This is a genomic window from Shewanella sp. 6_MG-2023, from assembly GCF_030547195.1.
Taxonomy (GTDB): domain Bacteria; phylum Pseudomonadota; class Gammaproteobacteria; order Enterobacterales; family Shewanellaceae; genus Shewanella.
In genome coordinates, this window is sequence record NZ_JAUOQU010000001.1 from 1 (window position 1) to 115,343 (window position 115,343).

Consider the following 115,343-nt stretch of genomic DNA (forward strand, 5'->3'; position numbering starts at 1 on the left):
GGGTTAACGCCAAATGAGTCAGAACGTTTATATTGGAATGACTCTAAAACCGTGGCCAATTTTACTTGACCACTACAATGGATTTATATGCGAGAAAAGTGGTTGGCTGGGCTTGTTCTGATAGTCCGAATACAGATTTGACCTGTGCAGCTTTAAGAATGGCTTTTGAAAGTCGTGGGCGGCCTAAAGGTCTATTATTTCATTCAGACCAAGGTTGTCACTACAGCAGTCTCCAATATCGACAGATGCTTTGGAAATACCAAATCAATCAGAGCATGAGCCGTCGAGGGAATTGCTGGGATAATGCCGTAATGGAGCGTTTTTTTAGAAGCTATAAAACGGAATGGATGCCAAAGAACGGATATCAACATTTTGATGAAGCAAAGCATGATGTGTTGAACTACATATTGAAACATTACAATACAAAACGCGGGCATAGTTACAATAATTATATGACCCCAACGGCAGCTGAAATGGCGGCATAAGAAAATCCCCCCTAAGCGTGTACAGATTTACTTGACCACATCAACCTCTACCTCTACCTCTACCTCTAGTTCTGCTTTTAGTTTGAGCCTTAGCCTTAGCCCAAATCGCTGCGCCATGTTAGCGGCTTGATGTTCTACAGCGCCAATAAAAAACGCCGTAACCCATAGGATTACGGCGTGTTCTTTGATGGTATTAGTTTATGGCACTAGTTTATGGCACTAGTTTATGGCATTAGTTTGTGCCGCTAGTTTGTGCCGCTAGTTTAAGCGCCGCGCCAATTGCGCATTTGGTTCGCTTCAACCGACAGTACTACGACTTCTGATTGGGTCATTTTATCTTGTAGGGCCTGTTTATCAGGATTGATAAGAATAAATAAGTTACCAATACCAGCCAGTGACCACACCACGCGGGCAAGCGCAGTAACAAAACTTAAGTTCTGTCCATTAGGGTGCTGCACTTTTAAGCGCCATGCTCTCATCCCTAATGTTTGACCGCCGCGGCTCCAAAATAAGGCATAAAAAGCGACGACACAAAGTACGACCCATAACTGATAAATACCTTTATACAGTGGGGTTTGATGCAGTGCATCTGCAATGTGCTCGTAACCATCCATTGAAATAACGCCGCTGCTGGTAAGGCCGACAAACAGGCCAAAACCAATGGCACCGGCAACCATATATACGGCTACAGCCAATAATGAGTCATATATTATGGCGCCACAGCGGCGGATAAAGCTGGCTCTAGGGAAATTAGCGTGGTCTGAATTTATCATGTAAATCCTTTTATTGTTGTTGTCACTAATAATTGGTGATGCCACTAATACAAATGCGCTTAACTCTTAACTCTTAGCGGTTAGTTTTTGACTGTTAGCTTTGCTCGTCATCATCACGAACAAATTTGATGCTACTAAAACCGAAACGGGCAAACTCGGTTTTACGGTAATCTTTTTCTGCTTTAGCCCCTTTTTTAGAGGTCATTGCAATTTGCTGTTCCATAGCCAAGAAGTTGGTTAAATCAATACCTTCAGCTTCAGCCGCAGCTTCGTATAGGTCATGATGTATATCGTAACTGAATGCGATTGTTTTGGTTTTACCTTTAAAGGTATAAATGACTTGGCGAGCCATGGAAACTCCTGAGTTTGGCGGCTTAACATTAGCTTGCTAAGCAACACATACGACTAAGATAAGCTGGCGGTTAAGCATTGATACTTGATTACGCAGCTTTTGAGATTGATACCCCTGAGCAATTTATTTACAGGGGTAAAAATTTGAGGGCTATTATAGCTAAATGCAGCGTTTCAAGATAGCTTTGTCATATTGCAATCAATAAGGATAAAAGATGCACAAAATATCAAGTCTCAAATTGCTGATGGTTAGCTTACTATTGGTAACCTCTAGTGCTGCTATGGCAGGAAAAGAGGCCTTTAAAGCTGGAACTGTGATAAAAGGCTATGGCGAAATCGCGACAATTGACAGCCAACTGGCCTTGCCAAAAGGCATGCAATTTAATATCGCTTTTGATATGAGCAAAGCGGCTAAGGTTGGTGAGGTTAATCGCAGTTTAAATACCCTTGCTAGATTTATTAATATGCATGAGGCTGCAGGGGTTAAATCTAAAGATATTAATTTAGCTATGGTCGTACATGGCAGCGCCGTTGGGGACTTAGCTGATGATGGCTATTATCGCCAGCAACACCGCTTAGCTGCGCCCATCGAAAATGCCAATAAAGCCTTGGTACAGCAATTAACTGAATATGGGGTGAAGGTCTATATTTGTGGTCAAAGCGCAGCGTATTACAACCTTAGTAATCAAGCATTATTGCCTGGAGTTGAAATGGCGTTATCAGCAATGACGGCCCATGCTATTTTGGCGGAGCAAGGCTATAGCCTTAACCCATTCTAAAGCCGTTTCTAAAACCTTTTCTAAAATGTTTGGCTAAACATCATCTTAAAATTCTTTAAGAAACCCAACCAGAAACAAAAAAAAGCGCCGACATTAAGTTAGCGCTTTTCGTTACAGCAGTTAATTAGCGAGTTAAGCCAGCGACTCTACTAATAAACATAACTCTGATAACTGGTTGTTTGGGTATACCAAATAGGTTTTATGATGTTTGATAAGACTGGTTTTTTTATTACCTTGGCTAACCAATAGCCCTTTATTGAGCGCTTGCTCGGCAAAATATTGCTCATCACCACGCACATAGATAGCTAAAGGCTTAATGAGTCTATCTACATCAAAATAGTGCGACAGCTGATGTTCACAAATCACCATACTCGATTGACCATTACCCGCCAGTTTGAGCTTTTTGGCACCTGAGTCTGAAAACGCAGTATCAGTAATAACAAACCATTCGTTGCTATCTAAATGCTCGATAAGCGCATCGATTGCGCCTTTTTCAGATAAGGTCGTGGTGAGCACTTGTTGGTATTGAGTTGCGATACGTTGCAGTAGCTGCGGTAACATGGCGCCAGCGCCTTGGCTGCGAGCCATACGGATCCAGCTATTGAGATCATCTGCAACCATTTTAGGAAAGCGCTTATCCCGTAATGACTCCACCATCCATGCACACAGAAAATGACTTTCTTGGGCTGGGGTTCGCTTGGCTTTTTGCTTTAATGCAGACTCTTGCAAGGCTTTAATCCCTGCTTCAGCTAGGGCCAAAATCGCTTGGTTGTATGTTGGTGCTTGTGTTGTATTTTGCATAAATAACTCCGCCGCAGAAAAATGGGAAGTGCGGCGAGGCTATTGTAGCAAAGGCGAGTTATTGCTGCTGCAAATTATTGCCCTTGCAGTAATTTAGCCGCGGTTAAGATAAGCTCAGGTGCGGGGCGCACTTTATAATTTGGATTTATGTATTGAAAGTGTACCAAGCCGGTTTTATCTGCCAGATAAACTGCAGGCACTGGTAAGACTAAGCGCTGCTCACCTGCAGGTGTGGTCCAAAGAGTATTTTCAACACTGAGCTTGGCGCGGTACATACTAGTGACTTTTTCACTGGTATAAAAGGCAATACCAAATGCTTGGGATGCGGTCATATTTTCATCTGATAGCAATAGGTAATCCAGTTTATTGTCATTCATTGAGGCTTTAAGTTTAGCGGGTGAGTCAGGTGAAATCCCCACTAACTGAAAACCCATTTCAATTAATTTAGGCTCAATAGCTTTAAGTTGGCCCATTTGAACATTACAAAATGGGCACCAACCGCCACGATAGAAAAAGAAGATAGTGGGCTTAGCTGCGGTTAATGCTAGTAGGTTAACCTTATTGCCGGCAACATCTTTAAGGTCAAGGTTCGGGATTTGTTGTCCATTCATTAATGGCATGACGTGGTATTCATCGCTAGCAATAGGTTTAGCCATTGAAGGTAAGCTAAATAAGGCCATTGCGACGACTAATATAAGTTTTTTTAACATGCTGAAATCCATATTCAATTAAAGTGATGATCATAGTGAGCGCCCTAATTGGCACTTCTTATCGCCGAGTTATACTGGTAATAATATTCGCTGTTACGGCGACAATGATTAGACCTGATCACCACAGTTTTTATTTCATCGAACTTACTTAAAGCGAATAATGAGTTACTTATTGGTTTTTAGGCATAAAAAAAGGCGCTAATAGCGCCTTAATATTGAAATAATAAAGGGATGATTACTTCAGTTTTTTGTACTTAACGGTACTGGTTGATTTACCTACCGTTACGCGGCGACCTTGCATGTTACGCTCACCGACAACTTGCTCACCCGCGCTATCAGCACGTTGTTGTTTCTTCGCAAAGCTACGACGCTTTTGAATTTGCTTTAACAGTAATTCACGGCTGCCAACTTCATAACCTGGCGCAGTAATTCGGCGAATTGGTTGACCGATTAATTTTTCAATATCATGTAAGGTGCGCTCTTCTTCGCGGCTCACAAATGAAATTGCGGTACCTGATTTACCTGCACGTCCGGTGCGGCCGATACGGTGCACATAATCTTCAGCAAGAAATGGTAAGTCATAGTTAACAACATAGCCTAAATCTTGAATATCCAATCCACGAGCGGCAACTTCGGTTGCAACTAGCACACGTACTTTACCTTCAACAAATTCACGTAATGCACGGCGTCGACTGCCCTGGGCTTTTTCGCCATGAACCACAGCTGACGGAATACCATCAAGGTTAAGTTCTTTCACTAGCTTATCTGCAGCATCACGGGTTGCAGTGAAGACTAACACCTGTTGCCAGTTTTTAGTGCCAATCAATTCAGATAGTAATTCACGCTTACGGCGCTGCTCAACGGGATAAACCACTTGGCTTACGGTATCTGCGGTGGTGTTTTGTTTGTCAGCAGTAATGACCACTGGCTTTTCAAGCATTTCGTTAGCAAGCTTCTTAACAGAGGTTGAGAAGGTGGCTGAGAATAATAAGTTTTGACGCTGCTTATTCACGGCTTGAAGAATTTTTTGAATGTCGGTGCTAAAGCCCATATCCAGCATACGGTCAGCTTCATCAAGGACTAAAAACTCAACATTTGAAAGGCTTAAGTTACATGCGTTTAAATGCTCAAGTAAACGCCCTGGGGTTGCTACAATAATGTCAGCACCACGTTTAAGCTTTTGCGCTTGGCTAGTCAGCTTTACGCCGCCATAAATGGTCAGTACTTCCATGTTGATGTTCTTGCTGTAATCAGCAATATTGTCAGCAACCTGAGCAGCTAGCTCGCGCGTCGGGGTTAAGATTAACGCGCGGGTATTTGAATGCTGTAACTCACGTGGGTTTTCAACCATTTTTTGCAGCATAGGTAATGCAAATGCGGCTGTTTTACCAGTACCGGTTTGGGCGCTGGCAAGTACATCTTGGCCACGACGAATTGCTGGAATAGCTTGTTGTTGAACGGGTGTCATAGTTTTATACCCGCAATCAGCGATCGCACTTAATATTTCTGGGGCGAAGCTAAAAGATTCAAATTTCATTGGTATCTTGTTCCTATCATTATCACGTCATTCAACAGTTCAGTGGCTAGTTAACTAAAAATATTAGTTTTCAACCTGCCTGAGTATAGTTCATCGTGCTAGTACCAAAACGACTTAGCATGTCATTTTAACATGGGTTTTAAAGTTCGCTAATGGATCAGCGGCGGCGGAGTATAACAAAGTTTTTTGATTAATTCTTAACTAAGTTTTGTGGTCAGTTTTTAGGGCATGATTATGGCGACGTTATGGCAATTAGAAACGGGCTCTGAAAACAAAAATGCCCAATTTAAATGGCTTAAAATTGGGCAAGTATGGGGATAATGACTGAGTTATATTAAAGCTCAGTCGTTACCTCAGTTAACCATGCAAGGTCATCACCTGTGAGCATAGTTGATAAGGTGGTAAACACTTTTTGATGGTAGCGATTTAACCAATCAATTTCAGCTTGAGTGAGTAAGGATTTATCAATTAAACGCTTATCAATAGGGATTAGTGTTAAGGCATCAAACTCCAGCATTTCACGCTCAGCATTAACTAGGCTTGGTGATGGGAGCACAGCCACTAGGTTTTCAATGCGAATACCAAATTCATTAGCGCGGTAATACCCCGGCTCATTGGATAACACCATACCTGGCAATAATGGCACGCCATTCACGTTTTTACCAATGCGCTGCGGGCCTTCATGAACACTTAAAAAATGTCCTACGCCATGGCCTGTGCCATGGTCATAATCAAAACCATGTTGCCACAAGTACTGACGAGCAAAGCCATCTAACTGCTGGCCTGATGTGCCTTTAGGGAATTTGGCTTGATCAAGGGCAATATGACCTTTTAATACTAAGGTGACCATTTTTTGTTGCTCAGCGCTGACGTCACCAATGGCAATAGTACGGGTGACATCTGTGGTGCCATCAAGGTATTGCGCCCCAGAATCTACCAAGTAAATGCTGTTCATGGTCATTTGACTTGGCGTGGCGTCATTATGATTGTAATGACACATAGCGGCGTTAGCACCGGTGGCTGAAATGGTATCAAAGCTTGGCTCACGATACAGTGGGTCAATTAATCTGAATGATTCCAGTTTATCGGCAAGCTGGGCTTCATCATAAAGACGGTTGGCGGCAACTTCCATATCAAGCCAAGCAAGAAAACGGCTTACTGCTGCACCATCACGGATATGACATGCTCGCATGCCACTAAGCTCGGCGGCATTCTTTTGTGCTTTTGGCAGCGCGACAGGATCTGAGCCCGCAACTAATATGGCGCCCGCTTGCTCTGCGGTTAGCTGGGTCCAAGCATTGCTGGTATTAGGGTCTGCCAGCAGTTTTACACCGTTAAGTTGCTTAAGCGCTTCAGCTAATAATGATTCATCTTTAAATTCAACGCCAGCGCCCACATGCTCAGCAAAGCCTTGGGGCAGTTTGTTGCTATCAGCAAATAAGGTCATATCACCGTTGGCACTCAGTAACGCGCAGCCTAAGGTGACGGGTAATCTTGGCACATCGTTGCCACGAATATTAAGTAACCAACAGAATGAGTCTAAAGCGGCAATTAATGCCATATCGGCGCCTTGCTTGGCAATGATGTCACCAATTTGTTGACGTTTATCAAGGCTATTACGGCCTGCGCCCTCATGGCTAAATAAGGTAATGGGCTCTGTTGGTAGCATTGGGCGTTGCTGCCAATGGATATCAATTGGGTTTTCAGCAACTGACACTAAGCTAATATCAGCTTTTGTTAATTGATGCTGTGCTTGTTGATACCAAGCTAAGGTATGTAATCGGCTATCTATGCCAACACGTTTACCTTGAGCTAACTTATCAATCAGCCATTGAATTTGCGGCGTATCCGTTAGGCTTTCATAACTAAACAACTGCGCATCAACTTGCAGTGCCACTTGCACTGTGTAACGACCGTCAACAAAAATAGCGGCCGTGTCTTTTAAAATAATAGCCATGCCCGCCGAGCCGGTAAAACCAGTAGCCCAATGCAGCCTTTCATTGCGCTCAGGGACATATTCACCGAGGTATTCATCTGCTCGGGGAATAATAAAAGCATCGAGATTTTGTTGCGACATGGTTTGGCGAATGGCGTCAAGGCGCTGAGTGATCGTATCTGGCATGGTTGCTCCATTGGAGGTGGCTGATTGATTCAGTCTTATTAAGGTAAAGCGATTATCGCAACGGCGGTTTATTTTCAAACAAAGCGCTGACGATAGTCATCATCTGCAGGGTAACCGCAGCGAGTGTAATGTTGAAATACAATTGATAATTTATATTGTATACATTTTGTGGTTGAAGTTTACACTATGCGGATTATCGGATCACTAATAGAATAAAATTTGCTTATCTAGCATTAATTATCGGAGCGTACTATGACAGTCGGAGTCGGAACCCAAACCCCACAAGAAGCATTAGCGAGTTTGTCAGATATGACCCATGATGTGGCTGCTATTGGGGTAGGAGAGTTTGAACAGCGAATTAGCCAAGCACAGCAATTAATGCAGCAACAAGGCATTGAAGCCATCTACATTAATGCTGGCACTAACCTGTACTATTTTACCGGTACTCGCTGGTATGCTAGCGAGCGTATGGTTGGGGCGATTATTCCTGCCTGCGGTGAGCTTGAATATATTGCCCCTGCATTTGAGCTTGATACCTTACAAGGTTATATGGCCGTCAAGGGCAAGGTGAATACCTGGCAAGAAGATGAAAGCCCTTTTCAGTTATTTGCCGACATGCTAGCAAATAAAGGCATTAATGCTGGCAAGGTGGGCATTGATGAAGCCAGCGCTTTCTTTATTTTTGATGGTATTCGCAGCGCCAATGATCAACTCAATTATGTGAATGCCAAAAGCATCACTGCCGGTTGTAGAATGATTAAATCGCCAGCGGAGCTGGCCTTGTTGCAACGAGCTAAGGACATGACCTTAGCGGTTCATATTGCTGCCGCCAGTATCTTACGTGAAGGCATTAGCACCAAAGAAGTGGAAGATTTTATCCATCAAGCCCACATCAAGGTTGGCGCGCCTGCGGGGTCATATTTTTGCATTGTATTGTTTGGCGAAGATACCGCGTACCCCCATGGAGTTAAGTCGCCTAAAACACTGGATTTAAACGACACGGTACTGATTGATACCGGTTGTCAGCTAGGCGGCTATAACTCAGATATTACCCGCACTTATGTATTTGGTGAGCCAAGTGATCGCCAACGTGAATTATGGAATTTAGAGCAACAAGCGCAACTGGCGGCGTTTGCTGCAGCGACTATTGGCGCAACGTGTGCAAGTGTTGATAAAGCGGCTCGAGAAGTAATCGTTAATGCAGGTTTTGGCCCAGATTATGATGTGCCAGGTTTACCCCATCGCACCGGACACGGAATTGGCTTAGATATTCATGAATGGCCCTATTTAGTGCTAAACGATCACACCCAGCTAGCAGCAGGAATGTGCTTTAGTAACGAGCCGATGTTATGTGTACCAGGTGAGTTTGGCGTTAGACACGAAGATCATTTTTATATGACTGAATCTGGCGCTGTGTGGTTCACCCAGCCGGCTAAATCAATTGATGAGCCATTTGGGCTAAGCTAGATATCGACATCACTATTTAGTGAGTTGCGATAAACAATATAGATGAACCAATAAAAAATCCCTTGTAGCTTGGCTATAAGGGATTTTTATTTTCTGGCGCTTAAACCTTAAACCTTAAACCTTAAACCTAGAGGCTTAAACTTAGTCGCTAAAACTTAGTTGTCTAAACTTAGCCGTCTAAACTTAGCCACTTAAATTGTGATCTTTAGTCAGAGTAGATTTTTAGCTGATTTCATTCTTAGTTTATTGCTAATAGCTCAACTTCAAAAATGAGTACTGAACCGCCTTGGATTTTACCTGCCGAGCGATTGCCATAAGCTAAGCTGCTAGGAACAAAAAAGCGGAACTTATCGCCCACTGACATTAATTGCACCCCTTCAGTCCAGCCAGGAATAACCCGATTTAGTGGGAAGTCGATACTTTCACCACGTTCAACCGAACTATCAAATACCGTACCGTCGATAAGTGTGCCGTGATAATGAACGGTCACTGTGTCAGTCGCTTTTGGATGCTCAGTTGCATCACCTTTATGCATTATTTCATATTGTAGCCCTGACAAGGTGGTAACGACATCTGGATTTTTTTCATTTTCTAATAAGAAAGCATTGCCTTTAATGATGTTCTCTTTCGAGGCTTTTTCATTGTTTGATTGCGTGTAAAAGTAAAAGATGATCCCTGCGATCACACAAACGGACAAAATGATTTTCATAACTTCTTCTTATGGTTGCTAGCAATAAATGAATGGTACTCACCCAAGTGCAGTGGGTAAAGTGCAGCGGCGTTTTTTTAACGGCTAAATCATGATTTTTAACCCAAAGAGCTTAGTTAGCGGTTTAGAAACATACCACATAAGTTTTAGCACAGTTAAAGCCCTTGATATTGCAGGTAAGCCAAGCCCGCCAAAGCCAATATATTGATAACTATGCTGCAGAGGTAAATCCACTTAAAAGGTGTTTTCTGGGTTTTGTGCCTAAATGTTTGTTGAGCCAAAAGCCCTGCTGGCCAGCCACTAAGTAACGCAAAAAGGTGTAAAGTGCGCTCTTGTGTTCGCCATGTTTGTTTTGCTGCTGCGCGTTTATCAAGCCATGTAATCAAAAAGCTTAACAGGTTTATCGCGGCAACATAAATTGCCAAAAATGGCCAAATGCTATAACTAAAGAGTGCCATCAAGCATAAGCTGATTAGTGCAAATATTTTCATCAGTGTCATGAATCCTTTTATTCCAAAGTATCAACTTTCATTTTAAATATCAGCTTAACAGCTAGTTTTTAACCCAGTCATTTTTTTGAAACCAGCTTACGCCTAAGTGACTCTAGCGGGCCTTGGCTAAAATAGCGCAAATAAAGCGGCGCTAACAGCAATTGCAGCCCACTTAAGCCAAGTGCAATTAAGATATAGTCAACTCTATCAAGGCTGGCGTTAAGCTCAGGCATAAGATAACGAAATAGGCTGACACCTATGATGGATTGTAAAATATAACAACTAAAAGCCAGCTTTCCCACAGCTTGAAAAGGCGCGAGCACGTGAGTGAAATCTTGACAGGCTTTTACTATAAGGTGTAAGTAAATCAATGCCATAGGAATTGCACTTAGCATCATCACTATTGCTGAAAACTCAACTAAAATAGCGCTTGAACTGAAGCTTAACAGGCTATCTAGGCTTGATAATATAATGGCCGCAATAGCGCACTTGATTAAGGTTGTCCGCTCTAATCCATGTTCAAATGCCCCTTGTTGATAAAGCGCCATTCCCCACATCATTAGCCCCCCTAAAAACCACATTAAGGTTAACGGTATAATCAGTAACATGTAACCGACTTGGTTAAGTTGTAATAACACTATGTCACTATAATTTGCAGACCATGCTTGCAGCTGCTGAAGGTGGAATTCAGAGCCGCGATAATAATACTCTGGCTCTACTAACAAGCTCAGCAAGGCCATAACGAGCAGCGAGCCAACAATAAATTGATTAGCCCGTTTTTTTAACTGGGTGATATCGCCGTTGAGGTAATTCAGGGCTAAAAATGCACTAAAGGCATAACTGAGTAATATATCGCCGCCCCAAATAAAAATGCCATGGAGTAAACCAAATACTGCAAGCCATATTATGCGCCGTTTTAATAATGGGTATGCCACTAAACTAGCCGCCTCGTAGCGCTTATATTGAATATATAATCCAGCGCCAAATAGGATAGATAGCAGCGAAATAAAGCGCCCTTCAAGGAAGAAATTACTAAAGACTTCTAAAATGATGTCTGATTGAATTTGAGGGTAATGCTGCGCATAGCCATAAAAGCTATTGTTCATAAAAAAAATGTTCATGAACAAAATACCAATAATGGCGATGCCTCTGAGGGCATCCATATTGGCATTGCGATTACCGTGACTTTCATTAATGGTTAATGACGCTGGTGGTGGCTGTTGAAGTGTATCTGAGGTTAATGCATTAGGGCGATTAATATGAGTTGAAGGATCCATTTCGAGTTCATATCTTTGTTGATTAATTATTGTAATAAAAGACTAACAGCCTGCGGTTAAAATTGATACAGACTGTTAGCTGAGACTACTTAGCGGGTTTTTCTGAAATCCATAATTTGATGCTGCCACGAACAACCACTTTGCCTTCAGTATCATAGGCATTAACCGGTACTAACATATCGCCCACTTGCCATTGCTCAGGGGTGACTTCGGCGACACATAAAATATCTGTGCCTGCTTTGGCGGTGTAATCAACCGACATGCCTTTTGGGATCCAGCGTAAATGCTTTGGAATAGACGCTTCTGCCATCACGCCCATGGCCATCTCTAAACCATTACAAATAGCAATAACGTGCACGGTTTTTATGTGGTTGTGTACCGCGCGACGTTTTTTAACTAAAACAGCACAGTGGTTCACTCTTAATGCGGTCACGAGAGGGCGCACGGTAGCAAAGTAGGGCGCTGTTCTTGATACCATCATTGAGAATATTTTATTACCGAAAGGGTATTTAGTGACTTTGTGATACAAGGCTAATACGTGATTGGGTTTATCGTGACTCATAGCAGTCCTTTAATGATTCTAAACGTAGGATTAATGTTGTTTTCAGCCATCTGGTTTTATTTTTATCTGGTCAGATGAGTTTTTGGGGCTTGAGTTTAACATCCTTGTAACGGCTTGCACATAAGCGAATGATATTGATAAAAGATATATTCCTTCACTGAGCTTAGTGCAGGTATAATTTGTTTTATATTGTCTTACTGCTAACCAAGTCACATGACTTTCAGTTTATAAACGTCCAACATAAGATGTTTATCGGCTGGCTTTAAGATAAGGTTTTATCAGGTATTTAAGCTTGTATTTCTCACCTCTAAGGTGTGTTCATTTTATTAATAAGGATTGGTTTTGCATCATTTATTAAATTACTGCAAAGGCATGGCGATGGGCGCAGCCGATGTTGTACCTGGCGTTTCTGGCGGCACAATTGCTTTTATTACGGGCATTTTAGACCCGTTATTAGATGCGATTCGTAAAATTAATCCTTCACTTTTTGGCATTATTAAGCAGCAAGGTTTTAAAGCGGCTTTCATGCACATTAATGGCCCTTTTTTGGTTTGTGTGTTTGGCGGGATCCTAACCAGTATCTTCACGCTGGCAAAACTCATTTCTTGGTTGTTAACTAATCATCCTATACCGGTATGGTCGTTCTTTTTCGGGCTGATTTTATTTTCTGTTGTTCATATGCTTAAGCAAGTGAAAGGGATTAACTTGCTCCAAGTGGCATTATTTATCTTAGGTGTCGCCTTTGCTTGGGCTATCACAGTGCTTAATCCCATTGAGCTTGAAGTGAGTTATTTTACCTTCTTTATATCTGGCTGCATTGCCATTTGCGCGATGATTTTACCAGGTATTTCAGGTGGTTTTATTCTGTTGCTATTAGGTATGTATCCAGCCGTATTAGCTGCAGCCAAAGGCTTTGATATTTTAATGCTGGCTTGTTTTGCCTGTGGTTGTGTTGTGGGCTTACTGAGCTTTAGTCATGTGCTTTCAGCCATGCTACGTAAGTTTCATGATCAAACACTGATGTTTTTAACTGGGTTAATGTTAGGCACTTTAGGCAAAATTTGGCCTTGGAAAGAAGTCCTCACCTGGCGTGAAAATTCCAGTGGTGAGCTGGTGGCACTCACAGAGCAAAACTTATCACCAATGCAGTTTGAGCAAATAACTGGTGAGCCATCTCAATTAACCGCTGCGATTATTTGTCTAATTGTTGGTATCAGCTTAGTTTGGGGCTTAGAGAAGTTTGGGCAAAAACACTCGGCTTAAAGCGAGGCGTATTAACTCAAGCGAAAAACATTTTTAGAAGGGCTATGCAGATATTGCGTAGCCCTTTTTTTATGGGGTGGGACAATACTTCTATGTTTACCTTAGCATTGTTAACCTTAGTCAGAACTTCTTGAAAATTAACTGCAAAAGAGTGATTGCTTAAATTGAGTTCAGGACTAATATCAATAAAAAAAGATGATCTATTTAATGATAGTAATCGTAAATATTTCTACGCCATAAGTAGTCGCCACAAGGAGTTGTATAGTGAATACAGAAATCTTTAACTCAGAGAAAATCCAAATAGGTATTAGTAGTTGCTTGTTAGGGCAAAAAGTAAGATTTGATGGCGGCCATAAAAACTCAAATTATTGCAATAAAGATCTCGCGCCATTTTTTGATTACATCAGCGTATGCCCTGAAATGGCCATAGGTATGGGCGCGCCACGCAAAAGTATTCGCCAAGAAATTGATGGTGATAAAATTTTTGTTAAAAGTGCAGATGGTAGTATCGATGTTACCGACAAACTTGCTGAGTTTAGTGAAAAGCGGGTTAAGGAACTCAACTTTATTGGTGGTTATATTCTCTGCGCTAAATCGCCAACCTGCGGTATGGAGCGGGTGATTGAGTATAAATACGGTACCAATAATGGCACTAAATCTGGTGTGGGAGTTTATGCCAGAAAATTAATGGAGACCTATCCCCATTTACCCGTGGAAGAAGAAGGGCGGCTACATGATCCTTTGATAAAAGAGAACTTTATTACCCGCGTCTATGCTTACCATGAGTGGCATTGCTTGCAAGCTGAAGGCTGGACTAAGCACAAACTCATGCAGTTTCATGCCCGTTATAAATACCTATTAATGGCTCACAGCCCACAATGGTATCGTGATTTAGGGCCAATCTTAGCGCAGATTGATGATATTGAGGCCACAGCACAAACCTATTTTGAAGGCTTTATGACGGCGTTAAAGATCAAAGCGACGCGAAAAAACCATACCAGTACCTTGCAGCACATTCAGGGCTATTTCAAAAAACATCTGTCTAAAGATCAAAAAGAAGAGCTTACCGAATCGATAATGAAATACCGCGAAGGACTATTACCCTTATTGGTGCCAATAACCTTAATTAACCATTATTTACGCGAACACCCAACCCCTTATATTGAAGGGCAGGTGTATTTAAATCCGCATCCAGAAGAACTCAGGTTACGCTACGCTTACTAAGTTGTAATAAACGTGGTCGTATTAACCCTGCGGTTGGCGTAAACCAGATAAGACTTTAGCTAAGAGGTTGTATTAATGAATAGCTTAATTTGGTTTAGGCAAGACTTGCGTCTTGCTGATAACCATAGTGTTGTTGAAGCTTTTGAGCTGGCTCGTCAAACAAATGGTCAAGTTAAAGCGATTTTTATTGCCAGTACTGAGCAGTGGAAAAGTCATGATGTCGCGCCGATTCAAGTGGATTTTATTGAGCGCCATGTCAACCTTTTAGCCCAAAGTCTAGCTGCATTAGGGGTTGAGTTGGAGGTGATAACCTTACCTTGGTTCGACGATGTTATGGACTGGATGCCGCAATACCTAATCGATAATCAAATAGATCAGGTATTTGCCACCCAGGAACCAGAGTTTAATGAACGTAAACGCGATCAACAGCTGATTGATATTGGTGTACCTATCCAGTTTATCGCTCAAGATTGCATTATCGCGGCAGGAGAAGTTAATAATCTGGCTGGCAGCATGTATAAAGTGTTTACGCCATTTTCGAAAAAGTGGCGTGAGATAGTGTCATCTAGGCGAATTGCACCAGTGGCTGTGCCAGAAGCTATTGGCGCAGCAGTTGATAAACCTAAACCGATAGCATTTGATTATCCGAAAGTCTCTAGTCAGCATTGGCTTGCTGGTGAGGGGGCTGCAAAGCGCATTTTAGACCGTTTCTGCGCTAATAATTTACAGGATTATCTAGCAGAAAGAGACTTTCCTGCGCTAGACAGTACCAGCCGATTATCACCTTATTTAGCCATTGGGGTGATTAGTGCTAACCAATGCCTCGCCTCAGTATTGAACCGTTTTCCAGATGCATTAGTGGATGATACTAGTCCTGCTAAAACCTGGGTGAATGAGTTGGCTTGGCGTGAGTTTTATCGGCACCTGTTAGTGGCATTTCCTGATTTGTCTAAAGGCAAAAACTTTAATGAAAATGGCAGCAAAGTAAATTGGCGTAATCATCCCCAAGAGTTCAAAGCTTGGTGTGACGGCGTAACCGGCTTTCCCATTGTTGATGCCGCAATGAGGCAGTTAAATCAAACCGGTTGGATGCATAATCGTTTGCGCATGGTGGTGGCGAGCTTTTTAACTAAGCATTTGTTGGTGGATTGGCGTTGGGGCGAGCGCTATTTTCGACAGCACCTTATCGATGGTGACTTGGCTGCCAACAATGGCGGTTGGCAATGGTCTGCTGGTACGGGCTGTGACGCCCAGCCTTATTTTCGGGTTTTTAATCCGATGAATCAAAGTAGTAAATTTGACCCCGATGCCAGTTTTATCAAGCATTATATTCCAGAGTTGGCCTCGGTGAGTTTAAAGCAAATTCATCAGCCTATATTCAGTGGTGATACTTTGAGTTGTGATGGTATAAACAGCAATGAAATAAGTGAGCAAGATATCAATGCTAACGGCGAGTTATTTGCTTTTGAACGTGAGTTTTCGTCTGCTAAATTGCACTACCCCAGTCCGATAGTTGAACATGCCATGGCGAGAAAGCGTGCCATTGAAGTCCTAAGCGCGCTAAAGCGCTAGGGCTTTCTGGCCTTTTATGAGCAGTATATTTTAATCATATCTCCATTCTTATTTAGTCCTTGCTTCCCCTTTGTTTGCCGATTAAAGCTGGCGAAACGAGTGAGTTAACTTAACCATCTCCCCAATAGTCATTGCTAATGCAGTGACTTGGTTTTGAGCTTATTTGCTCCAAGCACGCTATGATTGTTTGCCTGAGTTCACAGTTTCAATTAGGTTTGTAACAGAATGGCTAATCGCTATTGCTGCTTGGCTCAGAACAGCATAATATAATATGTATATAAAATGCATGTTATGTGTTCACCAAAAAAGGCTTGATTACTATGCTCAATATTGACGACCCAGCAGAAACGGAAAAAACCGCTGCTATTTGGCGTTTAGCTTTTAGGCCTTTTTTCTTGGGTGGCGCAGTGATTGCCATGCTGTATATTCCATTATGGTTAATGGGCTGGTTTACCCCGCAATATAGTCTGTTTAATAGTAACTTTTGGGCGAACGTATTACCTTTATGGTGGCACCCCCATGAAATGTTATTTGGTTTTATTTTAGCTATTGTCTGTGGTTTTTTACTCACGGCAGTGCAAACTTGGACCAATCAACCTAGCCTTAAAGGCATCCCTCTGGCGATTACTTTTATCAGTTGGCTACTTGCTAGGTTACTGCTGTTATTGCCGATGGATATCCCGTTAATTTTACCGGCATTTTTTGATAGTGTCTTTTTAGGCATTGCTGCATTTACCATGTGGCGATGCGTTTATCGGGTAAAGCAATGGCAGAACATTGGTTTTTCAATCATGCTCATGGTAGCGCTGATTGTTAATCTTGTGAGTTATTACGCATTAAACGAACGCAATTTTATTTTAGCTAATCAAATTTGGCAGGGAATGATATTTTGGCTGGCGCTACTGATTACCATAGTTGGTGGACGGGTTATTCCGTTTTTTACCGCTATGCGTTTAAAGGCTACTAAAGCTCAGCCAATTTTTGTTGTAGAAAAGGGCTTGCTGATATTAATGGTACTTTTGGCTGTTCAAGCTATATTTAAGTTATTGCCTGTAGCTGTTGAGCAAGTGTTGTTATTGCTAGCAGGTACGCTGCATTTAGTTCGATTTAGCCGTTGGTTACCCCACAAAACCCTGTCTGAGCCGATGTTGTGGTCATTACATGTGTCTTATTTGTCACTGCCACTATCGCTACTGGGGTTAGGTTGGTTTATCAATGATGACTATGCTTATCGAAGCATGTTGCACTTATTTGCTATTGGTTGTGTTGCTTCTCTATGTTTAGCCATGATTTCAAGAGTGTCACTGGGCCACACCAGTAGAAATATTTATCAAGGGCCTAGCATGGTATTGGCGTTTGCCTGTTTACCCATAGCTGCAATATTTCGTGCCATTATGCCTTTGCTTTTACCCGCTCAAACCCAGATGTGGTTGTGGTTAGCTGGTGGTTTTTGGTTTATGGCATTTGGGTTATTTGTGCTGCATTACAGCCCAATACTTACTCGACCTCGTATTGATGGCAGGCCTGGCTAAGCTGGGTCAGCTAAAAGTGAAGTCACCGTTTTAAGCAATTTAAGTCGTTAAAACTATAGAATTTATACTAGTCAGTTATGTCAGTTTGTAATATTAAGGAAGCACAGTGAACAAACGTTTATCCCTAGTTGCCCGAGATTTAGTGGTTAAATCAAAGGCAGTAAAAGCAGTATCGGTATTATTAAGCTTGAGTTTTTTTGGCGGCGCGGTGGCGTCACAAGCCAAGGATATTTTTGAAACTAAATTTCCTGAACATTATGAGTCATGGGCGGCAACTGAAGAGCAGTCTGAACGTGAAGATATGTTAGCCCAGTATCCAGCTAACATCATCTTATGGGCTGGTTCATCATTTGCCAAAGAATATCACAGCCCAAGGGGGCATCAATTTGCTGTCGCTGATGTTACCCAAACCTTGCGTACTGGTGTGCCACCAAAAGAAGGCGAGAAAGGCACCTCTGCCAGTTGTTGGACTTGTAAAACCCCTGATGCACCAAGACTAATTAATGAGTTAGGCTTTGAAGGTTATTCAGCAAAAAACTTTACCGATTTAGGTACTGAAATTAAAAGCGTGGTTTATTGTAGTGATTGCCATGAAAACGGTTCTGAAAAATTAGCCCTACCAAGGCCTCATGCTCAGAATGCGATGAATAAAGTGGGTCTGCCATTTGCGGAACAATCAGTTTCTATGCAGGGTGCACAAGTTTGTGGCCAGTGCCACGTGACTTATTATTTCCAGCCTGAAAAAAGTAACGTAGTAAACATGCCTTGGATCTTCGGTAGTACAGCTGATGATATTGAAAAGTACTATGATACCCGCCGTTTTTTCGAGTGGATTCACCCTATTTCTAAAACGCCAATACTCAAAGCGCGTCATCCAGAATTTGAGCATTGGAGCCGAAGTAAGCATGCTGAACATAACGTAACCTGTATTACTTGTCATATGCCTGCGGAAGAAAATGAACAAGGTGAGACATTTACCAGCCATAAGGTTGATAAAGCATTACCGTATTTTGATCAAACCTGTAAAGGCTGTCATCAAAGTAAAGACGAAATCACAGCTAAACTGAACAGTGATAAACAAGAAATTGATGCCATGGCACGTAAGGTTGAGGGCCTATTGGTTAAGGCGCATTACGAAGCTAAAGCCGCTTGGGATGCTGGTGCAAATTGGCATCAAATGAATGAAGGCATCATGGGGATTCGTCACGGACAGTGGCGCTGGGATTTTGCCATGGCTTCACATGGTTTATATGCCCATAACCCAGATGAAGGTCGTGAGTTATTAACTAAAGCTATTGAGCAAGCAACCGCTGCGCGTGAGTCTATTGCGGGAGTCCTTAGATTGCTTAAGGTTACCGAGGTGCAATACCCTGACATTAGCAGTAAAGAATCTGCTCATGCTGCGGTTGGAATTGATGAAGTTAAGTTAAGCGAAGAGAAGCAAAAATTCATCAAAGAAGAAGTTGAGAAAAACTGGGACCCAATTGCTGCAAGAGGTTACCAGTGAGCTAAATTTATTAGCTTAAAATAGCGATAGAGACTGATATCGCCAAAGCTGATTATTGTGTTTATTAAAGGCGCTTAGTGAAAACTAAGCGCCTTTTTTATTGTGATCTGCAGCGACTATCGTTGCGTATTAATCATTAACAATCCGATTAAGTAGCATTATTTACTTATTGAAAATCAATGATTATTTAAGTTATTTATCGGTTAAACATAGGACAAAACGTGCAACTAAGCTTACTATTAATCTTGCAGTCGCAATATGACAGCTCGATTTGATTACCAAAGTTTGCAAGGTTTAGCTAAGCGCCACCTAGATTGCTATTAGTTAATCAGCTAATCGTTATTTGAGGTGGTAAAGGAGACATAATGCCAAGTACTGCCAATACCGTAAGTCATTTAACTGAGCCAGCCAGCAATAATGATCTTGCCAGACCACAAATAATTGATGACTTTATCGGCATGTATCAGCAGCTAAATAAAGACAGCTTACACTTGCTCAATCAGGTGTATAGCGATGAGATTATCTTTCAAGATCCATTACACAAAGTTGAAGGTATTGAACATCTCAGCCTGTACTTTGCTAACCTTTATGCCAACGTTGACCATATTGAATTTGATATCAAAGAGGTGAGCTGTAGCCATCAGCAGGCCGCCGTTTTCTGGGCAATGCACTACCGCCACCCTAAATTAAACAACGGCCAACTCATCACTGTTGAAGGAATGAGCCAGCTTAAATTTAGCGATAAAATTACAGCCCATCGCGATTATTTTGATCTTGGCAGTATGCTGTATGAACAACTCCCGTTAGTAGGTCGGTTGATTAAGTTCATCAAAAACAAGGCGTCAGCATAATGGAACAAGCTAACTCTCATCAGGGAAACCTTCATCAATCAGTAGCAAGACCTGCAGTGTTAATCACCGGGGCCAGTTCTGGTATCGGTTTAGCACTAGCGATGCTTTATGTTGAAAAAGGCTACATGGTATTTGCTTGTGGCCGTAATGAGCAGCGTTTAAATGCCATAAGTGGCGTTGTGCCGCTTGCTTTTGATATTAACGATAAAGCGCAAATTCAAACCGCAGCGCAAACATTATCAGATAAATTAGTCGCATCTAACGCGAAATTACAGCTGGTTATTCTTAATGCGGGTAGTTGTGAATACATTGAAAATCCGCTGCGCTTTGATGGCGCTTTATTTGAGCGAGTGATTCAAACTAATGTCATCTCGATGGGTTATTGTTTAGAGCATTTCTTACCGCTAGTGACTACCAACGGCAGAGTGGCGTTAATGAGTTCCAGTGCGACCTATTTACCTTTTCCTAAGGCTGAAGCCTATGGCGCGTCAAAAGCTGCAGTGAGTTACCTTGCCAGTAGTCTTCGTCTTGATTTAAAAGCAATCGGTATCGGTGTAAGTGTTATTTGTCCGGGCTTTGTGAAAACCCCATTAACCGATAAAAATGACTTTGCTATGCCCATGCAAATTACTGCTGAAAAAGCGGCAATAACAATATTTACAGAATTAAAAAAAGCTAAGGATGAAATTCATTTTCCGAAGCGATTTACCTTATTGCTTAAGGGCTTATCATGTTTACCATCGGCACTGATTAATAAAATTTTAGCGCCGAAAATAAGTTAAGCCTGCTTGAAAAATTAACAATAATTGAAATGCCATTAACTGTAGTCATAGCAAAAATAATAATAATGAGTTGAAGGAATAATATGAAAAAAATAGCAATTGTGGGTTCGGGTATATCAGGGCTGACCTGTGGGCATTTGCTCAGTGAACTTCATCAAGTTAGCGTATTTGAAGCTAATGATTATATAGGCGGCCATACCGCGACCATTGATGTTGAAGTAGGCGGTAAGCCCTATGCTATCGACAGTGGCTTTATTGTATTTAATGATAGAACTTATCCACGATTTCAAAAGCTAATGGCAAAAATAGACGTTGAATCATTACCCACTGAAATGAGCTTTAGTGTACGTAATGTGCAAACGGGATTGGAATACAATGGCCATACCTTGTGGAGCATGTTTGCCCAAAGACGTAACTTGTTAAAACCAGATTTCTATAAGTTTTTAGCCGAGATAGTGCGTTTTAATAATCAATGCAAGGCTATCTTTGAAGCGGAAAACTACCCGAGTGACAGTTTAGGGCAGTTTTTAGATGCTGAAGGTTTCTCTGACTTTTTTAGCGAGCATTACATCTTGCCAATGGGCGCGGCCATTTGGTCTGCCAGTATCAATGATATGCGCAAATTCTCATTGCGATTTTTTATTCAATTTTTCCATAACCATGGCTTACTTAATATTAGTGACCGCCCACAATGGTACGTATTAAAAGGTGGCTCTCGAAGCTATATTCCTGCGCTTATTGCTCCTTTCAAACAGCGATTGTTTTTAAACTCTGCAGTGACCTCCATTGAACGCAGCGACGATGGGGTTAACTTACGTATTAATGATGGCGAAGTTCAACGCTTTGATGAAGTCATTCTAGCTTGCCATAGCGACCAAGCGTTGGCGATGCTTACCGATGCAACTGAGGATGAAAAACAAGTACTTGGGGCGATGGCATATCAAAATAATGAAGTAGTTTTGCATACAGATACTAATCTACTGCCAAAACGCAAAGCGGCATGGGCCAGTTGGAATTACCGCCTAGAAGGCAAGGATGCAGCTGAAATTGCTGACAGACCTGCCAGCGTGACTTATAACATGAACATTTTGCAGCGCTTACCCAAAGATGCGCCGACGTTTTGTGTGACTTTAAATCAAACAGATTTAATTGATGAGTCTAAAATTCTCAGAAAATTCAATTATGCCCATCCAGTGTTTAATGAGTCGAGTATGAAAGCCCAAGGCGAACGTAAACGTATTTGCGCCGTTAACCATACTCATTTTGCTGGCGCCTATTGGTATAACGGTTTTCATGAAGATGGTGTCCACAGTGCACTTGATGTGTGCAATGATTTTGGCATTAGCCTATGAGTGAATTCACCAGTGGAATATACAGTGGCGATATTATTCACCGGCGCTTTACGCCGAAGCTGCACAGCTTCAGTTATCAGATTGCCTTACTGGCAATAGACTTAGATGAAGTGGCGCAGCTATCTAAGGTTAGCCGTTTATTTAGCGCAGTTGAGCGCTCAGTACTACGATTTAATCCTGATGATTATTTAAATGCCCTTGAAAGCCAGTTTAATTGCTCCCCTGTTGATGCAGCATTGATAGATAAAATGAGCCCGCCGCAAGCGCTGAAACAGCGGGTGTTATGGACGATAGCAAAGCTTGGGGCTCAGACGCAGTGTGACAGAGTCGTGTTTGCTGGCCAAGTGAGGCATTTTGGTTTTTATTTTAGCCCGGTTAACTTCTATTTTTGCTATCAAGGTGACGAAGCGGTTTATATGCTGGCGGAGGTAAGTAATACGCCATGGGATCAGCGCCATTGTTACTTAGTCAATCTCACTAAAACCACCACCACAGATAAAGTGTTTCATGTTTCGCCATTTATGGATCTTGAGATGCATTATTTTTGGAAGGTCATCGCGCCAAGCAAGCGCTTAAATGTGACCATACAAAACAGGGATGATGCCGACAATAAGCTGTTCGATGCCAGTTTGTTGCTCAATAAAAAGGATTTTACCGCCAAAAATATTCGCAGTATGTTGCTCAGTTTTCCGCTAATGACATTGAAAATTATGTTTGGAATTTATTGGCAAGCGCTGAAGTTATTTATTAAACGGATCCCTTTTATCTCTCATCCACAAACTTAAATTAAACCAAATCATGAAATGATGCGTATTGGTTTAGTAATGTTCAACTCATAACAAATAATTTTTGCCTAGCGAGAGTTTTAGTGTATTGAAATCTAACCTGTTGTTTATGAGTAAAAATAAAATTTACAGCTAAAATACTAATAGCGCACAAAAAATTGCATATAAAAAGTAGTCAGCGGAGAGAGTTATGGAAAATGCGGCAACCAACACCATCTTAGTGCAAGAGACTATTTCTGACAGCTTTGCGAAGAAGATTTTGCTTAAGGCATTAGCCCACTTGTCAGATGGCCATCTTACCATTGTTAGTTCTGATAACTCTGCAATTGGCAGCTCAGAGCAAAGCTTAAGCTTTGGTAATGTCGATTCTGACTTGCATGCCACTATGCAGGTGTCTCACCCCAGTTTTTACAAGCAGATCATTTGGGGTGGTTCAATTGGCGCTGGCGAAGCCTACATTCAAGGTCATTGGTCGAGCCCTGATTTAACTAAAGTGGTGCAGCTTTTTGCCCGAAACCTCTCATTACTGGATAAAATTGAGCGTTACTTTTCATGGTTTAGTGTTGGTATTAATCGTATCGGTCATTTGTTTAACCGCAATTCATCAACGGGTTCAAAGCGCAATATTCTGGCGCATTATGATTTAGGCAACCCGATGTATGAGCAGTTTCTAGATAAAGAAATGCTCTATTCAAGCGCGCTATACCCGCACCACGATGCCAGTTTAGAACAAGCCCAGCAGCATAAGCTGCAAACCATTTGTGAGCGTCTTGATTTACAAGCGGGGCAAACCGTTCTTGAGGTCGGTACTGGTTGGGGGGCGTTGGCGATATATGCGGCCAAGCACTTTGATGTCACCGTGACCACGACAACTATCTCTGATGCCCAATATGATTACGCACTAGAGCGGGTAGAGCAAGAAGGCTTAACTGACAAAATAACTTTGTTAAAAGACGATTACCGTATTTTGACCGGTGAGTATGACCGCGTGGTGTCCATTGAAATGATTGAAGCGGTAGGTCATGAATATTTACCGGGCTTCTTTAAGAAGTTAGAAAGTTTACTTAAGCCAAATGGGCGCATGTTAATTCAAGCCATTACCATAGCTGATCAGCGCTATGACAGTTACCGTAAAAGTGTCGACTTTATCCAGCGCTATATTTTCCCTGGTGGTTGTTTACCGTCTATCAGTGAAATGAATAAGCACATTGCCAATAAAACTGACATGGTGGTGTGGTCCATCAATGATATGGGTAAAGATTACGCTCAAACCTTAAACCATTGGCATGAAAAATTTGATAAAGCCCAAGACCGAATCAAAGAGATGGGCTATGGCGAAGACTTTATCAGAATGTGGAAGTTTTACCTGAGTTATTGTGAAGGTGGATTTTTAGAAAGAACTACCAGCACAGTTCATTTAGTGGCAGTAAGGCCGCAATATCGTACTGCATTAGCCAGTGGCGCATAACGTATATGCTCTGGGTTAATCATAATATCATCATCAATGTTATTGCCTTTCAGATTATCTGGTGGGCAGGGGTATTAGCTGGCAATCAGCTGCTATATATCCCAGGATTATTGTTGATTTGGCACTTTATCGTCAGCCGTCAACGGGTTTTAGATATCAAAGTGATGCTCAGTTGCACCATTATCGGGGTACTAGTTGACTTAACGCTTACCTTAACGGGGCTTTTTGATTTTACGCTTGTGCCTATATGGTTATTACTGCTGTGGTGTTATTTTGCGATTTCACTTAATTACAGTTTAAGCATTTTTAGCGGCTTACCCATTATTGTTCAAGTGTTAGTTGGTGGCGTATTTGGTAGTTTAAGTTACCTTGCTGGAGCCAACTTTGGCGCGGTCGATTTCCCTCACGGCGATTTGTTTACCACTGCAATTCTAGCCATTATTTGGGCCTTGTTGATGCCGTTATTTTTTCACATTGCCAAGTTCATTCGCCACAAACACGAAGTGAAACAAATTGCCCAGCTTATTTAATTAACCCAGCTTTGTGTACCTAACGGCGGTGCAATTATCTGGCTGTGGTTGGCTGATTATATTGGCTCAATAGAGGAACTCAATATGATGAATAGTTATTCTCGGATAAGCTCGTTAGCAGTTCCTAATGCGCTTGGTGTAAATACACGTGCAATTTTTCACTTAGTTGTTTTGAGCTTAGTTAGGTTTTTTTTTAGTGCCTGTATCTTAGCTGTTATGAGTACAAACGTATTGGCTAACGCACAAGAGTTAAATACTGAGCCAACTCCCGCAGCAGAACTAATTTCATCAGTGCAATCTTCGTCAGTGCCAACGACACCAGCTTCGACAGCATTAGCCACGACAGATTTTAAACTGGTAGGCCAAGCCGATCTGGATTTATTGTGGTTTTCGGTTTACAGCGCCAAGCTAATGTCAGTAGATGGTGAATACAAAAATCAGCAATATCCACTGAAACTTGAAATCCAATACCATAGAGATATTGATGCAGAAGATTTAATTGAAGCTACCGTAGAGCAGTGGCAGCACATTGGTATCGAGCAAAGTCGCATCCCTCAACTGCAGGCTCATCTAGAAGGTATATGGCCTGATGTTAAGCAAGGTGACACTCTAAGCTTTATGATGCACGAGCAAAATAAAGGCCAGTTTTTTTATAACGAACAGCCTTTGGCGATGATCTTAGAACCGGGGTTTGCAGACGCATTTCTTGGCATTTGGTTATCAGAAAATACCAGTAGACCTAAATTACGTCAGCAGTTAATTGGAGTTAAGAAATGATTAAAGCAAGTTTAGCGTTAACGGCATTAAACAGTACGTGGCGACAGTTGCAATGCGCTTACGCTATGGCTAAGAAGTCATCTTTGCTGGTCATTTCGTTAGTGTTATTGACAGCGTGTTCATCAGCATCTATTGAAGATTATGATAAAACCACTCCGGAACTTAATTTACGTAGCTTTTTTGACGGCAAGTTAACTGCGGCGGGTATCGTACAAGACTTCTCTGGCACAGTGACCCGAAAATTTACCGTCACTATGGAAGCCAGTTGGCAAGGTAATAAAGGGGTTATTAACGAGTGGTTTATTTATGATGATGGCGAAAAGCAAACCCGAATTTGGCATATAACCGATTTAGGTAATGGCCAATATGAAGGTACGGCGAATGATATTTTAGGCACTGCGACCGGTGAGGCCAGAGGCAGTGCGCTGCGCTGGGCTTATGACATGATTTTAGAGGTTGATGACTCAGAATATGAGGTGCATTTTGATGACTGGATGTTTTTAGTGGATGAAAGCACCATTATAAACAAAAGCGATATCATCAAATTTGGGGTTACGGTTGCTCAGGTTACGTTAGTCATCAGCAAAGAGTAACTCAAATATCAATGGCTGAAGGCAGATTGAAGGCATTACAGTAGCGGTCAACTAATACAGCTTATATTGACCGCTAAAGCCTCTGGCTTCCTTAACCCTTTAGCTTTGAATTGTCCTGTTGCTTCTTATCATAATACTCAAATGGAAAAACGTTTCTGATCCGTTGGGTGATTTTGTCACCGACATTGGCAGAGACATGTAATCTTACCCCGTTCAGTTTTTCAGCTCTGACAGTACAAGTGAGCTTTTCGTGTTTGGCTATATTTTTACATTCCCGCAGAAATGCTTCAGGGATTTTCCCCGAGTGCTTATCGAGTTTGCCGTTTTTAAAATGCATTTCAAAGACTTTCAATCCTCTGCTGCCTGAAAAAATGAGCTTGTAAGCGATAACCAGAAATAACAGCACAAATAATATTTTAAATAGTGTATCTACCATAACAATATCCTTGTATTTACAGCCTGAGTGCCTTGAATATTAATTGAAATGACTCAGTAGGTTAAATCAAAATTTTCAATGTCTTACTGATTAAAATACTCTGCTAGTTGAGGAATGCAATTATTTTTAACGCTTTGTAATCTAGCTCACATTTACAGGGCATTTAAGCGGCGATTATAAAGGGCGAAATGGGGGCACAGCTTGGTTGTCAGCCAGTTGCTAAATCGTTAGCTCGTTAACCTTCGCAAACTTAGCTAAGATAGTAGTGTCTGCTATTTTGCTGCTAAAGGATACGATTGTGCATTTACAAGACCCCAGTTTGTTACGTCATCAATGTTATATCAATGGGCAATGGCGTGATGCCATATCGACCCATTGCGACACGATTATTAATCCTGCCACCAATAAAGAGCTAGGTACAGTGCCAAGAATGGGCCAGACTGAAACCCAGCAAGCCATTGAAAGCGCCAATAGTGCCTTAGCAGCATGGCAAGCACTCACAGCTAAACAGCGCCAAATAATATTAATGACTTGGTTTGAGCTGATATTAGCCCATAGCGATGATTTAGCGCTGATTATGACCTTAGAGCAAGGTAAGCCATTAGCCGAAGCCAAAGCTGAAGTCGCTTATGCCGCCTCCTTTGTGCAATGGTTCGCTGAAGAGGCCAAACGGGTTTATGGTGAGACCATTCCAGCCCATCAAGCTGATAAACGTATTATGGTGATTAAGCAGGCCGTAGGCGTTACCGCTGCTATTACGCCGTGGAATTTCCCGCTTGCGATGATAACCCGTAAAGCTGCACCTGCATTAGCAGCGGGTTGCACTATGGTGCTTAAACCTGCGCCGCAAACCCCCTTTAGCGCCTTAGCCTTAGCTGAGCTTGCAAGTCGAGCCGGTGTTCCTGCTGGGGTATTTAACGTGATCAGCGGCGATGCCATCGCCATCGGTGCAGAGCTTTGTGCTAACCCCATAGTGAGAAAGTTGTCCTTTACTGGCTCAACCGCTGTAGGCGTAAAGCTGATGCAGCAATGCGCGCCAAGTATTAAAAAGCTATCCCTTGAGCTTGGTGGTAATGCACCGTTTATTGTCTTTGATGATGCTGATATTGACGCGGCAGTTGAAGGGGCTATTCAAGCCAAATATCGTAATGCCGGACAAACCTGTGTTTGCGCTAATCGTATCTATGTTCAAAAAGGCTTATATCAGCAATTTGTGGCAAAGTTTACCCAAGCAGCAGCGCAGCTCAAAGTGGGTAACGGCTTAGATGATGGCGTCACTATTGGACCACTAATAAACCAAGCCGCAGTAGCAAAGGTGCAAGCTCATATTGATGATGCGCTACAACAAGGCGGTCAAATTGTATTGGGTGGTAAGGGCGATGCTTTAGGCGCTAACTTTTTTAAGCCGACAGTATTGGTTAATCTAAAGCAGTCGATGAAAGTGGCCAAAGAAGAAACCTTTGGGCCGTTAGCGGCGATTTTTGAATTTGATTCAGTTGAACAAGTGATCAAACAAGCCAACGATACCGAGTTTGGTTTAGCGGCTTACTTTTACGCCAAAGATATCTCTACCGTATATCAAGTATCAGAAGCCCTTGAGTACGGTATGGTCGGGGTTAATACCGGGTTAATTTCGAATGAAGTCGCCCCCTTTGGCGGAGTGAAGTCTTCAGGGCTTGGCCGCGAAGGCTCCCATCATGGTATCGATGAGTATCTTGAAATGAAATATATTTGCTTAGCGGTTTAAAGGCTGCCTTGGTCGTAAATATACGCTTCAATCAAGCTGATAACTGCCTAGCTGTTATTAAACTTGATTATTTAGCGGTTAATAACATGAAGGCTATTTAAGGCAAGAGTAATGTGTTGCATAATTAACCATTAATTCCATAATAGCTTGAGTCTTATGCTTTTCTCTTTTATCGATTTTATCGCTTTAGCGTGTTTCTTCTCATGCTGGGTGGGTTACACTTTTTTTGCCCGTAAAAAGGCCAAAACAACGAACTGTATCGCCCGCTGTTTGCATCAGCATCGTATCTATTGGATGGCCGAAGTGATGACCAAGGAGATCCGTGTGGGTGAGGCAGCATTGTTGGCAAACTTAGAACGTAATATCGCTTTTTTTGCCTCAACCACCTTACTGGTGTTGGCGGGTGTATTGACCTTATTTGCTCAAGTTGAGCGCCTTGAAGAAGTGATCAGCTCTATTCCCTTTGCCGCTGAACCTAATCATGCCTTAGTGCAGGTGAAGTTGGCTATGCTGGCAAGTATTTTTGTATTAGCCTTTTTTCAATTTACTTGGTCAATGCGTCAATATGGCTTTTTAAATGTGATGATTGGCGCAGCGCCCATTGATCGCACACGAAGCAATAAAAACTTGGCAAAGTATTCGCGCCAAATGGCCACGGTGGGCGATCAGGCCGCTCACTCTTACAATTATGGCTTACGAAGTTATTACTTTTCCATGGCAGCGCTTTGTTGGTTTTGGAACCCCATCTTACTGATAATAGCCAGCTTGCTGGTGGTTTATATTCTCTATCATCGAGAGTTTAACTCTCGGGCTGTTAAAGCCATTACTGCGGCGCAAAATTATTTGGAAATCGCTCAACAGGAACGTGAAAGTAAGAATTAAGTACCTGTTTAAGGGCCGTTAGAGCTATTTCAATGGCAAGGTAAGATGGAAAAACCAATGTAATCCGTGTGTTTATAAGAACGGTTTACATTGGTTTGTAATGCGGTGTATTACTCAGCAATTAAAGAGAGCTTATTGCGCTTGTTTTGTGTCTATGGCGTATTCTAAATTGTAGAAATGAGCTTCGCTTTTACCGTTTTCGAACTGGTTATAAACCCCAGCTTTGAAGTAGCTTAGCATGTCTTTCCAGTAGCTAATGTCATGCTTCACTTTAGTGACACCATCAACTTTAATGACCAGCTTTTGATCGCCAACAATGATGTCAAAATGCGTTGGCACATCAGGGGTAAACTTCCCTAAATTCATTCTCACATACGAATTTTTACAAACAGGCGTATCGCGGTTTCCACTGTCTTTACCACAATTCACATTGTTATTTTTGATGATAGCCCAGTAATGATCTTTTATGCCTTTTCGGTCGGCTTCGTAAACGACACGCAGTAATGGGTGAGGGATATAACCCACACCATGCTTGCCATCGTCAAAAGTACCTTTGTTGTGTACCTGTAAGAAGGTCATCGCATCATTTTTCGAAGGGCTGTTTTCTATGGCTTCTCGTGGATTGATAGGCATTAAATCAGCAGATAGACGATAAAAAGTTTGGCTTTCATCAGATTTGAAGTTTTCTAAGACGCGTAGTTCGTTACGTAACTTATAACCTTCCATATTCATGACCAGGGCTTCAGAGCCTTTATCTACATAAAAGTGCTCATTAACGATACCGCTAAAATTGCTGTCTTGAGCTAATTCATATTTACTGCCGGGTTTTGCGTTTGGTGTTGATATTTGCAGTTTTGAGGCACTTAATATTGATGAAAATTTTGCATAATCAGCAGGCGCTACTTGCTCACCTGTTGCTGGTTTCATCTCGATATTTGAAGGTGTTGGCGTTTCGGAGCTTGATGCACAACCACCCAGTAAACTACTAACAATAAGCGCTAAGGGTAACAGTTTTATTTTTTTCATTTTTATTCCTTTTAACGAAAACCTTGAGCCAAAATGTCATGGCAAACAGCGATGTAACAGTAGTAGGTTTAATTTAATATAATAATACAAATAAACTGTGTTTTAGATCAATTTTTTGTGAAGTTATCATTTGGGGTATGTGTTTTTGTTAAATTTCAGTAAGGCAGCCAAATATAAAAACGCTTTGAGTGTTATTTGCAATCAATGGAATGTTAGTTTGATGTCTTTAGGCTCACAGTGGAATTAAAGTCATGATAAAGCTGCTAGAACAATTTAGTGACTTACATCATTTGTGAGTTTTCAGCCGCTATCTACGTGGAATGATGATGTTGATATTTGTTGGTATTTCGCTAAAGTTAAAATTTTAAACATGAAAAAGCCGCTTGAATAAATCCAAGCGGCCTATCAATAAATTGGTGGCCCCTCCCAGACTCGAACTGGGGACCTGACGATTATGAGTCGTAAACAGGTCCAGATTTTATGAAACTTAATGAGATACAAAATAACTGTAAACTATTGCTGCTATTGAGTTTGCTGCTTTAACGTTTATCTTGTAATATCTAGTTATATCCCATTAAGTAACACCCTTACAGCACCCATTACAACACCCAGTGCTTTTAGAGGTTGTTTAGGACTGACTATGACTAGCAAGGCTCAGGCGCTCACAGATAAGCAAATACTAGGCGCAAAACCCAAAGCGAATAAGTATGAACTGGTGGACTCCACAAGGCAAAGGGGCGCTGGGCGGCTTGTTGTTCGGATAACCCCAAAAGGTAAAAAGGAATTTTGCTTTAAATATACTTTTGAAGGTGTAAGGCGTTATATCTCTATTGGTATTTATCCAACGATGAGCTTAGTTGATGCTCGAGAGGAGATCAGACCCCATTCAAGTGTGCTTGCTCAAGGCATCGATCCAAAAGTTAAGATTGAGAAAGATAAAGCTAAGCAAAACGCAGCAGAACAAGCCGAAGCAATGAAGGGCAGTATTCAGCAGCTTTTTAGGGCTTACACGGCACAAATGAAAGAGGACGGTAAGCGAACCTATGGCGCTGTATTGAAAGCTCTGGAAAAAGAAGTTTATCCCCATATACCAGCCATAACAAAAGCTAAAGAAGTACAGCCGACAGATATAGTCCCGATACTATCGTCCATGATCAAACGTGGCGCTGTGGTTCAATCAAACCGTGTACGAAGCTACATTGTCGCAGCATATAACTTTGGGTTAAGGCATGATTTAAACCCCGCACAGGCGCATACAGGCGTTAAGTTTGGTTTATTAATGAACCCTGCTCAAGTCGTGGCGAAACAGTCACATGCTGAAAAAGTGGGTGAGAATTGGTTAACACTTAATGAGGTTCAAGAGCTGTTAGCTAATTTTCATCGAGTGAATCGCATTGGTCCTATGGTATCGGCATTAATGGGACTTTGTTTTTATACGGGAGGGCAACGCCCTTATGAGCTGGTGGCGAGTCGTTGGGAGTCGGTTAACTGGAAAGAGAAAACCTTGCTCGTAACGGCTGAGGTAAGCAAAAACAAGCGGCCACACCTGATCCCATTAACTGATAGCGCGTTTACATTACTTAGGAATTTACAGGATGAATCCGAAAGTGGCCCGTTTATATTCCCTCGTAAGAATGACCACCAGCAACACCTAAGAACTGATAGTTTTTCAAAGGCTATTAGCCGCTACCGTGAAGCCTACCCAGAGAGTAAAGCGTTTGTTGCCCGTGATATTCGCCGTACCTGTAAAACGCTAATGGGTGAGCTTGGCATATCTAAAGAGCTACGCGATAGACTACAAAATCATGCGCTTAATGATGTGAGTTCTAAGCACTATGACCGCTATAGCTATTTACCTGAAAAGCGTGAAGCGCTAAGAAAGTGGGAAGCAAGATTAACAGGCATTGAGGGCACAATCATTGAAGGAAACTTTGGAGGTATCAAGCATGCCTAAAGAGCCGATCCCAAAAGAAATGTTTATTCAATATGCTGAAGATTTACTTAATCAAGGAGTGAGTAGAGCTAAGTGTATTTTTACCGAATCAGAGATGAGAAATCATGAAAAAGGCGTTGCTTTAGTTATGCTTGCTTATGCCAAAGGACTAATTCCTTACAAAAATACAGGTGGTAAATCCTATTCAAAAGAAGCTGCAGGCCTCGTTTTAGCTTTCTCTGAGCATTATGAACTAAATGATACTAATACTGAGAACTTTACAGGCGTTGGAAGAAGACTAGTTAAAGAGTGGAAAAAAAGTGACTGTGAAGTCACTGATGCTAAAAAACAATTCTGGCTGGATTTATTCTGTTCACTTAATTTAAATCCTCAAGATTATTCATTTAATAAGTTCAATTCAAAGCATGGTGAAGTAGCACAAATTGAAATAATTATTCCAAACAAAAAAGGTCATACACGAATGCAAGTTTGATTTTGGGATTCACTATCCAGTCATAAATACCAAAAATAATAATATACCTTCTTATAGTAACCTCTACATTCCCAAGAGGTTACATTCATGACTAACAACTATTATTCATACACAGATTTAGAAAATCGTTATAACAAGAATAAGCGAAGTATTTGGCGTTGGTGGGCAAAAGACAAAACCCTTGAGCCGCCAAAACGCGCGGGTAAGGTTCTTTTAGGCTGGACAAAAGAACAGCTTATTAAGTTTGAAAATGGGGAGGGCTAAGCCGTGAAACAGCAAAGCGCCCCGAAAGACGCCCTACATATACTCACTAGCTATGTTAGCAAAATTAAGACCCCAAGCAAGCAAGAAGCCTTTTTATCTGCGCTACTAGCCGTTGGCTATGCTGGGCTTAGGCAGGTTGAATGCTCGAATCGAGAGGGAGTTAAGTTCCCGTTTAATGGTGGTTCAATACGTTTCTATTCAGATTGTTTACATAGTGATGTGTCAAACCTACGAAACAATAAAGGCATTGCTCTCAAAGGAGTGCCTGACCCCTATCAATCTCCTTATGGTCATAAGGCGAGTTATCTACGCTATTGGCTACCTAATTTCAACGAAGCGAAGAAAGCGGTAAGCCTAGTTAATCGGCTGCGTAAAAAGCGCGGTGAAGAACCTATATCGGCTGAAAATGAATGGCTGATCTTACATGTGTTTTTTGGAAGTTAGTGTTATTTGCTGGTGGTCTATTTATCCATTCCACCAGCGCCCCAAACAGCATTTTTCAATGTTAGGTTTTTTACCCCTCGTTATCGAAATTGGAAAATACAAACCCAGTAACGGCAACGGGCGCAGCAAATGGGATGTTAGGTTTTTGACCCGTTTAAATAATATCTATACAGCTACTAAGCATGATCATAGAAGTACTAATAAACAATATTGCCTGATCCAAGGTCGTGAGTTTGAAGTGCCAAATGGTCATTTAGGTTGGTATCCGAAGATGGTTTTTAGATTTGTAGACCAACTTGAAGCCATGCTGACACATAGCCGTTGTGTGATGGTCATTAGGGCCGATTTACATATTAATGGCTACACGGACAAGAACAAGGTTTTGGCTATGTTTTGGCGCAGGTTAGGCAAGAAGTTAAAACGCAAATATGCGACTTTAGAAATTGGTTATCTATGGGTAAGGGAATATGAAAAGGCAGAAAATAAGAAGCAACACTATCACTTGATGCTAATGGTGAGTAAGGAGCTTATACATTACAGCGGTACAGTTACCACCATGATCATTGATGTATGGAAAGGTATTACAGGTACGCAAGCTCATATACCAGAGAATTGCTATTACACAGTAAAGCGTGGTGATCGGGTGTCATTTATCGAATCCGTAAAGCGTATGTGTTACTTGGCAAAATCTAGAGGTAAAGGTTACAGGCCGCCACAAACTAAAGATTTTGGTTCAAGCAGATTGAAAATAAAATCATAATTGATTCAGGTTTAATCTCAGATCTAAACTGACAGATAGCATTTAAAATGGGTAACTGTCAGGTTAAGTCTGGGCTAGTACAATTATAAGGCCGTTCTACATTTAAGAAGAGGGCCTTATATTTTGCTTTAACTTTTAATACTACTTAGGCAACGGCTTCAGTTTGTCGCTTGTGTTCTATTGCCAAGCTTTCACGATACTCACTAGCTTCAGCTTTTAATGTCCAATGAATATCTGATAAACCATGTTGTTGAACAACCTGCTTGATTTCAGCTATTGATGTTTTAAAAAACTCTTTGCGGGGATTGATCTTATTTACGGAGTGTAAATCAAATTTACGATGAAGTATCTTTTCTAAAGCTGGCGCATCTTCACTATAAATCATGGCGTGGACGTCAAATGAAAAGGGTACTGAAGCATCGCCTAACTCTTTAACACGAAGCATAGGCTCTAACCGACGCGTCATACCAATCTTAAAGATTTCTTGGCCGAAGCTTCCTATATTACTGATAACATAAACATGGCCTCGTCTAGTTTGTTGAGCCATTGACAATGCCCGTTGTCCTTTCTCTTCGGCTTCATGTAACTTTTGTTCTAGTTCTGCTAGTTGAGCTTCAAACTGGGCTTTTTGCTCCTCATTGGCCGATGATAGTTCAATACGTGCTTTTTCAAGTGCCTTTTGAATTAGACGTTCTTCCTTTTCTGCATCTTTCTGTGCTTTTTCCATCTCTCGAATTGCTTTTTCTTCTTCCCTTATTTGAGCTTTGATAGATGCTTGCTCTTCACGTTCTATTTTTTTTAGCTCCATTACAGATACTGCCCATTTTAATTCAACCAATCTGGCATCGAGATATTCTTGGTTAATTCGCGCATTCCTGAACGGGGCACCGTTATGATTTACTAGAGAAAAAGCATCTATAATCTGTTGTCTTAAAATACCATAATTATCATGTTTTACCTTAGCTAAAGTAGTATCGACTTTCCCATTGAAAGCATCTACAGCAAAATGAATGGCATAAGTTTTTCTGTTTACCTCAGCATAGTCACAAGCTCCTGCATGGCCTTCTTTTACTAGTTTACGTATCCGACTTCGAATTGTTTTTAACTCTTCACCAGCTTGTTTATGGCTAAATTCATCAGAAAGATCATCTAATACTGAATGGCTAGGAATGATGTAGTCGTCTTTGTAGCCATCAATAGCATTTCGCATAGCCTTTATTGCATTTTCATAGGTATCTGCTTTTGCTTTTGCTTCGAAGGCATCACCAGCTATTCTTTGTGCTTCTTTTTCAGCAAAATTAATTATATTAGTGGCTTCATCGCGAGCTTCATTGTGAGCTTCATCTACAATAATTCGTGCTTTTTCTTTAGCATCTAATGATTTTTGGTTAGCTTCAGTCAATGCTCTCGTTGCCTCAGCTTTCAGTTCCTCAGCTTCTTTGAAACCTTGCTGCGAAGCTTTTTCAAGCTCATGATTAAAATTAATTTTCATTTTTTGTATTTTACGCAAAGATAAAATGAATAGTATTAGCGGTAGGAACAATATAGTTAAAGCAATGATTGAATCTAAATTCATAAGTAACCTTCTTTCAGAAAAGAACCTTCAGTGTATTTGTTAGTTAATATTGTCTATCAGTTTCTGTATCAATGATTGAATTGTGTTATTAGTTAAAATTTCGGGATTAATATAACAAAAGTGTTTGATGTTTTATTGATACAGATTCTGATTTTTAATATTGAATAAGTTAACGCTAAAATGAATTGCAGATTATGAGTGTTTGTTGTTTTATTGTATGTATCAGGTAATCGATGCCTGATAAGCACGTTAACAACAGGTGGTCGATAATGACAAATAGAACATCAAAAGGGCAATTTTCTAAGGGCTGTAGTGGAAATCTCAATGGCAGGCCTAATAGTCAAAGTACTGAAGTAAGAGAAGCCTTAAAAGTACATGGTCAGGATATTGTTGATCAGCTAATGATTAAAGTCCGTGAAGGTGATACTGCGGCAATCAAAATAGCACTTGATAGGATTAGTCCCCCGTTAAAGCCAGTTACTGAACCTGTTAAAATGAATGTCGAAGACACTTCAGATCTAGTTGGCATTGCTAAGACCATCATTAATGAAATGCTAGCAGGAAATATCGATGCAAATACAGCATCTGTTTTTATTACTCAATTGAAGAGGATCGGTGGAGTAGTTGAAACGGACAAGTACATAAAGAATGTCAATGAGATTGACTCTATGTTCAGTACCAAATTATTTTAAAATTACAGCTTTTTAAATTTGGATACCCAATCTAACTATATGTAGAAATTAGTTAGCCCCCCTAGAATATTTATATTATTACTCTAAATTGCGGGTCAGATTTTCACCCTACAGCACCCATTACAGCACCCAAAAGCACCAGACATGAAAAAGCCGTAGTAGGTACTAACCTACTACGGCTTATCAAAATTGGTGGCCCCTCCCAGACTCGAACTGGGGACCTGACGATTATGAGTCGTATGCTCTAACCAACTGAGCTAAGGGGCCGACTTAAGATAGTCGTCACTATCGAAAGCGGAAAGAAGTATACGAAGTTTATTCACGGTTGTCACCCGCCAATTGCTGAGAATTGTGACTAAAAGATTCAATTGGTTATCTGTTAAGCAATCATGAGGTTTTTTATATTAAATAAAGTAATTTTGAGGCAAAAAAAAGCCCGAATTAACGGGCTTTCATTATTGTTGCAACTTCTTAGTGAGACTCTATTCGTCTAAGAAAGACTTCAAGATTTCTGAGCGAGAAGGGTGACGCAATTTACGTAGTGCTTTTGCTTCAATTTGACGAATACGTTCACGGGTTACATCAAACTGTTTACCCACTTCTTCAAGGGTATGGTCGGTATTCATATCAATACCAAAACGCATACGTAACACTTTAGCTTCTCGGGCTGTTAGGCCTGCTAGCACTTCATGAGTGGCATTTTTAAGACTTTCGCTTGTTGCTGAGTCTAATGGTAGCTCAAGCGTGTTATCTTCAATGAAGTCACCTAAGTGCGAATCTTCATCATCACCAATAGGTGTTTCCATTGAAATAGGCTCTTTAGCGATTTTCAGCACTTTAAGGATCTTATCTTCTGGCATTAACATGCGCTCTGATAATTCTTCAGGTGTTGGTTCGCGGCCCATTTCTTGTAACATTTGACGTGAAATACGGTTAAGTTTATTAATCGTTTCAATCATGTGTACTGGAATACGAATGGTACGTGCTTGGTCAGCAATTGAACGAGTAATCGCCTGACGGATCCACCAGGTTGCATAAGTTGAGAACTTATAACCACGACGGTATTCGAACTTATCTACAGCTTTCATCAAACCAATGTTACCTTCTTGAATCAAATCCAAGAACTGTAAGCCACGGTTGGTGTACTTTTTAGCAATAGAAATTACTAGACGTAAGTTCGCTTCAACCATTTCTTTCTTCGCACGACGAGCTCTTGCTTCACCGATTGACATACGACGGTTGATGTCTTTAATTGCGCGAATGACTAAGCCGGTTTCTTCTTCGATAGCAGCAAGTTTAGTGCTACAACGAATCACATCGTCTTTAACCATACGTAAGCCTTCAGCATAAGGCTTATTACTGCTCATTTCAGCATGGAACCAAGTTAAGTCAGTTTCATTACCGGTGAAGAACTTAACAAAGTTTTTCTTTGGCATTTTAGCTTGTTCAACACAAAGCTTAAGGATTAAACGCTCTTGTACACGTACGCGATCCATCATAGAACGCATGCTTTTTACTAAGCGATCAAATTGCTTTGGTACTAAACGGAATTCTTTGAAAAGCTCGCCAATGACAAATAAAGCACCGATGGCTTCAGGGTGATCACGGCCTTTTTTCTCAATAACAGCTAAGCCTTTTTCAAACACTTCGCGTAATTGAGTAAACTTCTCTTTAGCTTCTTCAGGATCTGGACCTTTTGGGCCTTCCTCTTCGTCTTCAGCATCTTCGGCATCATCTTCGTCTTCTAACTCTTCTTCTGATAACTCAGAACCAACGTGTGTTGCTGTTGGTGCTACGTCATCATCATCAGGGTTAACAAAACCTGCGATAATGTCAGTTAAACGTATTTCGTCAGCTTCATACTTATCAAACTGCTCTAAAATCATCGCAATCGCTTGCGGATATTCAGAGACAGAACTTTGAACCGTATTAATGCCTTCTTCAATACGTTTTGCGATGACGATTTCGCCTTCGCGAGTCAATAACTCAACTGTACCCATTTCACGCATATACATACGTACTGGGTCAGTGGTACGACCTAATTCACTTTCTACCGTTGCAAGCGCTGCTGCAGCTTCTTCTGCTGCATCTTCGTCGGTGTTGTCCTCAGACATCATCATGTCATCGGCATCTGGCGCTTGTTCAAACACGCGGATGCCCATGTCATTGATCATCTGGACAATATCTTCAATCTGATCAGAATCGACCATGTCAGCTGGCAAGTGGTCATTGACTTCAGCATAGGTTAAATAACCTTGCTCTTTACCTTTAGCAAGCAACAATTTAAGTTGCGACTGCGGAGTATGCTCCATAGATATCATCCAAGTTGGTAACTGAAATAACGACTGGACACCTGCCGAGGCAAAGTGTCAAGCAAATCGTCAATTATAGCTCTATGAACTAAAGTACGCTAGTCCATGACATGACTTAAGGGAACATTTTTTTAATAAAAGATGTTATTTAGCAATGCCTTTCATTATAGAAATAAGCTTCGTGAGCTGAATTTTTTCAGCTTTATTTAGAGTTTGTTTAAGACTCAGTTCCTGATAGCGTTGTTCAATATATTGATTGTTCAACCAGATCAGGGATTGTTTAAACTCTTGAACTAGGTTTTCATCCGCCACTTGGTGGTCCCATTGGGCCAATTTTATCAACGCATTTTTTTGTTCATGCTGACGATAAATCTCAAGTAGTTGTGCGCTGTTTAACTTTCGGTCTCGAGTTAAATTCAATAAATCACTGAGCAATTCGATGCCAGCAATCTTTAAATGTGCAAGTGAGGGTTGTACAGCTAAGCCATATCCTAACTCTGGACGTTGTACTAATAATGCAATGGCTAATCGCAGTGGGGTACCACGCCCTTGTAAACCTTTTTTATTCATAGGTTGTTGCTGTTTTACTGCAAAACCTAACTTTTTCTTTAGATCATCTGCGCTATTCATACCAATTTTATGGGCGAGATTTTCTAATAATAAATTCTGTAACACAGTGTCTTGAACACGTTCGATTAGCGACATAGCTTGTTTAGCCAATGAGCTTTTATCACTACCGAATTTACTGGTTAAGGTCTCAAATAAAAACGCCGGTAAGTCGAGGGCGCTGACCATTAACTCTTCAAAACCGTCTTTGCCTACTTGGCGAACCATGGTATCTGGATCTTCGCCTTGAGGTAAAAACATAAACCTAACGACATCACCAGGCTTTAATAAAGGCAGTGCGGTTTCTAGTGCACGCCAAGCGGCTTCTTTACCTGCTCGGTCACCGTCGTAACAACAAATGACTTCTTTAGCACTACGCACTAACAGCTGAAATTGTTCAGCGGTTGTTGCTGTGCCAAGTGATGCAACGGCATAATCAACACCAAATTGGGCAAGCGCCACAACGTCCATATAGCCTTCAACAATTAATACTTGTTGTGGGTCTCTATGGGTTTGCTTGAGTTCGTAAAGACCGTAAAGCTCATTTCCCTTATGAAATATGGGCGTTTCTGGCGAATTCAAGTACTTTGGTGTTCCATCGCCTAAAACTCGACCACCAAAGCCAACAACTCGGCCTCTGCGGTCGCGAATAGGAAACATTAACCGATCGCGAAAGCGGTCATATCGCTTGCCATTATCGTTGGCAATTAGCATTCCGGCGGTGAGTAATTTGTCTTGTGCTGCAGGGTTTTGGCGATATCGACTTAATAGTCCATCCCAACCATCTGGCGCAAAACCGATTCCAAAATGCTCTACAACATCACTGGAGAGCCCTCTGAATTCTAAATAATCTACAACTTTTTGTTTGTCGCTGTGTTGACGCAATTGATTTTGATAATAAAGATTCGCTTCTTCCATCAATTGGTATAAGTCACGACTTAAACTTTGATCTTTTTTAGGACCAGTACCTTGCTCTCTTGGTACCTCGAGTCCGAGTTTACCGGCAAGCTCTTCAATGGCATCGACAAATTCTAGTCGATCATATTCCATGATAAAATCAATGGCGTTGCCATGAGCACCACAACCAAAGCAGTGGTAAAATTGCTTGTCTTGACTGACGGTAAAAGAAGGTGATTTTTCGCTATGAAAAGGACAACATGCAGAGTGATTTTTCCCTGCTTTTTTCAAAGGTACACGGTGATCAATTAGATCAACAATGTCAGTTCGAGCTATTAGCTCATTGATAAAGTCACGAGGTATCGCCATAAATGCTATAGGTCTCGCATTACCAAATAGATAAAACAAACAAGCCGTGCAAGGTGCACGGCTTATTCACACATTAACGATCTGTTAGTTTAATTTAGCACGGATTAGACTGCCAATGGCACCCATATCTGCACGACCTTGAACCTTAGATTTTAATGCTCCCATTACTTTGCCCATATCCGCCATGGTTGATGCACCTACCTGAGAGATAGCTTCATCAATGATTGCGGCAACTTCTTCTTCTGTTAAAGGAGAAGGCAAGAAAGTTTCAATGACTTGAATCTCTGCTGCTTCAGCTGCTGCTAACTCCGGGCGATTTGCTGACTCATACTGAGTTATAGAATCGCGACGTTGTTTTACCATTTTGGTTAAAACGGCTATTGTCTGTTCATCAGTCAGAGTTTCGCGGGTATCCACTTCAATCTGTTTAATGGCAGACAGTGCCATACGAATTGTCCCCAAACGCGCCTTATCTTTGGCACGCATAGCTTCTTTCATTTGGTCTTTTAGCTGTTCGACTAGGCTCATAGTGAGATTAGTATAAACGTACGCGACGTGCGTTTTCGCGAGAAAGCTTCTTAGCTAGACGCTTAACAGCGGCAGCTTTTGCGCGCTTACGTGCAGAAGTTGGCTTCTCGTAGAATTCACGAGCGCGAACATCAGCTAAGATACCTGCTTTTTCACAAGAGCGCTTGAAACGACGAAGAGCTACGTCGAATGGTTCGTTTTCACGTACTTTAATAATTGGCATACGCCATCACCCCTTAGGTGTAGTTAATTTGGCACTACCTGTTTTGGTAGATTAACCAAGGCTATTTAAAATGGTGCCGAATTCTACATCGATTACGATGCTTTTGTAAACCCCTTTGTTAATCGCAAATGACAATCAAGGTGTCATTTTTTTGAGACTGATGATTATGCTTGGTGGAATAAAATCTTCTCAACAGGTAGAATTGCCGCCCTTACAAATTTATCAAGACGAGATGCTATGCGGGTTTTAGGTATTGAAACATCATGCGATGAAACTGGAATCGCTGTTTATGATGATGAGCAGGGACTATTATCCCATGCTTTATATAGCCAAGTGAAATTACATGCAGATTATGGTGGTGTTGTGCCTGAATTAGCATCTCGTGATCATGTGCGTAAAATTATTCCATTGATTAAGCAGGCGCTTAAAGAGGCTAACTCTACTGTTGATGATATTGATGGCATCGCTTTTACTAAAGGACCTGGATTAATTGGCGCGCTATTAGTCGGCGCTTGTGTTGGGCGTTCATTGGCATATTCGTGGGACAAGCCTGCAATTGGAGTTCACCATATGGAAGGGCATTTATTAGCGCCAATGCTTGAAGATGATGCGCCTGAGTTCCCTTTTCTTGCTCTGCTGGTATCTGGCGGTCACTCAATGTTAGTGCAAGTAGAAGGCATTGGCCGTTATCAGGTGTTAGGTGAATCGGTTGATGACGCTGCTGGTGAAGCATTTGATAAAACCGCTAAGCTGATGGGGCTTGATTACCCTGGTGGGCCACGTTTAGCTAAGTTAGCAGCAAAAGGTGTTGAGGCAGGTTATAAATTCCCTCGACCAATGACAGATAAACCAGGGCTTAATTTTAGCTTTTCAGGCTTAAAAACCTTTACCGCGAATACCATCGCTAAAGAGCCTGATGATGAGCAAACAAGAGCCAATATTGCCCGCGCTTTTGAAGAGGCAGTGGTGGATACTTTAGCGATTAAGTGTCAACGCGCATTAAAACAAACAGGTTATAATCGCTTAGTTGTAGCAGGTGGAGTGAGCGCTAATACTCGGTTAAGAGAAAATTTAGCGACCATGATGGCTAAGTTAAATGGTGAGGTGTTTTATCCAAGAGGTGAGTTTTGTACCGATAATGGTGCAATGATCGCTTTTGCTGGCTTACAGCGCTTAAAAGCTGGGCAGGTGGAGTCGTTAGAGGTAGAAGGCAAGCCGCGCTGGCCATTAGATACCTTGTCTGCTGTGTAATTAAGTCATCACCTGATATGAAAAAACCTAAGCCATGGCTTAGGTTTTTTTATATCAATAATATAATCAGTTAGATAGTTTGAGTTAAAACTAGTTAGCTTGTTTTTTCTTACGGGAAAGCTTGCTTTCTTCGCCCACTCTCAAGCGCTTAATATTATCTTTATGGCGAATGACAATTAATAAAGAGAGCATTGCCACTGGAATGACAAAGCGCTCGTCTAACCACCATGTGTAAACTGGTGCAAGTATTGCAGTTAAAATGGCGGCTAATGATGAATAGCGAGTAATAATTACAAATACTAACCAAGTAATAATTAACATGGCGGCTAAATCGCCGCCAATAGGAGCCATCGCGCCAAAGGCAGTTGCTACGCCTTTGCCGCCTTGAAAGTTAAAAAAGAGCGGGTAGATGTGGCCTAAACAAGCTGCGATGGCAATGAGCCCTAATGACACCGCATCTTGACCGAGTAAGTAGCTGCAATAGCTGGGCGCGGCGCCTTTAAGCATGTCGAAAAATAAAACTAAGGCAGCAGAGCTTGCGCCACCGATACGAAGTACGTTGGTTGCCCCAGGGTTGCCTGAGCCTTCAGTGCGAGGGTCGGGTAAACCTCTTAATTTACAAACCAAAATGGCACTTGAAATAGAACCGGCTAGGTAGGCGGTTATAATCATCAATATTGTGATTGTAACAGCGCTCAAATTGGTGTCCTTAGTCTTCTTAGGGTATCATCGCCCATTAATTTATATCACTTGATCTTAATGGTTATTATCAGCTTTTAAAACGCTATTTAGAATGGTTATCATTCATAAATAGCTAGCCATTATCCTACTGCTTTAGTTGCTCAGGAAAAAGACAAAAATCATGATAACGGTTAATTGATGTCATTATCAGCTTTTTTAGGCTGTTTTTTTAAAAAAATGAGTAAAACTCGGAGAAAGCATGGATAAAGTACTTATTCGCGAGCTAAAAATTGAAACTGTAATAGGGATCTACGAGTGGGAAAAACAAATACAGCAAATATTGCTCATCGATTTAGATATGGCTTGGGATAATAAAATGGCTGCTGCCACTGATGATTATCAACATGCCTTGTGCTACGAAAGTGTGTCTAATCGCCTCACTGCATTAATCACTCAAAAACCCGTTGAGCTAATTGAAACTGTCGCAGAAATGATTGCCGAGTGTTTGATGACTGAATTTAAGGTTGAAGGCGTTAAAGTGACAGTGATGAAACCTGGTGCGGTACCTACTGCAGTCTCTGTTGGTGTGGTTATTGAGCGCGGTCAATTTTAGTAACATGTTTTAGCACTATTTAATCATCTTTTCATGTTTGTTCTTTATATTACAGAGTGAGTTAATGGCACGTATTTATATCAGTCTAGGCACTAATATTGACCCTGTTGCACACATGCAGTCAGGATTAATTGATTTGCAGCAGCAATTTGGCCCATTACAGTTATCAAGGATGTTTGAAAGTGAAGCAGTTGGGTTTCAAGGTACCAACTTTTTAAATATGGTGGCCGCAGCTGATACCGATATGAGTATTGCTGAGGTGGTTGCCAGCTTTAAACGAATAGAAAAGCAAAATGGCCGCATTCGCGGTGAAAAAAAATTTAGTCCACGAAGTTTAGATATCGACTTACTGCTTTATGATAATGAAATTTGTCAGCAACCGGTTGAACTGCCTCGAGGTGAGATTTTATTTAATGCTTTTGTATTGTGGCCGCTGGCAGAAATTGCGCCGCAATTAACTCACCCAATAACGCATCAACCCTATCAATTACTTTGGGATAATTACGATAAATCTAGCCAGCATATTTGGCCGATTGAGTTTGACTTCCCTGCAACACTGACACGTTAATATTATAAAGGACAATCATGGAAACCATTCAGGTTATTATACTTGCCATCATTCAAGGGCTAACAGAGTTTTTACCGATTTCAAGCTCCGCTCACCTGATTTTGCCGGCGCAAGTTTTAGGCTGGCAAGATCAAGGTCTTTTCTTTGATGTCGCTGTTCATATTGGTTCATTATTAGCGGTAGTGATCTATTTTAGAAAAGAAATATGGCTCATGCTCAATGCGTGGATAGCGAGCATGGTTAAAGGTGTTCATACCCAAGACAGTAAATTAGCTTGGTGGATCATTTTAGCGACATTACCGGCGGTGTTCTTTGGCTTTATGGCAAAAGATTTAATCGAAACCTACCTTCGTGGCCCTGGGGTAATTGCTATCACAACAGTTATATTTGGTTTGCTGTTGTGGGTCGGTGATAAAATGGCCCGTAATGAGCTAACCGAGTATCAAACCGGTTGGAGAAAGGCGCTATTAATTGGTTTTGCTCAAGCGTTGGCGATTATTCCAGGCACGTCACGTTCAGGTATTACCATCACCGCCGCTTTGATGTTAGGTCTAAACAAAGAAGCTGCAGCACGCTTTTCATTTTTAATGTCAATACCGGTGATTTTAGGTGCGGCGATTTTAATGACTAAAGATGCCGTTTCAAGTGACTTGGTGATTAATTACGGTGAGGTGCTACTGGGTATCGTGGTTTCGTTTTTTGCAGCCTATACTTGTATTTACTTTTTCTTGAAAATTATCAGCAAGATTGGCATGACCCCATTTGTGCTGTATCGCCTAACTCTTGGCGCAGTATTATGTGGCTTTATATTCCTGTAATATAAACCACAATAGATTAATCATTATGAGAGACAAAATCATCAATGATTAATAAAATAAAAAACGGGTGTTATCACCCGTTTTTTATTCCTTAAATTTAGCTGTAAAGTCTAGGACGTTTTCTGTAATGAACTCAATTTTGATCTGCCCTAAGTGTGCGACAGCATTGCATTATCATCAGGCCTCAGCAGGCTACTATTGTGATAATAAGCATCATATTGATAAAAATGCCCAAGGCTATTTATCCTTTATTACCTCAACCAAGTTCAAGGGCGCGAATGAGTCACGTCAGCAACTGCGCTCGAAACGCTTTCTTATGGCTGAAGACTTATTTAAACCGTTAATGGATAAACTGAGTGAGTCATTTAATCAATTGATTGATGGGCGCACCGAACTACAGCACCTGAATTTTAGCTGTGCAGATGGTCTATATTTGCGACACCTTGCTACCAGCACTAATGTTGATGTTAGCCATTGGGGCGTTTCTGAAGCTGAGAACGCACTATTTGCAGCCAGCAAAGAAAATACCCCAGCTAGTCTAATCCTTACCCCTTATAAGAAGTTACCTTTTGCTGATAACAGTTTAGATATCGTGTCGCTATTTGACGTGGCTTTAAAAGGTAAAGAGTGCCTAAGGGTGTTAAAAGACAGCGGTCGATTATTAATGTTAGTGCCCGGTCCTCGGCATTTATGGCAACTGAAGCAGCAGGTATATGACAATTTAGCGGAAAAGCCATTGCAGTTGAATTCACCCAAGCAGATTGAAGTGGTTAATACAAAATCGATTAGCTTTACTGGTGATGTGAGCGGCGAACAAGCGATGACACTGTTGGAGATGAACCACCTTGCATGGCGGGTTAATGATCAATTAAAGCATCAAATTAAGAGTCATCCTGTGACAGGGTTAGAATTTGATTATGTATTGATTACTGCAAAGCTAGCAGAAGCCAAGTAAGTTTATTACAGAGTTAACGTTTGCGCGGCATGCCCTTATGTTGATTTAATCCTGCAGATACAATTAAGGCTTGAAATGGTAAACGACTTAAGTCTGTTTACTATGTTCAAGCCTTAATAATCAACCTATAAAAATAAGCTAATTTTCATGGTTTCTTACTTTTTGTAAGAAGAAGCCATGTTATCGATGCGATCGTTTGCACGCTTAGCTTCAGCTTGAGCGTCCATAGAAGCTGCTTTAGAATCTTTCACATCAGCAGATAATTTGCTTTGCTCTGATTTTAAAGAGCTAACTTCAGAAGATAGTTGATCAACTTTGTTACCTAGGTTAGCAACACTTTCTTCTAAAGCAGTAGTGTTTGCACAACCACCGATAAGAGCAGTCATAGCAACACCAGCAATCATTAATACTTTCTTGTTCATGGAAAATCCCTTCATTATAGGTTGTAATAAGTTGCTGAGGCGTAATACCCAACAGCCTTTTAATTATGTCACAGCTATTGTATTTTGCTACACAAAATGGCAAAAAAAATCATAAAAAACAGCGTGAACCCAATTAATATAAGGATATTCATCTGTAGAAATTTGTAAAAAGACATAATCTACGGCGTTAGTATTAGGTTAATCACTCTGATGTTGAAGTAGTGCTAAGGTTTCGTTTAGTGCATCACGAATGCTTAAACGTTACAATTGCAACGCTTATTGTACTTGGCTTTTTTTATACAGGCTAATGGCCTCAGCTCTGCGTATGCTCAACTGCTGTTTAATTTCTGCGCCCTTAAACCCATCACTAATCACCTGTTGCACATCGACCTCTTTAGCAATGTTAAAGCAATGGGTTAAAAACTCGCTTTGAGGATACTGCGCTTGCTCAAAACCTGTTCGACCTTGAATATCGGCCTGACAACATAATAGTAAGTCTGTTAAGCGTTGCGGTTTGCGCCAAAAATCACCCTTATCAAAAATCTTTATAATGGTTTCAGCGCGTAACTCTAGCGCATTATGGATATTTTGATGTTGGTCGCTGCACAGCAGTGCCAATTCCTTGTATTCATTTGGGGCTTTAATTCTTTGTACTAGCTTTTTGATTATCGGTAAGCCCTTTTGGCCGTGCCCATGATGTTTTGGCCAAAGCTCTGTAGGGGTGATGGCCTTACCTAAATCATGAAGCAAAGCGGCAAAACGAATGGTTTTTTTATCAGTGAGCTTAGCCGAGGCTTGCAATACCATCATGGTATGAATGCCTGAGTCAATTTCTGGATGCCATTTTTCAGGTTGAGGTACGCCGAACAAGGCATCTATCTCTGGAAATAGCACCTTAAGCGCCCCACAACAACGCAGCTGCTCAAAAAAGACTTCAGGGTTCTGACTACTTAAAGCTTTATCTAGCTCTTGCCACACGCGCTCAGGCGTTAAATACGCTAACTCGCCTGAGTCACAGATACTTTGCATCAGTGCTATTGTTTCTTGGGCGATAGTAAAACCAAGGTGGGCAAAACGCGCCGCGAATCGGGCAACCCGCAGAACCCGTAATGGATCTTCAATGAATGCATCCGACACATGGCGTAATTGGTGACTTTCAATATCCGCCATGCCGCCATAGGGATCGTATAGATTGCCTTGGTCATCTTGGGCCATGGCATTAATGGTTAGATCGCGACGCAGTAAATCCTGTTCCAGTGTTACCTCTTTATTGGCATCGCAGCTAAAACCAGAATACCCCTGGCCGCTTTTTCTTTCGGTACGTGCTAAGGCATATTCTTGTTGGGTTTTAGGGTGCAAAAAAACGGGGAAATCACGGCCAACTTGACTATAGCCAAGGGCGAACATCTCCTCGGTTGAACCGCCCACTACCACATAGTCTTTATCTTTGACTGGAAGTGATAAAATGCCGTCACGAACAGCGCCACCCACTAAATAGATTTTCATAAATGTTTTTGCCTAAGGAGCTTTATCTTAAGTATATTAAGATAAATCTTAGCACGACTAACATTTCTGCTGCTAAATTTTGACAAGCAGTACTGCAAGATATAACTTGAGCCGTCAGTTATAGATAAGGATTTTTGGCCAGATGTATAAAGCATTTTATGGATTAAATGATAATCCATTTTCAATCGCACCAAACCCACATTATTTGTTCTTAAGCGACCGTCACCGAGAAGCATTAGCGCATTTAACCTATGGTCTGGGCGAGACCGGTGGCTTCGTGTTATTAACTGGTGAGGTTGGCACTGGCAAAACCACTGTGTCACGTTGTTTATTAAAGCAATTACCTGAGCACACGGATACTGCTTTTATACTTAATCCTTCATTAACTGAACAAGAGTTACTGGCAACCTTGTGTGATGAACTTGCCATTAGCTATGGTGATGCTCCTTCAATTAAACAACTGACCGACTTAATCAGCCAGTATTTACTCAATAATCATAAAAATGGCCGCAATACCGTATTAATTATCGATGAAGCGCAGCATTTGCGCCCTGAGGTGTTAGAGCAACTAAGATTACTGACTAACCTTGAAACAGATACCAAAAAACTGCTGCAAGTGATTCTTATTGGCCAGCCAGAATTACAGCAACTGCTTAAGCGTCAAGAGCTACGTCAGTTAGCCCAGCGAATTACCGCAAGATATCATTTGTTGCCTTTGACCGTTGAAGAGATAGCCTTGTATGTGCAACATCGATTACAAGTCGCTGGGCGTTTTGAGCCGTTATTTTCTAAAAAAGCCTGTAAAGCATTACATAAGTACAGTGGCGGTATTCCACGCTTAACTAACCTGTTGTGTGAACGAGCCTTAATGGCCGGTTATGGCCAATCAAAAGTGCCAATCGATCAGCATATGGTTAAGCAAGCTGCTGCTGAAGTATTAGGTGAAATGCCGGTTGAGACTCGCTCCCATTGGCCTTTAACCATTGCTGCGACATTAGTGATTACCTTTGGGGTGTCTTTTTATGGCTTTTTTCCTCAACAGGTCGGCTCAGAGCAGGCGAGTGCTTTAGTCAATAAACAAGCGGTTGATAAAGTAGCTGTTATTGAAGATGTTGTCCCTGTGGCATTAACACAAGTTAATCGCAATCAAAGCATTGTCCGCGCCGCAATGGCGCAAAGTCGCAGCATTGATAATGCATTTGCTGGACTGTTTGCCTTATGGGGAAAACAACCCATTATTGGTTTATCTTCTTGCCAAGCAGCGACTGAGCAAGGGCTGTTGTGCCATCAGCAGCAGGGGAACTGGAACAGTATTGCAAGGCTTAATTACCCGGCGGTGGTGTATTTAGAAGATCAGCAAGCTAAGCAATTCTATGGGGTTGTGGTAGCTCGCGAAGGTGAGCAAGTATTACTGCAATTAAATGAGCAGCAGCTTTGGGTCAGCAAGGATTGGTTTAACCGTCATTTTAGCGGCACCTTTGAAATTTTATGGCAAACCGATGGAGTAATGCCAAGTGAAATTGGTCAAACATCCAGTTTGTCGCAAATTCAATGGTTAGAAAATAACTTAGCCTTGGTGCAACAACGAACCGCGAGATTATTAAACCGTTTCGATGATACCTTAGAGCAAGATTTAATGGCCTTTCAGCGTCAACATGGACTTAAATCTGATGGCATAGCAGGGAACCAAACCTTGGTGCAGCTTAACTTATACCTCAGCAAGCAAGGCCCAAGATTAACTAAAGTAGGGCGCAGCTAATGTCTATTTTATTAGATGCCGTGACCAAAGAAAAACAGCAACAGATGGGCGAATTACCTGATGCGGTATTAACCCCAAGGGCTGGTTATAAACCAGCGACTAACCAGCATTGGTTACGTCAGCTTTGGGGCAAGGCGCTGGTGTTAATCTCAGTGATCTTATTAGGTGTGTTATCTGCTTGGGGCTTAGCGAGATTAGTGAAACCGACTTTAACGGCGAATTCAGGGGTAAGTTCTAGTCAGGAAAATGAAGCTGTTAAGCAAGCCACATCGCAGCAAAGCCAGAGTTCCAATACCGCTCAAGCAGATAGTGGTGAGATAAGAATTGCCAATAAAGTGGCTTTGCCCTTGGCAAAACCACAAGCTGTTGCTGGCTATGACTTATCTTCAAATAACTCGTCTTTAAATAGCTTATCTTCAAGTGATTCACCTGCAAAGAGTCCATCAAATAGTGGTGATAATACCCAGTATGAATATCGCTTGAATGAGAGTAATCGAGGTCAAGTAAGCTCACTATCGCAAAATGAGCTTGCAGCCACCGCTGTAAGTTCAACAGGTACTGCAAATGCTAGCTCGAATAACTCCCAAAGGCAGTTAACTGCCGCTGAGTTAACCGCGCTCTATGGCGAAGATGCGATTATTTTAGGGGCCAATTCTAACTACAAGCAAACATCGGATTTAACTGCACTGCAGATGAAAGTGGCAACCGCAGCTGAAAACGTCAATTTTGAGCAGCAAGGCGTGAGCAATGAAGTGACCGCTACCCAAAACACCCCAGAAAAAAATCAGTTAACTGCTGAGCAATCGAATAATTTAATGGCCGCTTTTCAAGCCGCTCTTAAAGATGTTGAATATGAAGAATCAGCCAATAAACCTGTGACTGAAGCTGAGTTTGACCCAATCCCTACTCCGAAATCAGATAGCATCCCTAAATACGGTGAGCTACCTGCCAGTGTGCAATTACAAGTACCAGAGTTTAATATTCAGGCTCATGTCTATTCTTCTGATGCAAATAATCGCTGGTTAAACATTGATGGTGCAGAGCTTCAAGAAGGCGATGTGATCAGTGGTAAGCTTAAAATTATCGAAATTAGACCCAGAGATGTGGTACTTGAAATCGATGGCTCAGAGTTTAAAGTGCCAGCAATTTAGTTTGGGTAACTTCTTTAGTTAATCTCTGATTTTAATAAAGGCGCCAATGGCGCCTTTATTGTTTTATGTGTGCTACTCATGTGTGTTACTCATGTGTGTTACTCATGTGTGTTACTCATGTGTGTTACTAGAGCAGAGTATCGGCTGAGCACTGGCTATTAACGCTTAGTTATTAGCGCTTAGTTATTAGCGCTTAGTTATTAACGCTTAGTTATTAGCTCTGATTATTTTAGCGCTTAGTCTTAAAGCTAACACTTTAGCTATGGATCTGATTAGCGATTAAAATCGTTAAGCCATAACCCACGGAGTAACACAGTAATAATGCAGGAAAGTATTTTAAGTAACTCACAAAGGTGAGCTCTTTTATCTTACTCATGGCAATAATCCCCGCAGCAGAGCCAATGACTAGTAGTGAGCCTCCGACACCGACAGAATAGGTTAAACCTAACCATTGGGCTGTGGTGAGTACTGGCTCTGCTTTAAGTAGCGCCGCAGTCAGTGGTACGTTATCTAAAATTGCTGAGCCAACTCCGGCAAAATAGTTCGATATCGCTGGGTTATACAGCCCATAAGCCTGCGTCAGTAGCTCCAAAGTGCCAATTTCCTTGAGCATGCCTACAAGCAATAAAATCCCTAAAAAGAATAGTAAAGTGTCAAATTCTACTTGGCGAATGTACTCTAAAATTTGAATTTCTTCTTTTTTAGTGTGACTGGTACGCCCAACTAAAAACATCACCGATAACCCAGCAAGAAAGGTAAGCACGGGCGGAATATCAAATAAGATATTAAATAGCATTGTCAGAACAATCGTGACTAAGAAAATCAGTCCGATAATGATATCAATAGGGTTTAGTTGTTTATCTACCGGTGTGGTACTGACATGACCTTTAGCGTTTAGAGAGAACAACAGCGCTAATAGCATCACACTAATGCCGGCAGGTAAAAACAAAATCAGTAGTTGTGACATTTGCACTTTACCGGCAAGAAATATCATTAAGGTGGTGACATCACCCGTTATCAAGGCTACTCCGCCTGAGTTAACCGCGAAGATAATTAATACTGCCATACGGCGACGCATTCGACTTGCTAAATTAAATGTGGTTAATAAGCCTAAGGACACCAAGGTGGCAGTGACATTGTCACAGAAGGTGGATAGTACCAGTGCAAAAAGGCCGACTTGCAGCATCAGCATTCTGACAGAAACTTGCTGCGGAAAGATTTTTTGTACTAACAGCTGGATCATGCCTTTGGCGTTGAGATAAGCCACAAAGGTCATTGTCGACATGAGAAATAACCACAAGGTGGCAATTTCCAGTAAATTGTCGTTTAACTCTGCGGCAATGAATGGGGTTTTGTCGGTGCCAGCAGCAGAGATGAATAAACTAATCCAAGCAATACAGCCGAGAAATAGCGTGGTTTTGGCTTTGTTAATATGAGTGACTTCTTCAAACACAATACTGAGTAAGGCAAGTACTGCCAGCGATATGAGAAAGACTTCAAACATATTGATATTTCCATTGCTGCTTAGCAAAGCTAGATTGCTAAAATGAAAGTAGGCAAACCAAGTTAATATTGGTTTGTTTCAGTGCGCGGAATTTCATCACATAAACAGGGTTGTTGCAACTTTGTTCTTATTTGGTTAAAAAAGGGGTTGATAGCAATGCTATCAACCCCTTTTATTTTATCGGGCGATTACAGTGCTTTTAACGCCGCAAAAGCTTTATCTGCTGCCGCTAGGGTCATTTCAAGTTCTTCTTCGCCATGAGCCATTGATAAGAAGCCTGCTTCATAAGCACTTGGTGCTAAGTAAACGCCTTCATCTAGCATAAGGTGATAGAAGTTACGGAAATGCTCCATGTTGCACTTAGTCACTTGATCAAAACTAGTAATAGGGCTGGTGTCTTCAGTGAAGAAGAAGCCAAACATGCCGCCAACATAGTTAATGTTAAGTGGTATACCGTGCTTGTCTGCAGCGGCTTTAAAGCCTTCTGCAATACGTTTAGTTTTTGCTGCTAACTCGTCATAAAGACCGTCTTGGCAAAGGGCTTCCATTTGTGCAAGACCTGCAGTCATCGCAATTGGGTTACCTGATAAAGTACCTGCTTGGTAAACTGGGCCAGTAGGTGCAATAAACTGCATCACATCTTTACGACCACCAAAAGCGCCCACTGGCATGCCGCCACCGATTACTTTACCTAGGGTAGTAAGATCTGGTTTCACATTGTAGTGACCTTGAGCGCCGCTTTTAGACACGCGGAAGCCTGTCATTACTTCATCAATGATCATCAATGCGCCGAATTCATCACAAATTGCTCGCAGGCCTTCTAAGAAGCCGGCAACCGGAGGAATACAGTTCATGTTGCCAGCAACTGGCTCAAGAATAATACAAGAAATCGCTTCAGGGTGTTGCTCGAAGATAGCACGTACTGAATCTAGGTCGTTATAAACCGCGGTAAGTGTGTGCTTTGCAAAATCTTCAGGGATACCTGGTGAGCTAGGTTGACCTAAAGTTAACGCGCCAGAACCTGCTTTTACTAATAAACAGTCAGCATGGCCATGGTAACAACCCTCAAATTTAAGGATTTTGTCACGGTTAGTGAAGCCACGTGCTAAACGAATCGCACTCATGGTCGCTTCAGTACCAGAACTTACCATACGAACTTGTTCAATTGATGGCACCATCTCAATCACTTTTTCAGCCATTTTGACTTCAAGTTCAGTCGGCGCACCAAATGAAAGGCCATTTTCCACAGCGTCTAATACTGCTTGGCGAATTTGTGGGTGATTGTGGCCAAGGATCATTGGGCCCCAAGAACCAACGTAATCGATGTATTTTTTACCATCAGCGTCAAAGATATATGCACCATCGGCTTTTTCGATAAACAGTGGCGAACCACCGACACCATTAAATGCACGGACTGGAGAGTTAACGCCACCAGGGATGGTTTGTTTAGCCTGTTCAAAAAGCGCTTCTGAGCGGGTCATGTGTAATCCTTTTAAGTCGTTAGCCAATTATTTATCGGCTTTGCGTGAATACCAATTAACGGGGCACTCGTATTGTTGTAGTTGATTTTCAACCCCAAGTGTTAGAGCAAAAAGTGCCATTCTTATAAGTAAGCCATTATCAGCTTGTCTGAAAATTGCCAGACTAGGATGGCTATTTAAATCATTATCTAATTCATTGGCTTGAGCACGAGAGTCTCTTGGCAATGGATGCATTATCACAGTGTTAGATTTACAGTGTTTGGTGTAAATACTGTGATTTAAACGGAATTTTCCGCGATATTTATCCGCTTCATCTTGTGAAGGGAATCGCTCTTCCTGAATGCGAGTTAAATAGAGTATATCAGCCTGATGTAAATTACCTTCTAGCTGATCTGTAATTGTGATCTGATGACCAGCATTTTCAATGTCACTGATCACATAGTCAGGCATTGCTAAGTCAGTTGGTGAAATTAATGTGAACTTCACATCTTTATACATGCATAACAAACGTGACAAGGAATGTACCGTGCGACCATGTTTTAAATCACCGACCATGGCAATGTGCATGCCGCTGATATCTTGTCCGTGATGCCCCAATTCTTTTTGAATGGTAAATAAATCCAATAAAGCCTGTGTCGGGTGCTCGTTAGCGCCATCACCGCCATTTATCACAGGAACGCGGCTGCCTTGTGCGAATTCTTTAACTGAAAAAGCGTCCGGGTGGCGCATAGCGATAACATCTGAATAAGTCGATAATACTCTTGCAGTATCGTAAAGTGATTCACCTTTAGACAATGAGGATGAGCCCATGCCGACGGTTTCTCTTACGTTGCCACCAAGTAAATTAAATGCGCAACCGAAGCTGACTCGAGTGCGAGTACTAGGTTCGAAAAATAAATTACCTAAAATGGCGCCATCAAGCACTTTGGTTCGTTTTTCACGAAGTGCATAAGGGGTCATATCATTGGCAACGTTGAAAATAGTGTTGATTGAATCAATATTCAGTTGGTTAACTGAAAGGATGTGAGAACCTGTAAACTGTGTCATCAGCCTGATTTCCAATTATTAGGCGAGTAAATAGAACTATCTACTCAGTGGTTATGTAGGGTGGCTGAGGCGAGATTTTAACAGAGAGTGAACCAATATTAAATCATGCTAATGATTATTTCTGTTATTTAAGATCTCACGCCAATTATACTTGCCCAGAACGGATTTCTTGCCATAGGTTTGCCCAGCTAATGACCCCAACGACATTATTGGTATTATTCTGATAAATATACACTTCACCACTGCGTTTTAGTGACAATAGCTCGTACACTTCATTTAAGGTTGCGGTATCAGCAACGCCGTGCATCAAATGCCGTGAAAGGGTGGTTTTATCTTCAAAGGACTGCATCTCAAGGCTGAGCATTTCAATTTGGTTATCAGCATTACGTACCATCACTGGGCGGCCTTGCGCACGTTTCATGACTTCAAGCAGTAAGTCATTATCGTCATTAACGATCACAAAGCGTTTATCCATCAGCGCCCGTACGCCTTTCTTTTGCAGCCCAAGATTAACCGGCGGCACTTTATAGCCAAGCCCCATAATGTCCAATTGTTTTAAAAAAACCGAATTGGTATTAAAGCCCTGATAGGCAATCAAAAAGGCGGGGATAGTGACAAACATGGCAGGTAAAATAATCGCAGCGTCATTGGTGAGCTCTAATAGTGCCACTAATGCGGCTAGTGGCGCACTTAAACACACCCCCATCATCGCCGTCATTCCGATCACGGTATAAAGGCCAACATAAGGCGCAATTGACGGGAAAAAAATCGCACTAACAAGGGCTAACATGGCGCCAATTAATGCCCCTATTCCGTACAAGGGGCCAATTAAGCCACCAGGAATGCCAAAACTGATTGCAGCAATGGTGGCGATTATTTTAGCCACAAGCAATGCGCCTAAAAACCATAAACTTGGATGCTCGCTAATGGCGGCTTCAATGGCTAAATCACCAGAGCCTAGTGCTTGTGGCAGTATTAAGCCGATTAAGGTGGTGATGACCGCGGCAATCATTAATCGATAAATTAAAGGCCAATGCTGACCAATGGCGGTCATTTTAAGTAATGAGTGATTAAACAGCGCCGCAGTGCAGCCTAAAACGATACCGCCTATGGCAAGAATTGGGTATTGATCTAACGGAATACGAGTGACGTTGATTAAGTCATATTCATGAATATTGCCGAAAACTAACTGGCTTGATAATGCACCACATATGGCTGAAAGCATGATCGGAAAGAAGTAATGAATCTTGTATTCGCGCACAATCACTTCAAATACAAATAATACAGCGGCTAATGGCGCGTTAAAAATGGCGGCGATACCTGCAGCAATGCCACTGGCACACATAATGCGCACACTGTTGTCAGGCAATTTAAATTTTTCAGCTAAAAAGCTCGCGCTCACCGCGCCAAGGTGAATAGCTGGGCCTTCTTTACCCACTGAAAAATTTGCCACTAGCGCAATTAATGCTTGAAAAAACTGACCCGCAGCCGATGGTAACGGCACTTTGCCGTAATGTAATTTGAATCGGTGTAAGACATAGGCAATGCCCATACGGCGATAGCGTTTGGAACCAATACCAGCCACCAACCAAATAAGTAATGCGCCTAAAATGGGTAAGTAAGTGCGCCAATCACTGACTGTGTCAGTGAAATGGGTGGCTTCGGCAAGGGTATACACTTGTGCCCAGTTCAAGGTTAAGCGAAATAAGATGATCACACCGGAGGTAATGAGAGCAAATAAAAGCGCTAACGCACAAAGTTGCACACTAATTTTCGCTTGAGAAAGTTTATCTCTCAAATCGTTACGAAGATATTTGCGTGTAACTGCTTTGGTGTGAATAATAGCGGCTTTACTAAACTTGAATTGCACTTTATTGCCTAACTTCCATCTGTGGGCATATTGTTAGCATAGTATTTTATTAAAGGCTTGTTACCTAATGTTAAATTATCGTCGCTTGCTGAACCGCTTGCAAGTTTTAGAACGAAAAAAGCGCACTTCAGGTCTGTATTTATTTGGGCTGATTGTGATTAGTTTCACCATTGGGGTGCTGAGCCAACATTTTGTTATGTCAGAAGTGATAGAACCCGAGCTTAATGCGGAAGAAATTCAGGCATTACAAACGGCTTACCAGAAACAATCTCTGGTGATTTCACGGCTTGAAATGGCAGTATCAATTGCTGAAAAAGCCAATAGCAACATGCAAACCATGTTCAAAGAACAACTGCAACAGCAAAAAACTATCGAACAAGAGTTAGCATTTTATCGCAGCTTAGTGTCACCAGAAAAAGAGGTGGATGGCATTGCTATCCATGGTCTCGAACTGTCAAAAGGCTTAGTCGCCAATAGTTATCAATTAAGATTAATTTTGACCCAAAACCAAAAGCGTAAAACCAGCGTTAAAGGGGTTGCAGATATTGTGTTGGTGGGTTTACAACATGAACAGCAAGTTGAAATTTCATTATCTGACATTGATATTGAAAAATTTGCATTTGGTTTTCGCTACTTTCAAATATTTGATACTGAAATGAACCTGCCAGAAGGCTTTGCTTTACAACGTGTAAAAGCGGTAGTGCTAGTCTCAGCTGCCCGCGGGGTACGAGGTGGACGTATTGAGCAAACGTTCGATATCGCAGAGTTACTAGAAAGCTAAAAAAGAACTAAGGGTAATACTTGAACAAATTAGTCAGGTAATAGATAATCCCGATCTGAAACTGAAGTTAGAGGTAGTAATGACTGAACAAACAGATGCAGCAATGCCAATCCAATTTACCGATGCTGCGGCAACTAAAGTTAAAGGGCTGCTAGAAGAAGAGCAGAATCCTGAATTAAAACTTCGAGTATACGTAACTGGAGGCGGTTGTTCAGGTTTCCAGTATGGTTTTACTTTTGATGAAAAAGTGAATGAAGGTGACTTCACTATTGAAAAGCAAGGGGTACAACTGGTTGTTGATCCTATGAGTCTTCAATATCTTGTTGGCGGTGAAGTTGACTACACTTCAGGCTTAGAAGGGTCACGTTTCTTCGTGAAAAACCCAAATGCAACAACAACCTGTGGTTGTGGGGCCAGTTTCTCAGTTTAATAGCTAAACTGAGACCAATAAAAAAGCCGTCATGTGACGGCTTTTTTGTGTCTTAAATTGACTATCAAATCAACTAATAATATTGAAGTTCATCCGCGGCTTAAACCACTTCAGCACTTTTGCATTAAAGCTAATCCACACTTGGATTAATGCCAAAATAATTAGCGCTGTAAAGATAATCCAATCAGGCAGTACCATTTGCATAAAGCCAAAATCAAAAGTAGTCGGCCCAGCGACTAAGTTGTCAGGATCATACATAATGACAGGTAGCATGCTATATAAGGCCAGCTGCAAGATCCCGTAGCCACGAAGCATGTATAAAGCCGCTTTTTGACGTCCTGTAATACCGAGCACCATCATTAAGGTCAATATACAGAGCAATACACCTTGCTGGGCCATTAAACCGCTGACGGACGAGATAACGTAGACCGCCAATAAAGCCATTAACCTTTTAGGGAAAACAGCTTTAGTTTGGCTTTCAGCGCTTTGCTCCATTGCGGGAGTATTATCTTTATCAGGGCATATCTCGCTTGTGGTCACATTTTTATCTGTCATGGTTTATATCTGTATTAAAGTATTATGTTTGTGCTTAAGAATTATGTTTTGCTTAAGAATTATGTTTTGCTTAAGAGTTAGTGCTTTGATTGCTTTTTCGGCGTTAAACGTGAATCAAGTTCAAATGGTGGGATCACTACACCCAAATCTTCATGAACTGGGAATACGGCAATGAATAAATCATCTTCTTCCATACCGCTTACCCAACGCTGTTGAAATTCATTAAGTGGAATTGATAATGGTTCACAATCACTCCATTCATCAACAGCCCATAATTTTGCCGCATCTTCAGAAGGCCACATTGGAATACAATCTTCATCTTCAGTGGTGAGCATCACGCAGCCATCTTGATCTTGTAGGCTCCAGATTTGCTGCTCTTGCTTAACTTGCTCAACAAGGTAATCGTATCTTGCTTCTGGGGTCATGTTTAATTGGTCGGCAATAGATTTTGATTTGCTACTCATGGTGTATTCTCAATAAAATAAGTAAATAGGTTGCGGTATTGGCTAAATTGAGCAGCTAAAGAGCAAGCTTTAGCGTTACCAAATCCCGTCGGTGGCTCATGATAACATCGACTTTTAGATTGAAAAAGAAAAGAGCACTCAAGGTGCTCTTTTATTCGTGACTCAGTGGCTAATGAGTGTGCTTATGTATTGTCAGCTGGCTTTTCAAAAAAGCGATAAATCAAACCTGCAATAATCGCCCCTGCAATGGGTGCAAGCCAAAATAACCACAGCTGAGATACCGCCCAATCGCCGACAAATAATGCAGGCCCAGTGCTACGAGCAGGGTTAACTGAGGTATTTGATACTGGAATACTGATCAAATGAATTAACGTTAGCCCTAAACCAATCGCAATCGGGGCAAACCCCGCAGGAGCACGAGAGTCTGTGGCACCTAAGATGATTAATAAAAAGAATAACGTCATTACCACTTCAGTAATTAATACCGCCGTTAAATTGTAGCCACCAGGAGAGTGCTCACCAAAACCATTTGAGGCAAAACCGCCTGCTAAACTAAAGCCATCTTGACCTGTGGCAATAAGGTATAAAATACCTGCGCCAGCAATACCGCCAGCCACTTGGGCAATAATATAGGGCGCTAGCTCAGATGCGGGGAAGCGACCCCCAGCCCATAAACCAAATGAAACTGCTGGATTTAGATGGCAGCCAGAAATATGACCAATGGCAAATGCCATGGTGAGTACGGTTAAACCAAAAGCTAAGGATACGCCCAATAGCCCAATACCTACTTCAGGAAAAGCCGCGGCCAATACCGCACTACCACAGCCGCCTAACACTAACCATAAGGTTCCTAGAAACTCTGCAAACATTTTTTGCGAAATACTCATTTAACCTTCCTTAATTTAAATTGAATACTGCTGTGTGAACAAAAATTAATCACTACAAAGAGTTAAGCAGTAATTTCCCGTTATTACAATGTGACTTTGTACAAGAGAGGGAATTTAAAGAAAAAGTATTAACGCTGAACAAAGCTTGTGGGTGAAACCCCACTCACTTTTGTTCAGTTATATGCATCGCTTTGATATCGAGTTTTGATAGCGAGTTTAGGTACTAGTATTGCTATCTATTCACTTACTAAATAGCGCTGTAAAAGCTGCCTAGGATCGCCGCTCTACTTGCGCCAGTCACAGCGGGTAAGTTGGCCGTTAAGCCGTGGTGATGTCTCATAGCAAGCCAGGCAAAGGCGATGGCTTCAACCCATTTGGGGTCCATACCGATTGCTGTGGTACTTGACAGGGTAAAGTTAGGCACCAGCATGGCTAAACGCTGCATCAACTCAGTGTTAAAAGCACCGCCGCCACAAACAAAAATATCGCCAGTATCCGTGAGTTGATTAATATCATTGGCGATTGTCTGACAGCTAAGATCAAGTAGCGTGGATTGAATATCCTCTAGTGCTAGATGAGAAAAATCAGCCAATTGCTGTTCAAGCCAAGCATGATTAAATAGCTCTCTACCAGTGCTTTTAGGATAGGCCATGGAAAAGTACGGGTGAGTTAACAGGTGAGTTAATAACTCGGCATTGGTGCTACCTGATGCGGCCCATTGACCTGATTCATCAAAACTGAGCTGCTGCTGTTGCAGAATGAATGCATCCATGAGGGTGTTACCTGGGCCTGTATCAAATCCAATAACCTGATCAGATTCCCCTGGCAAATAAGTGATATTAGCAATGCCGCCAATATTTAAAATAATCCGTGGTGTGTGAGCTTTAGCAAATAACGCTTGATGAAATGCTGGTACTAACGGCGCCCCTTGACCGCCTAAGGCAATATCTTTGCGCCTAAAGTCTGCAATGACGTTAATACCCGTGGTAACCGCTATGGTATCCGCATCACCAATTTGTAAGCTGAAACCATGCTCAAGATTGGGCATGTGGCGAATGGTTTGGCCGTGACTACCAATGGCTATGACATCGGCTTTATTAATAGTGGTGGTTGCTAATAATTCGTTGACCGCCTGTGCAAACAGTAAGCCCATACTTCTGTCCATGCGGCCCATAATGTTCAGTTCATCATTATTAGGACTACATAGACGGTGTAATTGATGCAGAACATGCTCTGGAATTGCTACCGTATAGGTAGCGATTAAGCGGGTTTGGTTATTGCTAAAATCAACTAAAACAGCATCGACACCATCCATACTGGTGCCTGACATTAAACCGATATAATACTGAGGTTTATCCATGGTATTGGCTCATTTATGAAGCGGGCTAGATTCTGTATGAAACTAGCCCAACAAAGGAATGGGTGACTAGAGAAACGCTAGTTCAATCGCGGCATCACAGGTTAATTACTGGCGTAATGCTGCTGCTTGTTTTGCTCAATTTTAGCCATTATTTGCTTGCTGAGTATATCAAACTGCGCTTTTTCTTTTTTATCAATTGGCTTAGATTGCGGTAACTTGATGGTTCTTGGATTGCGATGCACGCCATTAACGATAAATTCGTAATGTAAGTGAGCGCCAGTAACGCGACCTGTTTTTCCTAAAGTACCAATAATCTGCCCTTGCTTAACGGTTTCGCCACGTTTTACTTTGCGTTTTGTTAGATGCAGATATTTAGTGGTGTAGGTATCGTTATGCTTGATAAAGACATAGTTACCATTGTATTTGTTATAACTTGACTCAATCACTTTACCGCGACCTGCAGCTTTAATAGGGGTACCAATAGCAGCCACATAATCTACCCCACGGTGTGCTCTAACCTGGCCTGTGACTGGGTGTAAGCGACGCGGATTAAAGCTTGAGCTGACATATTTAAAGTCAACAGGTGAGCGAAGGAAGGCTTTTCGCATGCTACTGCCTGTTTCTGAGTAATATTCGCCATCGGTATAACGTACAGCTGTGTAGCGCTCACCTTGGTTAACAAATTCGGCGGCTAAAATGTTGCCGGTACCAATAAATTGGCCATCAACAAACTCTTCTTCAAACATCAATGAGAAATGATCGTCTTTACGTATATCTAGAGCGAAATCGATATCCCAACCAAAAATGTTGGCAAGTTGCATAATATGGTTAGCTGATAAACCGGCGCTGGCTGCAGCGCTCCAAAAATTAGTACTAATATTGGCGGTGATGAACTTCGTTTCTAAGGTAATGGACTTAACATTGACCTTTTCTTCGAATTTATCATCAAACTTTGAAATCAATAGAGTAGAGACTTTGTCCATTTGATAACTAATTTGAGTCACTTCATCTTGGGCATCTTTAGAGACAATAATCTCTTCACCGGGCATGATTTTGAGTAAATTTTTCTTAGATACAGGCAAACGGGTAATTTGATAAACATCTTTTGGACTTAAGCCTGCTCTATTGGCTAAGCCACCAAAAGTGTCACCTTTAGCGACTTTAAAGGTTTTATGTGACAGTAAATCTGCTTCACGATAGGGTACGGCATTTTCAACATCTGCTTGGGTGGCTAATAAGCCGTCTGAGGCTGTCATTAATGGGTTTAAATCAGCAATAGGATTACTTTCTTGCGAAGGGCGAAGCTGAGCATCATTATTGCTTGCCGTTATAGTGTTTGCTGGGGCGCTGCCTCCAGGCGGGGTAGGGGTTCTAAAGGCCAGCGGTACAGAGTATTGGCTTTGTTTGTCATTGTTGCTGACATGACCTTCTTCAGACAAAGGGTCTTGGATGCCAATTCTATCGGAAATATCAACTGTACCAGTGTTAGCTTGTTTGGATGCTTGGGCATTATCTGATGGGAATAACACGATAACTATCGTGAGAATAACTAATGAACACAGTGCAATTTGGTGCACTTTAGGGAGCAATTTAAATAAAGTGATAAACTTTGCCATTGACCTAGGTACCAATTTCTCTTTTTCGTTGTAATCCCCTTAGTGTACACACTTTCAATTACTGTGGCTAACAAGTAACATAGGCGTCTTATTTTTTATCCAAGCTGCAGGAGTAGGTGCCGAAATGGCTGATTTAGACCAAGTGTTAGCAGAAATTAAACGCGGTACTGACGAGATTTTAGTTGAGTCTGATCTGCTAGAAAAACTTAAAGAAGGTCGTCCTTTAAGAATTAAACTAGGTGCAGACCCAACCGCTCCAGATATTCATTTAGGTCACACGGTGATCTTAAATAAGCTACGTACCTTCCAAGAGTTAGGTCATGAGGTGATTTTCCTTATTGGTGACTTTACCGGTATGGTTGGTGATCCTAGTGGTAAAAACACCACGCGCCCGCCATTAACTCGTGAAGATGTACTGGCCAATGCTGAAACATACAAAGAGCAGGTATTTAAAATTCTTGACCCGGCAAAAACCCGCATTGAGTTTAACTCATCGTGGTTAGAGTCACTGGGCGCTGCAGGTATGATCCGTTTAGCATCACAACAAACCGTTGCACGCATGATGGAACGTGATGACTTTAAAAAGCGTTATGCTGGTGGTCAATCAATTGCAATTCATGAGTTTATGTATCCATTACTGCAAGGCTACGATTCAGTTGCATTAAAAGCTGACGTTGAATTAGGCGGAACCGATCAAAAGTTCAACCTATTAATGGGTCGTGAGCTACAAAAAGCGGAAGGGCAAAAGCCACAAACCGTGATCATGATGCCTTTATTAGTGGGTTTAGACGGCGTGAAGAAAATGTCTAAATCGGCACATAACTACATTGGCGTTAGCGAGCCTGCAAATGAGATGTTTGGCAAAATTATGTCAATCTCAGATGACCTAATGTGGAGCTACTTTGAATTGTTGTCATTCCGCCCATTGGCTGAAATTGCACAATTTAAGCAAGATGTTGAAAACGGTCAGAACCCACGTGATATCAAAATTGCCTTAGCAAAAGAAATCATCGCCCGTTTTCATGATCAAGCTCAAGCAGACTCAGCACATCAAGCCTTTATTGATCGTTTCCAGAAGGGCGCTATTCCTGATGATATCGAAGAAGTTGAGCTTGAAGCTGGCGAAGGCTTAGCGATTGCTAACTTACTTAAGAGTGCGGCACTGGTTGCTTCAACATCTGATGGCATGCGCATGATCAAGCAAGGCGCGGTTAAAATGGATGGCGAAAAGCTCACTGATACGCGTCAGGTATTTACTGCGGGTATGACCGCGGTATTCCAAGTAGGTAAGCGCAAGTTTGCTAAAGTTTCGCTTGTATAGGCAGACAATAAATTCTGATGGGGCTTAATCCCTAAAAGCAAAAAACGGCTCAATGAGCCGTTTTTTTATGGGTAAAATTTACCAAATAATGGCAATCTACACAGGTTTTTAGCGCGAGTTAACTTTATTGTGACTCAAGTTGATCGGACATGGTTTGATAGTCCATTAAGTCAACTTGTTCTGTCACCCGCTCGGTTTTCATATCGAACTTTAAGGTGGTAACACCAGGCACGGCGATTTCAATAATCTTGCCGGGTTTGCCAAATTGATCACCTGGGCCTCTAAGGTGGTAGTTACCAATGAGTACCACTAAAGAGCCAGTATTAAACATGTGCTCAATATTCAATTTATACTCAAGAACGCCATCATGGGCGCGCTGGAAAAACTCGATAATATGACGACCGCCGGTGTATTTTACATTGGCGGTTTTATCAAAAAAGACGCTTTCACGATTATAAAACTTCTTTAAAGTGCGGTAATCATGGCTGGTTAATGCTTGCATGTATTGCACTGCAAGCTGCTGCTGTTTTGGCATTTCGCCGCTATTAGCCAGGCTTGAAGTGCTCCAAATACTACTCAATAAACAGCATACTAATAAAATGAGTCGCATCTAATGGCCCTTAGTTTTTAAATCGAATGCAGGTAATGATAAATGCCAGCGAATTGCACTTAAGCGAATAATCAAGGTGCTAAACATGGCCAAAAACAGCGCGTAAGTGCTATCCATGCCAACTGCAATACTCAAGGTATAACAGATACCGCCAACAATAGAGGCAGTGGCATATATTTCGGTGCGCAGCACCATAGGCACTTGCTGGCATAATAAGTCTCGGATAATACCACCACCGACACCGGTGATTAAACCTAAGATCACCGCAGACATGCCAGATAACCCTAGTTGCAATGCTTTTTCTGCACCAATCACGGTAAACAGAGCCAAGCCAAAGGCATCGGCTATGGGGAGGGTTAACTTAGGTAATTTATGAGGTTTACGAACTAAAATGAAACAGGCAATCACGGTTGCCAAAATGACCACCACATAACTAGGGTTACTGATCCAAAACACCGGTGTTGAGCCAATAAGCGCATCACGAATACTGCCGCCACCAATGGCGGTCACTGAGGCCAAAACAATTACCCCAAATGGGTCCATTTTATGCTTACCTGCGGCTAATGCGCCTGATAAGGCAAAGACCGCGGTGCCACACAAGTCAAAAAAGTAAATCCACTCAATCATTGCTAAGCTCTTTTAAGTGGATATTGAGTGCATCGACCGAAATACGGATTTCAACTACAGATAAAATCAGTGAATAAAGTAAAAATAATAAACTCACCCCAAATACCATTGAGCCGATATCAAACAGCCCCAAATAAATAAAAATCATGCTAATGACACAGATGGCAAAACTGATGACGCCTGCTTCTTGCATGCGTCTAATAATCTTAATGCGCTGACGAAGGTTTTTAATTTGTTCGCTATTAATTGGCTTACCTGAGGAGCTTAAGTTTCTGATTAAAGCTGCTAATGCGAAAAAACGGTTAGTGTAAGCTAACAACAATAATGAAATAGCTGGGAATAACAAACCTGGGGTCGTTAAAGATATTTGCAGATTATCTAACAAAAGGAGTCGCCTCTACATCAAACAACAAAAATGACTAAGCTGGGTATAATAACCTTTTTATAATAAAGTTACATCGCTTGAAACCACCTTAATGCGGTCCACAAAATCGGAATGGCAATGGTAAAACAAATCCAAAAGCTGATTGCCCATGATGTCAAGCTGATCGCGTTGCGGATATCTTGAGTAAGCGGCATTCTTGATGGGTTTATCTTGCTTAATTCAACTCGTTGCAATTGGTGTTTTAAGATAAATTTTTGCGGCCCGCCTAACTCCACTTCCAACACTTTACTGCCAATGTATAAGCTTGAGTAACCGAACACTCCAGCTGTATGAGCTGGCTGTTTAACTAATGCTGATACGTTTTTTAATTTGCCTTGCAAAATTAAAGTCAGATTCCACAGTAAACTGGGGAGAGCAAAAATGATTTGGTTGAGGGCATAAATAGGGGCGCTAAAGTAGCGGTATTGCGGCACGTAATTAGGCCAGCAATGTTCTAATTGACTTAGCAAATGGATAAATAACACCAAGGGGGCACCGCCAATGGCAAAAAATAAGATGGTGGCGACAGTGCCATAACTTGGGCTGATTAATAGCCTTTCAATGGTGGCTTTACAAATACCGACTTCTGACAAACTATCGGTTTGCTGAATTAGCCATGGGCTCAGTAACTTTTTGGCTCGTTGTTTATCATTAAGCTTTAGGGAGTTTACAACGTCATTCGCGATGGGTCTGAAGCCTGCGTCACTGATGCAAAAATACACTAATAAAAAGTCAAAAAACCAAGGGTACACTGCCAGCGACAAGATAAAGTAAACGCTAAACCACAGTGGTAAAATCAGTAACAGTGTTGCGAGTAGGCCGGCGGTAACTTGCTGTTGAGAAGAACGCTGTGGATGGTTAACTTTCGCGCTTAATTTATTAGCCAGTAGCTGAAAAAAAACAATTGGCTGCAAATGTCTAGGTATTGGCGCCACTCTAGAAATGAGCAACGCCATAAAAAGCACCAGACAGTTAGCTAGAAAACTACCATCAACCGTAATGAGCTGTTGGTAAAAAGAACTATCAAACAATGTCATAGCACCTTATTAGTCCACATCCACAGTGTTAACCCTATTGGCAGAACGACATCATTTTGCTGCCAATAACGGCTAAATTAAATTACCTTGGGCTTCTTTATAGGTTTTTTAGTAATGCAATGACCATTAGTGCTGAGTAATGACCTGCTTTTACAATGTAGGAATCAAAATCAACAGGCGAGTCGTTGTTAGCATTATCTGATAATGAGCGGATGACAACAAACGGCACCTTAAATTGATGACAAACTTGCGCAATCGCAGCGGCTTCCATTTCACATGCCGCCATAGTTGGGAAGTTAGCCAGCATCACTTTTGTGCGTTCAGGATCGCAAATAAAGCTATCACCTGTGGCGATTAAACCTTCAATCACCTTAGCTTCACCTAATGATGAAATAGCCGCTTTAGCGGCAGTGACTAACTTTTCATCAGGGATGAAAGCAGCAGGCTGCGATGCCATTTGACCAATTTCATAACCAAAGGCGGTTACATCAACATCGTGATGACGTACTTCAGATGAAATAACAATATCGCCAATATTTAAACTGTCAACAAATCCACCTGCAGAGCCAGTGTTAATCACAGCGTCAACCTTAAAGTTGTTGATAACTAATGTGGTTGCAACGCTGGCAGCGACTTTACCAATGCCTGAACGGGTGACGACAACATCTTTACCTGAAAGTTGTCCTTCAACGAATTCGATTCCCGCTACAGTTGAGTGTACTGGATTGGTCATTGATTCAATTAGGTGAGCAACTTCAGGTTCCATTGCACCGATAATAGCGATTTTCATAATTAGCGTCTCAAACAGTTCATTTAAATAATGGCGGCTAATATAGCACAAAAGCAAACAGGGAATGAGCACTGTAGTAGCAATTTCAGCAAATAAAAAAGCGCATCAAAAGATGCGCTTTAAGAGCTTTGCTATCACAAGTTTTGCTATTAATCAGCCCAAGCTGTGTTATTGACCGCGGCTTGTCAGTGGCTGCAAAAGTGAGTTATGCGTCTTCAAAAGCGTTTAAAATCCCTTGAGCTGCATCGCGGCCTTCAGCAATAGCGGTAACGACTAAGTCTGAACCACGTACCATATCACCACCGGCAAACACTTTCGGGTTGGTTGTTTGGAAAGGGTTATCGTCAAACTTACTGGCTTTTACTAAACCCCATTCATTGGTTTCAATGCCAAAGTCGCTAAACCAAGCTGCAGGGCTGGCTTGGAAACCAAAGGCAATGATAATGGCATCAGCTTCAAGGGTTTGCTCACTACCGGCAATGACTTCAGCTTTTTGACGACCAGATTCATCGGCTTCGCCCATTTGAGTTTCTACACACTCAATGCCTGTGACTATGCCATCTTGCTCTTTGATTGCCACCGGTTGACGGTTAAATAAGAAGTTGACGCCTTCTTCGCGGGCATTTTGCACTTCACGGCGAGAGCCTGGCATGTTTGCTTCATCACGACGATAAGCACAAGTGACGCTTTTAGCCCCTTGGCGCACAGCAGTGCGGACACAATCCATAGCTGTATCACCACCGCCTAATACCACCACGTTTTTACCTTCAAGGCTTAAATATGGGTTTTCAGAGCATTCAGTGCCCATTAAATGATGAGTATTACCAATCAAGTAAGGCAGTGCTTGAATGACACCTTGACTGTCTTCACCGGGTAGGCGAGCTTTCATTGCTGTGTAGGTACCCATGCCGAGGAACACAGCATCATAACCATCTAGCAGGCTTTGAAAGGGAATGTCTTTACCAACGGTAACGCCCATTTTAAATTCAATGCCCATACCTTCAAGTACACTACGTCGGGTGGCCATAACCTCTTTATCAAGCTTGAAAGATGGAATGCCATAAGTCAGCAAACCACCAATCTGTGGGTATTTATCATATACCACAGCTTTAACACCGTTACGACTTAAGATATCAGCACAACCAAGGCCCGCTGGCCCTGCACCAATAATTGCCACGCGCTCTTTGCGTGGCTTCACTTTTGTCATATCGGGTCGCCATCCCTGGCTGATTGCAGTATCGGTAATGTATTTTTCAACATTACCAATGGTGACTGCGCCGAAATCATCATTGAGGGTGCAAGCCCCTTCACATAGACGATCTTGAGGGCACACTCTGCCACATATTTCTGGCAAGGTATTGGTTTCATGAACCAAATCTGCCGCTTCTAGAATACGACCTTGTTCGGCCAGTTTTAGCCAATTAGGAATGTAGTTATGCAGTGGACACTTCCACTCGCAATAAGGATTACCACAATCTAAACAACGGTCTGCCTGCTCAGCCACTTGAGGCTGAGAAAACGGCTGATAAATCTCAATAAATTGAGTTGAACGTTTCGAAGCGGCGTGTTTAGTTGGATCTTTACGATCGACTTCTATAAATTGAAAATCATTACTCATCTTAATTTACCCCGCCTTTACTGCAAGTTCCGGGCTTTTTTGCTCAATTTTGAGCAAGTCAGCAACGGCAATGTTCTTCGGCTTCACTAATACAAAACAATCTAACCAGTTCTCAAAATCACTTAAGATCATTTTGGCATGCTCACTGCCAGTGGCGCTTGCATGCTCTTCAATCAAGCCTTTAAGGTGTTGCTGCTGTATTGTTGATTCTAGTTTTTGGGTATCAACAAGCTCAGTATTAACTCGGCGACTAAAGTGATTAAAGCGATCAAAGATATAAGCAAAACCACCCGTCATACCTGCGCCGAAGTTAACCCCTGTTTTACCAAGAACAACTACGATGCCGCCAGTCATGTACTCACAACCGTTGTCACCCACACCTTCAACCACAGCTACGGCGCCAGAGTTACGCACCCCAAAACGCTCGCCAGCTTGACCTGCAGCATAAACTCGGCCGCCAGTTGCACCATATAGACAGGTATTACCCATAATGGCACTGCGCTCACTTTGGAATGGGCTGCCAACAGGAGGATGGATAATAATCTTACCGCCAGACATGCCTTTACCGACATAGTCATTAGCATCACCAATTAGCTCTAAATCTAACCCCGGGCTATTCCATACCCCAAAGCTTTGACCTGCACTGCCGTTAAATTGCAGTGTGATAGGTGATTTAGTGCCATCTTTACCAATGTTGGTGGCAATAAAACCTGATAATGTCGCGCCGATTGAGCGGTCGGTATTGTTAATGGCATATTGCTTGGTTAACGCCTCACCGGCTAATACCGCTTGGGCTGTGTCTGAAACAATTTGTAGATTTAACTCACCTTTATCAGAAGGCGGGTTTAACTCTTTCCAAGTTATAGCACTTCCGTCAGCGACTTTTGGCTGATATAAAATTGGCGCTAAATCGAGTCCTAACTGCTTGGCTGTTTGGCCTTCAAGGGCATATAACCAATCAGTACGGCCGACTAAATCTTCAAATTTAGCAACGCCTAATTTTGCCATCCATTCACGGACTTCTTGAGCGACAAACTCAAAGTAAGTAATTACTCGCTCTGGCAAGCCATGATAATGCTTGTCACGTAAGTTTTTATCTTGGGTTGCTACACCGGTTGCGCAGTTGTTTAGATGACAAATACGCAGATATTTACAACCTAAAGCAATCATAGGTACGGTACCAAAGCCAAAGCTTTCTGCACCTAACAACGCGGCTTTAATGATGTCTTGACCGGTTTTTAAGCCGCCATCGACCTGTAAGCGAATTTTATGACGCAAACCATTCTCAACCAGTGATTGATGCACTTCCGCAAGGCCAAGCTCCCATGGTGAGCCAGCATATTTAACTGACGTAATTGGACTGGCACCAGTACCGCCATCGTAACCTGATATGGTGATCATATCGGCGTAAGCTTTCGCAACACCCGTTGCGATGGTGCCAACGCCCGGCTCAGATACCAGTTTCACTGACACTAAAGCTTTAGGGTTGATTTGCTTTAAATCGAAAATCAGCTGGGCTAAATCTTCGATAGAATAAATGTCATGATGCGGCGGTGGCGAAATTAAGGTAACCCCAGGGCGCGCATGACGAAGACCAGCGATTTCAACACTCACTTTATGGCCAGGTAACTGACCACCTTCACCGGGTTTTGCCCCTTGAGCGACTTTAATTTGCAATACATCAGCATTAACAAGGTAGTGGGCTGTAACGCCAAAACGGCCAGAGGCAATTTGCTTAATCGCTGAGTTACGTTCGCTATTGAAACGACTTGGGTCTTCACCACCTTCACCAGAATTTGAACGGCCACCAATGCGGTTCATAGCAACGGCTAAGGCTTCATGGGCTTCCGGACTTAATGCGCCGATACTCATTGCAGCGCTATCAAAACGTGGGAATAAGTTTCCGGCAGCTTCAACATTTGACTCGTCAATGGCCGCATTTGTGCCTTTAATGCCAATTAAGTCACGTAAGGTCGCAATAGGGCGGTCATCGACTAACGCTGCAAATTTCTTATATTTCGGGTAATCCTGATCTTTAAGACTTTGCTGTAACGTATTGACGACATCGGGGTTGAAACTATGATACTCGCCGCCTTCAACATACTTTAATAAACCGCCTTGTGGCAGTGGTATGTGAGCGCGAAACGCTGCAGTATGAAGCACTTTTTGATCGGTAGCTAAATGTTCAAAGCTTGCACCTTCAATACGGCTAATCACGCCTTTAAAGCACAATTCAATTACATCTGAAGATAAACCAATGGCTTCAAATTGCTGGCTACAACGGTAAGAGCCTACAGTACTGATCCCCATTTTCGACATGATTTTACGCAGGCCTTTTTCAATACCTTGGCGGAAGTTCAACATCAAGATACTGTCATCTTCTACTTGATGTTTCTTTGCCATGGCTGAAATAGACTCATAAGCCAGATAAGGGTAAATCGCTGTCGCGCCAAAACCTAATAGCACGGCAAAGTGATGTGGGTCGCGCGCTGATGCAGTTTCAACAATAATGTTGGTGTCACAACGTAAGCTTTGATCAACAAGGCGTTGCTGCACCGCGCCCACAGCCATAGCGGCAGGGATCACTTGAACATTTTTAGCGGCGGCTCTGTCTGACAGGATTAGTAAGGTTGTGCCACTTCTTGCTAAACGCTCAGCTTCATCGGTAATGCGCTCGATAGCTTGCTTTAAGTTTTCGTGGGCGTCGTAGTTTAAATCAATAGTATTCGCACGGTAGTAACTGCTATCAAGACCAAGTAACTGATTAAAATCACTAAAAAGTAAAACGGGTGATTCAAACATCACTCGATAAGCCACGCCGGTTGTTTCGCAAAATAAGTTTTGCTCGCGCCCAATACAGGTGGTTAACGACATCACATGTTTTTCACGTAATGGATCAATAGGCGGGTTGGTGACTTGTGCAAACTTTTGACGGAAATAGTCATACAGTGAGCGAGATTTTTTCGACAATACCGCCATTGGAGTATCATCACCCATTGAGCCAGTAGCTTCTTCACCTTTACTTGCTAGCACCCAAATAACTTGCTCTAACTCTTCACGGCTGTAACCAAATTGCTTTTGATACTGAAGTAACACATCAGCACTAAAATTACTGGCGCCTTGTTGAGCGGCATCAATTTTGGTCGCAGGTTTTAAGGTGCGGCTATTTTTAGCCATCCATTCTTTGTATGGGTGGCGACGTTTTAAGTCATTATCGATTTCAAATGACGAATACAAACGGCCATTCATGGTATCGAGTACTAATAATTCGCCAGGGCCAACACGGCCTTTTTCTACCACTTCATCGGCAGAATAATCCCAAATACCCACTTCTGATGCCAGTGTTAGGATGCGATCCTTGGTTATAACGTAGCGAGAAGGGCGTAGGCCGTTACGGTCTACGGCGCAGGCAGCATGGCGGCCATTGCTCATTACGATGCCAGCAGGGCCGTCCCACGGCTCCATATGCATCGAGTTGAAATCATAAAATGCTTTCAACTCATCATCCATTTCAGGATTACTTTGCCAGGCTGGTGGTATAAGTAAGCGCATAGCACGGTATAAATCCATGCCACCGGCTAATAGCATTTCCAGCATATTATCTAATGATGATGAATCAGAGCCAGTTTCATTAACAAAAGGCGCGGCTTGTTGTAAATCAGGCAATAGCGGTGAATTAAATTTATAAGCACGGGCTCTGGCCCATTGGCGGTTACCGGTAATGGTATTGATTTCACCATTATGTGCTAAAAATCTAAATGGCTGCGCTAATGGCCACTTCGGCGAGGTGTTAGTTGAAAAGCGCTGATGGAATAAGCAAATGGTGCTTTTGAGACGAATATCGGCTAAGTCAGAATAAAATGCTGGCAAGTCTGCAGGCATCATTAAGCCTTTATAGACAATAACCTCACCCGATAAGCTGGCAACATAGAAGTCGCTATCATCGATGATTTGCTGTTCAAGACGGCGTCTGGCCATATAAAGCCGACGTTCTAAATCTTTTTCACGCCAGCCCACAGGGGCATTAATTAACACTTGGTAAATTTGTGGCAGGCTTTTGCGGCCAATCTCACCCAGTACATCAGGGTTTACAGGCACCTTTCTCCAACCGGCAACACTTAAGGTTTCACGCTGGAGTTCTTTTTCTAAAATGGCTTTTGCGGTTTCAGCTTTGACTGGATCTTGGCTGAGAAATAGCATGCCCACTGCAAACTTGCGGCTAAGGTGCCAATCATTTTCAGTTGCAATGGCTGCAAAAAAGTCTTTCGGCATCGACATTAATAGTCCACAGCCATCACCTGTGCGACCGTCTGATGCTATCCCGCCACGGTGTTTCATTCTATCCAAACCGTGAATAGCAGTACGGACAATACGATGGCTAGCATCGCCATCCATTTGGGCTATTAAACCAAATCCACAATTGTCCCGCTCAAAACTGGGATGATATAAGCTCATACAAAAACTCCCTAAACCTAACTTAATACGACTCGGATAATGCGGAGAAGTTCTCATAGATATGCACCCGAACCACCCAAATTAGCTTGATAATGGATAAAGGTCAAACTTAAATTACTCAACAAAATGAATTGTTACTGTTATTACAAATGTTATAAAAAAGCTACCTTACGTTAACGTAAGATGTTTTTTTGTTCGTATAACCTTATGAATAAAAAGAATTTTAAAATTACAAAATTGTCACTTTTACTTTTGGTTAACATTTGGTGTTGATTGATATTGATTTATGGATAGTGAATTTATTTTCAAGTACAGTTTGAACAGGTAAATTGCCTTAAATGATTATTTATTCAATTAATTTGACTAAGAGTTGTAACTGCCAAGTTCAAAAATGTGCCCTTTGTCACTGTGTGAATATAAATTAATCGATTTATTTACTGTTTTTTTGATGTGGCACTAAGTTTTTATCTGTCAGAGCCTGTATTGTCTGCCACTTTTTGCCGTCAGGAGCAATTGTGGGTTTAGATGATTTTGTAAATACCTTCGGTGCAGTATGTAAGCAGCAATATGGCGGCAGAATTAAAAAGCTGACAATTGATGCTAAGTTCACTTGCCCAAATCGAGATGGAACCTTAGGTAAAGGCGGCTGCACTTTCTGTAATGTGTCGTCATTTAGTTATGAGCAAGGCACTGAAGCCAGTATCTCTGAGCAATTAAAGCAAGGTAAGCAGCGCTCGCTAAATGATAGTGCCAAATATATTGCCTATTTTCAGGCTTATACGAGTACCTATGATGAGTATCAGGTGCTAAAGACGAAGTATGATGAGGCCATTAAAGATTCAGATATTGTTGGCTTACATATTGGTACCCGCCCGGATTGTGTACCAGATGATATTTTAGATTTGTTAGTCAGTTATCAAGATAAGGGGACTGAAGTCTGGCTTGAGCTTGGCTTACAAACTTCAAACAATGACACCTTAAAGCGCATTAACCGTGGTCATGACTTTGCTTGTTATCAAGATACAGTGCAGCGCGCTCGAAAACGTGGCATTAAAGTCTGTGCTCATTTGATCCTTGGCTTGCCCGGTGAAGACTATAGTGATTACTTGCGCAGTTTGAACAGTGTCATTGAAACCGGAGTTGATGGCATTAAACTGCATCCATTACATATAGTAGAAGGGAGTGTAATGGCTAAGGCATGGCGTCATAAAGGGATGGCATTACTCACAAAAGAAGACTACGCCAACTATGCCAGTGAGCTTATTCGTCATACACCTAAAGATATTATTTTTCACAGAGTCACAGCTTATGCTAAAAAACCGCTATTACTGGCGCCTGATTGGTGCGGTTATCGATGGGAAGGCTTAGTGGCTATCGTGCAAAATTTAGCGGCTAACGGTGGACAAGGGCACTATTTGTCAGCCCAAAAAAACTAAAACTCAATCTTTAACTGCAATTTATGAAAGTTTATTCACTTACTTTATAAAGTTTTTTTAACAGCTTGTTAAAATACTGTGCTCATTTGCCAGAAATTAGACTTGAAAAGCCTTGTTTAGTTGCATAGGGGATTTTAGCGAGTATTATAAATTCAATTTTAAAGTTATGAATTGATTAAGAGGTGCCGAGATGGCCACAGTTGAGTTAGAGTCTGTATTGGATCTCAATACGTTAGAGCAATATTGTAGTGCTATTGGTGCTGGAACTTTATTAAAAAGTGTCGTGTTATTTGAGCAGCTAATGCCTGAATATTTAGGAAGCCTCATTAAAGCGAATGAAGCGAATGACAAAGATACCCTTTGTGCTGAAGCGCATAAATTTAAAGGTGCTGCAGGTTCTGTTGGATTAAAGCGTATTCAGCAATTTGCACAGCTTGTTCAACATGGCGAAGAGCCAGCTTGGGATACTGAGCATGATAAATGGTTAGGTCAAATCGTTGAGCATGCAGGTTCAGATCTACAGCAATTAAAAGAATTTTTAGAAGCAAAAGCTTAATTGCTTTTGACTTTTAAAAGCCCCGCAAGGGGCTTTTTTTTGCCTTTAAAAAAGTAACAGCATTAAATTTGCTGATTATGCGGACTAGATCCAGCTTAATTTATTGTTATTTATGTTTAGTTAATTCATTATTTGAATGACATCATCTTATGGTAATCGATTAAATGAAAAACCTGCCAAGCCTTAAAAATCTATTTTATTTAGTGAATTTGCATCAAGAGCAAAACTTTAACCGAGCGGCAAAGTCTTGCTTTGTTAGTCAGTCGACTCTTTCAAGTGGGATTCAAAACCTTGAAGAGCAATTGGGATATCAGCTTATCGAGCGTGATCATAAATCATTTATGTTCACAGCCATTGGTGAAGAGGTGGTTGATAGAGCGAGAAAATTATTGACGGATGTTGATGATCTTGTCGAATTAGTTAAAAACCAAGGTGAACCAATGACAGGTGAAATCCGCTTAGGTTGTATTCCGACCATAGCGCCTTTTTTATTGAGTCGAGTGGTAAAACAGTGCCAAGCTGATTATCCCCAATTGAGTTTATTGCTAAGGGAAGACACCACAGAAAGTTTGTTAGCATCACTGGGAAAAGGTGAGCTGGATTTACTTATTTTAGCTTTGCCTGTGGATACTACAGGTTTTCATAGTATGAAAGTGGGCATTGACCCGTTTAAAATGGTGGTTCATCAGGAACTATCTAATGGGATCCATGTGCCTATTGATTATCAACAAATGCCCGATGAAAGTATTTTCTTACTGCAAAGTGAGCATTGTATTACTGGCCATGCGATTACGGCTTGCCAATTAGGCAATAGCGCTAAGATTAACCCCTTTGCCGCCACGAGTTTACATACTCTGGTGCAAATGGTGGATAGTAAGTTAGGAACGACCTTTTTACCGCAAATGGCCATTGATGCTGGTATTTTGAATGACACTGAACTTAAGATTATGACACCGCCTGGTGAAGCGCCATATCGTGATATTGGATTGGTTTGGCGACAAACCACTAGTCGTATTTCAACCTTTAGAACCTTAGGCTTGATGCTAGAAGGCTTATTGCAAAAGCAGTAATCAAGCTGGCAACGGTTTATCTTGTTTGGTGTTGTTTCATTAAGGGGTTATTTTCGGAGCTACACCAAATACTTCAATTTCGTGTTTTTTACCTTTTAGCATCATTGCACCTAAATCAGTTAAATCGTATTGGCTGGTTTGACGTTCTAAACGGTGGGCGACTTCACCGGAGATCAACATTCTCTGACCTAAAGGGTTACACTGATCTTGAAGCCTTGCGAGGGTATTGAGTACATCGCTAAAGTAGCTAATTTCTTGCTTATGAACGCCAACTACGGCAGCGACAACCTGACCACAATGGGCAGCAGCTTTAAATTTGGGTACAAAACCATAATGTTCTTCAAAGTAAGCGCGATGCCAGTTTAACTGTTGGCTGAATTCATAATAGATATTCATACAGCGATCTTCTTTAACACCTTCATCTAACGGCCAATGAATTAATACGGCATCACCCATATAACGGTAAATTTCAGCTTCATTATTGGTTACTGTATCTGCCAGCATGCTAAAACTATCTTGGATTAGACGACTGAAACGGTAATCACCTAATGTTTCTGCATGAGCGGTAGATGACACCATATCCACAAATAAAAATAGTCGGTGTTCATAACGTGGCTGGTGGTATTTACCTAAACCTATGTTAAGTAACACTCTTGGGCCTACAAGTAGCGCCATTTGTTCAATAAAGGCTAAGCCGACGCGTACCACGGCGAGATAAATCACTAAGGCCTGAAATGCTGGGCTGTATAAAATATGCGCAGTAAGCATTTGCCTTAGTGATACTAAATGGTTTTCTATGGCCCACATGTTTAAAAATTGGGTGACATAAGCCAGCGTCATGGCACCGAGTAGTAAAAATAGGCCTTTAAATATGACTGAAAAAATATAGGGCAGGCGGCTGATGGCGCTAAAATCGGCAATAAGGTTAGACATCCAATGCAGGCAGCCGAATACGAAGCCCATAAAAATAGCTAGCGTTGCTAAGTCTATTTTTCCGATGGCCCATTGAGGTAAATCAGGAGTTTGTGAATATCGGAAAAAGACAAATGCGCTCATGGCAATACACCATGCTAAAATCGCAAATAATAGCTTTCTTGTCTGACGACGTACTTTCACAGGATTATATCGAGTCCGTTGATATTTTAAGACAGGCTAGTTTATAGAAAATTCCCATACTTGTCATAGTGGTATTTACAATAGTTTTAATAAAAAGCCTTTATATTTACAGTTTGTAACGCTAACTAAATGCATTTGTTAGTATTTGGTGGGTAAAGTTGATCTTTAAATAGAAACCTCGGGGATTAGAGAGCTTAATCAGACCGTCTTCGGCAATTGACTCAGTTAATGCTTGGCTATTGGCTGCCTTTGGTCTTAGTTGTAATACTTCACCATGACGAGCGGTGATTTGCTCTACTTTTCCTATGGCGATTAATTCCATTATCTCTTCCCAGTCTTGCTTTAACTGGACATATTGTTGTTGATTGGGTTGCCATAATACTGGTGAGCCTATTTTTCGCTCAGCGACAGGGATACTTCTTTCACCCTGAATGGGGATCCACAGCACGTGTTGTAATTTATGATAAACCACACTGTCTTCCCAAGTGAGCCCTTGAATATTGGTCAGTGGGGCAACGGTGACATAGGTTGTTTCTATTGGTTTACCCTGTTTATCAATTGGAATGGTTTTTAACTCAATCCCCAAATGAAGAAAGTCTTGCTGTGGTTTTGAGCCTGCCGTTGCCCCTAGCTCCATTTCAATCAGTTGTCCTACCCAGCCTTTGTCTCTTCTTAAGTTTTCTGGCACGTTTACGCCATGCTCTTTTGCTATGTCACCTAAACTGACACCAGCCATGTCATAGGCTCTTTGCATCAATTCATCGATTGAGTTTGGTGGGGTATTCATCATGGAGCAATGTCTTACTTTTAAAAGTTCGCGTGTATTAAAGTGTACTGTTTTATCTATTATTTTAAAATGACAACTACTGGTTGTTTTTTAAGCGCCTTGGCAGGTTAAAGTTATCCAAGGTTTTGCAGTAATATATTGCTTTGTTTATTAACGACTTTTATGAATGCTGGTGAGTTTGTTTGACCATTTTATAAAGTTACACTCCTTTTGCTCCACTATTTCACACACACTTATCCACAGAATGAATGAATAACTTTAATTTGTTTATGCTTAGCGGATATTTTTTTGACAGTCAATGGTGAAAAATAGCTTTATTTTGATATTTATAAAATAAATATGTTGTTTTTTGTGTATAACTTATTTCGCCTGTATGGCCACAATTAATAATTACCTTTGCTGTTTAAAAAGTGACCTCTTGTGTGATTTAATTATAAGTTAACAATGCTGCAAAAGGTCAAGTTGTTGTATTGATTCGTTTTATTGCTGTTGATTTGGTTTTGTCAAGGACAGTGGCTGTCACTGTAATTTAGCCTGTTTAGAGTTATTTTAGAGTTTCAAACAGAGATATCCACAGATTTTGTGGATAATAATGATAACTAAGGTCATCATCTGTTGATAAAAGTTGCTAAGGGCTTATTTTATCCAAGTGTTCTATTGAAATAGTCGTTTGCCCGTAGGCGAGCTTTATGAAACAATCTAGTCATTAATTTGTAGTGAAATTGGAGTCCATGTGATTGATAGCGACGGCTTTCGCGCAAATGTGGGCATTATTATCTGTAACAAATATGGTCAAGTAATGTGGGCCAGACGGTTTGGACAACATTCATGGCAATTTCCTCAAGGCGGTGTAGATGATGGTGAAACCCCAGAACAAGCCATGTACCGAGAATTGTATGAAGAAGTCGGTCTTAAACCTGAAAATGTGCAAATTTTAACGTCAACACGTTCATGGCTGAGATATCGTTTGCCTAAGAGGTTAATTAGGCAAGAAAGTAAACCAGTTTGTATTGGTCAAAAACAAAAGTGGTATCTATTACAACTGAAAGGCAGTGACGACACGATTAATTTGAATTCCTGTGGTCATCCAGAGTTTGATGATTGGCGTTGGGTGAATTATTGGTATCCAGTCAGACAAGTCGTTTCTTTTAAGCGTGATGTTTACCGTAAAGTTATGAAGGAGTTTTCCTCTATTACATTGGCATTTCAAGGCCGCGAGCCTAGCCGAAAAAGAGGCCGTTATAGAAATTAGCTGATCAAAAAAGGATGTGAAGCAGTGCTAAATACGCTTAGGGATATTACACAGTCTGTCGCCAGTGCTAATAGCTTAGAGACGGCATTGTCATTATTGGTTTCCCAAACCAAGTTGGCAATGCAAACGCACTGCTGTTCTATTTATATTCTTGAACAGCAACAATTGGTGCTTTCTGCTACAGAGGGCCTTGCACCTAATTCCATCAATCGTGTCAAAATGCCTTTATCTGAAGGCTTAGTGGGCTTAGCGGCAGAAAAAGAAGAAGCTGTTAACCTTGCCGATGCAAAATCACACCCCAGATTTAAACTATTTCCTGAAGTTGAAGAAGAAGAGTACCGCGCATTTCTGGCAGTACCTATAATCTTTCAAAAACAGGTTGTCGGCGTCATTGTGGTGCAGCAACCGCAGCCGAGACAGTTTAGTGAAAATGAAGAAGCCTTTTTGATGACTTTGGCGGCCCAACTAGCGGTTGTGGTTCGTAATTTGAAAAACAAAGCTGCGATCAGTAATGTTCAACAACAAGTCGTCTTCAAAGGTACTTCAGCGTCAAAAGGTATCGCCATTGCTGATGGCTTTGTGCTTGGTGGTGCTATCTCTCTCGATCAGCCCGAAGAACAAGCCACAGACTTAGCAACAGAAATTCAGCGTCTAAAAGCTGCTATGCAACGCTGTAGTGATATTATCAGCACTTTATCCCAACGTTTTGATCGTGAAAATGTAGATGATGTGGCCTCTATTTTTTCAGCTTTACAATTACTGTTAGGTGAAGCCAGTCTTGGTGGCGAGTATCTACGGGAAGTGAATTTAGGTTGGCAAGCCGAATCTGCCGTTAGCCGGGTGTCTAAACGCTATATTGAGCAGTTTATCGCGATGGAAGACCCGTATTTAAAAGAGCGGGCCAGTGATATTCGTGAATTAGGCCAAAAAGTTTTACGCCAATTAATCGAACCAGACAAAATAGAACTCGCACCTGATAAACCGGTCATACTGGTGGCGAAAGAGGTTGATGCCACATTATTAGCAGAGTTTCCTCGAGGAAAACTTGCAGGAATAGTCACAGAACTTGGCGGGGTCAATGCCCACGCAGCAATATTGGCAAGAGCCTTGGGTGTGCCAGCAATTGTTGGTGTTGATCAGGTTTTATCTGCAGATGTTGACAACAAAAAGTTAGTGCTAAATGCCAATAGCGGCCAATTATTAATTTCGCCATCTGATGCCATTATTCATGAATATCTTTGCTTAATTTCTGAGAGTAAAGCCCAGCAACGACAATTTTCTGCTGAAATATCCTTACCCGCTGAAACCTTAGACGGTCAAAGAATACAGCTTTATTTGAATGCCGGTTTATTAAGTGGTTTAAGCACCGATATGGCAGAAGGCGCTGATGGTATTGGACTGTACCGCACTGAAATTCCCTTTATGCTGCATCAACGCTTTCCCAGTGAACTTGAGCAAGTTCAAGTTTATAAACAAGTACTATCGGCAGCGCGAGACAGACCTGTGGTGATGCGCACCCTTGATGTGGGCGGTGATAAACCATTGCCTTATTTTCCTATCACAGAAGATAATCCTTTTTTAGGCTGGCGTGGCATCCGCTTATCTTTAGATCACCCAGAACTGTTTTTAATGCAATTACGCGCGATGTTGACAGCCAATGCTGACTCTTCACAATTGCAGATATTGTTGCCTATGGTCAGTAATTTAGACGAAATCGATCGAACATTACTTTACCTAGAACAGGCATATTCAGAGCTGACTGAAGAGCTCGCAAGAGAAATACCCAAACCTAAAATAGGGGTAATGCTTGAAGTCCCATCTTTGCTTTTCCAATTAGAAGATGTGGCTAAAAGAGTTGATTTTGTTTCTGTAGGTAGTAATGACTTAACCCAGTATTTGCTTGCGGTGGATAGAAATAACCCCTGTGTCAGTTCATTATTTGATAGTTTTCACCCTGGCGTATTAAGGGCGCTAAAATGGACTATTACTGACTGTAACCGTTTTCAGCTTGATGCCAGTATTTGCGGTGAACTTGCTGGCGAGCCCATGGGCGCCTTATTGTTAGTGGCTATGGGCTACGAAAAACTCAGTATGAACCAAGGCAGTATTGCGCGGATAAACTATCTACTTAGACGGATTAACAAAGCTGAACTTGAGCGATTACTAGACCAGGTATTAAGCTTGTCTAATGGTGAGCAAGTCAGGCAATTATTGAATCAATATTTGCAACAGCGTAATTTGCTGTCGATTTTAGACTAATGACAGGCCAACGTGACGCTTATTGCAGTAATTTCAAATCAGCAATTTAAAATCAGCAAGTTGAAATAAAAATACTGAAGCAAAGTTAGTTAATTAAACAAGTTGATAAAAGCAACTTGGCTAAGTCAATTTACACATTTTTCATTGTTAGGGCTGTACGTTGGACAATATATTGTTAGTTTTTTCACTTTGCTTGTTATTAGGCGCAGTGGTTGGATTTTTTGCTGGTTTGTTAGGCATAGGTGGCGGGCTTATTATTGTACCGGCACTGATTTATTTACTGCCCTGGATAGGCATAGAGTCCAGCCAACTCACCCATGTAGCCATTGCCACCTCGTTAGCCTCAATTATTATGACCTCGTTTAGCTCTGCTATTGCCCATCATAGACACGGTAATATCCCTTGGGAGCTTTTTAAGCCCATGTTGCCGGGTATTGTGGTTGGTGCGTTAGCATCGGCTTTTATCTCAGAACAAATAGCAGCCAATGTATTACAGCAGGCTTTCTCGATATTTGTCACAGTGATGGCAATACAAATGGCATTTCCATTAAAACCCAAAGCCGTAGCGAAAGTGCCAAGTTTTAAGCTGATGTTTATCGTTTCAATGCTAATAGCTGTTGTTGCCGGCTTAATGGGCATTGGCGGCGGGGTACTGCTGGTGCCTTTCTTGTGCTATTGCGGTTTACAAATGCGTCAAGCGGTTGGCTTTGCGTCGGTAACAGGTTTTTTAATCGCGATAGCGGGTACTGCGGGCTATGTTATTGCCGGATTAAATGCCACTGACTTACCCACTTGGACAGTCGGTTATATTTATATTCCCGCATTAGTGGGGATCATCATTACCTCTATGCTTATTGCACCTTTAGGGGTAAAGGCCGCCAGTATTTGGCCAACGCCGATACTGAAAAAGATATTCGCAGTTTTGCTGATGGTAATAGGTTTAAAGCTCGCGCTTTCTGCTTAAAAAAATTACACTAGCCACGAGTTTTGATAATTAATATTCTGCAAATAACAAACGTTTTAATAATAGGACAATAAAATGCGTCAGTATTTAGATCTCTGCAACCACATCGTTGAAAACGGCCACTGGATTGAAAATAAACGTACAGGTAAGCGCTGTTTAACGGTGATCAATGCAGATTTACAATACGATGTTGCTAATAATCAATTTCCCATTATTACGACTCGTAAAAGCTTCTGGAAGGCTGCAATTGCTGAGCTTATTGGCTACATTCGTGGTTACGATAATGCCGCAGATTTTCGCGCCATCGGCACTAAAACCTGGGATATGAACGCCAATGACAACCAAAGTTGGTTAAACAATCCACACCGCAAAGGTGAGGATGATATGGGCCGAGTATACGGAGTGCAAGGAAGACGCTGGAAAAAACCTTGTGGTGGAAGCGTTGATCAGCTTGCTAAAATTGTCGATAACTTATCTAAAGGGGTTGACGATCGTGGTGAGATTATCACTTTCTATAATCCTGGTGAGTTTGACATGGGCTGCTTAAGACCTTGTATGCATACTCATACTTTTTCGCTTCTCGGTGATACCCTTTACTTAACAAGCTATCAGCGTTCATGTGATGTGCCTTTGGGGCTTAACTTTAATCAAATTCAGGTGTACACCTTTTTAGCACTAATGGCGCAGATCACTGGAAATAAGCCAGGTCTGGCTTATCACAAGATCATTAATGCGCACATTTATGAAGATCAACTTGAATTGATGAAAACTGAGCAACTTGTCCGTGATCCATTCCCATCGCCACAGTTGAATATTAATCCTGATATAAAAAGTTTACGTGACTTGGAAACTTGGGTCACCATGGATGACTTTGAAGTGATTGGTTACCAACATCACGAAGCAATTAAGTATCCCTTCTCCGTATAAATCACATTTCAGCCATCATTTCACCCAATGGCTTTGGTTTACATCTAAACCAAAGCCATTGTCTTCTACTGCGTAAAGTATCGACGATTTTTAAACCCGATAATGAAAATAACAGCTAACCTTTAATGATCTTATGGGGACAGTGTATGCAAAACAGCCTCATTGCTAAGTTGCTTTTTAAGACTAAAAAGACAATGTTAGTTAATAATGCTTGTGATAATAATTTTGCAGAGTATTGTAAATAAAAGATTAATTAATTTAGCTGATTGTATTTTTATTCAGCAGTTGATATTTTTTTCAAGAAGCTTGTTGGTAATTGATTAGCTTAAAAAAGCGATATGTTGGCAATTTGGGCTCACGTTAATACACTTAAATGTGATCTTGTTCGTGTTATTTTGTTTAATACCTCGGAAATCCCGACATATAAGACCCAAACTAACGATTATGATTGTTTGAATAATTCCGCTAGACTCGAATTAATTGTTTTTTGTGGAGAAAATTATGGAACGTGCAATTAAGAATTTCTTAAGTCAAGAATCTGCAGGGGGTATCATTTTGATGATCTCTGTAGTGCTGGCGATGTTAATGGCAAATTCGCCATTAGCGGGTTTATACAGTGGTTTTCTTGATACAGAAGTCCAAGTACGTATCGGTTCACTGGATATAGATAAGCCATTACTGTTGTGGATTAATGATGGTCTTATGGCGTTATTCTTCCTACTAATTGGTTTAGAAGTTAAACGTGAACTGCTAGAAGGTGCGCTTTCAAGCGTTTCAAAAGCATCATTACCTACCTTTGCTGCTATTGGTGGTATGTTGTTCCCAGCGTTATTTTATTTAGCGTTCAACTACTCAGATCCTGTGACTCAAGTGGGCTGGGCAATTCCAGCTGCGACTGATATTGCCTTTGCACTCGGTATCATGGCGCTACTTGGTAGCCGTGTTCCGGTGGCATTGAAAGTCTTTTTACTTGCATTAGCCATTATCGATGACTTGGGCGTAATCGTCATTATCGCACTATTTTACAGTGCTGATTTATCGATGGTAAGCTTGATTGTTGCAGCTATTTCAATTGTATTAATGGTTGCTCTGAACCGCAAAGGTGTCAGCTCACTGATCCCTTACGGTTTACTTGGTCTGATCTTATGGGTTGCAGTGCTTAAATCTGGCGTACATGCCACATTAGCAGGTGTGATTATTGCGTTCTGTATTCCATTGCGGGCTAAAGACGGCTCATCACCATCTGAGCATTTAGAGCATAGCCTACACCCTTGGAGCACCTTCTTCATTCTACCCGTATTCGCCTTTGCCAATGCAGGCTTATCACTTGCAGGTATGAGCGTAACCTCGTTAGTTGAGCCAGTAACTATCGGTATTATCTTAGGCCTACTATTAGGTAAGCCTGTAGGTGTATTACTGTTTAGTTATGTTGCGGTAAAACTAAAATTAGCTGAATTACCACCAGGAATTGGCTGGAGTCAAATTATCCCTGTGGCAGTGATGACTGGTATTGGTTTCACTATGTCAGTATTTATTTCGTCGCTTGCCTTTGATGGTGCACCTGATCAATATGGTGATTTTGCAAGATTAGGTATTTTAACCGGTTCAATGCTAGCTGCATTAGTGGGTTATTTCTGGTTAAACAAGGTGCTTCCTAAAACTGAAGCAAAATAAGCTGGAGTGATTAAATGAAACTTAAACTGCTAATGTTAGCCTTTGCTATTGGGGCCGTTGTTCCTGCCCAAGCAACGTCATTCAATGTTTGTCAAAAGGATGTTGAATCAAGCGAGTGTAAAAGTTACTTAGATGGTGTGGTTGATGGTGCATTGATGTACCACGACGACGCTTCTGCTAGCCGATTAGACGCTGATAGTGGCTATGAGTCTCGAGCGCTTAAATACCGCGCAGGTAAACGCTATCAAGAGGCTAACCGCAGTTTTTGTGCAGAAAGAGTCCCTGACAAGGCTGATATTGTTTTGGCCATTCAAGAACAAACGGCCAATAAAAACATCAATGACCTAAATGAGTTGTCGATATTAATTGATAGCTTGTTGAACTGTCAGAGACTAAAATAAGTCATCTTTCATTAGCTGGCTTATATGAATGCAACATTTAAATTATAACCATCTATATTATTTTTGGATGGTTAGAAAGAAAGGGACGGTAGCCAAGGCTGCCGTCGCTTTATGTTTAGCCCCGCAAACTATCACAGGTCAAATTCGCGCTTTAGAAGAACGCCTCAATGGCAGTCTATTTAAACGTGTCGGCCGCAACCTTGAATCCACCGAACTTGGTGAAATCGTATTTCGTTATGCTGATAAGATGTTTAGTCTAAGCTACGAAATGATCGATTTACTCTCTTATCAAAAAGATGACTCAGTGTTATTTGAAGTGGGTATTGCTGATGCCCTGTCTAAAGCCTTAGCCAGTCGCGTTTTACTGACAGTGATCCCAAGTGACGGTTCAATGCATTTGAGCTGTTATGAATCAACCCATGAAAGCCTGATAGCAAGGTTACGTGAACATAAATTAGATATGATTTTATCTGATTGTGCTGGCGTATCACTTAAATACCCTGAAATCTTATCCAAAAAGTTAGGCGAGTGCGGTATTAGCTTTTTCTCTTCATCAAAGCCCTCTGCTGACTTTCCAGCATGTCTTGAGCAAGAGAAATTACTGATCCCAGGCAAGCGTACTTCCCTTGGGCAACAGTTACATCGCTGGTTTGCTGAAAAAAATCTTAATGTGAGTATTTTAGGTGAGTTTGATGATGCAGCTATGATGAAAGCATTTGGTTTGTTTAAGCGCGGTATATTTGTTGCTCCCTCTATTTATCGTCATGATATACTCTCCCAAGGCATGGTATTACTGGGTGAAACCACTGATATTAAAGAAGAGTATCATGTCATGTTTGCTGAGAGGATGATTCAACACCCTGCGGTTCAACGCTTGTTAGAAACAGACTTTAATGATTTGTTTGCTGGTGTTGATCCACAAGTTCAAGATGTTGAGCATCGAAGTTTGCAACATCTATAAAGTATCCGAAGAGATGTTAGGAGAAGTACATTGGAATTAATGAATATAGCAAGAGTGCGCTGGGCTTGTCGAAGAGGGATGCTTGAGTTAGATGTTCTTTTTCAACCTTTTGTAGAGCAACATTACCAAGCTTTAGCTGATAAAGATAAGCAAACCTTCATTGATTTATTAGCCTGTGAAGACCCTGAGTTATTTGCTTGGTTTATGGGGCATGAAGTTTGCCCTGATGCTGCTATGGCTGACATGATAGTTACGGTTCGTGGTCGCCCTCAACCATAAGCTAGTTTATAGCGATATGAGCTTACTGCAAAAGATGAAAGGTGCTTAACTGATGCATTTCAGCTTAAGCGCTTCATTTAATCAATTTTTATCACATATTGTATTGCTCTGTGTGTGTTTAAGCAGCTTTATTCTTTGGCCAGATTATCGCCACTGGGCTTATCAACTGGCATTCTATTTTATTCTTATCTCGTATCTGGCTTTTTTTGTCGCTCATCTGTTGGCGTTAAGGCATTGGCGTTGCCAATTTTCTTTACTTGATGCAAGTAAAGGTAAGTTATCCCAAGGGCAAGAATTTCAATTATGGCGCAGTTCAATAGTCACTGTATTTGCTACAGTGATGTTTATTGAACTTGACGTTTTAGATGAGCGGGGAGTTGCAACTCGGGGAAAAAGGCAGTTATTAATTGTCTGGAGCGACATGCTTGACGACAGCAGTTACCGAAACCTGTGTCGTCAATTAATCGCATATCAAAAGCGTTAATAATCTTAACGCTATCGTTCAGGTTGTAAAATAGTTGGCTTTGGATTATCGACTTGCTCTGGGTAATCGGCATTATAGTGTAGGCCACGACTTTCTTTTCTTTCCATGGCGCAGCGAATGATTAACTCAGCTACTTGAACCAAGTTTCTCAATTCCAGTAAATTGTTACTGACTCTGAAGTTACTATAATATTCTTGAATTTCTTGTTGTAACAATGCGCAGCGGCGTAGCGCGCGCTCCAAGCGTTTATCGGTTCTAACAATTCCTACATAATCCCACATGAATAAACGCAGTTCATGCCAGTTATGGGCAATGACCACTTCTTCATCTGAGTTACTAACCTGACTTTCATCCCAGAGTGGCACAGGCCCGGGTGTCGGCACTTTTTCAAGCAAGCTTTCAATATCTTGAGCAGCAGCTCTAGCAAAAACCAAGCACTCTAATAAGGAGTTACTGGCCAGTCGGTTGGCACCATGTAAGCCGGTGTAGGCTACTTCACCAATGGCATATAGGCCATTGATATCAGTTTGACCATGCAAATCTGTCATGACGCCGCCGCAGGTGTAATGGGCTGCAGGCACCACAGGGATGGGATCGGTGGTGATATCAATACCAAATTCTAAACAGCGACTGTAAATCGTGGGAAAATGTTTGATGACAAATTCAGCGGGTTTATGGCTGATATCTAAATACAGACAATCAGCACCCAAGCGCTTCATTTCATAATCGATTGCCCTTGCCACAATATCACGGGGAGCAAGTTCCGCGCGTTCATCAAATTCAGGCATAAAACGGCTACCATCAGGTCGTTTTAAATATGCGCCCTCACCACGTAATGCTTCAGTGAGTAGATAATTTCTAGCATCAGCATGATACAAGCAAGTTGGATGAAATTGATTAAACTCCATGTTGGCAATACGGCAACCCGCTCGCCAAGCCATGGCGATTCCGTCACCACTAGCAATATCCGGATTAGAAGTATATTGATATACCTTTGAACAGCCACCTGTCGCGATAGCAACAAATTTGGCTGTTACCGTTTCAACGTGCTCAGCATCGCGGTTCCAAATATAAGCACCCACTACACGATTACCGGGGCGGTTTAATTTGCGAGTGGTGATTAGGTCAATGGCGTTATATCGCTCAAGTACTTTAATATTCGGGTGCGTGATTGCGCGTTCTTGCAAGGTTGATTGTACGGCTTTTCCTGTTGCATCGGCAGAGTGCAAAATACGTCGATGGCTGTGACCACCTTCACGGGTCAAATGATAAGGTGCTGCGCTTTGATCGCCGTCAGTTTCTTCTTTATCAAATGCCACACCGCATTGAATTAACCATTGCATCGACTTTTTGGCATTTTCAGCCGTGTAAGTCACCACTTCTTTGTCACAAAGTCCTGCGCCAGCAATGAGCGTGTCGTTAACATGTGATTCAATAGTGTCCGATTCATCGAATACAGATGCGATTCCACCTTGGGCATAATAAGTCGAACCTTCCGCCAAAGGGCCTTTAGAAAGTAAAATAACTTTAGACTTTTCAGCTAGATGCAGGGCAAGTGTTAATCCTGCTGCACCGCTACCTATAACCAAAATATCAGACTGGTGTTCAACTGCTTGTTTCATAAGGTATCATGGAGTACTTAATATGTTCCTCAATGGTAAATCAATTACGCTTTTTTGGGTACTTAGACATTACTATTAGATGGGGTAATCGCTAATTTTTTAATTAAATTAATTTTTTTTCATTCAATATCGAACTTTTTCAAAGCATGCGAGTCTACTTTAATGTGAATATGATTCGAGCGACTGAGAAATCAGTATTATAGATTTAGGAGTAGTCGGCTCGGATGAGTGGACAAATAAGTGATCAACAGTTAGTTGAACGTGTTCAGCGTGGTGATAAAAACGCCTTCAATTTGCTAGTCCAAAAATACCAAAATAAGGTAATGAGCTTAATTTCAAGATACATACGAAACCAAGCGGACATAGCAGATGTTGCACAAGAAGCCTTTATTAAAGCTTACCGTGCATTACCCAACTTTCGGGGTGAAAGTGCTTTTTATACTTGGCTTTACCGCATTGCAGTAAACACTGCAAAAAATCATTTGGTTTCTCAGAGCAGAAAAACACCGGCTAACAGTGTTGACGCCGAAGAAGCTGAATACTACGAAGGCAGCGATGCATTAAAGGAATTTGCTTCACCAGAACGCTTGGTGTTATCAGATGAAATTAATCGGGTGATTTTTGAAACGTTAGAAACGTTGCCAGAAGAATTGAAAATTGCAATATCATTACGAGAACTCGATGGTATGAGTTACGAGGATATTGCCAATATCATGGATTGTCCTGTTGGGACGGTGAGATCAAGGATCTTCCGCGCACGGGAATCAATCGATAAAAAACTCCAGCCTTTGCTGGAACAGTAACAGTCTTTATGACATGGGTGAAAAATGCTTAAATCAGGTCAAGAATGGGTTTCATCAGCAGTTGACGGCGAAGTTGATGCAAAAACATTAGCGGAATTGTCAGCAGACGAAGGCTCACATAGCAAATGGCAAAACTATCACATGATAGGCGATGCAATGCGCGGCGAGTTACCACAGACAATTGATTTGGATCTTTCTGCTAATATTGCAGCGGCAATAGAATTAGAGCCAGCCATTATTGCACCTCAGACTCAAACAACTTCAGTACATGATACTGAAACCGTGAACGAGACTAAGAAAGATAATGTGGTACCGTTTTTCAAACAGTTTGGTCAATATGCAATTGCTGCAACTGTGGCTATGGTAGCAATTGTTGGTGTGCAAAATTATGAGCAAGACCCAAGTGTCGACTCACCATTACCTGTGTTAAATACTCGTCCTTTAATTGGGACTGCGTCACCTGTTAGTCTCCAAACTGGGGCTGTACAAAATCAATCTAATATCAGTAACGATAATATGGTTGAGCAACGTCGCCGTATAAATTCTTATATCCAAGACCATATGCTACAACAAAGGTTGAATTCAGGTGCGGTTGTGGACAACAATAGCGAAATTGAACTAAACGATTTTAATCATTAATTCGGAGTTAGCTTGCGTCTAATCCTGTTAGTACTTGCTGTATTGGCTTTCCCTAGTATTGCCGAAGAAGAAAAATCAGCGAAAGCTTGGCTTGAAAGTATGAGCCAAGCATTACAAACCAAACAATTCAAATCTTCTATTATTCAACTGCAAGCCGACCACATACGACCACTGGTTTATCTGCATGGTACGGTCAATGATAAAGAAGTCGCTTTTCTAGAGTACCTCAATGGCCCCCCTAAAAATGCGGTCAGAGTTGCTGATACGGTAACATTTATTGAGCATGACCAACCGGCATACAGCATCAGCGCTCCCCGTATTCAAGGTCTTTGGCCTGCTATTTTTGCATCTAATATCAATTCTTTAGAGCAGGGGTATCAATTTGTTTTAGGTGGAAGAAGCCGTATAGCTGGGCGCCCTGGGCAAATGATCCGCATTATTCCGGTTGATGAACACCGCTTTATGTCACAAGTTTGGGTGGACATGGAAACCCATTTACCACTGCGTTATGACATGATTAACCAAGACAAACAGCTTATTGAGCAAATGATGGTCATTGAGCTAATAGAGCTTGGTGAGCCAGCGAGCATTTTAGTCGAAGCTGAAAAGCAAGAACTGCCGCCTGTGATGAACCCAGCTGAACGGATTGAAGGACAGAATTGGCAATTTACTTGGTTACCTGCAGGGTTTCATTTAGTAGTAAAAGATCATCACCGCTTACTTGGAAGTGATGAATCAGTTGAATATATCGCTTTAACCGATGGCTTAGTTAACATTTCAGTGTATGTGGCCAGAATGGGTGATAGTCCAATGCCTGATGAGCTAATTACCCGCAACGGCCTTTCAATGGTGGTTGAGCAAGTGGGCAATGTTGAAGTAGTTGCTGTGGGTAAAGTGCCTGCAGATACGCTTAATCGTATTGCTAAAAGCCTAGTGTTGAAATAAAAATTCTTGAAATAAATGGTCTTGAAATAACGAGTATTAAAGTAACTGGCCATAAAACAAGCGTTAAAATAAGTGCTAGAATCACTAGCACTTAACTTACAGGGCGCCTTTCGCTATGACTCAACAAGTAGACTCAACATCAGCGCAAAAACCTCAATCACCTCCAGCATTATCGCAATCGATGTTGGAGGAGGTGGCGACGGTAATCGCTTACGATCCCAAAGGGTGGGTCACCGTTGAGATTGAACTTAAGAGTGCTTGTAATCATTGTTCAAGCAGTGACAATTGTGGCACCTCAACGGTTGCTAAAGCCTTTTCGATTAAAAAGCAGCAATTCTCTCTGATGGCAGAACAAGCCTGCGAAGCGGGTGATTTACTGAAACTTGCTCTGCCTGAATCCGTGATATTAAAAGCAGCAATGCTGGTTTATATCACTCCTTTAGTTGGGTTATTTTTAGGCGCTATTATGGGGCAGGGCTTAGCTGGTCTTTTGGATATCAACACTGACCATGGCGCAATGATGCTTGCAGCGATAGGCAGTTTCATGGCTTGGAAAGCCGGTAAAAGCAAAGCGCTAACGCTTGAAAAAGCCTCGACGCCCATCATTACAGCGTATTTAGGCCAAGGGATCAGCCTTTCGCGGGGGTAGATAGCATTATTTATCAGATATGAAGGGTGATTTTATTATTGTTTTTTGTCCAGTTATTGATTGTGATTGGTATTAACCCCTTTATCAGGTACAATTCGACCTCATTATATCCACCATTTTAGTAGTAGCCATTTCACCCACATGAAACACATTAGAAACTTCTCAATTATTGCCCATATCGACCATGGCAAATCAACATTGTCTGATCGCCTTATCCAATTTTGTGGTGGTTTATCAGACCGTGAAATGGACGTTCAAGTTCTCGATTCTATGGATATCGAACGTGAGCGCGGCATTACCATTAAAGCGCAGAGTGTTACCCTCGACTATAAAGCCGATGATGGTGAAACTTATCAGCTGAACTTCATTGATACACCCGGCCACGTTGACTTCTCTTATGAAGTATCCCGTTCACTTGCTGCGTGTGAAGGTGCATTGCTAGTAGTTGATGCCGGTCAAGGCGTTGAAGCACAGACACTTGCAAACTGTTACACCGCCTTAGAAATGGATCTTGATGTGGTACCGATTTTAAATAAAATCGATTTACCTCAAGCCGATCCTGAGCGTGTCGCTGCAGAAATCGAAGATATTGTTGGTATCGATGCTATGGAAGCTGTGCGCTGCTCAGCTAAAACGGGTATCGGTATTAAAGATGTACTAGAAGTCATCGTATCGGATATCCCACCACCAGAAGGTGATATCGATGCACCACTTCAAGCGCTGATTATTGATTCATGGTTTGATAGTTACCTTGGTGTTGTCTCGTTAGTACGTATTAAGCATGGCGTCTTGAAAAAAGGTGACAAGTTTAAAGTTATGTCTACCGGTCAAAACTACAATGCTGACCGTGTTGGTATCTTTACGCCTAAACAAACAGATACACCTGAGCTTAAAGCCGGTGAAGTTGGCTTTGTTATTTCGGGCATTAAAGAAATTCACGGCGCACCAGTAGGTGATACCTTAACTCACGCTAAACATGGTGCCGAAGAGCCTTTACCTGGGTTTAAAAAGGTTACACCGCAAGTTTATGCCGGTGTATTCCCAATTTCGACAGATGAGTTTGAAAGCTTCCGTGATGCATTAAACAAGCTAAGCTTGAACGATGCATCGCTGTTTTTCGAGCCTGAATCATCTTCAGCATTAGGTTTTGGTTTCCGTATTGGTTACCTTGGCTTATTGCACATGGAAATCATTCAAGAGCGTCTTGAGCGTGAATACAACCTTGATTTGATTACCACAGCACCGACGGTTGTTTATGAAGTTCAATTGAACAATGGTGAGGTGGTGTATGTAGATAACCCATCAGATTTACCGCCAATCAATAACATCGACATGATCCGTGAACCTATTGTTGAAGCAAACATGTTGGTGCCTAAAGAGTACTTGGGTAACGTTATCACTTTATGTGTCGAGAAGCGTGGCGTACAAACCAATATGGTTTATCACGGTAATCAAGTTTCTGTGACTTACGAATTGCCAATGGCTGAAGTCGTCATGGATTTCTTTGATAGATTGAAATCAACCAGTCGTGGTTATGCCTCATTAGAGTATAACTTTATTCGTTTTGAAGAAGCGGATATGGTGCGTTTAGATATCTTGATCAATGGTGACAGAGTTGATGCGCTAGCAATGGTTATTCATCGTTCAAACATTCGTCATCGCGGCTTAGCTTTAGTTGATAAAATGAAAGAGCTGATCCCAAGACAGATGTTTGATATCGCGATTCAAGCTGCGGTGGGTAGTCAGATTATTGCCCGCTCAAACATTAAAGCAATGCGTAAAGACGTTACCGCTAAATGTTATGGTGGTGATGTCTCGCGTAAGAAGAAACTACTAAATAAGCAAAAAGAAGGTAAGAAGCGCATGAAGCAAGTCGGTAACGTTGAAGTGCCTCAAGAAGCGTTCTTAGCTGTATTGAAACTTAATGATTAATCCTGCATAGGTTTCATTAGAGTTCAGATAACGCCGCAGTTTGCGGCGTTGTCATTAGCAAAAGTTAATTTTGCAACAACGGTTTATTCGTATAATTTGTAACATTACAGTTAGTGCTTAACGATGTATTCCATAGGATACTCATTATTCAGCGGTTTATTCATTAAACTATTATTTGAAAGTGTTAAAGGCAGGAGCTTAAATTTCAATGGCAGCCCATTTTTCTCTTATTTTAACCATAATAACCCTTGTGAGTGGGTTAATTTGGTTAATCGATGCAACGATATTTGCCCCTAAACGTCGTGAAAGCTTAGCCCTTGCAGAAGCAAAGCAACCTGATTTGAGTGATGATGCAAAATACAGCATTACGCGTGAATCAACCTTGGTTGAATTTGCCCATTCAATTTTTCCGGTTATCGCATTTGTATTGATATTGCGTTCATTTATTTATGAGCCATTTCAAATACCATCAGGCTCAATGAAACCGACTTTACTGGTAGGTGATTTTATTCTGGTAGAAAAATTCAGTTATGGTTTACGTGACCCCGTCTTTCGCAGCAAGCTAATTGAAACAGGTGAGCCTGAGCGTGGCGATGTGTTTGTGTTCAAATATCCTCAGCAGCCTGAAATAGACTATATTAAAAGAGTGGTTGGTTTACCCGGTGACCGTATTATTTACCAAAATAAGCAATTTCTTATTCAGCCTAAATGTGATGCAGCAACAAATTGTCCGCCAGCAAAAGCAATTAAGCTAACGCCAGTTAATCGTGGTGAGTTTACCCATGAAGGTGTGTCGTTATCTCGCTATACCGAGCAGTTAACTGATGTAGAACATGATATTTTAATCAACCCATCTCGCCCTGATTTTAGCTCACATTTCTTTGAGCAACCGGGTACGGCAGTGGGTGAATTTATTGTGCCAGAAGGTCAGTACTTTGCCATTGGTGATAACCGTGACAACAGCACTGATAGCCGCTTTTGGGGCTTTGTCCCTGAAGCTAACTTAGTAGGTAAAGCGGTAGCGATTTGGATTAGTTTTGAATTTGAACGACCTGCAAGTAGTTGGTTACCAACATGGGTACCAACCGGGGTGCGTTTTGACAGAGTAGGTGCGATCAAGTAATGGAACCAATTAAAAACTTACCGCGACTGTGTCGTACGCTGGGTTATGAGTTTACTAATGTTGATTTATTAACTCAGGCATTAACTCATCGTAGTGCTGCATCAAAACATAATGAGCGCCTAGAGTTTCTAGGTGACTCGATTTTATCAATCATTATTTCTGATGCCCTTTATCATCAGTTCCCTAAGGCTACTGAAGGTGATTTAAGCCGTATGCGTTCCACCTTAGTCAAAGGTGAAACCTTAACGGTTATCGCAAAAGAATTTAAGCTAGGCGATTACCTCTACTTAGGCCCTGGCGAGCTTAAAAGTGGTGGATTTAGACGTGAGTCTATTTTAGCTGATGCGGTTGAAGCAATTATCGGGGCGATTTATTTAGATGCTGACATAGAGACCTGTCGTAAGTTATTACTGACCTGGTACCAGCAGCGTTTGGCTGAAATCAAACCTGGCATCAATCAAAAAGATCCGAAAACGATTTTACAAGAATATCTGCAAGGTTATAAAAAGCCCTTACCTGAATACCATGTTGTTGATGTAAAAGGTGAAGCCCATGACCAGACATTTACAGTTGAATGTCGCGTAGCAGAAATCAATAAAGTAGTGACAGGCGTCAGTACTTCAAGAAGAAAAGCTGAGCAGCTAGCTGCCGCTCAGGTATTGGAGCTTATTAATAAATGACCAAAAAAACAGACTTGCCAGAGAACTCACCAGTTGAGCCGAGTTTAGATGAATTATTGGCAAGGATGAATGGCGCTGCGCCAGCCGCTACAGCAAAATACGAGATTACCTATTGTGGCATGGTTGCTATTGTCGGCCGCCCTAATGTGGGTAAATCGACCTTACTGAACAAGTTACTTGGGCAGAAGGTCAGTATTACCTCTAAAAAACCGCAAACCACTCGTCATCGCATTATGGGTATCCATACCGATGAAGCTAGGCAAATTGTTTTTGTTGATACTCCAGGCTTACATATTGAAGAAAAGCGTGCGATTAACCGCCTCATGAACCGTGCTGCAGCAAGTTCGCTTGCTGATGTCTGCATGGTTGTGTTTGTGGTTGATGGCATGACGTGGACTGAAGATGATGAGATGGTGCTCAAGAAATTAGAGCAAGGCAGTGGTCAGCGTAAAACGGTTTTAGCTATCAATAAAGTCGATAATATTAAAGATAAAGAGTCTTTATTCCCTTATCTTGAAAAGTTATCTGCTAAGTTTAAATTTGATGAAATTCTGCCTATCTCGGCTACTAAAGGCACGAATATTCAACGAATTTTAGATTTAGCCAGTGAGTCGTTACCTGAAGCTGGATTTTATTTCCCAGAAGATTACGTCACTGACCGTTCGCAACGCTTTATGGCATCAGAAATTGTCCGTGAAAAGCTAATGCGCTTCTTAGGTGATGAATTGCCTTATGATGCCACCGTTGAGATTGAACAGTTCAAAATGATGGAAAACGGCGTTTATCAAATCAATGCTTTGATTTTGGTCGAGCGTACGGGCCAAAAACGTATGGTTATCGGTAATAAAGGTGAGCGTATCCGCACTATCGCCACCCAAGCTCGACTTGATATGGAAACCTTGTTTGATAATAAAGTTTTCTTAGAAGTTTGGGTTAAGGTTAAGTCAGGCTGGGCAGATGACGAACGTGCTTTACGAAGCTTAGGCTATGGTGAAGACTAAGCCGATGCTTTACTTAATACCGACTTTAGCGACTGTGTAACCCTGCTATGTTAAGGGGGTACATACTACATCATCGACCATACAGAGAATCCAGTGTGATCGTTAACCTGTTAGTTGATGATGTAGGAAGGGTCGATGCCTTAGTCAGAGTAGGTAGCGGAAAAAAATCCCTTAAAAGTATCATTCAGCCATTTCAGCCGCTGATATTCCAGTTCAATAGCAAATCAGGCTCTACTGATTCTTCGCTTAAATTTATTACCCAAGTTGAACCCGCAGCGCCGGCATTACCCCTTAAAGCTGAAAGTTTATATTCTGCTATGTATCTTAATGAGCTGCTGGTTAGGGTACTTAATTCAGGCCAACATGCTGAAGGGTTATTCCTGCATTATCACCGCAGTTTAATGGGCTTGGCGCAGCAATTTAGTTCCAGTCATTTACGCTATTTTGAGATGGAGCTACTTTTAGAATTAGGTGCTTTGCCATCACTGGACTACGACACCTTAGGTGAGATGATCATGGCAGGTTGCAGCTATCGTTTTGTTACTGATGCCGGTTTTGCTGTCGTAAATCAAGCCGCATCAGAGCATTTTACAAGCAGTCGTAACTTGCTCGCTGGTGAGATGCTCATTCAGCTCAAGCAAAAACAATTAACCCCAGAGCACCTAAATCAAGCCAAAGGGCTCATGCGCTATCTGTTAACGCCGCTATTAGGCGGTAAGCCATTACTTAGCCGTAAGTTATTTATTAAACAATAACTTTTTAATATATGAGCAGCCAGTGGTTTACATTAGAATAGGCCCACTAGTTTGAAATATTACTTTTTAGATTTGCTAGTTAGCGAGTCAGTTTTGCCAATTAAGGAGCCACAATGAGTGGAATTTTATTAGGAATTAACATCGATCACATTGCCACTCTTCGTCAAGCTCGTGGAACCAGTTACCCTGATCCTATCCATGCCGCAGCAGTTGCAGAACATGCTGGCGCAGATGGCATCACTATTCATTTACGAGAAGATCGCCGCCATATTCAAGACCGTGATGTGTATTTGTTGGCTAAAACCCTTAAAACGCGGATGAATTTTGAGTTTGCCGTTACCGATGAAATGATTGCGATAGCCTGTGAAGTTAAGCCCGCCTATGCCTGCTTAGTGCCAGAAAAGCGTGAAGAGCTGACCACAGAAGGTGGCTTAGATGTGGCAGGTCAACTTGATAAAATCACTCAAGCTGTCACGACGTTAGCTGCAGAAGGCATCAAGGTATCTTTATTTATTGATGCCGACAAAAGCCAAATAGATGCTGCTGTAGCATCGGGCGCACCTTATATTGAAATCCATACCGGTTGTTATGCCGATGCTGAAACGGATGCTGAGCAGGCTATAGAGTTGGCGCGCATTACTGAAATGGCCAAATATGCTCACAGTAAAGGCTTGATTGTTAATGCAGGACATGGATTGCATTACCATAACGTCAAAGCTATTGCAGCTATCCCTGAGTTGTATGAGTTAAATATTGGGCATGCTGTTATCGCTAGAGCAGCCATTGACGGTTTAGCGACTGCAGTAAAAGATATGAAAACATTAATGCTAGAAGGGCGTAGAGGCGAATAATGGCCATTGTGGGTATTGGTACAGACATTATTGAGATAAACCGCATTGAGCTGCAATATGCCCGTTTAGGGGATAAGTTAGCTAAGCGTGTACTCACGCCTACAGAGCTTGAAATTTACCAATCTTCAAAAATAGCCCATCGATACCTAGCAAAACGTTTTGCTGCAAAAGAAGCCGCAGCGAAAGCCTTAGGCACTGGTATTGGCCGCGGAGTTTCATTTCAGCATATTCATATCAGTAATGATGACAATGGTGCGCCACTAATTAGCTTTACTGATGGTGCATTAGCAAGGCTTGAGCAACTTGGCGCGACCCGCGGCCATATTACTATTGCTGATGAGCAGCATTATGCCGTTGCAACTGTGATTATTGAGTCTTAGTGACTGAAATTGTTAATATTAAATATCTAAAGGCGCTTAATGCGCTTTTTTGTGGTTGAGTCTTTTTAGGGCGAAACTTGAGTTTGCTGATATCGATAGGGTAAGTTAACGTGAGTTAACCATTACTCACAAAAAACTAACAACTAAAGGTGGTGATATGAAATCAGCGGTCGAGCAGTTAGCAACTTATAAAAGTGTGCACTTAAACCCGAATAATATTCGCACCCATTTCATCGGCGTACCGCTGATTATCTGGTCAGTATTTTTGATGTTAAATTTTATACCGGTGAATTTGCTGTCTTTGCCAAATTTGTATATCAATGTGAATGTGGCATCCGCGTTTGCTATCGGTACTTTAATTTACTACTTCATCTTGCATAAAGGTTTAGCGTTAGGATTAACGATTTTTATTGTTCCAGTGCTTATCACCACTACGCTGGCAGCGCAGCATGGGGCGGGCTGGCTTGTGGCCATTGCTGTATTTGTTGTTGGTTGGGCGATTCAGTTTATCGGCCATAAATACGAAAAAGCCAAACCAGCTTTTATTGACGATTTAAATCAACTTTTGATAGGGCCGTTTTTTTTAATGGCAGAGTTGTATTTTATGCTTGGCTTTGGCAAAGAACTTGAAGAAGAAATCACCCCAATAGCGCGGGATAAACGCAGAGCGTTAGAGGCTAAAAAGCGTCAAACCGCATAAGTTTGATTGAATTTTTGGTATTAAAAAAGGCGCTCAATGCGCCTTTTTAGCTTTTTAATAGCTTAAAACTAACTAATGTTAGTCATCCTGCTCAACTTCAGTAAGCGCAGCATCCGGTATGACTTTTACCGTTTTAATCATGTTATCTGATACCTCTAAAACCTCAATGTCATAGCGGCCTATTTTAAGGCGAGTACTGGCTGATGGTATCTCTTCAAGGTGTTCGATGATCAACCCATTTAAGGTTTTAGGTCCATCGATGGCAAAATCCCATTTCATTTCTTTATTTAAGTCACGTATGGTGATGCTGGCTTCGATAATGAAACTGCCATCTTGTTGAATATCAATATCTTCACTGGCAGTGGTGATCATTGAAGTGGTGAAATCACCGACAATTTCTTCAAGAATATCTTCTAACGTCACCAAACCTTGAATATCACCATATTCATCCACTACTAAGCCAAAACGTTCTTTATTCTGCTGAAAGTTAGACAGTTGTACCGTTAGCGGCGTGCCTTCTGGAATGAAGTACAATTCTTTTACGGCTCTTAATAATGTCGACTTACTAAATTCTTCTTTTGACTGCAGTCTTAAGGCATCACGCAGGTGGATAAAACCGACGGCATCATCGATATTATCGCGATACACCAACACTCGTGTGTGCGGGCTTTGAGTCACCTGTTTATTAATCAGTTTGAATTCGTCATTAACGTTAATGGCATAAATGTCTGAGCGCGGGATCATAATGTCTTCAACCGTGACTTTTTCTAAATCTAGAATCGACAAAAGCATTTCTTGATGTCGCTGCGGGATCAATGCCCCAGCTTCATGAACAACCGTGCGTAATTCTTCTTGACTAAGGGCATCATTAACACTGACATTTTTAATTCCTAATACCCGTAAAAAACCAGAAGTGATTAAGTTAATTACTTTCACTAGCGGCCATAATATCGACAGTAAGGCTTTTAATAGCAAGCTTGACGGAAAGGCAATACGTTCAGGGTGTAAGGCGGCAATGGTTTTTGGGGTGACCTCGGCAAAGATGAGAACCACCAAAGTCAAAACACCTGTGGCAATAGCTACGCCCATGTCACCAAATAAGCGCATGCCAATAATGGTTGCTATAGCAGAGGCTAAGATATTAACCAGATTATTACCAATTAAAATCAGGCCGATTAAGCGGTCGGGTCGCTCTAACATTTTTAGTGCACGAATAGCACCTTTGTGGCCGCTAGCTGCTAAATGACGTAAGCGATAGCGATTTAAGGTCATCATGGCGGTCTCACTACCCGAAAAATAGGCTGAGATACAAATTAACACCAACAGAGAGAAGAGGAGTGCGCTGGTAGAAATAGCGTCCAAAAATGGCTCCAGTTATTGTAGTAAAAAAAGACGAATGATGAGTATCAATCATTCGTCATGAGTGTCAAGCTTGGTTAATACTATTCAACCAAATATACGGTTATCGTAAAATAATTTCAGTAACGATTCGTGCGCCAAAATAAGCCAGAGAAAGTAACGTTGCCCCAGATAAGGTATATATTACAGCTGTACGAACACGACAACCGATGCTGTAATGCTGCCAAAGCATCACACAGTAAACCACCCAGGCCATAATTGATAAAATAGCCTTGTGACCTTTGCCATCTTCAAACATATCTTCCAAGAAGATAAACCCTGTCGCCAGTGATAATGTTAGTAGCATCACTCCGATAGTCACCAAATGGTACAGCTGTTTTTCAACTGTCATTAATGGCGGCATGCCGGGGCTCATCATGGTTTTCTTGTTTTTCAATTTATTTTGGATTAGCCACAACTGAATAGCGTACAGAGCTGCAATCATCAAGGCACTGTAGGCCATAAGCGATAATACAATATGTGCTAGGATTTCTGGGTGAACATCAAAGTGGATGATGTATTGAGGGGGAATGAGCCACAGCACAGCAACCGAAATAACTGAGCAAGCATAAACCACAGGCACCACAACAATCACTTTTAAGCGGTGCATGATAATGGTAAAGCTAAAGGCAATAATCCAATTAACCAGTGAAATCACATTGGTTAAACTAAAGTTTTGCCCATCAGCGGTAAAAATGGTTTGTGATAATGCAATGCCATGAAGCACAACGGCAATGGATGCAAAGATAGCAACGAGCTTGCGATTGGGACCTTCTGCGTGGAAAAGTCGGCTTGTCACTAAAATAAGTGCAATGCAATAAAACAACATCGCCGAAGCTGGGAAAATGACCATCTGGAATAAACCTATCAAGTTATGAGTGCCGTTGTTTTTTACAATATAAAATCAGCACATCTTTAGTTAGTTAAGATTAACACGAACGCCCCCCAATAGTGGAGTGACCTAAGACTCAAAATTTAACAGTTTCCATCATTTAACTGCAAATTCTTTACGAAAGATGATGAATATCAAATCTGATAGCGCAGGCTGATGTCGCATCTTGAAGTAGTTTGGGTATAATGGGCGCCAATTATGGAATCGTTTAAGGTATACAGCAGCGCATGTTTGAGAATCTATCTGACAGACTGTCACGCACCCTCAAGAATATTAGTGGTCGTGGTCGCTTAACCGAAGACAACATTAAAGATACCTTACGTGAAGTGCGCATGGCGCTGCTTGAGGCTGATGTTGCTTTGCCAGTGGTACGCCAATTTGTTAACAGTGTAAAAGAACGCGCTGTTGGTCAAGAGGTGTCAAAAAGTTTAAGTCCAGGACAAGCATTCATTAAAATTGTCCAAAATGAACTTGAAATTGCAATGGGTGAGGCCAATGAAGCCTTAGACCTCGCTAGTCAACCGCCAGCAGTATTAATGATGGCAGGTTTACAAGGTGCGGGTAAAACCACCAGTGTTGCCAAACTGGCTAAATTTTTACGTGAACGCGAAAAGAAATCAGTACTGGTAGTGAGTGCCGATGTTTATCGCCCTGCAGCGATCAAACAGCTAGAAACCTTAGCCACCGAAGTAGAAGTTGAGTTTTTCCCATCGGATGTGAGCCAAAAGCCAGTAGATATTGCTACTGCCGCGATTGCCCATGCCAAGCTTAAGTTCATTGATGTTGTGATTGTCGATACCGCAGGTCGCTTGCATGTTGATGAAGCGATGATGGATGAAATTAAAGACCTTCATGCAGCCGTTAATCCTGTAGAGACACTCTTTGTTGTCGATGCTATGACTGGCCAAGATGCAGCTAATACTGCAAAATCATTTAATGAAGCATTACCGTTAACCGGTGTGATTCTGACAAAGATTGATGGTGATGCACGTGGCGGCGCGGCGTTATCGATTCGTAATATTACTGGAAAACCGATTAAATTCTTAGGTGTCGGTGAAAAAATTGATGCCCTTGAGCCATTCCACCCTGAGCGTATTGCTTCACGTATTCTTGGTATGGGCGATGTGCTTTCACTCATTGAAGAAGTAGAACGTGGCGTTGATAAAGACAAAGCCATGAAGCTTGCTTCAAAAGTGAAATCAGGTGGCGGCTTTGATTTAGAGGATTTTCGCGAACAACTGCTGCAAATGAAGAATATGGGCGGCATGATGAACATGATTGAAAAGCTGCCAGGTGTAGGCCAATTACCACCCGAAGCGTTAGCCCAAGTTCAAGATGGCAAGATGACCGGCCAAATGGAAGCTATTATTAATTCAATGACACCAGGTGAGCGCAAGCGTCCTGATATCATTAAAGGTTCACGAAAACGTCGTATTGCCTTAGGTTCTGGCACTCAAATTCAGGATGTTAATCGTCTTTTGAAGCAGTTTACTCAAATGCAAAAAATGATGAAAAAAATGTCAGGTAAAGGTGGCATGAAAAAAATGATGCGCAGTATGGGCGGTATGATGCCTCCGGGAATGAAGTTTCCAGGACGTTAATGCCTAAGTTTTTCATGGATATCTATTCAAATACCGCCGGTTAGATTTATTTTGACCTATTGCAGGCATTAGCCTTCGATGTAAAAATCGTCGGATTTGGTTGCAATAGTTGAAAAGTCAGGTAAAATCTTCCGGCTTTCTACTGGGGCCCTTCGCGAACACGGAGTCCCAGTTTTTTATTTTTGCTTCTAGCAAATCATTAGAGGAATAAAACGCATGGTTACCATTCGTTTAGCTCGTGGCGGCGCAAAAAAGCGTCCATTTTACAGTATCGTTGTAGCAGATAGCCGCAATGCACGTGACGGTCGTTTCATCGAACGTGTTGGTTTTTTCAACCCTTTAGCTAAAGGTCAAGAAGAAACTTTACGTTTAGATTTAGATCGTGTTGATCATTGGGTTGCAACTGGTGCTGCAACTTCAGATCGCGTAGCAAAATTGATCAAAGACGCTCGTAAAGCTGTTGCTTAATAGCGTTAAGGTATAAAGATGAGTAGTAATCAACAACCCATCGTACTAGGCAAAATAGGTTCTAGTCATGGTATTAAAGGTTGGATGAAAATCACCTCTTATACCGATTCTGTTGAAGGTATTTTTGAATATTCCCCTTGGTACATAAAAGAACAAGGTGAATGGCGTGAGGTTAAGGTCTCTCAGTGGCGTTTTCAAGGTAAAGCACTCGTGGCTTGCTTAGAAGGCGTAAATACACGAGAGGATGCGCAAGCACTTACAAATTGTGAGATTGCCATTCAGTCAGACCAAATGAAAAACTTGTCAGAAGATGAATTCTACTGGCGAGATTTGATTGGTTGTACTGTGACTAACACCAAAGGTTACAACATGGGTGAAGTCGATCAGATCGTGGAAACAGGATCGAACGACGTACTCCTTGTTAAAGCTAACGTAAAAGATGCTTTTGGCAAAGCGGAACGAATGATTCCCTTTGTCCCTGAGCAGTTCGTCCTTGAGGTGAACTTGCAAAGCAAACAGATATTAGTGGATTGGGATCCAGACTTTTAAGTCGAGGTACATCATATGCGGTTAGGGGTAGTAACCCTGTTTCCTGAGATGTTTCGTGCCGTTACAGACTTTGGAGTCACGGGTCGAGCCGTTAAAAACGGCCTGTTAGAGTTGCAAACGTGGAATCCTCGTGATTTCACCCATGATCGACATAACACTGTTGATGACCGACCTTACGGTGGTGGTCCAGGCATGTTGATGATGGTGCAACCGTTACGCGATGCTATTCATGCAGCGAAAGCTGCGGCAGGTGACGGTGCAAAGGTGATTTATTTATCACCTCAGGGACGTAAGCTGGATCAGCAAGGCGTTTCTGAGTTAAGTAAATCAACAAGTTTAGTGTTGGTATGTGGTCGATACGAAGGTGTTGACGAACGTATTATTCAATCTGAAATTGATGAAGAGTGGTCAATTGGTGATTATGTGCTTTCGGGCGGAGAATTACCGGCGATGACCTTAATTGATTCAGTTGCAAGGTTAGTACCTGGTGTACTAGGTAAGCAAGCGTCAGCAGAGCAAGACTCTTTCTCTGATGGCTTATTGGATTGTCCACACTATACACGCCCTGAAACTTTAGATGGTGTCGGTGTACCAGCAGTGCTTTTAAGCGGTGACCACAAAAAAATTAGACTCTGGCGGTTGCAACAAAGTCTTGGTAGGACTTTTTTAAGACGACCAGAATTATTTGAAAATCTAGCTCTGACTGGCGAACAAAAGACTCTTTTAGCGGAGTTTGTCAAAAATTTAGACAAACCTGTGTAGTCATAAGCCCAGTTATTTCTAGAACGGAGTAAGTTATGAACAACATCATTAAAATGCTCAACGAAGAGCAAATGAAAACAGATGTACCTGAATTTGGTGCTGGTGATACAGTAGTAGTTAAGGTACGTGTAGTTGAAGGCAACAAAGAACGTCTTCAAGCGTTTGAAGGTGTGGTTATCGCTAAGCGTAACCGTGGTCTTCATTCTGCATTTACAGTACGTAAAATCTCTAATGGCGAAGGTGTTGAGCGTGGTTTCCAAACGCACAGTAAACTAGTAGCTAGCATCGAAGTTAAGCGTCGCGGTCGTGTTCGTCGTGCTAAGCTTTACTACTTACGTGATCGTTCAGGTAAATCTGCACGTATCCGTGAAAAGTTGGCAACTAAGTAAGACTAGTTACCCGCTTAAAAAAATTAGATGCAGTGTTCGCACAATAGCCCGCCTTTATGGCGGGTTTTTGTGTTTTTGGAGAAAATTAAATTTAGTGGTTGATTAGTGGCTTAATCCAAGGCATAGTTAGCCCAACCTTGTAATGGTGTAGCGGTACGGTGTTACTTTTTTAGTAAGGTCAGTTAGTGCAGTCATGGTTTACGCGATAGCCCCAAGACAGAAATAATTTTTTAAGAAGTGAGAAATATCATGCAGCAAGATACGATTAATAACGTTCATATTAGTTCAGAGAAAGTACTGGTCACCCCAGCAGAATTAAAAAAAGCATTGCCGCTGTCTGATCACGCTTATCAGTACATTCTTGACGCACGTAAAACCGTTGCCGATATTGTCCACAAACGTGACAATCGAGTATTAATCGTTACTGGCCCATGCTCTATTCACGATATCGATGCTGCCAAAGAATACGCCCTAAAGCTTAAAAAATTACATGATGATCTCAGTGATGAGTTTTATATCTTGATGCGGGTTTACTTTGAAAAACCACGTACGACAGTAGGTTGGAAAGGCCTTATCAACGATCCTGATATGGACGAGTCATTCGATGTTGAAAAGGGACTGAGAATGGCGCGTGAGTTGATGATTTGGCTTGCAGAGCTCGAGCTGCCGGTAGCGACTGAAGCGTTAGACCCCATTAGCCCACAATATATGTCAGAGCTGGTGACTTGGTCGGCCATTGGTGCCAGAACCACAGAGTCGCAAACTCACCGTGAAATGGCATCTGGCTTATCCATGCCAGTAGGATTTAAAAACGGCACTGACGGTAAACTTGGAGTGGCGATTAATGCACTGCAATCTGCGGCAAGCAGTCACCGCTTTATGGGCATTAACCAGCAAGGGCAAGTGTCATTACTGCAAACTGCAGGTAACCCCGATGGCCATGTGATTTTACGTGGTGGCAAAACACCTAATTATGATGCTGACAGTGTGGCAGAGTGTGAAGCGCAGTTACATCAAGCCAAATTAAATGCCAGATTGATTATTGATTGTAGTCATGGCAATTCATCAAAAGACTATACAAGACAGACACTAGTTTGCGAGGATGTATTTAAACAAATACATGCAGGTAACCGTTCAATTATTGGGGTGATGCTTGAAAGTCACTTAAATGAAGGTAATCAATCCAGTAATAAGCCTCTGTCAGAACTGGCTTATGGGGTATCGGTAACCGATTCTTGTATAAATTGGCAAACTACTGAGACATTGTTGCGTAGCAATGCTAATTTACTTAAAACAGTATTACCTAATCGATTCGCAGCATAAACGCGGCGATGGATGGATTTAAGCGATGAATGAAAAAACCACTTTAGATTTAGACAATTTGCGTGAGCTCATTGACGGCGTTGATCAGCAACTACTGCATTTATTACGTAAGCGATTAGATCTTGTTGCTCAAGTCGGGGCGGTTAAGCATGCTGCTGGTGTGCCGATTTACGCACCGCAGCGTGAAGCATCAATGTTGGCGAAACGCCGTAAAGAAGCCAGTGAGATGGATGTTTCACCGCAACTTATTGAAGATATTTTACGTCGTTTAATGCGTGAGTCCTATTTGAATGAAAAAGATGTCGGATTTAAGCAAGTAAAAACGGATCTTGGTCATATAGTCATTGTTGGTGGTGAAGGCCAACTTGGTGGTTTATTTAGTCAAATGCTGACGCTGTCTGGCTATACTGTAAAAAGCCTTGATAAAAACGACTGGCATCGCGCAGACGAGTTATTTGATGGCGCTGGCATGGTGATCGTTACCGTGCCAATTAATGTCACTTGCGAGGTGATCAGCAATCAATTAAACAATTTAGCTGATGATTGTATTCTTGCTGATTTGACCTCAATTAAAACTGAGCCTTTAAATGCCATGCTTGCCGCTCACAATGGCCCTGTAGTGGGTTTACACCCAATGTTTGGCCCTGATGTGGGCAGTTTAGCAAAACAGGTTGTGGTGGTGTGTGATGGCCGTGAACCCCAAGCTTATCAATGGTTGCTCGATCAAATTATTATTTGGGGTGCACGCATTGTTAACGAAGATGCACAAAAGCATGATAAAGCCATGCAACTAGTGCAAGCCATGCGTCACTTTTCAACTTTTGTTTATGGTTTGAACTTATGTAAAGAGCAGGCCGATATTGAGACGCTTTTACAATTTAGTTCGCCTATTTATCGTTTAGAGTTGGCTATGGTGGGGCGTTTGTTTGCTCAAGATCCAAAGCTGTATGCTGATATTATTTTTGCCCAAGAAGGTAGCCAAGTCGCCATTAGTGATTATCTCGATAACTATGGTCAAGCGCTTCAACTACTTAAGACCGGCAATCGAGATGAATTCGTGTCTCAATTTGAGCAAGTTGCAAAATGGTTTGGGGATTTTGCGCCACAATTTCAGCAAGAAAGCCGCGCTATGCTACAGTCTGTCAATGATATGAAGACCAATTAAGCCGAGTTAACGCTGAATAATATTGCGAAATCATCAAACAGGGATTAAGGTTAAAGGGAGCTGCTTTTAAGTAGCTCTTTTTTTCGGACTAATAGGAGTGATAATCTAATGACAAATACTGAGGTTTACACCGCAGAAGATTTATCGCTTGGGCATTTTTTATATGCACTAATGAGCGCCTTTCCACTCTTTTTTTTACCAGTGTTTTTCAGTTTATTAATTAATATTTCTCAAAACCGTATTCCAGCAAGCTCTTTGCTGGGCTCTCATTTAAGATGGCAACGTAATAGCATGACAGGTTTGATGCCATTATTGATCTTAGGCTATTTTACTCCTCAATTATGGCTTAGTGTCCCGATATTTGTATTAGCTTTAGGCTGGTTTAGTTATCGTATTTTTAAAGGATGGCTTGGGTTAAATGATAATGTCAGCATGTATTAATTGTTGATTAACCAATAAAAAACCGAACTTAAAGTTCGGTTTTTTATTGGGCTAAAAGCAACCGCATGGTTTGGATAAATGATGCGGTTGGTTGCTGGTTTTATTGATGAAGCTCGTGTAGCAAGTGATGTTGGTCATCTGCCTCTGCCAGTTGTTGCTCATTCAGAATCAGCCCGTTGGCCTGTAGTTGCTTAACCGCTATGGCTTGCTGATGTAAAAGTGGGCTGTTAACTGCGTAACTGGTATTAACAATAACTGGCAAGTGGCATTGATGCTTTATTGCAATTAACCCGGCTAAATCCAATGACAGTTGCTCAGGATTAGTAAAGCTTCTAATGCCTGCTTCAACCAAGATCAGTTGTTGATTACCCGTGGTTAAAACTCTATCTGCAGCAGTAAGCCAGTCAGAGGTACTTGCCATAGTATTGCGCTCAAGCAATACCGGTTTACTGATAGCGCCAGCTGCATCTAACAGTTCTTTATCAAACATCGCCTTACCGGCAAGATAAACCATATCGGCCGACTTTACTGCGATATCGAAGCTGCTTACTGAGTCAACTTCAATGGCACTGAACAAGCCTGCTTGCTCAACGATATGACAATAGTTTTTAAGGTTTAACGGCGATAAGTTATCTGTAGATGGAGCTTGTAGCAATACCCCTTGATAACCAGACTCTTTCACCTGCTTCACCTTAGCGGCAAATAAGTCATCGGTGTCTGTAAGGGTCATTTGTTGCAGCGCAACTAAGTCCTTTTCACCAATGGCACACTGTTTGGTTTCAATAATGGTCTGCTCTTGTCGATACAACTTCGAATGCTTAGGGGCATCAAGATTGTCACTGGCAGTTTTATTGGGGGCTTTAGAGCTATTTGGCTCAATCACTAGCTGACTACTATTAAGTTGAGTTGGTTTGACGGTTTCACAAGGGTAACAGCCCAGCACTTTTATAAAGCGTGTCAGTCTTTCTAATTCTTTTAAGGCTTGCTGCATATCATGGTTTGCAAGATTTTCATCAACATCAAGGTAGAACATTTCTTCCCACGGGGTGCCAGGGATTGGGCGAGACTCTAACTTACTCATATTAATATTATGGGCTTTTAATACGAGTAGCGCCTCAACTAGCGCGCCGGGCTTTTGTCCTGTAGCCATAATCAAGGTGGTTTTTGCCGGCAGTTGTGACGGCACTGCTACAGCTTTGCGTGCAACCACAATAAAGCGGCTTTGATTAATTTTTTGGTTGGCTAACCCTTTTTCTGTGGCACTTAATTGATATAAGGCGCCGCCTTCAGCACTGCCAATAGCGGCAACACTGTCATCATCTGCGTCAATGACTTGCTGCATGGCTTCAGCACTGCTTGAGCAATAGGCCAGCGTTAAGTTTGGATGTTGTGATAACCACTGACTGCATTGGCTAATGGGCTGTGGGTGAGCAAATACGGTTTTGATTTGTTCTAATTCAGCATTATTTTTGGTGAGTAAGCAATGGCCCACTTCAATGGTTGTTTCTCCGACAATTGAAAGAGAGGTGTGTTGCAGCACGTCATACACTTCATTAATTGAACCCGATGAGGTATTTTCAATAGGTAAAAAACCTAAGTCAGCATGGCCGAGTTCAACTGAACTGATAATTTCATCAAAACTTTGGCAGCCTAAATCAATCATTTCTACTTGGCGGCGCTGACAAAAACGGCTGGCGGCGAGATAAGAGTATGAGCCTCTAGCACCTAGGTAGGCGATGGTCGATTGTTGTTGCTGGATTTCAGGGTTAGCACGGCCATGTAAAAAGGCTTGTTGATTCAAGACTGAATCTTCAATAATGCTTTGATAAAGTGAGATAACAAAGTGAGCATCTAAACCTTGCTCTCTACCTTGTTGAACTAAGCGTTCTAATAATTCTTTTTCCCGCTGCGTATCTCTGATGGGCCTAACATCGACTTCTTTACTTCTGGCGACATCAAGGCTCAATTCACGCCTTTTGGCTAGTAAGGCTAATAAGTCCTTATCTAGTGAGGTAATTTGTTCTCTGGTCTGACTCAATTCTGGCGCTTTTTTCATAATAGCCTCAATGACGACTGCTTAGCTGACGTGGTGTTGAACAGCGAGCATTAAATATTTAATAATAAAAAGCCCCCCAGTTGGGAGGCTCTAAATTTCATTTTCGTTTTTACACAAAAAATCGGCCTCAATATGGGGGCTGAATAAAAAAGAAAATAAAATTGCGGCTAGTGATATTTTTCATACTGTAAAATTAAAGCGCTAAGCTATCAGTGTCAATCAAATAATGATCAAGTTTGCCCATTGTTTATGGTTTGCATAAAAAAGCGCACCCGAGGGCGCGCTTTGGTTTAAGAGTAATAAAAAACATCAAGCTGCGGTTTCCTCCTTATAGACATACTCAAAATCATTATCGGTTTCAGTTGTTGGTGAAACGTGACGTTGAGCCTGGGGTTTATGAGTCAGGCGATTTAGCTGTTTTTCCAGCTTTTTACCCATTGCAGTTATTGCTGCGTAAAGGTTTTCATTTTTCGCCTGGGCGAATAGTTCTCCACTTGGCAAGCCTACTGACGCTTCTATCTTAAAGAGCTGCTTTTCCTGAGTGATAATTACATGCGGGTTAATGAGTTGTAGATCATGTCTTGCGAGTTTTTCAATTTGTCCTTCGATACGTTCAAGAATCGGTGCAGTTACTTCAAGTTGCTTGCTAGTGATTTTCAGCATATTTCGAACCTTCTGTTGTTTGCTTAAGTTCAGATTACCAAGCTCTGAAAGAAAAATCGTGATCTAAATCACGTTTTGTAGGCCTTTTTAGACTGTTTGATTCATATTTGATCGCTTAGACAATTTAGCTAAAAAACCGCTTAAAAAGTCTTGAAACTCAATCTAAATAGGCGCATATTTGAATGGATAACAACCTAGCTTACCTCCCAGTTTTGAATAATTTTTGTTCACCAACTCCATTCTATGCAGCGGTTCAACGTCATTGAAACCATGTTTGCTGCCAACGTTTATACTGCTTGTCATCACTGGCTCCAAATATCTTTCTAAGTTTGACACTCATATCCAGATTTAAGGCCGCACTCATAGGCAAAGCCCTATTTTCAGAGCTGATTAAATAAACCCAAGTCTTGTGTTTTAATCCAATAATACAGAAACATGTAAGCTGTTGATGCTAATTGCTCCACAAGTGCTAGAGTTTGCACTTGTTTGATGAAACGCTGTAATACTTAATTACTTTTCTTTACCTTAAGGGTCTATGAGTGCAAGAATTTGCTCTTTATAATCAAGCATATTAAAAGAACTAAGCTTAAGGCACATCTATGAGTATAGAACAAAAAAAAATTAAGGTATGGGATATACCCACTCGATTATTCCACTGGTTTACGGTGGCGTTGCTGATTTGTTTGTGGTGGACAGCAGATGCAGGAGAGATGGAGTGGCACCAAGTTTGTGCTTATAGCTTTTTAGTGCTGATTGTCTTTAGGTTACTGTGGGGGGTTGTAGGTAGTGATACCGCAAAATTCAAAGACTTTGTCGCTGGACCTAAAAAAGTTATTGGTTATTTACGTGAGCCGTTAAAAGAGCCTGTTGTTGGCCATAACCCTATGGGTGGTTATATGGTGATGCTAATGCTATTTGTGCTCACATTGCAGTTGCTAACGGGCCTATTCGCTACAGATGATATCTTTACCGAAGGACCGCTTTACGCCATGGTGTCTTCTGATACTGCTTCATTTATGACATGGTTACACAAAATGAACTTCAATTTTATCCTTGGGTGCATCGCATTGCATCTTTGCGCGATTACGATTTATGCCATTAAAGGACACAAGTTAGTAGGTGCGATGATTTCGGGTAAAAAAACCTTAACCCATGAGGAACATAAATTACTGAGCGCTGAGCCTAAAATGAAATCACCGTTACTTGCTTTTGGGATTGTCATGATACTTGGTTCAGGTGTCTGGGTATGGCTTATTGCACCTATCATTGCGTTTATGTGATTGAATTAATTCAAGAGACTGTCAGAAAAAAGCCCACTTCAGTGGGCTTTTTATTAGCGAGCTTAAATATGAATAGCATATTTAAGGCGCTGAATTTTTAACAATGTTTTATGGTTAGTCTTTCTTGTACATGTCATGGCAGCCTTTACAGCTTTTGCCTGTATTACCAAATGCTTGCTTGATTTGCTTTTTATCACCTGTTTGGGCTGCCAAGTCTAACTTAACCGCATTTTCTTGGAATTCGGTCATCTTAGTATCAAAGTCTGCTTTATTTGACCAGATCTTTGCTAAAGCTTCTGTATCGCCGTTATCAGAGCCTGCAATAAAACCTTCATGAGGGATTTTAGCTAGTGCCGCTAAATTAGCTGCGCGAGTTTGAAATACAGTTAATTCAAACTCTTTTTTGCCTTTCATCATTGCAGCCATATCGCCAAATTGGTAGCGGATTAAACTAAAACCTGCTTTACGATAATCGATAGCGTCATTGGCATCTTCAAAGTTATGTGCGTTGACAGTTGGAATAAGCAATGCGCTGACAGCTAAGGCCAATATTTTATTTTTCATGACAGATCTCTTTTTATTTATTGATTTATAGGTGTTTGTCACATTTTAAGCATAAATTTGAACCAAGTGCGAGTCTAGTTTTGTGTTTAATTGTAAATTTGATTTTTACAATAATTATCAGGCATATTTTGCATATATGATTTCTGTAAAAGCTGAATTGTTGCTACACTTTGTACTGTCGAGGCATTACTAAAAGAGAGCGTTATGCGAGCTAATTGGGATTCAGTTGTAGAAAAGGTACTAAGCTATCCAAATTCTGACGAATTAGGCATTTTATTTCAGTTATTAATGACAGAAGAAGAGCGTAGTGCAGTTGCTGGTAGGTTAAAGGTTTTTCAACTTTTATTGCAAGGTGAGCTAAGTCAGCGTCAAATATCTGCAGAATATCAAGTGAGCATTGCGACCATTACTCGCTGTTCAAACTATTTAAAAAATATGCCTCAGGCGCAAAAAGACAAAGTCCAGCAGCTGATACTGGACTAGTTACTTATGTCGCGCTAGCTATCTAAATTTAGCTTTAATGTTCGTTGAGGGATGCTTATGGCATCGATAGCTGATACGGCGCAGTAATATATAGCCTCCGTATGTAAAAAGCCCTATCGACAGTAACTGTGCTGAATCTTGAGGGAAAAAACGAAAGGTGATTACGGCCGAAATAATGTAAATGAATGGCATAAAGCCATATATTGAATCGGGTAGGTAACCCTCGACTCGTTTTCTTTTCTTATCCGTTCGGCGGTTTCTAGAGCGTAGGTTCCAGACATGAGCGCCGTAAAAAAAGACTAATATTGAAGCAACGACAATATAGGGTTGTTCAATGAAAGGTACGCTAGCTGCGCCGACAATCATATAGGCGTAAGGTAAGATTTCGTATAGCGGTTTAATTAACATAAGCACTCCTTCGCTTTAAATTAATTTTCAAACAGCAACAAAGGTTAACTCTATAACCTTCAAACCCAGCTGCTTTCTAGTTACCAAAGCACAGAGAAAGAAACAAAACCTGTGCCCAGCAATGCTTGTGGTTAAGTTTCACAGACAATCTATCTATGATTAATAATAACGTAAAAAAAATACGTCAACCTAAAAAAGGCTAACGTATTTAATAATTCAAACTTTAGGCTGAGTTAATCCAGTCTAAGTTATTGAATCAATGTCTAGGACAAAAATTGTTTATTAGACTTTAGTGGCAGCCACAACCGCCATTGCCATCACAACCCGGTTTGTCAGTACCACAAGCTTCATGGGCGTGCTCGCTGCCACAACCACCAGCAGCATGAATATGACCATGGGCAATTTCTTCGGCAGTTGCTTCACGTACATCCATCACTTCAACGCTGAAGTTTAATGCTTGACCAGCTAAAGGGTGGTTGCCATCAACAACGACTACAGTATCTTTTACTTCAGTAACTTGAACTGGGCGTTGACCCATTTCAGTTTCAGCAATAAAACGCATACCT

Annotated in this window: 113 protein-coding genes, 1 tRNA gene, 1 pseudogene and 1 other annotated feature (1 of these 116 running past the window's edge); of the genes and pseudogenes, 68 read left to right on the forward strand and 47 right to left on the reverse strand. The window is 41.6% G+C overall.

Annotated elements, in window-relative coordinates:
• Positions 1-62: 62 nt before the first annotated feature.
• A pseudogene (locus Q4533_RS00005) lies at positions 63-485 on the forward strand (IS3 family transposase); the annotation flags it as partial.
• A 263-nt stretch (positions 486-748) separates the two neighbouring features.
• On the opposite strand, the gene Q4533_RS00010 reads toward Q4533_RS00005, so the two are convergent.
• Both Q4533_RS00010 and Q4533_RS00015 read right to left on the reverse strand, forming a co-directional pair.
• Complete coding sequence (locus Q4533_RS00010) at positions 749-1,258, reverse strand: RDD family protein (RefSeq protein ID WP_102438796.1); 510 nt, start codon at positions 1,256-1,258, stop codon at positions 749-751.
• Positions 1,259-1,352: 94 nt separating this feature from the next.
• Positions 1,353-1,610, reverse strand: coding sequence for a DUF2960 domain-containing protein (locus Q4533_RS00015; protein ID WP_102438794.1), 258 nt, complete (start codon positions 1,608-1,610; stop codon positions 1,353-1,355).
• 214 nt (positions 1,611-1,824) lie between these two features.
• Between Q4533_RS00015 and Q4533_RS00020 the strand changes: the two genes are divergently transcribed.
• Complete coding sequence (locus Q4533_RS00020; RefSeq protein ID WP_303501249.1) at positions 1,825-2,388, forward strand: DsrE family protein; 564 nt, start codon at positions 1,825-1,827, stop codon at positions 2,386-2,388.
• Between the two features lie 132 nt (positions 2,389-2,520).
• Here the strand turns inward: Q4533_RS00020 and Q4533_RS00025 are convergent, their stop codons facing one another.
• From Q4533_RS00025 to Q4533_RS00040, 4 genes are all read right to left on the reverse strand, one after another.
• Entirely contained in the window at positions 2,521-3,189 is a 669-nt protein-coding gene (locus Q4533_RS00025; protein WP_102438790.1) for a DUF2913 family protein, read from the reverse strand.
• Between the two features lie 74 nt (positions 3,190-3,263).
• Entirely contained in the window at positions 3,264-3,899 is a 636-nt protein-coding gene (locus Q4533_RS00030; RefSeq protein ID WP_102438788.1) for a peroxiredoxin-like family protein, read from the reverse strand.
• Positions 3,900-4,134: 235 nt separating this feature from the next.
• A complete protein-coding gene (locus Q4533_RS00035) occupies positions 4,135-5,436 on the reverse strand; it encodes a DEAD/DEAH box helicase (protein ID WP_076541129.1) in 1,302 nt (433 codons plus the stop codon).
• A gap of 334 nt (positions 5,437-5,770) precedes the next feature.
• Positions 5,771-7,558 (reverse strand): aminopeptidase P family protein, encoded by a 1,788-nt coding sequence (locus tag Q4533_RS00040; protein ID WP_102475553.1) that lies wholly within the window; start codon positions 7,556-7,558, stop codon positions 5,771-5,773.
• Positions 7,559-7,810: 252 nt separating this feature from the next.
• On the opposite strand from Q4533_RS00040, the gene Q4533_RS00045 reads away from it, so the two are divergent.
• The gene (locus Q4533_RS00045) at positions 7,811-9,025 is read left to right on the forward strand and encodes a Xaa-Pro peptidase family protein (RefSeq protein ID WP_303501251.1); all 1,215 of its coding nucleotides are present in this window, start codon (positions 7,811-7,813) and stop codon (positions 9,023-9,025) included.
• Between the two features lie 238 nt (positions 9,026-9,263).
• Here the strand turns inward: Q4533_RS00045 and Q4533_RS00050 are convergent, their stop codons facing one another.
• From Q4533_RS00050 to Q4533_RS00060, 4 genes are all read right to left on the reverse strand, one after another.
• Positions 9,264-9,734: an FKBP-type peptidyl-prolyl cis-trans isomerase gene (locus Q4533_RS00050; protein ID WP_102475551.1), complete on the reverse strand. Its 471-nt coding sequence runs from the start codon at positions 9,732-9,734 to the stop codon at positions 9,264-9,266.
• Positions 9,735-9,889: 155 nt separating this feature from the next.
• On the reverse strand, positions 9,890-10,234 hold the full coding sequence (locus Q4533_RS19665) for a DUF1294 domain-containing protein (protein ID WP_102475550.1): 345 nt from the start codon (positions 10,232-10,234) through the stop codon (positions 9,890-9,892).
• 68 nt (positions 10,235-10,302) lie between these two features.
• Positions 10,303-11,502: a DUF418 domain-containing protein gene (locus tag Q4533_RS00055; RefSeq protein WP_303501253.1), complete on the reverse strand. Its 1,200-nt coding sequence runs from the start codon at positions 11,500-11,502 to the stop codon at positions 10,303-10,305.
• An 85-nt stretch (positions 11,503-11,587) separates the two neighbouring features.
• Positions 11,588-12,064, reverse strand: a complete 477-nt coding sequence (locus tag Q4533_RS00060) for a hotdog fold domain-containing protein (protein WP_102475549.1) — start codon at positions 12,062-12,064, stop codon at positions 11,588-11,590.
• Positions 12,065-12,406: 342 nt separating this feature from the next.
• On the opposite strand from Q4533_RS00060, the gene Q4533_RS00065 reads away from it, so the two are divergent.
• The 13 genes from Q4533_RS00065 to Q4533_RS00125 all read left to right on the forward strand — a co-directional run bounded on the left by Q4533_RS00065 (position 12,407) and on the right by Q4533_RS00125 (position 26,300).
• Complete coding sequence (locus Q4533_RS00065; protein WP_303501255.1) at positions 12,407-13,327, forward strand: DUF368 domain-containing protein; 921 nt, start codon at positions 12,407-12,409, stop codon at positions 13,325-13,327.
• A gap of 264 nt (positions 13,328-13,591) precedes the next feature.
• Positions 13,592-14,551: a DUF523 and DUF1722 domain-containing protein gene (locus Q4533_RS00070; RefSeq protein WP_303501257.1), complete on the forward strand. Its 960-nt coding sequence runs from the start codon at positions 13,592-13,594 to the stop codon at positions 14,549-14,551.
• Positions 14,552-14,626: 75 nt separating this feature from the next.
• Positions 14,627-16,123 (forward strand): deoxyribodipyrimidine photo-lyase, encoded by a 1,497-nt coding sequence (locus Q4533_RS00075; protein WP_303445551.1) that lies wholly within the window; start codon positions 14,627-14,629, stop codon positions 16,121-16,123.
• A gap of 320 nt (positions 16,124-16,443) precedes the next feature.
• Positions 16,444-17,655, forward strand: coding sequence for an NnrS family protein (locus Q4533_RS00080; RefSeq protein WP_303501258.1), 1,212 nt, complete (start codon positions 16,444-16,446; stop codon positions 17,653-17,655).
• A gap of 187 nt (positions 17,656-17,842) precedes the next feature.
• Complete coding sequence (locus Q4533_RS00085) at positions 17,843-19,162, forward strand: ammonia-forming cytochrome c nitrite reductase subunit c552 (RefSeq protein ID WP_303458948.1); 1,320 nt, start codon at positions 17,843-17,845, stop codon at positions 19,160-19,162.
• A gap of 458 nt (positions 19,163-19,620) precedes the next feature.
• Positions 19,621-20,013 (forward strand): nuclear transport factor 2 family protein, encoded by a 393-nt coding sequence (locus tag Q4533_RS00090; RefSeq protein WP_303458946.1) that lies wholly within the window; start codon positions 19,621-19,623, stop codon positions 20,011-20,013.
• Positions 20,013-20,795, forward strand: a complete 783-nt coding sequence (locus Q4533_RS00095; RefSeq protein ID WP_303501260.1) for an SDR family NAD(P)-dependent oxidoreductase — start codon at positions 20,013-20,015, stop codon at positions 20,793-20,795. Before Q4533_RS00090 ends, Q4533_RS00095 begins: the two co-directional genes overlap by 1 nt.
• A gap of 83 nt (positions 20,796-20,878) precedes the next feature.
• Positions 20,879-22,147 (forward strand): NAD(P)/FAD-dependent oxidoreductase, encoded by a 1,269-nt coding sequence (locus tag Q4533_RS00100; protein ID WP_303501262.1) that lies wholly within the window; start codon positions 20,879-20,881, stop codon positions 22,145-22,147.
• Complete coding sequence (locus Q4533_RS00105) at positions 22,144-22,932, forward strand: DUF1365 domain-containing protein (RefSeq protein WP_102475540.1); 789 nt, start codon at positions 22,144-22,146, stop codon at positions 22,930-22,932. Before Q4533_RS00100 ends, Q4533_RS00105 begins: the two co-directional genes overlap by 4 nt.
• A gap of 190 nt (positions 22,933-23,122) precedes the next feature.
• Positions 23,123-24,400: a cyclopropane-fatty-acyl-phospholipid synthase family protein gene (locus tag Q4533_RS00110; protein WP_303501265.1), complete on the forward strand. Its 1,278-nt coding sequence runs from the start codon at positions 23,123-23,125 to the stop codon at positions 24,398-24,400.
• Between the two features lie 5 nt (positions 24,401-24,405).
• Positions 24,406-24,930: a DUF2878 domain-containing protein gene (locus Q4533_RS00115; protein ID WP_303501267.1), complete on the forward strand. Its 525-nt coding sequence runs from the start codon at positions 24,406-24,408 to the stop codon at positions 24,928-24,930.
• A 216-nt stretch (positions 24,931-25,146) separates the two neighbouring features.
• Positions 25,147-25,707 carry a chalcone isomerase family protein gene (locus tag Q4533_RS00120; RefSeq protein WP_157936284.1) on the forward strand — a complete coding sequence of 187 codons (561 nt, stop codon included), beginning with the start codon at positions 25,147-25,149 and terminating at the stop codon, positions 25,705-25,707.
• A 65-nt stretch (positions 25,708-25,772) separates the two neighbouring features.
• Complete coding sequence (locus Q4533_RS00125; protein ID WP_102439149.1) at positions 25,773-26,300, forward strand: DUF3833 domain-containing protein; 528 nt, start codon at positions 25,773-25,775, stop codon at positions 26,298-26,300.
• A 91-nt stretch (positions 26,301-26,391) separates the two neighbouring features.
• Here the strand turns inward: Q4533_RS00125 and Q4533_RS00130 are convergent, their stop codons facing one another.
• Positions 26,392-26,736: a DUF3634 family protein gene (locus Q4533_RS00130; protein ID WP_102438755.1), complete on the reverse strand. Its 345-nt coding sequence runs from the start codon at positions 26,734-26,736 to the stop codon at positions 26,392-26,394.
• Between the two features lie 298 nt (positions 26,737-27,034).
• On the opposite strand from Q4533_RS00130, the gene Q4533_RS00135 reads away from it, so the two are divergent.
• Both Q4533_RS00135 and Q4533_RS00140 read left to right on the forward strand, forming a co-directional pair.
• Entirely contained in the window at positions 27,035-28,483 is a 1,449-nt protein-coding gene (locus Q4533_RS00135; protein WP_303410451.1) for an NAD-dependent succinate-semialdehyde dehydrogenase, read from the forward strand.
• A 156-nt stretch (positions 28,484-28,639) separates the two neighbouring features.
• Positions 28,640-29,365, forward strand: coding sequence for a DUF599 domain-containing protein (locus Q4533_RS00140; protein ID WP_102438751.1), 726 nt, complete (start codon positions 28,640-28,642; stop codon positions 29,363-29,365).
• Positions 29,366-29,497: 132 nt separating this feature from the next.
• Here the strand turns inward: Q4533_RS00140 and Q4533_RS00145 are convergent, their stop codons facing one another.
• Positions 29,498-30,391 (reverse strand): polysaccharide lyase family 7 protein, encoded by an 894-nt coding sequence (locus Q4533_RS00145; RefSeq protein ID WP_303501269.1) that lies wholly within the window; start codon positions 30,389-30,391, stop codon positions 29,498-29,500.
• A gap of 640 nt (positions 30,392-31,031) precedes the next feature.
• Between Q4533_RS00145 and Q4533_RS00150 the strand changes: the two genes are divergently transcribed.
• From Q4533_RS00150 to Q4533_RS00170, 5 genes are all read left to right on the forward strand, one after another.
• On the forward strand, positions 31,032-32,345 hold the full coding sequence (locus tag Q4533_RS00150) for a site-specific integrase (protein WP_303501270.1): 1,314 nt from the start codon (positions 31,032-31,034) through the stop codon (positions 32,343-32,345).
• The gene (locus Q4533_RS00155) at positions 32,338-32,817 is read left to right on the forward strand and encodes a hypothetical protein (RefSeq protein ID WP_303501272.1); all 480 of its coding nucleotides are present in this window, start codon (positions 32,338-32,340) and stop codon (positions 32,815-32,817) included. The genes Q4533_RS00150 and Q4533_RS00155 overlap by 8 nt, the downstream gene beginning before the upstream one ends.
• Before the next feature lie 87 nt (positions 32,818-32,904).
• Complete coding sequence (locus tag Q4533_RS00160; RefSeq protein WP_303501275.1) at positions 32,905-33,081, forward strand: hypothetical protein; 177 nt, start codon at positions 32,905-32,907, stop codon at positions 33,079-33,081.
• A gap of 3 nt (positions 33,082-33,084) precedes the next feature.
• Positions 33,085-33,525 carry a hypothetical protein gene (locus tag Q4533_RS00165; RefSeq protein ID WP_303501278.1) on the forward strand — a complete coding sequence of 147 codons (441 nt, stop codon included), beginning with the start codon at positions 33,085-33,087 and terminating at the stop codon, positions 33,523-33,525.
• Positions 33,506-34,285 (forward strand): inovirus-type Gp2 protein, encoded by a 780-nt coding sequence (locus Q4533_RS00170; protein WP_303501280.1) that lies wholly within the window; start codon positions 33,506-33,508, stop codon positions 34,283-34,285. The genes Q4533_RS00165 and Q4533_RS00170 overlap by 20 nt, the downstream gene beginning before the upstream one ends.
• Before the next feature lie 145 nt (positions 34,286-34,430).
• Here Q4533_RS00170 and Q4533_RS00175 read toward each other — a convergent pair whose 3' ends face one another.
• Entirely contained in the window at positions 34,431-35,861 is a 1,431-nt protein-coding gene (locus Q4533_RS00175) for a DUF4041 domain-containing protein (protein ID WP_303501282.1), read from the reverse strand.
• Positions 35,862-36,130: 269 nt separating this feature from the next.
• Here Q4533_RS00175 and Q4533_RS00180 point away from each other — a divergent pair, with 269 nt between their 5' ends.
• Positions 36,131-36,553, forward strand: coding sequence for a DUF5681 domain-containing protein (locus Q4533_RS00180; protein WP_303501283.1), 423 nt, complete (start codon positions 36,131-36,133; stop codon positions 36,551-36,553).
• Between the two features lie 190 nt (positions 36,554-36,743).
• On the opposite strand, the gene Q4533_RS00185 is transcribed toward Q4533_RS00180, so the two are convergent.
• The 5 genes from Q4533_RS00185 to rpsU form a co-directional block, all read right to left on the reverse strand.
• Positions 36,744-36,820: transfer RNA gene (locus Q4533_RS00185), tRNA-Ile, on the reverse strand.
• Between the two features lie 215 nt (positions 36,821-37,035).
• On the reverse strand, positions 37,036-38,865 hold the full coding sequence (gene rpoD, locus Q4533_RS00190; protein WP_102439278.1) for an RNA polymerase sigma factor RpoD: 1,830 nt from the start codon (positions 38,863-38,865) through the stop codon (positions 37,036-37,038).
• Positions 38,866-39,009: 144 nt separating this feature from the next.
• Positions 39,010-40,737, reverse strand: coding sequence for a DNA primase (gene dnaG, locus Q4533_RS00195; RefSeq protein WP_102439277.1), 1,728 nt, complete (start codon positions 40,735-40,737; stop codon positions 39,010-39,012).
• Between the two features lie 84 nt (positions 40,738-40,821).
• Positions 40,822-41,265 (reverse strand): GatB/YqeY domain-containing protein, encoded by a 444-nt coding sequence (locus Q4533_RS00200; protein ID WP_102439276.1) that lies wholly within the window; start codon positions 41,263-41,265, stop codon positions 40,822-40,824.
• Positions 41,266-41,272: 7 nt separating this feature from the next.
• Positions 41,273-41,488: a 30S ribosomal protein S21 gene (rpsU, locus tag Q4533_RS00205; RefSeq protein WP_055024252.1), complete on the reverse strand. Its 216-nt coding sequence runs from the start codon at positions 41,486-41,488 to the stop codon at positions 41,273-41,275.
• A 237-nt stretch (positions 41,489-41,725) separates the two neighbouring features.
• Between rpsU and tsaD the strand changes: the two genes are divergently transcribed.
• A complete protein-coding gene (tsaD, locus tag Q4533_RS00210; protein WP_076541076.1) occupies positions 41,726-42,739 on the forward strand; it encodes a tRNA (adenosine(37)-N6)-threonylcarbamoyltransferase complex transferase subunit TsaD in 1,014 nt (337 codons plus the stop codon).
• Positions 42,740-42,829: 90 nt separating this feature from the next.
• On the opposite strand, the gene plsY is transcribed toward tsaD, so the two are convergent.
• Positions 42,830-43,438, reverse strand: coding sequence for a glycerol-3-phosphate 1-O-acyltransferase PlsY (gene plsY / locus Q4533_RS00215; protein WP_102439274.1), 609 nt, complete (start codon positions 43,436-43,438; stop codon positions 42,830-42,832).
• Between the two features lie 241 nt (positions 43,439-43,679).
• Between plsY and folB the strand changes: the two genes are divergently transcribed.
• The 4 genes from folB (at position 43,680) to Q4533_RS00235 (ending at position 46,374) form a co-directional block, all read left to right on the forward strand.
• The gene (folB, locus tag Q4533_RS00220; RefSeq protein ID WP_102439273.1) at positions 43,680-44,033 is read left to right on the forward strand and encodes a dihydroneopterin aldolase; all 354 of its coding nucleotides are present in this window, start codon (positions 43,680-43,682) and stop codon (positions 44,031-44,033) included.
• A 64-nt stretch (positions 44,034-44,097) separates the two neighbouring features.
• Positions 44,098-44,601 (forward strand): 2-amino-4-hydroxy-6-hydroxymethyldihydropteridine diphosphokinase, encoded by a 504-nt coding sequence (gene folK, locus Q4533_RS00225; RefSeq protein ID WP_102439272.1) that lies wholly within the window; start codon positions 44,098-44,100, stop codon positions 44,599-44,601.
• A gap of 17 nt (positions 44,602-44,618) precedes the next feature.
• A complete protein-coding gene (locus Q4533_RS00230) occupies positions 44,619-45,419 on the forward strand; it encodes an undecaprenyl-diphosphate phosphatase (protein ID WP_102439271.1) in 801 nt (266 codons plus the stop codon).
• A gap of 127 nt (positions 45,420-45,546) precedes the next feature.
• Positions 45,547-46,374 (forward strand): methyltransferase domain-containing protein, encoded by an 828-nt coding sequence (locus Q4533_RS00235; protein WP_303501284.1) that lies wholly within the window; start codon positions 45,547-45,549, stop codon positions 46,372-46,374.
• A 155-nt stretch (positions 46,375-46,529) separates the two neighbouring features.
• Here Q4533_RS00235 and Q4533_RS00240 read toward each other — a convergent pair whose 3' ends face one another.
• Together Q4533_RS00240 and Q4533_RS00245 are read right to left on the reverse strand one after the other, a co-directional pair.
• The gene (locus Q4533_RS00240; RefSeq protein WP_076542485.1) at positions 46,530-46,796 is read right to left on the reverse strand and encodes an Lpp/OprI family alanine-zipper lipoprotein; all 267 of its coding nucleotides are present in this window, start codon (positions 46,794-46,796) and stop codon (positions 46,530-46,532) included.
• Between the two features lie 276 nt (positions 46,797-47,072).
• Complete coding sequence (locus tag Q4533_RS00245; protein ID WP_303501286.1) at positions 47,073-48,302, reverse strand: multifunctional CCA addition/repair protein; 1,230 nt, start codon at positions 48,300-48,302, stop codon at positions 47,073-47,075.
• Positions 48,303-48,444: 142 nt separating this feature from the next.
• Here Q4533_RS00245 and Q4533_RS00250 point away from each other — a divergent pair, with 142 nt between their 5' ends.
• Positions 48,445-50,061: an ExeA family protein gene (locus Q4533_RS00250; protein WP_303501288.1), complete on the forward strand. Its 1,617-nt coding sequence runs from the start codon at positions 48,445-48,447 to the stop codon at positions 50,059-50,061.
• Complete coding sequence (locus Q4533_RS00255) at positions 50,061-51,212, forward strand: general secretion pathway protein GspB (RefSeq protein WP_102531388.1); 1,152 nt, start codon at positions 50,061-50,063, stop codon at positions 51,210-51,212. Before Q4533_RS00250 ends, Q4533_RS00255 begins: the two co-directional genes overlap by 1 nt.
• A 256-nt stretch (positions 51,213-51,468) precedes the next feature.
• On the opposite strand, the gene nhaD is transcribed toward Q4533_RS00255, so the two are convergent.
• The 4 genes from nhaD to Q4533_RS00275 all read right to left on the reverse strand — a co-directional run bounded on the left by nhaD (position 51,469) and on the right by Q4533_RS00275 (position 57,114).
• A complete protein-coding gene (gene nhaD, locus Q4533_RS00260) occupies positions 51,469-52,716 on the reverse strand; it encodes a sodium:proton antiporter NhaD (RefSeq protein WP_303501290.1) in 1,248 nt (415 codons plus the stop codon).
• 188 nt (positions 52,717-52,904) lie between these two features.
• Positions 52,905-54,197 carry a glutamate-1-semialdehyde 2,1-aminomutase gene (hemL, locus tag Q4533_RS00265; protein WP_102439265.1) on the reverse strand — a complete coding sequence of 431 codons (1,293 nt, stop codon included), beginning with the start codon at positions 54,195-54,197 and terminating at the stop codon, positions 52,905-52,907.
• Positions 54,198-54,224: 27 nt separating this feature from the next.
• The gene (locus tag Q4533_RS00270) at positions 54,225-55,244 is read right to left on the reverse strand and encodes an aspartate carbamoyltransferase (RefSeq protein WP_102439264.1); all 1,020 of its coding nucleotides are present in this window, start codon (positions 55,242-55,244) and stop codon (positions 54,225-54,227) included.
• Positions 55,245-55,389: 145 nt separating this feature from the next.
• On the reverse strand, positions 55,390-57,114 hold the full coding sequence (locus Q4533_RS00275; protein ID WP_102439263.1) for a chloride channel protein: 1,725 nt from the start codon (positions 57,112-57,114) through the stop codon (positions 55,390-55,392).
• Positions 57,115-57,181: 67 nt separating this feature from the next.
• On the opposite strand from Q4533_RS00275, the gene Q4533_RS00280 reads away from it, so the two are divergent.
• Both Q4533_RS00280 and erpA read left to right on the forward strand, forming a co-directional pair.
• Positions 57,182-57,895, forward strand: a complete 714-nt coding sequence (locus Q4533_RS00280; protein ID WP_102439262.1) for a DUF6776 family protein — start codon at positions 57,182-57,184, stop codon at positions 57,893-57,895.
• A 79-nt stretch (positions 57,896-57,974) separates the two neighbouring features.
• Positions 57,975-58,325, forward strand: coding sequence for an iron-sulfur cluster insertion protein ErpA (erpA, locus tag Q4533_RS00285; RefSeq protein WP_055024237.1), 351 nt, complete (start codon positions 57,975-57,977; stop codon positions 58,323-58,325).
• A 69-nt stretch (positions 58,326-58,394) separates the two neighbouring features.
• Here the strand turns inward: erpA and Q4533_RS00290 are convergent, their stop codons facing one another.
• The 5 genes from Q4533_RS00290 to Q4533_RS00310 form a co-directional block, all read right to left on the reverse strand.
• Positions 58,395-58,820, reverse strand: coding sequence for a hypothetical protein (locus Q4533_RS00290; RefSeq protein ID WP_102439287.1), 426 nt, complete (start codon positions 58,818-58,820; stop codon positions 58,395-58,397).
• A gap of 137 nt (positions 58,821-58,957) precedes the next feature.
• Entirely contained in the window at positions 58,958-59,344 is a 387-nt protein-coding gene (locus tag Q4533_RS00295; protein WP_102519304.1) for a DUF2750 domain-containing protein, read from the reverse strand.
• Between the two features lie 182 nt (positions 59,345-59,526).
• Positions 59,527-60,231: an aquaporin Z gene (aqpZ, locus tag Q4533_RS00300; protein ID WP_303501292.1), complete on the reverse strand. Its 705-nt coding sequence runs from the start codon at positions 60,229-60,231 to the stop codon at positions 59,527-59,529.
• A 247-nt stretch (positions 60,232-60,478) separates the two neighbouring features.
• Entirely contained in the window at positions 60,479-61,591 is a 1,113-nt protein-coding gene (locus tag Q4533_RS00305) for an anhydro-N-acetylmuramic acid kinase (RefSeq protein WP_102475600.1), read from the reverse strand.
• Between the two features lie 101 nt (positions 61,592-61,692).
• Positions 61,693-63,207: a peptidoglycan DD-metalloendopeptidase family protein gene (locus Q4533_RS00310; protein ID WP_102439258.1), complete on the reverse strand. Its 1,515-nt coding sequence runs from the start codon at positions 63,205-63,207 to the stop codon at positions 61,693-61,695.
• A gap of 124 nt (positions 63,208-63,331) precedes the next feature.
• Between Q4533_RS00310 and tyrS the strand changes: the two genes are divergently transcribed.
• Positions 63,332-64,528 (forward strand): tyrosine--tRNA ligase, encoded by a 1,197-nt coding sequence (gene tyrS / locus Q4533_RS00315; protein ID WP_102439257.1) that lies wholly within the window; start codon positions 63,332-63,334, stop codon positions 64,526-64,528.
• 124 nt (positions 64,529-64,652) lie between these two features.
• On the opposite strand, the gene Q4533_RS00320 is transcribed toward tyrS, so the two are convergent.
• The 7 genes from Q4533_RS00320 to gltB form a co-directional block, all read right to left on the reverse strand.
• Positions 64,653-65,138 carry a nuclear transport factor 2 family protein gene (locus tag Q4533_RS00320; protein ID WP_102439256.1) on the reverse strand — a complete coding sequence of 162 codons (486 nt, stop codon included), beginning with the start codon at positions 65,136-65,138 and terminating at the stop codon, positions 64,653-64,655.
• Positions 65,139-65,765 (reverse strand): trimeric intracellular cation channel family protein, encoded by a 627-nt coding sequence (locus tag Q4533_RS00325; protein WP_102439255.1) that lies wholly within the window; start codon positions 65,763-65,765, stop codon positions 65,139-65,141.
• Positions 65,758-66,138 carry a DUF2721 domain-containing protein gene (locus Q4533_RS00330; RefSeq protein ID WP_102439286.1) on the reverse strand — a complete coding sequence of 127 codons (381 nt, stop codon included), beginning with the start codon at positions 66,136-66,138 and terminating at the stop codon, positions 65,758-65,760. The genes Q4533_RS00325 and Q4533_RS00330 overlap by 8 nt, the downstream gene beginning before the upstream one ends.
• Before the next feature lie 80 nt (positions 66,139-66,218).
• Entirely contained in the window at positions 66,219-67,220 is a 1,002-nt protein-coding gene (locus Q4533_RS00335) for a cobalamin biosynthesis protein (protein WP_303501296.1), read from the reverse strand.
• 103 nt (positions 67,221-67,323) lie between these two features.
• Positions 67,324-68,016, reverse strand: coding sequence for a 5'-methylthioadenosine/adenosylhomocysteine nucleosidase (locus Q4533_RS00340; RefSeq protein WP_102439253.1), 693 nt, complete (start codon positions 68,014-68,016; stop codon positions 67,324-67,326).
• Between the two features lie 205 nt (positions 68,017-68,221).
• On the reverse strand, positions 68,222-69,634 hold the full coding sequence (locus Q4533_RS00345) for an FAD-dependent oxidoreductase (protein WP_102439252.1): 1,413 nt from the start codon (positions 69,632-69,634) through the stop codon (positions 68,222-68,224).
• 6 nt (positions 69,635-69,640) lie between these two features.
• The gene (gltB, locus tag Q4533_RS00350) at positions 69,641-74,089 is read right to left on the reverse strand and encodes a glutamate synthase large subunit (protein WP_303501298.1); all 4,449 of its coding nucleotides are present in this window, start codon (positions 74,087-74,089) and stop codon (positions 69,641-69,643) included.
• Positions 74,090-74,604: 515 nt separating this feature from the next.
• On the opposite strand from gltB, the gene Q4533_RS00355 reads away from it, so the two are divergent.
• From Q4533_RS00355 to oxyR, 3 genes are all read left to right on the forward strand, one after another.
• A complete protein-coding gene (locus Q4533_RS00355) occupies positions 74,605-75,525 on the forward strand; it encodes a TIGR01212 family radical SAM protein (RefSeq protein WP_102475606.1) in 921 nt (306 codons plus the stop codon).
• Positions 75,526-75,715: 190 nt separating this feature from the next.
• Positions 75,716-76,081 carry an Hpt domain-containing protein gene (locus tag Q4533_RS00360; RefSeq protein WP_076542524.1) on the forward strand — a complete coding sequence of 122 codons (366 nt, stop codon included), beginning with the start codon at positions 75,716-75,718 and terminating at the stop codon, positions 76,079-76,081.
• A gap of 164 nt (positions 76,082-76,245) precedes the next feature.
• Positions 76,246-77,151 carry a hydrogen peroxide-inducible genes transcriptional activator OxyR gene (gene oxyR, locus Q4533_RS00365; protein ID WP_303410413.1) on the forward strand — a complete coding sequence of 302 codons (906 nt, stop codon included), beginning with the start codon at positions 76,246-76,248 and terminating at the stop codon, positions 77,149-77,151.
• Between the two features lie 39 nt (positions 77,152-77,190).
• Here oxyR and Q4533_RS00370 read toward each other — a convergent pair whose 3' ends face one another.
• Both Q4533_RS00370 and mutH read right to left on the reverse strand, forming a co-directional pair.
• Positions 77,191-78,267, reverse strand: a complete 1,077-nt coding sequence (locus tag Q4533_RS00370; RefSeq protein WP_102439248.1) for an adenylate/guanylate cyclase domain-containing protein — start codon at positions 78,265-78,267, stop codon at positions 77,191-77,193.
• 121 nt (positions 78,268-78,388) lie between these two features.
• Positions 78,389-79,054, reverse strand: coding sequence for a DNA mismatch repair endonuclease MutH (gene mutH, locus Q4533_RS00375; RefSeq protein ID WP_102439285.1), 666 nt, complete (start codon positions 79,052-79,054; stop codon positions 78,389-78,391).
• A gap of 733 nt (positions 79,055-79,787) precedes the next feature.
• On the opposite strand from mutH, the gene rppH reads away from it, so the two are divergent.
• The 9 genes from rppH to Q4533_RS00420 all read left to right on the forward strand — a co-directional run bounded on the left by rppH (position 79,788) and on the right by Q4533_RS00420 (position 88,255).
• Complete coding sequence (gene rppH / locus Q4533_RS00380; protein WP_076542529.1) at positions 79,788-80,306, forward strand: RNA pyrophosphohydrolase; 519 nt, start codon at positions 79,788-79,790, stop codon at positions 80,304-80,306.
• A 24-nt stretch (positions 80,307-80,330) separates the two neighbouring features.
• Positions 80,331-82,565 carry a phosphoenolpyruvate--protein phosphotransferase gene (gene ptsP / locus Q4533_RS00385; RefSeq protein WP_303501300.1) on the forward strand — a complete coding sequence of 745 codons (2,235 nt, stop codon included), beginning with the start codon at positions 80,331-80,333 and terminating at the stop codon, positions 82,563-82,565.
• A 160-nt stretch (positions 82,566-82,725) separates the two neighbouring features.
• A complete protein-coding gene (locus tag Q4533_RS00390; protein WP_102439246.1) occupies positions 82,726-83,529 on the forward strand; it encodes a sulfite exporter TauE/SafE family protein in 804 nt (267 codons plus the stop codon).
• A gap of 75 nt (positions 83,530-83,604) precedes the next feature.
• A complete protein-coding gene (locus Q4533_RS00395; protein WP_303501302.1) occupies positions 83,605-84,456 on the forward strand; it encodes a thymidylate synthase in 852 nt (283 codons plus the stop codon).
• A 501-nt stretch (positions 84,457-84,957) separates the two neighbouring features.
• Positions 84,958-86,130 (forward strand): Na+/H+ antiporter NhaA, encoded by a 1,173-nt coding sequence (gene nhaA, locus Q4533_RS00400; RefSeq protein WP_102439244.1) that lies wholly within the window; start codon positions 84,958-84,960, stop codon positions 86,128-86,130.
• 14 nt (positions 86,131-86,144) lie between these two features.
• Positions 86,145-86,531 carry a hypothetical protein gene (locus Q4533_RS00405; RefSeq protein ID WP_102439243.1) on the forward strand — a complete coding sequence of 129 codons (387 nt, stop codon included), beginning with the start codon at positions 86,145-86,147 and terminating at the stop codon, positions 86,529-86,531.
• A gap of 28 nt (positions 86,532-86,559) precedes the next feature.
• The gene (gene nhaR / locus Q4533_RS00410) at positions 86,560-87,492 is read left to right on the forward strand and encodes a transcriptional activator NhaR (RefSeq protein WP_076542538.1); all 933 of its coding nucleotides are present in this window, start codon (positions 86,560-86,562) and stop codon (positions 87,490-87,492) included.
• Between the two features lie 30 nt (positions 87,493-87,522).
• Positions 87,523-87,771 (forward strand): succinate dehydrogenase assembly factor 2, encoded by a 249-nt coding sequence (locus Q4533_RS00415; RefSeq protein ID WP_102439242.1) that lies wholly within the window; start codon positions 87,523-87,525, stop codon positions 87,769-87,771.
• 52 nt (positions 87,772-87,823) lie between these two features.
• Entirely contained in the window at positions 87,824-88,255 is a 432-nt protein-coding gene (locus Q4533_RS00420) for a protein YgfX (protein ID WP_102439241.1), read from the forward strand.
• A gap of 11 nt (positions 88,256-88,266) precedes the next feature.
• On the opposite strand, the gene nadB is transcribed toward Q4533_RS00420, so the two are convergent.
• Positions 88,267-89,877, reverse strand: a complete 1,611-nt coding sequence (nadB, locus tag Q4533_RS00425) for an L-aspartate oxidase (RefSeq protein WP_303501304.1) — start codon at positions 89,875-89,877, stop codon at positions 88,267-88,269.
• Positions 89,878-90,101: 224 nt separating this feature from the next.
• Between nadB and rpoE the strand changes: the two genes are divergently transcribed.
• The 12 genes from rpoE to Q4533_RS00485 all read left to right on the forward strand — a co-directional run bounded on the left by rpoE (position 90,102) and on the right by Q4533_RS00485 (position 100,335).
• Positions 90,102-90,680 carry an RNA polymerase sigma factor RpoE gene (gene rpoE / locus Q4533_RS00430; protein ID WP_102439239.1) on the forward strand — a complete coding sequence of 193 codons (579 nt, stop codon included), beginning with the start codon at positions 90,102-90,104 and terminating at the stop codon, positions 90,678-90,680.
• A 24-nt stretch (positions 90,681-90,704) separates the two neighbouring features.
• Positions 90,705-91,319 (forward strand): sigma-E factor negative regulatory protein, encoded by a 615-nt coding sequence (locus Q4533_RS00435; protein WP_102439238.1) that lies wholly within the window; start codon positions 90,705-90,707, stop codon positions 91,317-91,319.
• A 12-nt stretch (positions 91,320-91,331) separates the two neighbouring features.
• On the forward strand, positions 91,332-92,264 hold the full coding sequence (locus tag Q4533_RS00440) for a MucB/RseB C-terminal domain-containing protein (protein ID WP_102439237.1): 933 nt from the start codon (positions 91,332-91,334) through the stop codon (positions 92,262-92,264).
• A gap of 181 nt (positions 92,265-92,445) precedes the next feature.
• A complete protein-coding gene (locus Q4533_RS00445) occupies positions 92,446-92,913 on the forward strand; it encodes a SoxR reducing system RseC family protein (RefSeq protein ID WP_102439284.1) in 468 nt (155 codons plus the stop codon).
• Between the two features lie 141 nt (positions 92,914-93,054).
• Positions 93,055-94,845: a translation elongation factor 4 gene (gene lepA / locus Q4533_RS00450; RefSeq protein ID WP_102475611.1), complete on the forward strand. Its 1,791-nt coding sequence runs from the start codon at positions 93,055-93,057 to the stop codon at positions 94,843-94,845.
• 208 nt (positions 94,846-95,053) lie between these two features.
• Positions 95,054-95,968: a signal peptidase I gene (gene lepB / locus Q4533_RS00455; RefSeq protein ID WP_102475612.1), complete on the forward strand. Its 915-nt coding sequence runs from the start codon at positions 95,054-95,056 to the stop codon at positions 95,966-95,968.
• The gene (rnc, locus tag Q4533_RS00460) at positions 95,968-96,648 is read left to right on the forward strand and encodes a ribonuclease III (RefSeq protein ID WP_102439234.1); all 681 of its coding nucleotides are present in this window, start codon (positions 95,968-95,970) and stop codon (positions 96,646-96,648) included. Before lepB ends, rnc begins: the two co-directional genes overlap by 1 nt.
• The gene (gene era, locus Q4533_RS00465) at positions 96,645-97,649 is read left to right on the forward strand and encodes a GTPase Era (protein ID WP_102439233.1); all 1,005 of its coding nucleotides are present in this window, start codon (positions 96,645-96,647) and stop codon (positions 97,647-97,649) included. Before rnc ends, era begins: the two co-directional genes overlap by 4 nt.
• 47 nt (positions 97,650-97,696) lie before the next feature.
• On the forward strand, positions 97,697-98,404 hold the full coding sequence (recO, locus tag Q4533_RS00470; protein ID WP_102439232.1) for a DNA repair protein RecO: 708 nt from the start codon (positions 97,697-97,699) through the stop codon (positions 98,402-98,404).
• A gap of 113 nt (positions 98,405-98,517) precedes the next feature.
• Positions 98,518-99,255 carry a pyridoxine 5'-phosphate synthase gene (gene pdxJ / locus Q4533_RS00475; protein ID WP_102439231.1) on the forward strand — a complete coding sequence of 246 codons (738 nt, stop codon included), beginning with the start codon at positions 98,518-98,520 and terminating at the stop codon, positions 99,253-99,255.
• On the forward strand, positions 99,255-99,635 hold the full coding sequence (acpS, locus tag Q4533_RS00480) for a holo-ACP synthase (protein ID WP_102439230.1): 381 nt from the start codon (positions 99,255-99,257) through the stop codon (positions 99,633-99,635). Before pdxJ ends, acpS begins: the two co-directional genes overlap by 1 nt.
• 157 nt (positions 99,636-99,792) lie before the next feature.
• A complete protein-coding gene (locus tag Q4533_RS00485) occupies positions 99,793-100,335 on the forward strand; it encodes a DUF962 domain-containing protein (RefSeq protein ID WP_102439229.1) in 543 nt (180 codons plus the stop codon).
• 78 nt (positions 100,336-100,413) lie between these two features.
• Here the strand turns inward: Q4533_RS00485 and Q4533_RS00490 are convergent, their stop codons facing one another.
• Both Q4533_RS00490 and ccsA read right to left on the reverse strand, forming a co-directional pair.
• Complete coding sequence (locus Q4533_RS00490; RefSeq protein WP_102439228.1) at positions 100,414-101,697, reverse strand: HlyC/CorC family transporter; 1,284 nt, start codon at positions 101,695-101,697, stop codon at positions 100,414-100,416.
• A gap of 100 nt (positions 101,698-101,797) precedes the next feature.
• Complete coding sequence (ccsA, locus tag Q4533_RS00495) at positions 101,798-102,586, reverse strand: inner membrane protein YpjD (RefSeq protein WP_076542568.1); 789 nt, start codon at positions 102,584-102,586, stop codon at positions 101,798-101,800.
• A 266-nt stretch (positions 102,587-102,852) separates the two neighbouring features.
• Here ccsA and ffh point away from each other — a divergent pair, with 266 nt between their 5' ends.
• The 8 genes from ffh (at position 102,853) to Q4533_RS00535 (ending at position 109,323) form a co-directional block, all read left to right on the forward strand.
• Entirely contained in the window at positions 102,853-104,226 is a 1,374-nt protein-coding gene (ffh, locus tag Q4533_RS00500; protein WP_102439226.1) for a signal recognition particle protein, read from the forward strand.
• A gap of 216 nt (positions 104,227-104,442) precedes the next feature.
• The gene (rpsP, locus tag Q4533_RS00505; protein ID WP_102439225.1) at positions 104,443-104,694 is read left to right on the forward strand and encodes a 30S ribosomal protein S16; all 252 of its coding nucleotides are present in this window, start codon (positions 104,443-104,445) and stop codon (positions 104,692-104,694) included.
• Between the two features lie 18 nt (positions 104,695-104,712).
• Positions 104,713-105,243, forward strand: coding sequence for a ribosome maturation factor RimM (rimM, locus tag Q4533_RS00510; protein ID WP_076542574.1), 531 nt, complete (start codon positions 104,713-104,715; stop codon positions 105,241-105,243).
• A 15-nt stretch (positions 105,244-105,258) separates the two neighbouring features.
• The gene (gene trmD / locus Q4533_RS00515) at positions 105,259-106,005 is read left to right on the forward strand and encodes a tRNA (guanosine(37)-N1)-methyltransferase TrmD (protein ID WP_076542576.1); all 747 of its coding nucleotides are present in this window, start codon (positions 105,259-105,261) and stop codon (positions 106,003-106,005) included.
• 35 nt (positions 106,006-106,040) lie between these two features.
• A complete protein-coding gene (gene rplS / locus Q4533_RS00520; protein WP_076542580.1) occupies positions 106,041-106,394 on the forward strand; it encodes a 50S ribosomal protein L19 in 354 nt (117 codons plus the stop codon).
• Between the two features lie 249 nt (positions 106,395-106,643).
• Positions 106,644-107,717 carry a 3-deoxy-7-phosphoheptulonate synthase gene (locus Q4533_RS00525; RefSeq protein WP_076542582.1) on the forward strand — a complete coding sequence of 358 codons (1,074 nt, stop codon included), beginning with the start codon at positions 106,644-106,646 and terminating at the stop codon, positions 107,715-107,717.
• A 25-nt stretch (positions 107,718-107,742) separates the two neighbouring features.
• Positions 107,743-108,882 (forward strand): bifunctional chorismate mutase/prephenate dehydrogenase, encoded by a 1,140-nt coding sequence (gene tyrA, locus Q4533_RS00530; RefSeq protein WP_102439223.1) that lies wholly within the window; start codon positions 107,743-107,745, stop codon positions 108,880-108,882.
• Between the two features lie 108 nt (positions 108,883-108,990).
• Positions 108,991-109,323 (forward strand): hypothetical protein, encoded by a 333-nt coding sequence (locus Q4533_RS00535; protein WP_102439222.1) that lies wholly within the window; start codon positions 108,991-108,993, stop codon positions 109,321-109,323.
• Between the two features lie 100 nt (positions 109,324-109,423).
• On the opposite strand, the gene pheA is transcribed toward Q4533_RS00535, so the two are convergent.
• Positions 109,424-111,379 (reverse strand): prephenate dehydratase, encoded by a 1,956-nt coding sequence (pheA, locus tag Q4533_RS00540; protein WP_303501306.1) that lies wholly within the window; start codon positions 111,377-111,379, stop codon positions 109,424-109,426.
• Between the two features lie 62 nt (positions 111,380-111,441).
• Positions 111,442-111,557 (reverse strand) — a sequence feature (Phe leader region).
• A 131-nt stretch (positions 111,558-111,688) separates the two neighbouring features.
• Positions 111,689-112,042, reverse strand: a complete 354-nt coding sequence (raiA, locus tag Q4533_RS00545) for a ribosome-associated translation inhibitor RaiA (RefSeq protein WP_102439283.1) — start codon at positions 112,040-112,042, stop codon at positions 111,689-111,691.
• Positions 112,043-112,641: 599 nt separating this feature from the next.
• Here raiA and Q4533_RS00550 point away from each other — a divergent pair.
• Positions 112,642-113,322 (forward strand): cytochrome b/b6 domain-containing protein, encoded by a 681-nt coding sequence (locus tag Q4533_RS00550; protein WP_102439220.1) that lies wholly within the window; start codon positions 112,642-112,644, stop codon positions 113,320-113,322.
• A 114-nt stretch (positions 113,323-113,436) separates the two neighbouring features.
• Here Q4533_RS00550 and Q4533_RS00555 read toward each other — a convergent pair whose 3' ends face one another.
• On the reverse strand, positions 113,437-113,886 hold the full coding sequence (locus tag Q4533_RS00555; protein ID WP_102439219.1) for a cytochrome c: 450 nt from the start codon (positions 113,884-113,886) through the stop codon (positions 113,437-113,439).
• A 204-nt stretch (positions 113,887-114,090) separates the two neighbouring features.
• On the opposite strand from Q4533_RS00555, the gene trpR reads away from it, so the two are divergent.
• Positions 114,091-114,369: a trp operon repressor gene (gene trpR / locus Q4533_RS00560; RefSeq protein ID WP_102439218.1), complete on the forward strand. Its 279-nt coding sequence runs from the start codon at positions 114,091-114,093 to the stop codon at positions 114,367-114,369.
• Between the two features lie 18 nt (positions 114,370-114,387).
• Here trpR and Q4533_RS00565 read toward each other — a convergent pair whose 3' ends face one another.
• Together Q4533_RS00565 and Q4533_RS00570 are read right to left on the reverse strand one after the other, a co-directional pair.
• On the reverse strand, positions 114,388-114,777 hold the full coding sequence (locus tag Q4533_RS00565; RefSeq protein WP_102439217.1) for a hypothetical protein: 390 nt from the start codon (positions 114,775-114,777) through the stop codon (positions 114,388-114,390).
• 289 nt (positions 114,778-115,066) lie between these two features.
• On the reverse strand, positions 115,067-115,343 hold the 3' portion of the coding sequence (locus Q4533_RS00570) for a peptidylprolyl isomerase (RefSeq protein WP_102475618.1). 275 nt of this gene lie beyond the right edge of the window; 277 of the gene's 552 nt are visible here — the last part of the coding sequence; its start codon lies off the right edge, out of view; its stop codon occupies positions 115,067-115,069.

Coding starts and splice junctions, on each gene's coding strand:
- nhaD (WP_303501290.1), bottom strand. CDS start 52,716: ATGTTTGAAGTCTTTCTCATATCGCTGGCAGTACTTGCCTTACTCAGT.
- Q4533_RS00535 (WP_102439222.1), top strand. CDS start 108,991: ATGACAAATACTGAGGTTTACACCGCAGAAGATTTATCGCTTGGGCAT.
- Q4533_RS00090 (WP_303458946.1), top strand. CDS start 19,621: ATGTATCAGCAGCTAAATAAAGACAGCTTACACTTGCTCAATCAGGTG.
- erpA (WP_055024237.1), top strand. CDS start 57,975: ATGACTGAACAAACAGATGCAGCAATGCCAATCCAATTTACCGATGCT.
- nadB (WP_303501304.1), bottom strand. CDS start 89,877: ATGAAACAAGCAGTTGAACACCAGTCTGATATTTTGGTTATAGGTAGC.
- Q4533_RS00140 (WP_102438751.1), top strand. CDS start 28,640: ATGCTTTTCTCTTTTATCGATTTTATCGCTTTAGCGTGTTTCTTCTCA.
- Q4533_RS00015 (WP_102438794.1), bottom strand. CDS start 1,610: ATGGCTCGCCAAGTCATTTATACCTTTAAAGGTAAAACCAAAACAATC.
- Q4533_RS00485 (WP_102439229.1), top strand. CDS start 99,793: ATGAAATCAGCGGTCGAGCAGTTAGCAACTTATAAAAGTGTGCACTTA.
- Q4533_RS00080 (WP_303501258.1), top strand. CDS start 16,444: ATGCTCAATATTGACGACCCAGCAGAAACGGAAAAAACCGCTGCTATT.
- Q4533_RS00555 (WP_102439219.1), bottom strand. CDS start 113,886: ATGAAAAATAAAATATTGGCCTTAGCTGTCAGCGCATTGCTTATTCCA.
- nhaR (WP_076542538.1), top strand. CDS start 86,560: ATGCAACATTTAAATTATAACCATCTATATTATTTTTGGATGGTTAGA.
- Q4533_RS00270 (WP_102439264.1), bottom strand. CDS start 55,244: ATGACACAGTTTACAGGTTCTCACATCCTTTCAGTTAACCAACTGAAT.
- Q4533_RS00040 (WP_102475553.1), bottom strand. CDS start 7,558: ATGCCAGATACGATCACTCAGCGCCTTGACGCCATTCGCCAAACCATG.
- pheA (WP_303501306.1), bottom strand. CDS start 111,379: ATGAAAAAAGCGCCAGAATTGAGTCAGACCAGAGAACAAATTACCTCA.
- Q4533_RS00120 (WP_157936284.1), top strand. CDS start 25,147: ATGAGTACAAACGTATTGGCTAACGCACAAGAGTTAAATACTGAGCCA.
- Q4533_RS00420 (WP_102439241.1), top strand. CDS start 87,824: ATGCATTTCAGCTTAAGCGCTTCATTTAATCAATTTTTATCACATATT.
- trmD (WP_076542576.1), top strand. CDS start 105,259: ATGCGGTTAGGGGTAGTAACCCTGTTTCCTGAGATGTTTCGTGCCGTT.
- Q4533_RS00030 (WP_102438788.1), bottom strand. CDS start 3,899: ATGTTAAAAAAACTTATATTAGTCGTCGCAATGGCCTTATTTAGCTTA.
- Q4533_RS00295 (WP_102519304.1), bottom strand. CDS start 59,344: ATGAGTAGCAAATCAAAATCTATTGCCGACCAATTAAACATGACCCCA.
- ccsA (WP_076542568.1), bottom strand. CDS start 102,586: ATGGTCATTTTCCCAGCTTCGGCGATGTTGTTTTATTGCATTGCACTT.
- Q4533_RS00025 (WP_102438790.1), bottom strand. CDS start 3,189: ATGCAAAATACAACACAAGCACCAACATACAACCAAGCGATTTTGGCC.
- ffh (WP_102439226.1), top strand. CDS start 102,853: ATGTTTGAGAATCTATCTGACAGACTGTCACGCACCCTCAAGAATATT.
- Q4533_RS00235 (WP_303501284.1), top strand. CDS start 45,547: ATGAACTCAATTTTGATCTGCCCTAAGTGTGCGACAGCATTGCATTAT.
- oxyR (WP_303410413.1), top strand. CDS start 76,246: ATGAAAAACCTGCCAAGCCTTAAAAATCTATTTTATTTAGTGAATTTG.
- Q4533_RS00180 (WP_303501283.1), top strand. CDS start 36,131: ATGACAAATAGAACATCAAAAGGGCAATTTTCTAAGGGCTGTAGTGGA.
- mutH (WP_102439285.1), bottom strand. CDS start 79,054: ATGAATACCCCACCAAACTCAATCGATGAATTGATGCAAAGAGCCTAT.
- nhaA (WP_102439244.1), top strand. CDS start 84,958: ATGGAACGTGCAATTAAGAATTTCTTAAGTCAAGAATCTGCAGGGGGT.
- Q4533_RS00100 (WP_303501262.1), top strand. CDS start 20,879: ATGAAAAAAATAGCAATTGTGGGTTCGGGTATATCAGGGCTGACCTGT.
- Q4533_RS00115 (WP_303501267.1), top strand. CDS start 24,406: ATGCTCTGGGTTAATCATAATATCATCATCAATGTTATTGCCTTTCAG.
- Q4533_RS00280 (WP_102439262.1), top strand. CDS start 57,182: ATGTTAAATTATCGTCGCTTGCTGAACCGCTTGCAAGTTTTAGAACGA.
- recO (WP_102439232.1), top strand. CDS start 97,697: ATGTTAAGGGGGTACATACTACATCATCGACCATACAGAGAATCCAGT.
- Q4533_RS00395 (WP_303501302.1), top strand. CDS start 83,605: ATGCGTCAGTATTTAGATCTCTGCAACCACATCGTTGAAAACGGCCAC.
- Q4533_RS00360 (WP_076542524.1), top strand. CDS start 75,716: ATGGCCACAGTTGAGTTAGAGTCTGTATTGGATCTCAATACGTTAGAG.
- lepB (WP_102475612.1), top strand. CDS start 95,054: ATGGCAGCCCATTTTTCTCTTATTTTAACCATAATAACCCTTGTGAGT.
- Q4533_RS19665 (WP_102475550.1), bottom strand. CDS start 10,234: ATGACACTGATGAAAATATTTGCACTAATCAGCTTATGCTTGATGGCA.
- Q4533_RS00565 (WP_102439217.1), bottom strand. CDS start 114,777: ATGTTAATTAAACCGCTATACGAAATCTTACCTTACGCCTATATGATT.
- Q4533_RS00305 (WP_102475600.1), bottom strand. CDS start 61,591: ATGGATAAACCTCAGTATTATATCGGTTTAATGTCAGGCACCAGTATG.
- Q4533_RS00525 (WP_076542582.1), top strand. CDS start 106,644: ATGCAGCAAGATACGATTAATAACGTTCATATTAGTTCAGAGAAAGTA.
- dnaG (WP_102439277.1), bottom strand. CDS start 40,737: ATGGCGATACCTCGTGACTTTATCAATGAGCTAATAGCTCGAACTGAC.
- lepA (WP_102475611.1), top strand. CDS start 93,055: ATGAAACACATTAGAAACTTCTCAATTATTGCCCATATCGACCATGGC.
- Q4533_RS00240 (WP_076542485.1), bottom strand. CDS start 46,796: ATGAACAAGAAAGTATTAATGATTGCTGGTGTTGCTATGACTGCTCTT.
- hemL (WP_102439265.1), bottom strand. CDS start 54,197: ATGACCCGCTCAGAAGCGCTTTTTGAACAGGCTAAACAAACCATCCCT.
- Q4533_RS00170 (WP_303501280.1), top strand. CDS start 33,506: ATGTGTTTTTTGGAAGTTAGTGTTATTTGCTGGTGGTCTATTTATCCA.
- gltB (WP_303501298.1), bottom strand. CDS start 74,089: ATGAGCTTATATCATCCCAGTTTTGAGCGGGACAATTGTGGATTTGGT.
- Q4533_RS00050 (WP_102475551.1), bottom strand. CDS start 9,734: ATGAAAATCATTTTGTCCGTTTGTGTGATCGCAGGGATCATCTTTTAC.
- folK (WP_102439272.1), top strand. CDS start 44,098: ATGGCACGTATTTATATCAGTCTAGGCACTAATATTGACCCTGTTGCA.
- acpS (WP_102439230.1), top strand. CDS start 99,255: ATGGCCATTGTGGGTATTGGTACAGACATTATTGAGATAAACCGCATT.
- Q4533_RS00310 (WP_102439258.1), bottom strand. CDS start 63,207: ATGGCAAAGTTTATCACTTTATTTAAATTGCTCCCTAAAGTGCACCAA.
- Q4533_RS00230 (WP_102439271.1), top strand. CDS start 44,619: ATGGAAACCATTCAGGTTATTATACTTGCCATCATTCAAGGGCTAACA.
- rimM (WP_076542574.1), top strand. CDS start 104,713: ATGAGTAGTAATCAACAACCCATCGTACTAGGCAAAATAGGTTCTAGT.
- Q4533_RS00020 (WP_303501249.1), top strand. CDS start 1,825: ATGCACAAAATATCAAGTCTCAAATTGCTGATGGTTAGCTTACTATTG.
- era (WP_102439233.1), top strand. CDS start 96,645: ATGACCAAAAAAACAGACTTGCCAGAGAACTCACCAGTTGAGCCGAGT.
- Q4533_RS00250 (WP_303501288.1), top strand. CDS start 48,445: ATGTATAAAGCATTTTATGGATTAAATGATAATCCATTTTCAATCGCA.
- Q4533_RS00155 (WP_303501272.1), top strand. CDS start 32,338: ATGCCTAAAGAGCCGATCCCAAAAGAAATGTTTATTCAATATGCTGAA.
- rpoD (WP_102439278.1), bottom strand. CDS start 38,865: ATGGAGCATACTCCGCAGTCGCAACTTAAATTGTTGCTTGCTAAAGGT.
- folB (WP_102439273.1), top strand. CDS start 43,680: ATGGATAAAGTACTTATTCGCGAGCTAAAAATTGAAACTGTAATAGGG.
- Q4533_RS00035 (WP_076541129.1), bottom strand. CDS start 5,436: ATGAAATTTGAATCTTTTAGCTTCGCCCCAGAAATATTAAGTGCGATC.
- Q4533_RS00325 (WP_102439255.1), bottom strand. CDS start 65,765: ATGATTGAGTGGATTTACTTTTTTGACTTGTGTGGCACCGCGGTCTTT.
- Q4533_RS00055 (WP_303501253.1), bottom strand. CDS start 11,502: ATGGATCCTTCAACTCATATTAATCGCCCTAATGCATTAACCTCAGAT.
- Q4533_RS00075 (WP_303445551.1), top strand. CDS start 14,627: ATGAATAGCTTAATTTGGTTTAGGCAAGACTTGCGTCTTGCTGATAAC.
- Q4533_RS00245 (WP_303501286.1), bottom strand. CDS start 48,302: ATGAAAATCTATTTAGTGGGTGGCGCTGTTCGTGACGGCATTTTATCA.
- Q4533_RS00150 (WP_303501270.1), top strand. CDS start 31,032: ATGACTAGCAAGGCTCAGGCGCTCACAGATAAGCAAATACTAGGCGCA.
- tyrS (WP_102439257.1), top strand. CDS start 63,332: ATGGCTGATTTAGACCAAGTGTTAGCAGAAATTAAACGCGGTACTGAC.
- Q4533_RS00405 (WP_102439243.1), top strand. CDS start 86,145: ATGAAACTTAAACTGCTAATGTTAGCCTTTGCTATTGGGGCCGTTGTT.
- Q4533_RS00345 (WP_102439252.1), bottom strand. CDS start 69,634: ATGAGTAATGATTTTCAATTTATAGAAGTCGATCGTAAAGATCCAACT.
- Q4533_RS00105 (WP_102475540.1), top strand. CDS start 22,144: ATGAGTGAATTCACCAGTGGAATATACAGTGGCGATATTATTCACCGG.
- rplS (WP_076542580.1), top strand. CDS start 106,041: ATGAACAACATCATTAAAATGCTCAACGAAGAGCAAATGAAAACAGAT.
- Q4533_RS00095 (WP_303501260.1), top strand. CDS start 20,013: ATGGAACAAGCTAACTCTCATCAGGGAAACCTTCATCAATCAGTAGCA.
- Q4533_RS00175 (WP_303501282.1), bottom strand. CDS start 35,861: ATGAATTTAGATTCAATCATTGCTTTAACTATATTGTTCCTACCGCTA.
- Q4533_RS00320 (WP_102439256.1), bottom strand. CDS start 65,138: ATGCGACTCATTTTATTAGTATGCTGTTTATTGAGTAGTATTTGGAGC.
- Q4533_RS00290 (WP_102439287.1), bottom strand. CDS start 58,820: ATGGAGCAAAGCGCTGAAAGCCAAACTAAAGCTGTTTTCCCTAAAAGG.
- raiA (WP_102439283.1), bottom strand. CDS start 112,042: ATGCTGAAAATCACTAGCAAGCAACTTGAAGTAACTGCACCGATTCTT.
- Q4533_RS00340 (WP_102439253.1), bottom strand. CDS start 68,016: ATGAAAATCGCTATTATCGGTGCAATGGAACCTGAAGTTGCTCACCTA.
- Q4533_RS00125 (WP_102439149.1), top strand. CDS start 25,773: ATGGCTAAGAAGTCATCTTTGCTGGTCATTTCGTTAGTGTTATTGACA.
- aqpZ (WP_303501292.1), bottom strand. CDS start 60,231: ATGAGTATTTCGCAAAAAATGTTTGCAGAGTTTCTAGGAACCTTATGG.
- rpsU (WP_055024252.1), bottom strand. CDS start 41,488: ATGCCAATTATTAAAGTACGTGAAAACGAACCATTCGACGTAGCTCTT.
- Q4533_RS00045 (WP_303501251.1), top strand. CDS start 7,811: ATGACAGTCGGAGTCGGAACCCAAACCCCACAAGAAGCATTAGCGAGT.
- trpR (WP_102439218.1), top strand. CDS start 114,091: ATGCGAGCTAATTGGGATTCAGTTGTAGAAAAGGTACTAAGCTATCCA.
- Q4533_RS00445 (WP_102439284.1), top strand. CDS start 92,446: ATGTTGGAGGAGGTGGCGACGGTAATCGCTTACGATCCCAAAGGGTGG.
- tyrA (WP_102439223.1), top strand. CDS start 107,743: ATGAATGAAAAAACCACTTTAGATTTAGACAATTTGCGTGAGCTCATT.
- pdxJ (WP_102439231.1), top strand. CDS start 98,518: ATGAGTGGAATTTTATTAGGAATTAACATCGATCACATTGCCACTCTT.
- Q4533_RS00060 (WP_102475549.1), bottom strand. CDS start 12,064: ATGAGTCACGATAAACCCAATCACGTATTAGCCTTGTATCACAAAGTC.
- Q4533_RS00010 (WP_102438796.1), bottom strand. CDS start 1,258: ATGATAAATTCAGACCACGCTAATTTCCCTAGAGCCAGCTTTATCCGC.
- Q4533_RS00200 (WP_102439276.1), bottom strand. CDS start 41,265: ATGAGCCTAGTCGAACAGCTAAAAGACCAAATGAAAGAAGCTATGCGT.
- rnc (WP_102439234.1), top strand. CDS start 95,968: ATGGAACCAATTAAAAACTTACCGCGACTGTGTCGTACGCTGGGTTAT.
- Q4533_RS00160 (WP_303501275.1), top strand. CDS start 32,905: ATGACTAACAACTATTATTCATACACAGATTTAGAAAATCGTTATAAC.
- tsaD (WP_076541076.1), top strand. CDS start 41,726: ATGCGGGTTTTAGGTATTGAAACATCATGCGATGAAACTGGAATCGCT.
- Q4533_RS00110 (WP_303501265.1), top strand. CDS start 23,123: ATGGAAAATGCGGCAACCAACACCATCTTAGTGCAAGAGACTATTTCT.
- rpoE (WP_102439239.1), top strand. CDS start 90,102: ATGAGTGGACAAATAAGTGATCAACAGTTAGTTGAACGTGTTCAGCGT.
- Q4533_RS00130 (WP_102438755.1), bottom strand. CDS start 26,736: ATGGTAGATACACTATTTAAAATATTATTTGTGCTGTTATTTCTGGTT.
- Q4533_RS00435 (WP_102439238.1), top strand. CDS start 90,705: ATGCTTAAATCAGGTCAAGAATGGGTTTCATCAGCAGTTGACGGCGAA.
- Q4533_RS00255 (WP_102531388.1), top strand. CDS start 50,061: ATGTCTATTTTATTAGATGCCGTGACCAAAGAAAAACAGCAACAGATG.
- rpsP (WP_102439225.1), top strand. CDS start 104,443: ATGGTTACCATTCGTTTAGCTCGTGGCGGCGCAAAAAAGCGTCCATTT.
- Q4533_RS00145 (WP_303501269.1), bottom strand. CDS start 30,391: ATGAAAAAAATAAAACTGTTACCCTTAGCGCTTATTGTTAGTAGTTTA.
- Q4533_RS00550 (WP_102439220.1), top strand. CDS start 112,642: ATGAGTATAGAACAAAAAAAAATTAAGGTATGGGATATACCCACTCGA.